The sequence below is a fragment of the Bradyrhizobium sp. CCBAU 11434 genome, assembly GCF_028128895.1.
GTDB lineage: Bacteria > Pseudomonadota > Alphaproteobacteria > Rhizobiales > Xanthobacteraceae > Bradyrhizobium > Bradyrhizobium zhengyangense.
On record NZ_LBJX01000004.1, the window covers coordinates 140,823 to 256,165 of the forward strand.

At 63.3% G+C, this 115,343-nt stretch carries 103 protein-coding genes and 1 tRNA gene (1 of these 104 only partly in view); 47 read left to right on the top strand and 57 right to left on the bottom strand.

All coding sequences use genetic code 11. From position 1 onward, the window contains the following. On the top strand, positions 1-5,645 hold a 5,645-nt coding region (locus XI06_RS06405; RefSeq protein WP_442869413.1), incomplete at its 5' end, for a beta strand repeat-containing protein. A 146-nt stretch (positions 5,646-5,791) separates the two neighbouring features. Beyond that, positions 5,792-8,026, top strand: a complete 2,235-nt coding sequence (locus XI06_RS06410; RefSeq protein ID WP_271604849.1) for a CHASE2 domain-containing protein — start codon at positions 5,792-5,794, stop codon at positions 8,024-8,026. Positions 8,027-8,175: 149 nt separating this feature from the next. On the opposite strand, the gene XI06_RS06415 is transcribed toward XI06_RS06410, so the two are convergent. Then, positions 8,176-9,771, bottom strand: a complete 1,596-nt coding sequence (locus XI06_RS06415) for an ABC transporter substrate-binding protein (RefSeq protein WP_271604850.1) — start codon at positions 9,769-9,771, stop codon at positions 8,176-8,178. A 202-nt stretch (positions 9,772-9,973) separates the two neighbouring features. Here XI06_RS06415 and XI06_RS06420 point away from each other — a divergent pair, with 202 nt between their 5' ends. The 13 genes from XI06_RS06420 (at position 9,974) to XI06_RS06480 (ending at position 24,177) form a co-directional block, all read left to right on the top strand. Beyond that, on the top strand, positions 9,974-11,632 hold the full coding sequence (locus XI06_RS06420; RefSeq protein ID WP_237870867.1) for an ABC transporter substrate-binding protein: 1,659 nt from the start codon (positions 9,974-9,976) through the stop codon (positions 11,630-11,632). 189 nt (positions 11,633-11,821) lie between these two features. Continuing rightward, complete coding sequence (locus XI06_RS06425; RefSeq protein WP_237864042.1) at positions 11,822-12,775, top strand: ABC transporter permease; 954 nt, start codon at positions 11,822-11,824, stop codon at positions 12,773-12,775. Between the two features lie 4 nt (positions 12,776-12,779). Beyond that, positions 12,780-13,682, top strand: coding sequence for an ABC transporter permease (locus XI06_RS06430; protein WP_237864041.1), 903 nt, complete (start codon positions 12,780-12,782; stop codon positions 13,680-13,682). A 184-nt stretch (positions 13,683-13,866) separates the two neighbouring features. Then, positions 13,867-14,925, top strand: coding sequence for an ABC transporter ATP-binding protein (locus tag XI06_RS06435; RefSeq protein WP_237864040.1), 1,059 nt, complete (start codon positions 13,867-13,869; stop codon positions 14,923-14,925). Next, a complete protein-coding gene (locus tag XI06_RS06440) occupies positions 14,922-15,119 on the top strand; it encodes a hypothetical protein (RefSeq protein WP_194464777.1) in 198 nt (65 codons plus the stop codon). Before XI06_RS06435 ends, XI06_RS06440 begins: the two co-directional genes overlap by 4 nt. Continuing rightward, on the top strand, positions 15,116-16,531 hold the full coding sequence (locus tag XI06_RS06445; protein WP_271604851.1) for an amidase: 1,416 nt from the start codon (positions 15,116-15,118) through the stop codon (positions 16,529-16,531). The genes XI06_RS06440 and XI06_RS06445 overlap by 4 nt, the downstream gene beginning before the upstream one ends. Continuing rightward, a complete protein-coding gene (locus XI06_RS06450; RefSeq protein ID WP_271604852.1) occupies positions 16,528-17,499 on the top strand; it encodes an ABC transporter ATP-binding protein in 972 nt (323 codons plus the stop codon). The genes XI06_RS06445 and XI06_RS06450 overlap by 4 nt, the downstream gene beginning before the upstream one ends. A gap of 189 nt (positions 17,500-17,688) precedes the next feature. Then, the gene (locus XI06_RS06455; protein ID WP_237864037.1) at positions 17,689-17,958 is read left to right on the top strand and encodes a GlsB/YeaQ/YmgE family stress response membrane protein; all 270 of its coding nucleotides are present in this window, start codon (positions 17,689-17,691) and stop codon (positions 17,956-17,958) included. A gap of 264 nt (positions 17,959-18,222) precedes the next feature. Then, complete coding sequence (locus tag XI06_RS06460) at positions 18,223-19,971, top strand: type I secretion system permease/ATPase (RefSeq protein ID WP_271604853.1); 1,749 nt, start codon at positions 18,223-18,225, stop codon at positions 19,969-19,971. After that, a complete protein-coding gene (locus XI06_RS06465; RefSeq protein WP_237864035.1) occupies positions 19,968-21,302 on the top strand; it encodes an HlyD family type I secretion periplasmic adaptor subunit in 1,335 nt (444 codons plus the stop codon). Before XI06_RS06460 ends, XI06_RS06465 begins: the two co-directional genes overlap by 4 nt. Positions 21,303-21,544: 242 nt before the next feature. Continuing rightward, positions 21,545-23,014 carry an AMP nucleosidase gene (locus XI06_RS06470; RefSeq protein WP_237864034.1) on the top strand — a complete coding sequence of 490 codons (1,470 nt, stop codon included), beginning with the start codon at positions 21,545-21,547 and terminating at the stop codon, positions 23,012-23,014. A gap of 146 nt (positions 23,015-23,160) precedes the next feature. Then, positions 23,161-23,799 carry a tetratricopeptide repeat protein gene (locus XI06_RS06475; protein WP_271604854.1) on the top strand — a complete coding sequence of 213 codons (639 nt, stop codon included), beginning with the start codon at positions 23,161-23,163 and terminating at the stop codon, positions 23,797-23,799. A 102-nt stretch (positions 23,800-23,901) separates the two neighbouring features. After that, positions 23,902-24,177, top strand: coding sequence for a DUF1488 family protein (locus XI06_RS06480; protein WP_271604855.1), 276 nt, complete (start codon positions 23,902-23,904; stop codon positions 24,175-24,177). A gap of 100 nt (positions 24,178-24,277) precedes the next feature. Here XI06_RS06480 and XI06_RS06485 read toward each other — a convergent pair whose 3' ends face one another. After that, positions 24,278-24,760 (bottom strand): CinA family protein, encoded by a 483-nt coding sequence (locus XI06_RS06485; RefSeq protein ID WP_237864031.1) that lies wholly within the window; start codon positions 24,758-24,760, stop codon positions 24,278-24,280. 161 nt (positions 24,761-24,921) lie between these two features. Here XI06_RS06485 and XI06_RS06490 point away from each other — a divergent pair, with 161 nt between their 5' ends. Genes XI06_RS06490 through XI06_RS06500 form a run of 3 tightly spaced genes read left to right on the top strand, consistent with a single transcriptional unit; the run spans position 24,922 to position 27,528 of the window. After that, the gene (locus tag XI06_RS06490; RefSeq protein WP_271604856.1) at positions 24,922-25,980 is read left to right on the top strand and encodes an amidohydrolase family protein; all 1,059 of its coding nucleotides are present in this window, start codon (positions 24,922-24,924) and stop codon (positions 25,978-25,980) included. Between the two features lie 25 nt (positions 25,981-26,005). Next, positions 26,006-27,115: an amidohydrolase family protein gene (locus tag XI06_RS06495; protein WP_237864029.1), complete on the top strand. Its 1,110-nt coding sequence runs from the start codon at positions 26,006-26,008 to the stop codon at positions 27,113-27,115. Continuing rightward, positions 27,115-27,528 (top strand): Rieske (2Fe-2S) protein, encoded by a 414-nt coding sequence (locus XI06_RS06500; RefSeq protein WP_057746215.1) that lies wholly within the window; start codon positions 27,115-27,117, stop codon positions 27,526-27,528. Before XI06_RS06495 ends, XI06_RS06500 begins: the two co-directional genes overlap by 1 nt. Before the next feature lie 68 nt (positions 27,529-27,596). Here XI06_RS06500 and XI06_RS06505 read toward each other — a convergent pair whose 3' ends face one another. Together XI06_RS06505 and XI06_RS06510 are read right to left on the bottom strand one after the other, a co-directional pair. Next, a complete protein-coding gene (locus XI06_RS06505; RefSeq protein ID WP_237864027.1) occupies positions 27,597-28,943 on the bottom strand; it encodes an MFS transporter in 1,347 nt (448 codons plus the stop codon). Between the two features lie 144 nt (positions 28,944-29,087). Next, positions 29,088-29,987: a transcriptional regulator GcvA gene (locus XI06_RS06510; RefSeq protein WP_237864026.1), complete on the bottom strand. Its 900-nt coding sequence runs from the start codon at positions 29,985-29,987 to the stop codon at positions 29,088-29,090. 110 nt (positions 29,988-30,097) lie between these two features. On the opposite strand from XI06_RS06510, the gene XI06_RS06515 reads away from it, so the two are divergent. Further along, positions 30,098-30,301: a DUF1127 domain-containing protein gene (locus XI06_RS06515; protein ID WP_237864025.1), complete on the top strand. Its 204-nt coding sequence runs from the start codon at positions 30,098-30,100 to the stop codon at positions 30,299-30,301. A gap of 78 nt (positions 30,302-30,379) precedes the next feature. Beyond that, the gene (locus XI06_RS06520) at positions 30,380-31,003 is read left to right on the top strand and encodes a GNAT family N-acetyltransferase (protein ID WP_271604857.1); all 624 of its coding nucleotides are present in this window, start codon (positions 30,380-30,382) and stop codon (positions 31,001-31,003) included. Positions 31,004-31,066: 63 nt separating this feature from the next. Here XI06_RS06520 and XI06_RS06525 read toward each other — a convergent pair whose 3' ends face one another. Together XI06_RS06525 and XI06_RS06530 are read right to left on the bottom strand one after the other, a co-directional pair. Next, a complete protein-coding gene (locus XI06_RS06525) occupies positions 31,067-31,897 on the bottom strand; it encodes an enoyl-CoA hydratase (RefSeq protein ID WP_237864023.1) in 831 nt (276 codons plus the stop codon). 71 nt (positions 31,898-31,968) lie between these two features. Continuing rightward, positions 31,969-32,670, bottom strand: a complete 702-nt coding sequence (locus XI06_RS06530; protein ID WP_271604858.1) for an SDR family NAD(P)-dependent oxidoreductase — start codon at positions 32,668-32,670, stop codon at positions 31,969-31,971. A 246-nt stretch (positions 32,671-32,916) separates the two neighbouring features. Here XI06_RS06530 and XI06_RS06535 point away from each other — a divergent pair, with 246 nt between their 5' ends. Further along, positions 32,917-34,701, top strand: a complete 1,785-nt coding sequence (locus tag XI06_RS06535) for an acyl-CoA dehydrogenase family protein (RefSeq protein ID WP_271604859.1) — start codon at positions 32,917-32,919, stop codon at positions 34,699-34,701. Between the two features lie 44 nt (positions 34,702-34,745). Continuing rightward, complete coding sequence (locus XI06_RS06540; protein ID WP_237870889.1) at positions 34,746-35,834, top strand: Zn-dependent alcohol dehydrogenase; 1,089 nt, start codon at positions 34,746-34,748, stop codon at positions 35,832-35,834. 77 nt (positions 35,835-35,911) lie between these two features. Here XI06_RS06540 and XI06_RS06545 read toward each other — a convergent pair whose 3' ends face one another. From XI06_RS06545 to mbfA, 5 genes are all read right to left on the bottom strand, one after another. After that, positions 35,912-36,265, bottom strand: a complete 354-nt coding sequence (locus XI06_RS06545; protein WP_237870891.1) for a nuclear transport factor 2 family protein — start codon at positions 36,263-36,265, stop codon at positions 35,912-35,914. A 28-nt stretch (positions 36,266-36,293) separates the two neighbouring features. Beyond that, entirely contained in the window at positions 36,294-37,766 is a 1,473-nt protein-coding gene (locus XI06_RS06550; protein ID WP_237870893.1) for an amidase, read from the bottom strand. 92 nt (positions 37,767-37,858) lie between these two features. Continuing rightward, positions 37,859-38,389 carry a cytochrome b gene (locus tag XI06_RS06555; protein ID WP_237864017.1) on the bottom strand — a complete coding sequence of 177 codons (531 nt, stop codon included), beginning with the start codon at positions 38,387-38,389 and terminating at the stop codon, positions 37,859-37,861. Positions 38,390-38,417: 28 nt separating this feature from the next. Continuing rightward, the gene (locus XI06_RS06560; protein WP_237864016.1) at positions 38,418-39,284 is read right to left on the bottom strand and encodes a hypothetical protein; all 867 of its coding nucleotides are present in this window, start codon (positions 39,282-39,284) and stop codon (positions 38,418-38,420) included. 9 nt (positions 39,285-39,293) lie between these two features. Continuing rightward, positions 39,294-40,265: an iron exporter MbfA gene (mbfA, locus tag XI06_RS06565; RefSeq protein WP_237864015.1), complete on the bottom strand. Its 972-nt coding sequence runs from the start codon at positions 40,263-40,265 to the stop codon at positions 39,294-39,296. 184 nt (positions 40,266-40,449) lie between these two features. On the opposite strand from mbfA, the gene XI06_RS06570 reads away from it, so the two are divergent. After that, the gene (locus tag XI06_RS06570; protein ID WP_271604914.1) at positions 40,450-41,172 is read left to right on the top strand and encodes a hypothetical protein; all 723 of its coding nucleotides are present in this window, start codon (positions 40,450-40,452) and stop codon (positions 41,170-41,172) included. Between the two features lie 106 nt (positions 41,173-41,278). Here the strand turns inward: XI06_RS06570 and XI06_RS06575 are convergent, their stop codons facing one another. From XI06_RS06575 to XI06_RS06605, 7 genes are all read right to left on the bottom strand, one after another. After that, entirely contained in the window at positions 41,279-41,644 is a 366-nt protein-coding gene (locus tag XI06_RS06575) for a hypothetical protein (protein WP_237864014.1), read from the bottom strand. A gap of 110 nt (positions 41,645-41,754) precedes the next feature. Beyond that, a complete protein-coding gene (locus XI06_RS06580; RefSeq protein WP_271604860.1) occupies positions 41,755-42,912 on the bottom strand; it encodes an alpha/beta hydrolase in 1,158 nt (385 codons plus the stop codon). An 87-nt stretch (positions 42,913-42,999) separates the two neighbouring features. Continuing rightward, positions 43,000-43,869, bottom strand: a complete 870-nt coding sequence (locus XI06_RS06585) for an MBL fold metallo-hydrolase (protein WP_237870897.1) — start codon at positions 43,867-43,869, stop codon at positions 43,000-43,002. A 17-nt stretch (positions 43,870-43,886) separates the two neighbouring features. Then, complete coding sequence (locus XI06_RS06590) at positions 43,887-45,077, bottom strand: serine hydrolase domain-containing protein (protein ID WP_271604861.1); 1,191 nt, start codon at positions 45,075-45,077, stop codon at positions 43,887-43,889. Positions 45,078-45,100: 23 nt separating this feature from the next. Continuing rightward, the gene (locus tag XI06_RS06595) at positions 45,101-45,712 is read right to left on the bottom strand and encodes a glutathione S-transferase family protein (RefSeq protein WP_194464747.1); all 612 of its coding nucleotides are present in this window, start codon (positions 45,710-45,712) and stop codon (positions 45,101-45,103) included. A gap of 140 nt (positions 45,713-45,852) precedes the next feature. Next, entirely contained in the window at positions 45,853-46,695 is an 843-nt protein-coding gene (locus tag XI06_RS06600) for a fumarylacetoacetate hydrolase family protein (protein ID WP_237864012.1), read from the bottom strand. Between the two features lie 126 nt (positions 46,696-46,821). After that, positions 46,822-47,673 carry an MBL fold metallo-hydrolase gene (locus tag XI06_RS06605; protein WP_271604862.1) on the bottom strand — a complete coding sequence of 284 codons (852 nt, stop codon included), beginning with the start codon at positions 47,671-47,673 and terminating at the stop codon, positions 46,822-46,824. Positions 47,674-47,799: 126 nt separating this feature from the next. On the opposite strand from XI06_RS06605, the gene XI06_RS06610 reads away from it, so the two are divergent. Further along, positions 47,800-48,231, top strand: a complete 432-nt coding sequence (locus tag XI06_RS06610; protein ID WP_237864010.1) for a DUF3775 domain-containing protein — start codon at positions 47,800-47,802, stop codon at positions 48,229-48,231. 3 nt (positions 48,232-48,234) lie between these two features. Here XI06_RS06610 and XI06_RS06615 read toward each other — a convergent pair whose 3' ends face one another. The 5 genes from XI06_RS06615 to XI06_RS06635 all read right to left on the bottom strand — a co-directional run bounded on the left by XI06_RS06615 (position 48,235) and on the right by XI06_RS06635 (position 54,248). Beyond that, on the bottom strand, positions 48,235-49,224 hold the full coding sequence (locus XI06_RS06615) for an NADPH:quinone reductase (protein WP_271604863.1): 990 nt from the start codon (positions 49,222-49,224) through the stop codon (positions 48,235-48,237). 193 nt (positions 49,225-49,417) lie between these two features. Then, entirely contained in the window at positions 49,418-50,200 is a 783-nt protein-coding gene (locus tag XI06_RS06620) for an SDR family oxidoreductase (RefSeq protein WP_237864008.1), read from the bottom strand. A 119-nt stretch (positions 50,201-50,319) separates the two neighbouring features. Next, on the bottom strand, positions 50,320-50,832 hold the full coding sequence (locus XI06_RS06625) for a CvpA family protein (protein ID WP_271604864.1): 513 nt from the start codon (positions 50,830-50,832) through the stop codon (positions 50,320-50,322). 239 nt (positions 50,833-51,071) lie between these two features. Next, on the bottom strand, positions 51,072-52,664 hold the full coding sequence (locus tag XI06_RS06630) for a GMC family oxidoreductase (protein WP_271604865.1): 1,593 nt from the start codon (positions 52,662-52,664) through the stop codon (positions 51,072-51,074). A gap of 138 nt (positions 52,665-52,802) precedes the next feature. After that, positions 52,803-54,248, bottom strand: a complete 1,446-nt coding sequence (locus XI06_RS06635; RefSeq protein WP_271604866.1) for a coniferyl aldehyde dehydrogenase — start codon at positions 54,246-54,248, stop codon at positions 52,803-52,805. A 310-nt stretch (positions 54,249-54,558) separates the two neighbouring features. On the opposite strand from XI06_RS06635, the gene XI06_RS06640 reads away from it, so the two are divergent. From XI06_RS06640 to XI06_RS06650, 3 genes are all read left to right on the top strand, one after another. Beyond that, positions 54,559-54,635 (top strand) — tRNA-Met (locus XI06_RS06640). A gap of 176 nt (positions 54,636-54,811) precedes the next feature. Continuing rightward, on the top strand, positions 54,812-55,693 hold the full coding sequence (locus XI06_RS06645; RefSeq protein WP_271604867.1) for a PhzF family phenazine biosynthesis protein: 882 nt from the start codon (positions 54,812-54,814) through the stop codon (positions 55,691-55,693). Between the two features lie 257 nt (positions 55,694-55,950). Further along, a complete protein-coding gene (locus XI06_RS06650; RefSeq protein WP_271604868.1) occupies positions 55,951-57,636 on the top strand; it encodes a multicopper oxidase family protein in 1,686 nt (561 codons plus the stop codon). A gap of 93 nt (positions 57,637-57,729) precedes the next feature. Here the strand turns inward: XI06_RS06650 and XI06_RS06655 are convergent, their stop codons facing one another. From XI06_RS06655 to XI06_RS06680, 6 genes are all read right to left on the bottom strand, one after another. Further along, entirely contained in the window at positions 57,730-58,425 is a 696-nt protein-coding gene (locus XI06_RS06655) for a DJ-1/PfpI family protein (RefSeq protein WP_271604869.1), read from the bottom strand. A 1-nt stretch (position 58,426) separates the two neighbouring features. Then, positions 58,427-59,566: an NAD(P)/FAD-dependent oxidoreductase gene (locus tag XI06_RS06660; protein WP_271604870.1), complete on the bottom strand. Its 1,140-nt coding sequence runs from the start codon at positions 59,564-59,566 to the stop codon at positions 58,427-58,429. 12 nt (positions 59,567-59,578) lie between these two features. Continuing rightward, complete coding sequence (locus XI06_RS06665) at positions 59,579-61,594, bottom strand: LodA/GoxA family CTQ-dependent oxidase (protein ID WP_271604871.1); 2,016 nt, start codon at positions 61,592-61,594, stop codon at positions 59,579-59,581. A 7-nt stretch (positions 61,595-61,601) separates the two neighbouring features. Then, a complete protein-coding gene (locus tag XI06_RS06670) occupies positions 61,602-63,617 on the bottom strand; it encodes a tyrosinase family protein (RefSeq protein ID WP_271604872.1) in 2,016 nt (671 codons plus the stop codon). 133 nt (positions 63,618-63,750) lie between these two features. Then, positions 63,751-64,071 carry a MoaF-related domain-containing protein gene (locus tag XI06_RS06675; protein WP_237863999.1) on the bottom strand — a complete coding sequence of 107 codons (321 nt, stop codon included), beginning with the start codon at positions 64,069-64,071 and terminating at the stop codon, positions 63,751-63,753. A 232-nt stretch (positions 64,072-64,303) separates the two neighbouring features. Continuing rightward, positions 64,304-64,897 (bottom strand): DUF1349 domain-containing protein, encoded by a 594-nt coding sequence (locus tag XI06_RS06680; protein WP_271604873.1) that lies wholly within the window; start codon positions 64,895-64,897, stop codon positions 64,304-64,306. A gap of 379 nt (positions 64,898-65,276) precedes the next feature. Here XI06_RS06680 and XI06_RS06685 point away from each other — a divergent pair, with 379 nt between their 5' ends. Continuing rightward, positions 65,277-66,182, top strand: coding sequence for an ABC transporter substrate-binding protein (locus XI06_RS06685; RefSeq protein WP_271604874.1), 906 nt, complete (start codon positions 65,277-65,279; stop codon positions 66,180-66,182). A 283-nt stretch (positions 66,183-66,465) separates the two neighbouring features. On the opposite strand, the gene XI06_RS06690 is transcribed toward XI06_RS06685, so the two are convergent. After that, a complete protein-coding gene (locus XI06_RS06690) occupies positions 66,466-66,777 on the bottom strand; it encodes an ArsR/SmtB family transcription factor (protein ID WP_271604875.1) in 312 nt (103 codons plus the stop codon). A gap of 96 nt (positions 66,778-66,873) precedes the next feature. On the opposite strand from XI06_RS06690, the gene XI06_RS06695 reads away from it, so the two are divergent. Then, complete coding sequence (locus XI06_RS06695; RefSeq protein WP_271604876.1) at positions 66,874-67,626, top strand: SDR family NAD(P)-dependent oxidoreductase; 753 nt, start codon at positions 66,874-66,876, stop codon at positions 67,624-67,626. 283 nt (positions 67,627-67,909) lie between these two features. On the opposite strand, the gene XI06_RS06700 is transcribed toward XI06_RS06695, so the two are convergent. Both XI06_RS06700 and XI06_RS06705 read right to left on the bottom strand, forming a co-directional pair. Beyond that, positions 67,910-68,758: a hypothetical protein gene (locus XI06_RS06700; RefSeq protein WP_271604877.1), complete on the bottom strand. Its 849-nt coding sequence runs from the start codon at positions 68,756-68,758 to the stop codon at positions 67,910-67,912. Between the two features lie 304 nt (positions 68,759-69,062). Continuing rightward, complete coding sequence (locus XI06_RS06705; RefSeq protein ID WP_271604878.1) at positions 69,063-69,362, bottom strand: hypothetical protein; 300 nt, start codon at positions 69,360-69,362, stop codon at positions 69,063-69,065. Between the two features lie 160 nt (positions 69,363-69,522). Between XI06_RS06705 and XI06_RS06710 the strand changes: the two genes are divergently transcribed. Continuing rightward, a complete protein-coding gene (locus tag XI06_RS06710) occupies positions 69,523-70,476 on the top strand; it encodes a hypothetical protein (RefSeq protein ID WP_271604879.1) in 954 nt (317 codons plus the stop codon). A 513-nt stretch (positions 70,477-70,989) separates the two neighbouring features. On the opposite strand, the gene XI06_RS06715 is transcribed toward XI06_RS06710, so the two are convergent. Continuing rightward, on the bottom strand, positions 70,990-71,490 hold the full coding sequence (locus XI06_RS06715; protein WP_237864360.1) for a hypothetical protein: 501 nt from the start codon (positions 71,488-71,490) through the stop codon (positions 70,990-70,992). Positions 71,491-71,764: 274 nt separating this feature from the next. On the opposite strand from XI06_RS06715, the gene XI06_RS06720 reads away from it, so the two are divergent. From XI06_RS06720 to XI06_RS06730, 3 genes are all read left to right on the top strand, one after another. After that, positions 71,765-74,821, top strand: coding sequence for an ATP-binding protein (locus XI06_RS06720; protein WP_271604880.1), 3,057 nt, complete (start codon positions 71,765-71,767; stop codon positions 74,819-74,821). A gap of 269 nt (positions 74,822-75,090) precedes the next feature. Next, positions 75,091-76,305, top strand: a complete 1,215-nt coding sequence (locus XI06_RS06725) for an OpgC domain-containing protein (RefSeq protein ID WP_271604881.1) — start codon at positions 75,091-75,093, stop codon at positions 76,303-76,305. A 12-nt stretch (positions 76,306-76,317) separates the two neighbouring features. Next, complete coding sequence (locus tag XI06_RS06730; protein WP_237863992.1) at positions 76,318-76,806, top strand: DUF2059 domain-containing protein; 489 nt, start codon at positions 76,318-76,320, stop codon at positions 76,804-76,806. A 6-nt stretch (positions 76,807-76,812) separates the two neighbouring features. On the opposite strand, the gene XI06_RS06735 is transcribed toward XI06_RS06730, so the two are convergent. The 6 genes from XI06_RS06735 to XI06_RS06760 all read right to left on the bottom strand — a co-directional run bounded on the left by XI06_RS06735 (position 76,813) and on the right by XI06_RS06760 (position 85,561). After that, positions 76,813-78,309 carry a sugar ABC transporter ATP-binding protein gene (locus XI06_RS06735; RefSeq protein ID WP_271604882.1) on the bottom strand — a complete coding sequence of 499 codons (1,497 nt, stop codon included), beginning with the start codon at positions 78,307-78,309 and terminating at the stop codon, positions 76,813-76,815. Continuing rightward, positions 78,306-79,403 carry a hypothetical protein gene (locus XI06_RS06740; RefSeq protein WP_271604883.1) on the bottom strand — a complete coding sequence of 366 codons (1,098 nt, stop codon included), beginning with the start codon at positions 79,401-79,403 and terminating at the stop codon, positions 78,306-78,308. Before XI06_RS06740 ends, XI06_RS06735 begins: the two co-directional genes overlap by 4 nt. After that, positions 79,400-81,523, bottom strand: coding sequence for an ABC transporter permease (locus XI06_RS06745; protein ID WP_271604884.1), 2,124 nt, complete (start codon positions 81,521-81,523; stop codon positions 79,400-79,402). Before XI06_RS06745 ends, XI06_RS06740 begins: the two co-directional genes overlap by 4 nt. 75 nt (positions 81,524-81,598) lie before the next feature. After that, positions 81,599-82,606, bottom strand: a complete 1,008-nt coding sequence (locus tag XI06_RS06750) for a sugar ABC transporter substrate-binding protein (RefSeq protein ID WP_237863988.1) — start codon at positions 82,604-82,606, stop codon at positions 81,599-81,601. Positions 82,607-82,652: 46 nt separating this feature from the next. Then, a complete protein-coding gene (locus XI06_RS06755; protein ID WP_271604885.1) occupies positions 82,653-83,624 on the bottom strand; it encodes an ABC transporter permease in 972 nt (323 codons plus the stop codon). Positions 83,625-83,665: 41 nt separating this feature from the next. After that, positions 83,666-85,561: an AMP-binding protein gene (locus tag XI06_RS06760; protein WP_237863986.1), complete on the bottom strand. Its 1,896-nt coding sequence runs from the start codon at positions 85,559-85,561 to the stop codon at positions 83,666-83,668. A gap of 268 nt (positions 85,562-85,829) precedes the next feature. On the opposite strand from XI06_RS06760, the gene XI06_RS06765 reads away from it, so the two are divergent. The 3 genes from XI06_RS06765 to XI06_RS06775 all read left to right on the top strand — a co-directional run bounded on the left by XI06_RS06765 (position 85,830) and on the right by XI06_RS06775 (position 89,547). Continuing rightward, positions 85,830-86,774, top strand: coding sequence for a helix-turn-helix domain-containing protein (locus XI06_RS06765; RefSeq protein WP_237863985.1), 945 nt, complete (start codon positions 85,830-85,832; stop codon positions 86,772-86,774). 136 nt (positions 86,775-86,910) lie between these two features. After that, entirely contained in the window at positions 86,911-88,524 is a 1,614-nt protein-coding gene (locus tag XI06_RS06770; protein WP_271604886.1) for an acyl-CoA synthetase, read from the top strand. A 15-nt stretch (positions 88,525-88,539) separates the two neighbouring features. Next, the gene (locus XI06_RS06775; protein WP_271604887.1) at positions 88,540-89,547 is read left to right on the top strand and encodes a zinc-dependent alcohol dehydrogenase family protein; all 1,008 of its coding nucleotides are present in this window, start codon (positions 88,540-88,542) and stop codon (positions 89,545-89,547) included. A gap of 11 nt (positions 89,548-89,558) precedes the next feature. Here XI06_RS06775 and XI06_RS06780 read toward each other — a convergent pair whose 3' ends face one another. Beyond that, complete coding sequence (locus XI06_RS06780) at positions 89,559-90,758, bottom strand: MFS transporter (RefSeq protein WP_271604888.1); 1,200 nt, start codon at positions 90,756-90,758, stop codon at positions 89,559-89,561. Between the two features lie 182 nt (positions 90,759-90,940). Here XI06_RS06780 and XI06_RS06785 point away from each other — a divergent pair, with 182 nt between their 5' ends. The 4 genes from XI06_RS06785 (at position 90,941) to XI06_RS06800 (ending at position 95,425) form a co-directional block, all read left to right on the top strand. Continuing rightward, the gene (locus tag XI06_RS06785) at positions 90,941-91,741 is read left to right on the top strand and encodes an MBL fold metallo-hydrolase (protein ID WP_237863981.1); all 801 of its coding nucleotides are present in this window, start codon (positions 90,941-90,943) and stop codon (positions 91,739-91,741) included. A 159-nt stretch (positions 91,742-91,900) separates the two neighbouring features. Beyond that, positions 91,901-92,920, top strand: a complete 1,020-nt coding sequence (locus tag XI06_RS06790) for an alpha/beta fold hydrolase (RefSeq protein ID WP_237863980.1) — start codon at positions 91,901-91,903, stop codon at positions 92,918-92,920. 15 nt (positions 92,921-92,935) lie between these two features. Next, the gene (locus XI06_RS06795) at positions 92,936-93,907 is read left to right on the top strand and encodes a fatty acid desaturase (RefSeq protein ID WP_237863979.1); all 972 of its coding nucleotides are present in this window, start codon (positions 92,936-92,938) and stop codon (positions 93,905-93,907) included. A 285-nt stretch (positions 93,908-94,192) separates the two neighbouring features. Continuing rightward, on the top strand, positions 94,193-95,425 hold the full coding sequence (locus XI06_RS06800; RefSeq protein ID WP_237863978.1) for an EAL domain-containing response regulator: 1,233 nt from the start codon (positions 94,193-94,195) through the stop codon (positions 95,423-95,425). A gap of 56 nt (positions 95,426-95,481) precedes the next feature. On the opposite strand, the gene XI06_RS06805 is transcribed toward XI06_RS06800, so the two are convergent. Together XI06_RS06805 and XI06_RS06810 are read right to left on the bottom strand one after the other, a co-directional pair. Continuing rightward, a complete protein-coding gene (locus XI06_RS06805) occupies positions 95,482-95,715 on the bottom strand; it encodes a hypothetical protein (protein ID WP_237863977.1) in 234 nt (77 codons plus the stop codon). A 137-nt stretch (positions 95,716-95,852) separates the two neighbouring features. Then, complete coding sequence (locus tag XI06_RS06810; protein WP_237863976.1) at positions 95,853-96,833, bottom strand: helix-turn-helix transcriptional regulator; 981 nt, start codon at positions 96,831-96,833, stop codon at positions 95,853-95,855. Between the two features lie 86 nt (positions 96,834-96,919). Here XI06_RS06810 and XI06_RS06815 point away from each other — a divergent pair, with 86 nt between their 5' ends. Both XI06_RS06815 and XI06_RS06820 read left to right on the top strand, forming a co-directional pair. Then, positions 96,920-97,564: a glutathione S-transferase family protein gene (locus XI06_RS06815; protein ID WP_237863975.1), complete on the top strand. Its 645-nt coding sequence runs from the start codon at positions 96,920-96,922 to the stop codon at positions 97,562-97,564. Positions 97,565-97,581: 17 nt separating this feature from the next. Then, on the top strand, positions 97,582-98,016 hold the full coding sequence (locus XI06_RS06820) for a DUF6157 family protein (protein WP_237863974.1): 435 nt from the start codon (positions 97,582-97,584) through the stop codon (positions 98,014-98,016). Positions 98,017-98,019: 3 nt separating this feature from the next. Here the strand turns inward: XI06_RS06820 and XI06_RS06825 are convergent, their stop codons facing one another. From XI06_RS06825 to XI06_RS06840, 4 genes are all read right to left on the bottom strand, one after another. Next, entirely contained in the window at positions 98,020-98,805 is a 786-nt protein-coding gene (locus XI06_RS06825; RefSeq protein WP_237863973.1) for an enoyl-CoA hydratase/isomerase family protein, read from the bottom strand. 11 nt (positions 98,806-98,816) lie between these two features. Beyond that, positions 98,817-99,926, bottom strand: a complete 1,110-nt coding sequence (locus tag XI06_RS06830) for a cyclic nucleotide-gated ion channel (RefSeq protein WP_237863972.1) — start codon at positions 99,924-99,926, stop codon at positions 98,817-98,819. Positions 99,927-100,057: 131 nt separating this feature from the next. After that, positions 100,058-100,276, bottom strand: a complete 219-nt coding sequence (locus XI06_RS06835; protein ID WP_271604889.1) for a hypothetical protein — start codon at positions 100,274-100,276, stop codon at positions 100,058-100,060. 112 nt (positions 100,277-100,388) lie between these two features. Beyond that, positions 100,389-101,837: a TAXI family TRAP transporter solute-binding subunit gene (locus XI06_RS06840; protein WP_271604890.1), complete on the bottom strand. Its 1,449-nt coding sequence runs from the start codon at positions 101,835-101,837 to the stop codon at positions 100,389-100,391. 405 nt (positions 101,838-102,242) lie between these two features. Between XI06_RS06840 and XI06_RS06845 the strand changes: the two genes are divergently transcribed. Together XI06_RS06845 and XI06_RS06850 are read left to right on the top strand one after the other, a co-directional pair. Beyond that, positions 102,243-102,590 carry a DUF3307 domain-containing protein gene (locus XI06_RS06845; protein WP_057746865.1) on the top strand — a complete coding sequence of 116 codons (348 nt, stop codon included), beginning with the start codon at positions 102,243-102,245 and terminating at the stop codon, positions 102,588-102,590. A gap of 207 nt (positions 102,591-102,797) precedes the next feature. Then, positions 102,798-103,196 carry a hypothetical protein gene (locus tag XI06_RS06850; RefSeq protein WP_237863969.1) on the top strand — a complete coding sequence of 133 codons (399 nt, stop codon included), beginning with the start codon at positions 102,798-102,800 and terminating at the stop codon, positions 103,194-103,196. On the opposite strand, the gene XI06_RS06855 is transcribed toward XI06_RS06850, so the two are convergent. Further along, positions 103,193-103,516: a YkgJ family cysteine cluster protein gene (locus tag XI06_RS06855; protein WP_237863968.1), complete on the bottom strand. Its 324-nt coding sequence runs from the start codon at positions 103,514-103,516 to the stop codon at positions 103,193-103,195. The genes XI06_RS06850 and XI06_RS06855 overlap by 4 nt on opposite strands. Continuing rightward, positions 103,513-104,211: a helix-turn-helix transcriptional regulator gene (locus tag XI06_RS06860; protein ID WP_237863967.1), complete on the bottom strand. Its 699-nt coding sequence runs from the start codon at positions 104,209-104,211 to the stop codon at positions 103,513-103,515. The genes XI06_RS06855 and XI06_RS06860 overlap by 4 nt, the downstream gene beginning before the upstream one ends. 113 nt (positions 104,212-104,324) lie before the next feature. Here XI06_RS06860 and XI06_RS06865 point away from each other — a divergent pair, with 113 nt between their 5' ends. Both XI06_RS06865 and XI06_RS06870 read left to right on the top strand, forming a co-directional pair. After that, positions 104,325-104,588, top strand: a complete 264-nt coding sequence (locus tag XI06_RS06865) for a hypothetical protein (protein WP_237863966.1) — start codon at positions 104,325-104,327, stop codon at positions 104,586-104,588. A gap of 38 nt (positions 104,589-104,626) precedes the next feature. After that, positions 104,627-105,355, top strand: a complete 729-nt coding sequence (locus tag XI06_RS06870; protein WP_237863965.1) for a glutathione S-transferase family protein — start codon at positions 104,627-104,629, stop codon at positions 105,353-105,355. Between the two features lie 78 nt (positions 105,356-105,433). Here XI06_RS06870 and XI06_RS06875 read toward each other — a convergent pair whose 3' ends face one another. The 9 genes from XI06_RS06875 to XI06_RS06915 form a co-directional block, all read right to left on the bottom strand. Next, positions 105,434-106,585, bottom strand: coding sequence for an ABC transporter substrate-binding protein (locus XI06_RS06875; protein WP_237863964.1), 1,152 nt, complete (start codon positions 106,583-106,585; stop codon positions 105,434-105,436). A gap of 89 nt (positions 106,586-106,674) precedes the next feature. Further along, positions 106,675-107,094 carry an acyl-CoA thioesterase gene (locus XI06_RS06880; protein ID WP_200471569.1) on the bottom strand — a complete coding sequence of 140 codons (420 nt, stop codon included), beginning with the start codon at positions 107,092-107,094 and terminating at the stop codon, positions 106,675-106,677. Positions 107,095-107,106: 12 nt separating this feature from the next. Beyond that, entirely contained in the window at positions 107,107-107,868 is a 762-nt protein-coding gene (locus tag XI06_RS06885) for an SDR family NAD(P)-dependent oxidoreductase (protein ID WP_237863962.1), read from the bottom strand. Between the two features lie 24 nt (positions 107,869-107,892). After that, positions 107,893-109,776, bottom strand: a complete 1,884-nt coding sequence (locus XI06_RS06890; RefSeq protein WP_271604891.1) for a feruloyl-CoA synthase — start codon at positions 109,774-109,776, stop codon at positions 107,893-107,895. After that, the gene (locus XI06_RS06895; RefSeq protein WP_237863960.1) at positions 109,773-110,582 is read right to left on the bottom strand and encodes a crotonase/enoyl-CoA hydratase family protein; all 810 of its coding nucleotides are present in this window, start codon (positions 110,580-110,582) and stop codon (positions 109,773-109,775) included. Before XI06_RS06895 ends, XI06_RS06890 begins: the two co-directional genes overlap by 4 nt. 259 nt (positions 110,583-110,841) lie before the next feature. Beyond that, positions 110,842-111,303, bottom strand: a complete 462-nt coding sequence (locus XI06_RS06900; protein ID WP_237863959.1) for a DUF3237 domain-containing protein — start codon at positions 111,301-111,303, stop codon at positions 110,842-110,844. A gap of 12 nt (positions 111,304-111,315) precedes the next feature. Continuing rightward, positions 111,316-112,635, bottom strand: coding sequence for a TRAP transporter large permease (locus tag XI06_RS06905; RefSeq protein WP_237863958.1), 1,320 nt, complete (start codon positions 112,633-112,635; stop codon positions 111,316-111,318). A 2-nt stretch (positions 112,636-112,637) separates the two neighbouring features. Continuing rightward, on the bottom strand, positions 112,638-113,147 hold the full coding sequence (locus XI06_RS06910) for a TRAP transporter small permease (protein WP_007605289.1): 510 nt from the start codon (positions 113,145-113,147) through the stop codon (positions 112,638-112,640). A 74-nt stretch (positions 113,148-113,221) separates the two neighbouring features. Continuing rightward, positions 113,222-114,238: a TRAP transporter substrate-binding protein gene (locus XI06_RS06915; RefSeq protein ID WP_237863957.1), complete on the bottom strand. Its 1,017-nt coding sequence runs from the start codon at positions 114,236-114,238 to the stop codon at positions 113,222-113,224. A 251-nt stretch (positions 114,239-114,489) separates the two neighbouring features. Between XI06_RS06915 and pobA the strand changes: the two genes are divergently transcribed. After that, a protein-coding gene (gene pobA, locus XI06_RS06920; protein ID WP_271604892.1) for a 4-hydroxybenzoate 3-monooxygenase crosses the window boundary here: on the top strand, positions 114,490-115,343 show its 5' portion. It continues 316 nt past the right edge of the window; only the first 854 of its 1,170 coding nucleotides appear in the window; its start codon is at positions 114,490-114,492; its stop codon lies beyond the right edge, outside the window.

The window sequence follows — 115,343 nt, forward strand, 5'->3', positions numbered from 1 at the left end:
TCCTGACCCTCGCGGGCACCGAAATATCCGGCGGCGCCATCAATAACTACAGCGGCCCGTCGGGCGGCATGATCAACGTCACCGGCGACAGCACGATCGACGGCAACGCGGCCCTGAACAAGGGCACTGTGGCGGTTGCGAGCGACATCACGCTGACATTCGACGATGCGACCGTGTCGGCAAGCAAGATCACGAACAACGGCACCGTCAAGGTCGAGGCCGACAAGAAGCTGACGCTGGTCGGCGCCACCCTGACGGGCGGCGCGCTCACGATCGCAGGGACGCTCGCTTCGTCCGGCACCACAGCGGTGACCGACGCCAACATCTCGAACAGCTATCTGCTGGAATCGACGCTCGGCGGGCTCTTGACGCTGCTGGCGACGGGCTCCACCCCCAAGATCAGCAATGACGGCGGCACGATCCGGGCCAACAATGCCGAGCTCGACATCAACACCGAGGCCGTCACCAATACCGGCACGCTGGGCGCGATCAACGACGGCACGCTGAAGCTGATCTCGACTGACGTGACCAACACCGACGGGGCCGTGTCGATCGAGTCGGGCTCGACGCTCGATCTTTCCGCCGCGACGATCGACGGCGGCACCGTGACGCTTGCCGGCACGCTGGAATCCTTCGGCACCAGCGCTATCAGCAACGCCGACATCACCAACACCGGCACGACCACGGTCACCAGCGGCACGCTGACGATCGATCCTGCTATCGTCCACACCCTCGCCAACCACCAGCTGCTCCAGGCAAATGGCGGCGAGCTGGACATCTCCGGCGAGCAGATCGTCAACACCGCCGATATCAAGGCAATTGGCGGCGGCATTCTGAAGCTGACGTCGCTGACCGTCGCCAACGACGGCGGGACTGTGACGGTCGATGGCAGCTCGAAGCTCTATCTGTCCGATATCGTCACGATCAACGGCGGTCAGCTGAGCAACTCCGGCCATATCTTCAGCGTCTCCAACGCCAACACGATCTCGGGCGTCGTGACCAACACCGGCTTCATCGAGGTGCAGGCCGGCACGCTGAACCTCTCCGGCGGGCTCACCGGCGTGGGCCAGCTGATTATCGACGACAAGGCGACGCTGGAGCTTGCCGGTGCTGACGCGCAGACCGTCACCTTTGCCGGCGGCGCCGATACGCTCCAGCTCGACAAGAGCAGTCTCGGCTTCACCGGCACCATTACCGGCCAGTCGTCGACCGGCGGCACGTTCACGGTCACCGGCGCGGCCGACATTACGACCTCGATCAACGACGCGCTCGACTTCACGGCGTCGGGCGGCACATCCCTCAAGCCCGCGAGTATCGTCCTCACGCCGACCGGCACGCTGAACGGCGCGGCCAACGGCATCGTTGTCATTCAGAACGGCACCGGCGACATCTCGCTGACGGCGACAAAGGACGTCACGGGCCTGGCCGGCAACGGCATCACGCTGCGCGACAGCGCGACCGGCGTAGGCGACATCACGATCGACAATCTCACCGGTAAGGCGACGGGCACTGGCGCGAATTCGGAAGGCATTCTGGTCGAGAATCTGAATGCCGCGAACGCCGGCGACATCTCGATCACCCAGCTTGGCGGGGCGGCCGGCGGTGCCTTCGGCATCGATGCGACGACACAAGGCGATGGCGCCATCAGCATCGACGCCGGCGGCAACGTCACGGCGAGCTCGACCTACGGCATCCGTGCGCGTAGCTATGGTGCCGGTGACATCGCCGTCGCGACCGAGGCCGGCAGTGTCGTGACCTCGGGAAGCTCCGGTATCGTGGCCGTCAACCGGGCGACCTCGCTCGACAGTGGGAACGACAGCACCATCACTGTCAACGCGCATGGCTCGATCCATTCTGGCGGCACGTCAAACCTGGCTGGCAATCCGCCGGCTGGCATCCAGGCCGGCTATACTGGCTCGACGAACAGCACCGGTGCCAATACCGCCGTTACCGGCACGGTCGTTGTCAATAATTACGCCGACATTACCGCCGGGGCGGGCTCGGGCATCGACGCCTACAATTACGGGAACGGTAACGTCACGGTGACCAGCTTCGCCGGCACCACGATTTCCGTGTCCGGAACTCAGAGCTACGGCATCGAGGCCTCCGCCCTCAGCGGTGGCACCGGCGACATCACAGTCACGCTGGGCACAAGCGTCACGATCTCGGGTGCAACGGCCTACGGCGTCAAGGCCTACAGCATCGATGCCGGCGACATCGCCGTCACGCTCGCGACGGGCGACAGCATCACGTCGGGCAGCTCGGGCATCGTCGCAGTGAATTATGCGACAGCGATCGGAAGCGATCTGCACAGCACGATCTCCGTCGAGGCGCATGGCACGATCCATTCCGGCAGCACGCTGAACAACGATGGCGCCACGCCGGGCGGGATCATCGCCGGCTACAAGCCGGGCGGCGACGCCACCTTCTCGGGCGCGGTCAATGGCGATGTCATCGTCGACAGCGATGCCACGATCACGGCCGACGCTGGCTTCGGCATCGAGGCATTCACCTGGGGCGCCGGCAACGTCACGGTCTCGACCGGCAAGGCCTCGTCGATCACTGCCGCCGGCAACGCGATCCGTGCCTCCGATCACGGCGGCGGCGATGTGAGCGTCACCAACGAGGGCTCGGCCACAGGCGCGGTTGCTCTGGGCGTTGTGGCGACCGGCAAGAGCAACGTCACCATCCTCAATGACGGCGAACTCACCGCCACGGGAACGGCCGGCATCGTCGTCACCCAGAACGATGCAAGCGCGACCGGCTCGACACATATCACCAATACCGGCTCGGTCGTGGGAGCGAGCGGTCACTACGCGATCTTCGTCCAGGAGAACACGACCGGCGCGGCGGTGATCGACAATACCGGCACGATCGGACCCGATGCCCCCGGCAGCGTGACCTCGACAACCTACGCTATCGCCGAGACCGGCGGCGCGGTCACGATCAACAACAGCGGGCACATCAACGGCAACATCTCGGTCGCCAGTGCCACGTTCGACAACAACACGGCCGGCACCTGGACCGTCTCCGGCACCAGCGTGTTCGGCACGCTGTCCAAGATCGACAATGCCGGTGAGATCGACCTCCACGACGGTGCTTCGGTCTCGAGTGCGGACGGGGTGGCGTTTGGCATCACCAACTCCGGCAAGATCGAGAGCTGGGGCTCCGCCTCGATCACCGGCAATATCACCAATACCAACACGATCGAGATCCACACCGACGGGACGCTGTCGCTGTTCGGGTCGCTGTCAGGCTCCGGCTCGGTCACCATCGACACCGGCGCGACGCTCGTGGTTGACGCCGCGGTGTCGCAGACGGTCACCTTCGGCGGCAGTGGCGCCGAGCTCGATATCCAGACCACGGATTTCGGCGGATCGATCGCGGGATTGGCGTCGACAGACAAGATCGACCTGTCGAGCATCGACTATGGCCTCGGCACCAGTGCGGCCTACGTCGCCAACGACGACGCCAGCACCGGCGGCACGCTGACGATCACCGACGCCGCAGGGCACCACATCAGTCTGACCCTGACCGGTGCCGACTACAGCCACGCGACCTTTGCGGGCAGCAATGACGGCACGGATCATACGCTGATCACGGTCAACGCCGCCGACGACGCGCCCAAATTCACCACCGATGGCGCGACGCTGACCGCGAGCGTCTCCGAGCTTGCCGACACCACCGGCGCCTCCACGACATACGATCCGTCGCCTGCCGCGACCGGCTCGATCGCCTTCACCGACGTCGACCTGACCGACCGGCCGACGGCGACGGTCACCCATCAGGACGTGACCTGGCTCGCCGCCGACCACACCGCTCTGACGCTGACGCCGGACGAGATCAGCGCGCTCGAACACGCGCTGTCGCTGCAACTGACCGGCAAGAACAACGGCACCGTCGGCTGGAGCTATTCGATCGCCGACGGCTCGCTGGATTTCCTCGGGCAGGGCCAGACCGCGACGGTGGTCTCCACCATCACGCTTGACGACGGCCACAAGACCGACACGACCCAGGTCACCGTCACGATATCAGGCGCGAACGACGCCCCGGCGATCGCGGCCAAGGCCGGCGACAGTGCCGGCGCCGACCTGAGCGAGACCAATTCGGGGCTCGGCGCGACCGGCACGCTCACCGTGTCCGACGCCGACGCCACCGATCACGTCACGGTCGCGCTCGATCACCTCTCGGTCTATCTCGACGGGACCTTGCAAACCGACGGCATCGACGGGCTGTCGAACGCAGACCTCCTGAACTATCTCACCGTGCAGTCCGGCGACATCCTGAACGGCACGGCAACCCACGCCCAGTTCACCTGGGACTTCAATTCCAGCAGCCAGGCCTTCGACTTCCTGGCCGCGGGCCATACGCTGTCGCTGCAATACACCATCGTGCCCGACGACAGCCATACGCCGACCGGCACCGGCAATGGCGTCGTCACGATCAACATCGCCGGCAGTAACGACGCGCCGACGCTCGACAGCACCACGCTCGCCTCCGTCGCCGGCAACGAGAGCGATCCGGCCGGAAGCGCCGTCAGCGACCTCTTCGCAGGCAAATTCCACGACGTCGACGACGGCTCGAGCTTCCAGGCCATCGCGGTCACTTCGGACACGGCATCGTCCGCCGACGGCGTCTGGCAGTACGAGCTCGCCGGCACCCATCAGTGGGTCGACATCGGTTCGGTCAGCGACACACAGGCGCTGGTGCTGGGCACCGATACGCTGATCCGCTTCCTGCCCGCCGATGGCTTTAACGGCACGCCGGCCGCGCTCGGCGTCCACGCCCTCGACGACACCTATACCGGGGGGATCACGACCTCCGCTTCGCCGGCGACGACGACTGACATCACCGCGATGAGCACCGACGGCACCGCGCCGGTCTCGGACAAGACCGCCACGATTTCAACCAGCGTGACCGCGCCCCCCGGCGGACCGGTCATCGACACCGATCATTTCTACGTCTCGCACAATGGCGAGGCAGGCACCGACACCATCTTCAATCTTTCGGTCAGCGACACCGATTCCAGCGCGTCGACGGATGACTTTACGGTCGCGGCGTCGACCTTGCATGCGCCGGGCAGCAGCGTCGATCTGTCGCCGGCGTCGGGCTCGCTCGACGACATCAACACAGCGTTCGAGAATGGTGTGACCTACTCTCCGGGCGATCCGGCACCCGACCAGGACCGGATCGCGCTCACCGTGACGGACAAGACCACCGGTGCCTACGACACCGTCAACTTCATCTTCGACGAGGCTGGCGACACCAGCCAGGGCATCACCCTGACCGGCACCGGCGGCAAGGACGTGATCTTCGCGCCGACGACCGGCGACACGCTGACCGGCGGCGGCGGCAAGGATCAGTTCGTGTTCGCGCCGGGCTTCGGCGGGGGCGACGCCTCGCACACCATTACCGATTTCATCGAGGGCCTGGACAAGATCGACCTGCGCCAGTTCTCGGATGTCGGCTCCATCGGCAATCTCACAATCGTGCAGCAGCAGGGCACCGGCGACACGCTGGTCACCTGGCATCAGCAGATCAGTCACCCCGAGGGCGGACCGATCACGGAGAACGAGCAGCTGTTGCTGAAGAGCGTTATCGCCGCAAATCTCAAGGCCAGCGATTTCATCTTCCACATCACCTGATGAACGCCGGACCCGCCCGGCCGGAACGCGGAGCTTGACCGCGGCAAAAAATCCATAATCCTCCGCCATCAGACAATGGCCAACCGCGCGGAGAGGCTCCATGATCGCTCGAACGGACGCGATGCGCGGCAGGAAGCGCGACTGATATGAAACGTCTCAAGATCCTGCGCCGGTGGTTCACGCGAAAGTTCGGCTTGGCGCGGCTGCTGTGCCTTGCGCTGCTGGTCGTGTTCGCAGGTCTGCGGGTCTGGGATCCGCCGCCGGTGCAGGAGCTGCGGCTGCGCACCTTCGACATGTTCCAGCTGGTCGACCCGCGCGACAAGAAGGGGGTGAGGCCGGTCACCATCGTCGACATCGACGACAAGAGCCTTGCCAAATTCGGCCAGTGGCCATGGCCGCGCACGCGGGTCGCCGACATGATCGCCAACCTCACCAGTCACGGCGCGGTGGCGATCGGTTTCGACGTGGTGTTCTCGGAGCCCGACCGGCTCAATCCTGACCTGGTCGCGGGCCAGATGCGCTATCTCGACGAGGCCACCCGCACCAGGCTGCGCGAATTGCCGAGCAACGACCAGATCCTTTCGGAGGCGATCAAGCGCTCGCGCGTGGTGTTGGGCGAGACCGGGCAGTCTGCGATAACGTCGGAGATCGACAAGGCGCTTCCCTTCACCGGCGTGGCAACGGTCGGCGAGGCGGGGCCCGAGCGCTTTCTGTTCGAATTCCCGGGTCTGTTGCGCAACGTGCCTATCATCGAGCAGGTCGCCGCGGGCCGCGGCCTGTTCACGATCCGGACCGAGCGCGACGGCCTGATCCGGCGCGTGCCGATGATCATGCGCGCGCAAGGCCAGACCATGCCGTCTCTCAGTCTCGAGATCCTGCGCGTCGTCACGGGGACGCCGACGCTGTTGGTGCGCACCGACAAGACCGGCATCCGCGCCGTCCGCATCAAGGGCGTCGAGATTCCGACCGACGAGAACGGCCAGCTCTGGGTGCACTATGCCCGCCGCGACCCCTCGATCTACGTCTCGGCGGCTGATGTGCTCGACAACACGGTGTCGCCGGGCAAGCTTGCCGGCAAGCTGGTGCTGATCGGGACCTCCGCTGTCGGCCTGAACGACATCAAGACCACGCCGGTATCGCGCGCCATGCCGGGTGTCGAGATCCATGCCCAGGTGCTCGAAAGCGTGCTGACCGGCGCCGCGATTTCCCGGCCGAACTACGCGCTTGGCCTCGAATTGATCGTCGCGATGATCATCGGCATTCTCGTCATCATCTTCACGCCGAATCTCGGACCGGTGCGACTGGTGCTGGCAGGCGCGTTGTTCGCCGCTATCCTGATCGGCGTGTCCTGGTTCTTCTATGCGAAATACCGCTACCTCATCGACTTCACCTATCCGCTGCTGTCGACCACGGCGATCTATTTGACCTTCATCTTTGCAAGCTTCGTGCGCGAGCAGCGCCAGCGCGTGCAGATCCGCGGCATCTTCGCCCAATACATGTCGCCCGTGCTGGTCGAACAGCTCGCGCAATCGCCGGAGAAAGTCGTGCTCGGCGGCGAGGAGCGCGAGATGACGATCATGTTCTCCGATGTGCGCGGCTTCACCACGATCTCGGAAAGCTACAAGCACGATCCGCAAGGCCTGATCACGCTGATGAACCGCTTCCTGACGCCGCTCACGGACGTGATCATCGAACAGAAGGGTTACGTCGACAAATATATGGGCGACGCCATCATGGCGTTCTGGAACGCGCCGCTCGACGATGCCGAGCATCAGGTCCATGCCTGCGAGGCAGCGATCCAGATGCTCGAGAAGATCGACGTCGTCAACAGGGAGCGCGAGCAGGAAGCCGCCGATGGCGGCCACGTCTACATTCCGCTCAATGTCGGCATCGGCCTCAACACCGGCATCGGCGTGGTCGGCAACATGGGCTCCGACCTGAAGAAGAACTATTCGGTGCTCGGCGACAGCGTGAACCTCGCCTCGCGCCTGGAAGGCCAGACCAAGGAATACGGCTTCCCCATCATTGTCGGCTCGCGGACGGCGCTCGCCGCCAAGGACAGATTCGCGATCCTCGAGCTCGACTTCATCATGGTCAAGGGCAAGACCGAGCCGGAGGTGATCTATGCCATCGCCGGCCGCGAGGACGTGATGCAATCTGGCGCGTTCCAGCGCCTGCGCAACGTCACCATCGAGATGCTCGGCTGCTACCGCAACCGCGACTGGCAGGGTGCACTCGACGCCATCGAGCGCGGCCGTCGCAGCGAGGACGCCGACACGCTGGAAAAGCTGTTCAAGCTGTACGAAGCGCGCATCGGGGAGTTCAAAGCCAATCCGCCGCCGGAGGGCTGGACCGGGGCGTATGCGCTGCTGACGAAGTAGGGGGGCTTTGTAGGGTGGGTTAGCTCAGCGGATGCGCGAAGCGCAATCCGTTGAGCGTAACCCGCCGACTCCGGTCCGTGTTTGCGGAAGCATGGTGGGTTACGCCTTCGGCTAACTAACCCACCCCACGGCAGCTGTGTCCGCGGCCTTTACTCCACCCCGATCGTGGTCAGATCCTGGAACCAGTGCTGGGCCTGCACGAACTGCTTGATCTTCGGCGACAGCGCGTGCGGGTTGGTGTCGTGGACGACCCAGACCAGCGCGGCATCGTCGACGACGAGCGCATGGGCCTTGGCGATCAGCTCGTCCTGCTTGGCGGTGTCGAAGGTCTGCTTGGCCTGGTTGATCAGGGCGTCGACCTCGGGGTTCTTGTAGCCGCCCCAATTGACGCCGACAGGCGCGATCTGGTCGGAGGCGAAGAAGCGCACGATGGCGTAGAGCGGATCCGACGTGACATAGGCGATGTTGTTGGCGGTGATGCCGGCATTCATCTCGTCGGCCGCGCCCTTGCGCCAATGCGTATAGAGCGTCTCGAGTTCGACCACTTTGAAGTCGATGTCGATGCCGATCTCCTTGAAACTCTGCTGCAGGAATTCGTTCATCGGCAGCGACAGCATCTGGCCGGTGCCGCCCTGCGCGATGATGAAAGTGGTCTTCAGCGGCTTTTCTTTTGAATAGCCGGCTTCCTCCACCAGCTTCTTCGCCGCAGCAAGATCGTACTTCAATTCAAAGCTCGGTTTGCCGAACCACGGGCTCGACGGGTCGACCTGGCCCTTGGCCGGCTTTGCAAGCCCGTTCATCAGGCCGACCACCTCGTCGCGGTTGATGGCGAGGTTCAGCGCCTTGCGCAGGCGGATGTCGGTCCAGGGCGAGCCCGGCAGCACGCTAAGGTGATAATTCCAGACATGCGGCGTGACGTTGTCGACGAGTTTCATGCCGGCGGCTTTCAGCTGCGGCACGGCATCGGGCGCCGGAGTCTCGATCAGGTCGACTTGCCCTGCGAGCAGCGCGTTGGTGCGCGTCAGCGCTTCCGGCATCGGCACCAGCACGATCTTGTCGACCTTGGGAATCCGCTTCGGATTCCAATAGTCCGGATTCTTGCTGAGCTCGGCGAGCTCGCGCGGCACCAGCTTGGTCAGCTTGAACGGGCCGGTGCCCGACGGCTGGCTTGCGAACTTGTCCCAATCCTTGCCGAGCTTCTCATATTGTGCCGGGCTCGACACCAGGAACCACAGCATCTGATACGGGAAAAAGGAATCGACCGTCTTGGTGGTGATCTCCACGGTGAAATCGTCGATCTTGGCGTAGCTGGCGACCGAGGGCAGGCGGGTCTTCACCTGCGCGCTCTGCCGCTTGTCGAATTGCGGCGCCTTGTCGTTGAGCACCTTGTCGAGATTCCAGATCACCGCATCGGCGTTGAACTCGCTGCCGTCGTGAAACTTCACGCCCTTGCGAAGGGTGAAGCGCCACTTGGTCTTGTCCGTGTCGTCGACCTTCCATTCGGTCGCGAGCCCCGGCACCAGTTTGCCCGGCCGATCGGCGACGTCCATCTCCCACGCCACCAGCGGATCGTAGATAGTGTAGGCCGTGAACTGATAGGCTCCGGCACCGCGATCGGGCTGGCCTGATGTCAGCGGAATATCCGCCATCGAGATGCCGTAGCGCACCACCGTTTCGGCGCCCGCCGAGAGTGCTGATATCGCCAGCGCAAGCGCGGCGAGACAGGTCGTTAAGCGAATACGCATGGCCCAAGCTCCCAGGAAAAGGTCGGGCTCAAACGTTGCAATCTTGATGCCAGAATAGGCAGCACGATGCCCATGCACGCGCACGATCACAAGGACTTGTCGTCGCAGGGGCAATTTGCAGAATAAGTTTCCCCGGATGGCATAGCCATTGCATACGTTTGCATCAAAATTAGTCATCGATATCGGGAAGAGGATTGAGGCGATGCTTATCAAGACAACCGCGCGTGCAGCATTGATCGCTGCACTTGCCGTGGCGGCTGCGGCGGCGTGGCCGCGCGCGGCCAGCGCCGAAACCGTGCTGCGCATCGGCATGACCGCGGCGGACATTCCGCGCACGCTCGGTCAGCCCGATCAGGGTTTTGAAGGCAACCGCTTCACCGGCGTCACCATGTATGACGCGCTCACCGGCTGGGACCTGTCGTCCGCCGACAAACCGAGCGTGGTGATCCCGGGCCTCGCGACCGAATGGAAGGTCGACGAGTCAGACAAGACCAAATGGACCTTCAAGCTGCGCCCCGGCGTCACCTTCCACGACGGCACCCCGTTCAATGCCGACGCAGTGGTCTGGAACGTCGACAAGGTCTTGAAGCAGGACGCGCCGCAGTTCGATCCGAGCCAGGTCGGCGTCACGGCCTCTCGTATGCCGACGCTGGCCTCCGCAAGGAAGATCGACGACATGACGGTCGAGCTCACCACCAAGGAGCCCGACAGCTTCCTGCCGATCAACCTCACCAACCTCTTCATGGCGAGCCCGGCAAAGTGGCAGCACTTCTACGACAAGGCCGAAGGCGCAGATGCCAAGGCCAAATCGCAGGCCGCCTGGACTGCCTTTGCCAAGGACGCCGCCGGCACCGGCCCGTGGAAGATGGCGGGCTTCACGCCGCGCGAGCGGCTCGAGCTGGTCAAGAATGCCGACTATTGGGACAAGACCCGCGTGCCCAAGATCGACAAGATGGTGCTGTTGCCGATGCCGGAGGCCAACGCGCGCACCGCGGCGCTTTTGTCTGGACAGGTCGATTGGGTCGAGGCGCCGGCGCCGGATGCGCTGCCCGAGCTCAAGCAACGCGGCTTCAAGCTCTATGCCAATGAGCAGCCGCACGTCTGGCCGTGGCAGTTCTCGCGTGTCGAAGGCTCGCCCTGGAACGACATTCGCGTCCGCAAGGCCGCCAATCTTTGCGTCGATCGCGAAGGCCTCAAGGACGGATTGCTTGCAGGGCTGATGGTGCCGGCGACCGGCACCTTCGAGCCCGGCCATCCCTGGCGCGGAAAACCGACCTTCGAGATCAAGTACGACAAGCCGGCTGCGCAAAAGCTGATGCAGGAGGCCGGCTTCGGTCCAAACAAGAAGCTGACGGTGAAGATCCAGACGTCTGCTTCAGGCTCGGGCCAGATGCAACCGCTACCGATGAACGAATACCTCCAGCAGGCGCTCGCCGAATGTTATTTCGACGTGCAGCTCGACGTCATCGAGTGGAACACGCTGTTCACCAACTGGCGCCGCGGCGCCAAGGATCCGAGCGCCAATGGCTCCAATGCGACCAACGTCACCTATGCGGCGATGGACCCGTTCTTCGCGCTGGTGCGCTTCCTGCAATCGGGCATGGCCCCGCCAGTCTCGAACAATTGGGGGTTCATCAACAATCCCAAGTTCGACGAGCTGGTGAAGAAGGCAAGGCAGACCTTCGACCCCGCCGCGCGCGACGCCGCGCTCGCCGAGCTGCACGCAGCCTCCGTCGACGACGCCGCCTTCCTCTACGTCGCCCACGACGTCGGCCCGCGCGCCATGAGCCCGAAAGTGACAGGCGTGATCCAGCCGAAGAGTTGGTTCATCGACTTCTCGCCGATTGCGATGCAGCAGTGAGGTGAGCACGCTGGTAGAGTTCCCTCCCCCCTTGTGGGGGAGGGTTAGGGAGAGGGGTAGCCACACAGGGACCGCCCGTGTGAACCCCCTTCCCCAACCCCTCCCCGCAAGGGGGAGGGGAGCCCTACCATCGCGCGTCCCTTACTGAAGACGTGCACCCAATCGTACGACATCACGTCAGGTCAATCCGTGCTCGCCTATATCGCCAGACGCATCGTCTATGTCATCCCGATCGTCATCAGCGTGGCGCTGGTGTGCTTTCTGCTCGTGCACATCACGCCGGGCGATCCGCTGGTCGCGGTGCTCCCCGCCGATGCCTCTCAGGAGCTCGCGGCGCAGCTCCGCGCCGCCTATGGCTTCGACCGGCCGCTGCCGGTGCAGTTCGGCCTCTGGCTCTTGCGCGCGCTGCATGGCGATCTCGGCAATTCCATTGCCACGGGGCGCCCCGTGCTCGCCGAGGTCATGCGCGCGGTCGGCAACACCGTCACGCTGGCGATTGCGGCCGCCATCATCGGCTTCACCATGGGCATCCTGCTCGGGCTGATCGCCGGCTATTTCCGCGAGACATGGATCGACAAGCTCGCGACGTCGTTCGCGATCGCCGGCGTCTCGGTGCCGCATTACTGGCTCGGTATGGTGCTGGTCATTATCTTCTCGGTGGAGCTGAACTGGCTGCCCGCGGTCGGCGCCGGGCCCGGCGGCTCTGCGGCCTGGGCCTGGGATTGGGACCACCTGAAATATCTGGTGCTGCCGGCGATCACGACCTCGGTGATTCCAATGGGCATCGTCACACGCACCGTCCGCGCGCTCACTGGCGATATCCTCTCGCAGGATTTCGTTGAAGCGCTGCGCGCCAAGGGCCTGCACGAAACCGGCGTATTCCGCCACGTCATCAAGAACGCCGCGCCGACCGCGCTCGCGGTGATGGGGCTCCAGCTCGGCTACATGCTCGGCGGCTCGATCCTGATCGAGACCGTGTTCTCCTGGCCGGGCTCGGGCTTCCTGCTCAACTCCGCGATCTTCCAGCGCGACCTGCCGCTGCTGCAGGGCACGATCCTGGTGCTGGCACTGTTCTTCGTCTTTCTCAATCTCCTTGTCGACATCGCCCAAGCCGCGATCGATCCGCGTATCAAGCGGGGCTAGCGGGATGAGCGAGCTTCCCTTGTCCACCACCGCCGATGCCGCGCTGCAGGCCGCGCCCGCGACCAAGGCGCGCGGCTATTGGGCGACGGTCGGCCGCCGCATCCTGCGCGACAAGGTCAGCATGGCCTGCGCCATCGTGCTGCTGTTGATCTTCGTCTCCGCGATCCTCGCGCCCTGGCTCGGCCTGGAAGATCCCTACAAGGGTTCGATGATCCGCCGCCTGCGCCACATCGGCACATCAGGCTATCCGCTCGGCACCGACGAACTCGGCCGCGACATGCTGGCGCGACTGATCTATGGCGGCAGGCTGTCGCTGGTCATCGGCATCCTGCCTGTGATCCTCGCCTTCTGCATCGGCACCTCGCTCGGCATCATCGCCGGCTATGTCGGTGGCAAGCTCAACACCGCGATCATGCGCACCGTCGACGTGTTCTACGCCTTCCCGTCGGTGCTGCTGGCGATCGCGATCTCCGGTGCGCTCGGCGCCGGCATCCTCAACTCCATCGTGGCGCTGACCATCGTGTTCGTGCCGCAGATCACCCGCGTCGCCGAGAGCGTCACGACAGGCGTGCGCAACATGGATTTCGTCGAAGCCGCACGTGCCTCCGGCGCCGGGCCGCTCACCATCATGCGCGTGCACATTCTCGGCAACGTGCTGGGCGCGATCTTCGTCTATGCCACGAGCCTCATCTCGGTTTCCATGATCCTGGCGGCCGGCCTCTCCTTCCTCGGCCTCGGCACCAAGCCGCCGGAGCCGGAATGGGGCCTGATGCTGAATACGCTGAGGACCGCGATCTACGTCAATCCCTGGGTGGCAGCATTGCCGGGCGCGATGATCTTCGCGGTCTCGATCTGCTTCAACCTGCTCTCGGACGGCCTGCGCAGCGCCATGGACATCAGGAATTAGCGATGGTGAGAACGATGCAATTCGCCGCGGTGTTGGTGCCACACCTCTCCCGAAGGGAGAGGTCGGATTGCATCGCAAGATGCAATCCGGGTGAGGGGTTACGCTGCACCGAGTTTGCCGCGCCCCCTCACCCGGCGCTGCGCGCCGACCTCTCCCCGATGGGGAGAGGTGGGAGATCGTGGCGATGACAACAACTGAACCAATTGCCATGCTGGAGCCGGTCGAGGACCGCGGCGGCGTCGCGCAGCCTCTGCTTCAGGTCAACGGGCTGACAAAACACTTCCCGGTCCGTGGCGGACTGTTCGCCGCCAAGCGCACCGTGCGCGCCGTGGACAATGTCTCCTTCTCCGTCGCCAAGGGCGAGACCGTCGGCATCGTCGGTGAATCCGGCTGCGGCAAGTCCACCACGGCGCGCCTCTTGATGCATCTGATGCCGCGCGATGACGGCGACATCATCTATGATGGCATGACCGTCGGGCAGTCGCTCTCCTTGCGCGAATTGCGCCGCGGCATGCAGATGGTGTTCCAGGACTCCTACGCCTCGCTCAATCCGCGCCTGACGATCGAAGAGTCGATCGCGTTCGGCCCGAAAGTCCACGGCATGGCTGATGGCGCGGCGCGCGCATTGGCGCGCGAGCTGCTCGGCAAGGTCGGCCTCGTCCCTGCAAATTTCGCCAACCGCTATCCGCACGAAATCTCCGGCGGCCAGCGCCAGCGCGTCAACATCGCACGCGCGCTGGCGCTGTCGCCGCGGCTGGTGATCCTGGATGAAGCCGTCTCCGCGCTCGACAAATCCGTCGAGGCGCAGGTGCTGAACCTGCTCGCCGACCTCAAGCGCGAGTTCGGGCTGACCTATCTCTTCATCAGCCACGACCTCAACGTCGTCCGCTATATCTCGGACCGCGTGCTGGTGATGTATCTCGGCGAGGTCGTCGAGCTCGGCCCGGTCGATCAGGTCTGGGACAGCCCCGGGCATCCGTATACGCGCGCGCTGCTTGCTGCGATGCCGTCCTCCGATCCTGACAGGCGCACCGAGAAGCCGCCGATCTCGGGCGACCCGCCCAATCCGATCGATCCGCCCACGGGCTGCCGCTTCCATACCCGTTGCCCGTTTGCGGAGCCGCTCTGCGCAAATGCGACACCAAAGCTTACGGCACTCGATAAGATGGGCCACGAAGCCGCGTGCTATATGGCCATTCCGGGATCTGGCCATAGCCGTGCGCCAGGAGAGGAAACCGCATGACGAGACCGACGACGAAAGAAATCCAGGCGACCGCGCAAGTCGCCGGCGTTCCTGTCGACGAGGAGATCGCGACACGCATCTCCAATTCCATCGGGCCGGCCTTCGAGGGCTTTGCCGCCATTGCCGGCACGCTGCCGTTCGACCTCGAGCCCGCGCTCTATCCGCTTGCGCAAGCCGCGAAGGTGTCGAAATGAGCCGTGAACCTGCCCTGATGACGCTCACCGAGGTCGCGCGTGCGATCGCGATGAAGCAGGTGTCCTCGCATGAGGTGACGCGCGCGCTGTTGCACCGCATTGCGCAGTGGCAGCCGCATCTCAACGCCTTCATGTCAATTGAATCAGAAGCCGCGCTGAAGGCGGCCGATGCCGCCGACGCCGCGCTTGCGAACGGCGAGGTGCGTGGCCCGCTGCATGGCGTGCCGCTCGCGCATAAGGACATGTATTACGATGCCGGCAAGGTCTCGACCTGCGGCTCGCTGATCCGCCGCGATTTCGTGCCGACGGTGACGTCGACTGCGTTGCAGCGGCTGAAGGATGCCGGCCAGGTCAGGCTCGGCACGCTGCATCTGGCCGAATTCGCCTATGGCCCGACCGGGCACAACGCCCATTATGGCCCGGTACGCAACCCCTGGAATGTCGCGCATATCACCGGCGGGTCCTCCTCGGGCTCCGGCTCGGCGGTGGCCGCTCGGCTGACCTTTGCGGCGCTCGGCTCGGACACCGGCGGCTCGATCCGTATGCCCGCGCATTTCTGCGGTGTCACCGGGCTGAAGACCACGGTCGGTCGCGTCAGCCGCGCCGGCGCGATGCCATTGTCGCAATCGCTCGACACGGTCGGCCCGCTCGCTCGCACCGCGGAAGACTGCGCGCTGCTGCTGGCGCTGATGGCTGGCCCCGACCCCGAGGATTCGACCACGAGCCAGGAGCCGCTCTCGGACTACGTCGCGGCGACCAAGGGCTCGCTCAATGGCCTCAAGATCGGCATCCCTGCGTCCTTCTATGTCGACGATCTCGACAGCGAGGTCGCGCGCGTGCTGGACGAGACCATCGCGGTGCTCAAGCGCGAGGGCGCAGATATCGTCAAGGTGGAGCTGCCGGACCAGCGGCAATTGCAGGCAGCGAGCCAGCTCGTGCTCGCCGCGGAAGCCGCCGCCTTCCACAAGCGCTGGATGATCGAGCGTCCCCAGGACTATGGTCCGCAGACCTTGATGCGGCTTCAGAACGGCCTCGCCATACCCGCCATCACCTATCTCGAGGCGATGCGCTGGCGCGGCCCGGCCCTCGCTGCGCACAATGCAGCGACCGCCGGCGTCGACGCGGTGATCGCGCCGGCCTCGCCCATCCCGGCGCCGACGATCGAGGAGAGCGATGTCGGCGGCGGACCGAACGCGCCGGCGCTGCTGCAGCGGCTGACGCTGTTCACCCGCCCGGTGAATTTTCTGGGCCTGCCGTCGCTCACCGTACCATCAGGGTTTACCAAAAGCGGCTTGCCTGTCGGCATGCAGCTGATCGGCCGCTCCTTCGATGAAGCGACTTTGCTGACCATCGGCGCCGCCTTCCAGCGCGTCACCGATTATCACGAGAGGTTGCCAAAACTGCCGTCATGACAAAGCTCGTCGAGATTTCAGGCCTCAACATCCGCTTCACCGGCGAGCGCACGGTCTATGCCGTGAACGATCTCAATCTCTCGCTCGGTGATGGCGAGGTGTTGGGCCTGCTCGGCGAGTCCGGTTCGGGCAAGAGCGTGACCCTGCGCGCGCTGATGCAGCTGTTGCCGAAGAAGCGCACGCAAATTTCGGGCGCTGTCAATGTGATGGGCCGCGACGTGCTCGCCATGAACGACGAGGAGCTGTCGTCGTTTCGCGGTCAGACCGTGTCGATGGTCTTTCAAGAGCCGGCGCTCGCGCTTGACCCCGTCTACACCATCGGCGCGCAGATCGCCGAAAGCGTGGTGCGGCACGAAGGCAAGTCTCATGCGGAAGGGCGCGCGCGGGCGCTCGAAATGCTCGACATCGTGCGCATCCCCTCGGCAAAGCGACGGCTGGATGCCTATCCGCACGAAATGTCCGGCGGCATGCGCCAGCGCGCGATGATCGCGCTGGCGCTCGCATGCCGGCCGAAAATCCTGCTCGCGGACGAGCCCACCACCGCGCTCGATGCCACCGTGCAGATCCAGATCCTCTTGCTGCTGCGCGAGCTGCAGCGCGAGTTCGGCATGTCCGTCATCTTCGTCACCCACGATATTGGCGTCGCGATCGAGATCTGCGACCGCGTCGCGGTGATGTATGCCGGCCAGATCGTGGAGCAGGGCGCCTTGCGCGACATCGTCCGCACCCCGGTGCACCCCTATGCCAGGGGCCTGCTCGCCTCGACCATCCAGGGCGCCAAGCGCGGCGCCCGCCTCGAAACCATCCCCGGCACCCCGCCATCCCTCGCCGAAAAGCCGAACGGCTGCTCCTTCGCCCCCCGCTGCGCCGTGGCCCAGCCCCGCTGCCTGGAGCAGCTGCCGCCGAACGTCGAGGTCGGCCCGGGCCGGGCGGCACGGTGCGTGCTGGCCGAGCCGGTGCACGCCTGAACTCAAAAATACCCTGCGCCGGCACGCCCTTGTCACAATCCACCGCGCCCATCCCGCTGCGGCCATTTCTACTGTGCATGGGGTTGTTTTCGCGATTGCGGATCCGAGGGCCCTCCGGGAACACCATTCAGACCCCATTCATCCCGGTTCCCGTTCCATGGCCCCGTTAACGGAGAGGGACTTCATCTTATGTACATTTCTGGCCAAAGCCTCATCGTCATCCTGTTTGTCGGCTTGGTGGCCGGCTGGCTCGCTGGCAAGATCGTGCGCGGCGCCGGGTTCGGCATCATCGGCGATATCGTGATCGGCATCGCCGGCGCGTTCGTCGCAACCTTCCTGTTCCCGAAGCTCGGCATCCATATTGGCGTCGGGCTGGTCTCGGAGATCATCTATTCCGCCATCGGCGCCATCATCCTGCTGCTGGTGGTCCGGCTGATTCGCGGCGGCGGCCGGCTCTAGCGGTTCGACCGATCGGAACCTTGTGCCTCTCCCCGGCGCCTCGTCAGCGTCCTGGGGGGAGGCGCTTGTCTTTACTCGAAAAAGCCGCAAAGACTGTGAAATACCGGACTTGCGGATCGGGCTGTCCGCAGTAGATGTGGCAAGCTCCGGATGAATTTGATTGCATTGCAAGCGGGGAGAACCCGATATTAATCCGCGGCGCGTACGCCTCGATTTGCCTTTTAAATCAGGGGGTCTGCCCCTCACCCGAAAGAGATCAGACTGATGGCAGCCGTTCCCGGCCTCCGCCGTTCAGAGCTCGGTGACGCGCTGCGTGCCTGCCGCACTGCATTCGTCGGCGTCGGCTTCATGAGCTGCATGATCAACCTGCTCTATCTGACCGGGTCGATCTTCATGCTAGAGGTCTACGACCGGGTGCTGCCGAGCCGCAGCATCCCGACCCTGGTCGGCCTGATCGTCCTCGCCGGCGGCCTGTATGTGGCACAAGGCGTGCTCGACATGATCCGCAGCCGCATCCTCGGACGGGTCGGTACCGCGCTCGACGAAGCCCTGAACGCGCGTGTGTTCGACACCATCGTGCGGCTCCCGCTCCTCGTCGGCAATCGCAACGAGGGGCTGCAGCCGCTGCGCGATCTCGACAATGTCCGCTCCTTCCTCGGCAGCATGGGCCCGAGCGCCTTCTTCGACCTGCCCTGGCTGCCGCTCTATCTCGGCATCTGCTTCGTCTTCCACGTCTGGATCGGCGTGACCGCGCTGGTCGGTGCCGTCATCCTGGTCGGCCTGACGCTTGTCACCGAGTTCCTGTCCCGCCAGCCGGCGAAGGAGGCGATGGGCCTTGCCGCCCAGCGCAACGACCTCGCCCAGTCCAGCCGCCGCAACGCCGAGGTGCTGGTGTCGATGGGCATGGCCGGCCGGCTCAACGCGCGCTGGAGCGCGGCCAACGAAAAATACCTCGCCGGCAATCAGCGTGCGAGCGATGTCTCCGGCGGCCTCGGCGCGATCGCCAAAGTGCTGCGCATGATGCTGCAATCGGCCGTGCTCGCTGTCGGCGCGACGCTCGTCATCCACCAGGAGGCGACCGCCGGCATCATCATCGCAGGCTCGATCCTCTCGGCCCGCGCGCTGGCGCCGGTCGATCTGGCCATCGCGCACTGGAAATCCTTCGTCGCGGCCCGCCAGAGTTGGCAGCGCCTCAGCCGGCTCCTGGACCAGATACCGGCGCAGACGATGCCGACCCAGTTGCAGGCACCCACCAGCCGCCTTTCGGTCGAAGGCGTCGCCATGGTGGCGCCGGGCGACCAGCGCCTCATCGTCCAGGACGTCAATTTTACGCTCGAAGCCGGTAACGGCCTCGGCGTGATCGGGCCGAGCGGCTCCGGCAAATCCTCGCTGATCCGCGCGCTGGTCGGCGTCTGGCAACCGGTCCGTGGCAAGGTTCGGCTCGACGGCGCTGCGCTCGACCAATGGTCGAGTGACGTGCTCGGCCGCTACATCGGCTATTTGCCACAGGACGTCGAACTGTTCGGCGGCACCATCGCGCAGAACATCAGCCGGTTCGATCCCGAGGCGACCTCCGACGGCATCATCGCCGCGGCCAAGGAAGCCGGCGTGCATGAGATGATCATCAAGATGCGCGAGGGCTACAACACGCAGGTCGGCGAGCAGGGCACTTCGCTTTCCGCCGGCCAGGCCCAGCGCGTGGCGCTGGCGCGCGCGCTCTACGGCAATCCGTTCCTGATCGTGCTGGACGAGCCCAATTCCAATCTCGACACCGAAGGTGACGAAGCGTTGACCCGCGCGATCCGCAGCGCCCGCGAGCGCGGTGCGATCGTCGTCGTGGTCGCGCATCGCCCGATCGGCGTCGAGGCGGTCGACCAGATCCTGGTGCTGCGCGATGGCCGCATGCAGGCCTTCGGTCCGAAGGAGCAAGTGCTCGCCCAGGTGCTGCAGCCCCGCGTCGCGCCGCCGGCGCCGATCAAGGTCGTCAGCGAAGGCGGAGTGGCCAAAGCATGAGCACGATGACGGTTGGCGGGACCAAGTCCGCCGCGACGAAGACCGTACGGGAATCGATCCGGTTTCACCTGTTCCTCGGGCTCGGAATCGTGGCGTTCCTCGCCGTAGGTCTCGGCGGCTGGGCCTCGACGGTGCTGATCTCGGGCGCGCTGATCGCGCCGGGCCAGATCGTGGTCGAATCCAACGTCAAGAAAGTCCAGCATCCGACCGGCGGCGTCGTCGGCGAGGTGCGCGCCCGCGACGGCGACGTGGTCAAGGCCGGCGACATCGTGGTGCGGCTCGACGACACCGTCACCAAGGCGAACCTGGCCATTGTCACCAAGAACCTCGACGCAGCGCTGGCGCGCGCGGCGCGGCTTCAGGCCGAGCAGCGCGGTCTGGACAAGATCGAGTTTCCGCAATCATTGCTTGACCGCGGTGACGATCCCGACGTCAAGGCGTTGCTCTCTGCCGAGACCAAGCTGTTCGACGTCCGCGTCAACGGCCGTGCCGGTCAGAAGGCGCAGCTGCGCGAGCGCATCCAGCAGCTCAACGAGGAGATCGAGGGTCTTTCCGCGCAGGAGAAAGCCAAGGACAAGGAGATCGGGCTGGTGCAGCAGGAGCTCACCGGCGTGCGCGATCTCTATGACAAGCACCTGGTGCAGATCTCGCGCCTGACCACGCTGGAGCGCGACTCTGCGCGCCTCAATGGCGAGCGCGCGCAGTACATCGCCTCGCGGGCGCAGGCCAAGGGCAAGATCACCGAGACCGAGTTGCAGATCATCCAGGTCGACAAGGACATGGTGAGCGAGGTCTCCAAGGATCTGCGCGAGACCAACGACAAGAGCGGCGAGCTGATCGAGCGCAAGGTCGCGGCCGAAGACCAGCTTCGCCGTGTCGACATTCGCGCCCCGCAGGACGGCATGGTGCTGCAATCCACGGTGCATACCGTCGGCGGCGTCGTCACCGCCGGCGACACCCTGATGCTGATCGTGCCGCAGGCCGACGACCTCCAGGTCGAGGCCAAGGTCAATCCGGTCGATATCGACAAGCTGCAGATCGGCCAGAAGACGTTGCTGCGTCTGTCCGCCTTCAACCAGCGTACCACGCCCGAGCTCACCGGCGTCGTCAGCCGCGTCTCGCCTGATGTCACCACCGACCAGCGCACGGGCCAGAGCTACTACACCATCCGCGTCTCGATGTCGGCGGAGGAAGTCGCCAAGCTCGGTGATTCCAAGCTGATTCCTGGCATGCCGGTGGAAGCGTTTGTGCAGACCGGCGACCGCACCATGCTGTCCTACCTGTTGAAGCCGCTGCACGACCAGTTCATGCGGGCCTTCCGGGAGAAGTGACGCGCGGCAGCGCGTCATCCCGGAGCGCGCTCAGCGCGCATCCGGGATATCGAGCGGCAAGCTCAGTCTCGTAGGGTGGGTTTAGCCCTGCGGACTGCGCGAAGCGCAGACCGCTCTGCGTAACCCACCACTACTCTATCCGCGGAAGCAGAAGTGGTTGTTACGCTGCGCTAACCCACCCTACGGCACTTTTTTCTTTGCTATAGTTCGACTCAAGCTCCAGCAACCCCGCCGGTCGAACAATGCAATCTCCACCCTCCATCGCCACGAAATCCTTCTCCGATGCATCCGCGGCCGTCGCTCGCCTCGAAGAGATCTACGAGCGCAATACAAAGTTCCTGCGTGACCGGTTCGAGGCCTATGTCTCGGGTGAGGCGATCACGACGCGGGTGCGAGCCTATTATCCTTTCGTCCGCCTCACCACTGCGACGCATGCGCGACTGGACTCGCGTCTCTCCTATGGCTTTGTCGCCGGCCCCGGCGTGCACGAGACCAGCGTGACGCGGCCGGATCTGTTCCGGGCCTATCTCACCGAACAGATCGGCCTGTTGATCCAGAACCATGGCGTACCCGTCGAGATTGGCGAATCCGCCGAGCCGATCCCGATCCACTTCGCCTATCGCCGCGACATCAACATCGAAGCCGCCATCACCACCAGCGAGAATTCGCCGATCACGCGATCGCTGCGCGACGCGTTCGACGTGCCTGATCTCGCCACGATGGACGATTCCATCGCCGACGGTACGTTCCAGCGTCAGGCGGGCGCCCCCGAGCCGCTGTCGCTGTTCCGCGCCGCCCGCGTCGACTACTCGCTGCGCCGGCTCTACCACTACACCGGCACGGACCCGGAGCATTTCCAGAACTTCGTGATTTTCACGAACTACCAGTTCTATATCGATGCCTTCGCGCAAGCGTGCCAGCAGCGGCTCCAGTCCGGTGAAGCTGGGCTCGACGCGTTCGTTGCACCCGGCAACGTCATCACGCGCGGCGACGGAAGTACGACCGGGGTCGCGCCTGCGCGCACACCGAATATGCCGGCCTTTCATCTGGTCGCGCCTGATTGTCGCGGCATCACGCTGATCAATATCGGCACCGGTCCGTCCAATGCGCGCAACGTCACCGATCACGTCGCGGTGCTGCGGCCTCACGCCTGGCTGATGCTCGGGCACTGCGCGGGCTTGCGCAACACGCAACGGCTTGGCGACTATGTGCTCGCGCACGGCTATGTGCGCGAGGACCATGTGCTCGATCGCGAGCTGCCGCTGTGGGTGCCGATCCCGGCACTGGCCGAGATGCAGGTCGCGCTCGAGCAAGCGGTTGAGGACGTCACGGGTCTCGAGGGCTTTGAACTCAAGCGCCTGATGCGTACCGGCACCGTCGCCAGCGTCGACAACCGCAACTGGGAGATCTCCGGGTCCGAGGTCATTCGCCGCCTGTCGCAATCGCGCGCGGTCGCGCTCGATATGGAATCGGCCGCGATCGCCGCCAACGGTTATCGCTTCCGCGTGCCTTACGGCACGCTGCTCTGCGTCTCCGACAAGCCGCTGCACGGCGAGATCAAGCTCGCCGGCATGGCCAGCGAATTCTACCGTGCCCGTGTCGGCCAGCATCTCGAGATCGGCCTGAAGGCGCTCGAACGGCTCAAGCAGCAGGAATCGGAGCGGCTGCATTCGCGCAAGCTTCGCAGCTTTGCCGAGGTCGCGTTCCAGTAAAGCCGGGCAGCTCTGCCCGAACAACGGCAGCACGCCTGTCGTGCCGAGCCGCTGATGTGCTCGCCTTCGTGTCGCGGGAATATCCCTGCCGAAGCAGGGTTATCATCTCGTCCGGGGCGTGTTCGAGCAGACATCAGGAGACCTCAATGGTCAGTCCGATCATCAGGCTTGCCGTTCGCGGCGCGTATCTTGCGGCGCTCGTTGTCGCAGCCGGATCTGCGCCTGTCTGGGCCGCAGGCGGAGGTGGCGGCGGCGGTGGTGGAGGCGGCGGTGGTGGCGGAGGCGGCATGGATCCCTTCGCCCACCCCTCTTCCAGCCAGAGTACGCCGGCCCCGACCTATCCCGCGCGCACCGGCACCAAAGCCACCCAAAAGGGCAAGAAGGCCAACAACCAGTCGAGCATCGATGATCCGGCTTTTGCCGCAGGCTACCGCGTGGCCTACGACACCATATACGAGCGCAACGACTACCCCGCCGCGATCGCGCAGTTGAAGTCACTTGGCCACGACGACAATGCGAATGTCGCGAACCTGATCGGTTACTCCTACCGCAAGCTTGGCGACTACAAGCAATCGCAGGTCTGGTACGAGCATGCGCTGACGATCGATCCGAACCACGTGCTGACCTGGCAGTATTATGGTCTATGGCAGCTCGAGCAGGGCAATCGCGAGCAAGCGATGTTTCATCTCAGCCGGATCGCGGCCATTTGCGGAACGGATTGCGATGAATACAAGTCGCTGGCCACGGCATTGAACAAGCCCACTGGAACAGCTCTCGCGTACTGAAGCAGGCCGGGACGGCCGGCTATGAGATGCACGCCATCTGCGGGGTGACAAGTTGCGCGAATTTCAGCATTGTCCCGTTCGGGGGGCGAACGGGACAGTTGCATGCCGCTTTTGCGCGACAGGATCATCGGCCACGACATCGAACGTCTGGCCTTTCGCTTCACCATGCTGAATGACGGTGACGTTGTGGACTGCCAGATCAGCGACGCTGCAATGGACGAAATCGCGGGCATGCAAGGCACCGAGAGCAGCGCCCGGCAAGCGCAGTTCTTGTCTTTGCGCGAAACCATCGAGCGGATCGCGTCAGATCTTTATGATGAGGCGCCGCGGTTCAAGGGTTATGTGGTGCGGATTTTTGTGCGGCATTTGGGGCGGTAGCTATCGCGTCCTATTCCGCTGTCATCGCCCCGCTTTCGCGGGGCATGATAGAGAATATGTGGCGATAGCGTCCCGATTCACGAGAGCAGCAGGAGCCAGCTCATCCCTCGAGTTTCCCTAACAGCAACTTCAGCGCCGTCGCCGCAAACACCTGCATGTTGGCGAAGCGATCACTGCTGCCCGTCTCCAGCGTCACCACCTCCGTCGCGGGCCCTGTGACCGCCATGCAGCTGTGGCCGGCGGCATCGCCGTAGCGGTTGCCGGTCGGGCCGGCTGCGCCGGTCTCGGACAGGCCCCAGTCGGAGCCGAAGCGGCCGCGCATCTGCTCGGCGAGGAGCTTTGCGTAGGGCTCCGAGGATGAGCGGAAGCCTTTCATTCCTTCGTCCGAAATATCCATCAATACGCGTCTGGCGTCGCGGGTGTAGACCACTGCGCCGCCGAGGAAATAGGCCGAAGCTCCGGGCACCGCGAGCAGGCTTGCTGCGATCAGGCCGCCGGCCGAGGATTCTGCAACTGCAATGGTTTGTTGGCGCGCGATCAGTTTCGCTGCAACCTGTTCCGCAATGCCGACGAGCTCTTTCATCCCTCACCCCTTGTTCCCTCGCAACCGAGCTCAGCCTTCCTAGCATATGACAGCGGCATTGGCCGAGTTGCGGGCGAGGGGCAGGCCTGCTTGAATGGAAGGCGAGGCGGCCAAGCGCCGCCCGCGATAAGACGACGAGGAAACGTGAGAAGGGAGACGTCATGGCGTCCCTGATCGCCGGCGGGGTGGATTGCGATGTGCATCCGGCCGTGCCGCATCTGACCAGCCTGCTGCCCTACCTGAACGACTATTGGCGCGACCAGGTGACGACACGCGGCATGGTCGACCTTGTCTCGCAATCCTATCCGAAGAACTCGCCGATCGTGGCGCGACCCGATTGGCGTCCCGAGACCGGCAAGCCGGGCGAGAGCCTCGAGGACATGCAGCGGCATGTGCTCGATCCCTTCCAGCTCAAACACGCCATTTGCAATCCGATTTACGGCGTGCAAATGGTGTTCTCCGAGGACATGCAGGCTGCCTTCTGCCGCGCGCTGAATGAATGGCTCGCCAGGGAATGGCTCGATCGCGACTCCAGATTGCGCGGCTCGATCGTGATCCCGACGCAAAGTGTCGAGAAATCAGTCGCCGAGATCGTGCGTTGTGCAGAGGACAAGCGCTTCGTGCAGGTGCTGATGCTGGTCATGGGGGACACCCCGCTCGGCAAGCGCGCGCTGTGGCCGATCTATGAAGCCGCGGAGCGGCTCGACCTGCCGGTCGGCATCCATGCCGGTTCCGCCTATCACAATCCGCCGACCGCGGTCGGTTGGGGTTCCTATCACATCGAGGACTATGTCGGTCAGGCCCAGGCGTTCCAGACCCAGCTCACCAGCCTGATCGTTGAGGGCGTGTTCGCAAAATATCCGCGGCTGAAGATGGTGATGCTGGAGTCAGGCGTCTCCTGGATCTCGCCCTATCTCTGGCGCCTGCACAAATTCTGGCGTGGGGTGCGGATGGAAACGCCCTGGGTCGATCGCGCCCCGCTGGACATTGTGCGCAGCAACATCCGGTTCTCATTACAGCCATTTGATGCGCCGCCGGACGAGGCGACATTAATTCGCCTGTTTGATCATATGCAGTCCGACGAATTGGTCCTATTCTCCACGGACTATCCGCACTGGCAGTTCGACGGCCAGGACGCGCTGCCCGAGGGTCTCACCCCCGATCTCGTGCGCAAGATCATGATCGACAATCCGCATGCCACCTATCCCCGCCTGAAATGAGCCCGCTGCCAAAGGAGGCAAGGCGATGAATATCCAGTTCCGCGAGAGCCAAGAAGCCGCTTCCCCCTTGACGACGAAGACCGCAATTGCGGACTGCGACATCCATCCGGCACGCGCCACGCGGACCGAGCTTTATCCCTACCTCGCCAAACGCTGGCAGCATCATCTCGAGGTCTACGGCGTCCATGCCTATCAGGGCATGATGGAAGGCCCGCCCTACCCGAAGGCCCAGCCCAACGCCTCGCGCCGCGATGCTTATCCGCCCGAAGGCGGCCCGCAGGGCTCTTCGCTCTCCTTCATGCAGAAACAGCTGCTCGATCCCAACAACGTGCAGCTCGGTGTGCTCAATCCGCTCAACACCGGGCAGGGCATCCGCAATCACGAACTCTCGGCGGCGCTGTGTTCGGCGATCAACGACTGGCAGATCGACAAATGGACCAGCAAGGACAAGCGGCTGAAGGCGTCCATTGTCGTGGGCAATGAGGACGGGCTGTCGGCTGCTGCGGAGATTCGCGAGCGCGCCGGCGACAAGAACTTCGTGCAGGTGCTGCTGCTGAGCCGCAATGTCGAGCCGCTTGGCCAGCGCCGCTATTGGCCGATCTATCAGGCCGCGGAAGAGGCGGGGCTTCCGGTCGGCGTCCATGCCTTCGGCTTTGGCGGTAATCCGATCACGCCATCAGGCTGGCCGTCCTATTACATCGAGGAGATGGTCGGCCACTCGCAGTGCCAGCAATCCGCGCTGGCGAGCCTCGTGCTGGAAGGCGTGTTCGAGCGTTTCCCGAAACTGAAGATGGTGATGATCGAGGCCGGGTTCGGCTGGGCGCCGTCGCTGGCGTGGCGGCTCGACAAGGTCTGGCAGCGGTTGCGCAGCGAAGTGCCGCACGTCAAGCGGCCGCCGTCCGAATATATCCGCGAGCAGGTGTGGTGGACTACGCAGCCGATGGAAGACCCTGAAAGACGCGAGGATCTGTTCGACGTCATCAAATGGATCGGCTGGGACCGGCTGTTGTTCGCGACCGACTACCCGCATTGGGACTATGACGAGCCGTCGCGTGTGCTGCCGGCGGGCGTCAGCGAAGCCGATCGCGATGCGTTCTATCTCGGCAATGCCAAGACGCTGTACGGGATTGCTTGATGGCGCGGCATGTGGTCGCCGCGGTCGATGAATTGCCGCCCGGCACGCGAAAATTTCTGGAGATCGACGGACGGCCGATCGCGGTCTTCAACATCAAGGGCGAGTATTTCGGTCTGATGAACCGCTGCCCGCATCAGGGTGCGGCCTTGTGCGAGGGCCCGCTGATCGGTCTCGCGCAGTCAAAGGATCCGGGCGAGATCGAATACACCAAATTGGGTGAGATCATCCGCTGTCCCTGGCACGGCTGGGAGTTCGACATCCGCACCGGCCAATCCTATTGCGACCCTCGCCGTTTCCGCGTGAAGGCCTATCCGGCCCATGTCGAGCCGGGCGCAAGCGTGGTGAAGGGACCATATGTGGCGGAGACGATACCCGTGAAGGTCGAGAGCGACTACGTGGTGGTGGAGCTGTAGCTGCTGGCCGCACGGGAGCTGCGCTCCTTCTCCCCACAGCCGGGGAGAGGCGAAGAACAACGACCATCCTAATGCCCCGTCGCCGGCTCGACGGCCGTATCATAGACCGGCACCGTCTTGCCGCCGCCGCGATAAACCACGAGCGCGGCGATGATGCCGAGCGCGGCGCCGAACATGAGCCAGTACGCCGGCGAGGCCTTGTCGCCGTTGGTCATGCTGATCAGCTTGGTCGCCACAGCCGGCGTCGATGTGCCGAAGATGCCCGCAGCCAGTGCGAAGGCGATCGAGAAGCAGGTGGTCCGGACATGGGCCGGCACGATCTCGACCAGACATCCCAGCATCGTGCCGCTGTAAACGCCGAAGTAGAACGAGAACATCATCTGGACGGCCAGCAATTTCCCGAGCGTGGGAGCTGCCGCGAGCCAGGATAGCGCAGGGTAAGCCGTCAGGAATGACAGGGTTGCGATGGTCACCAGCACGGGCTTGCGGCCGATCCGGTCGGACAGCGCGCCGCCGACCGGATTCCAGATGAAGTTGGTCACGGCAACGAGCAGGGTCACAAGCAATGTTCCCGTCGGCGAAAGGTTGAGCTGCTTGCCGAAGCCGGGGGCATACACCGTGATGAAGTAGAAAGTGGTCGTGGTCAGCACGGCAATCATCATGCCGAGGATGACGATGCGCCAGTTGGCGAGCGCCGACGCGAACACTTCGCGTGCGGTCGGATGCTTCTTCATGGCCAGGAACGCCGGCGTTTCCTCGAGCGAGCGCCGCAGGAAGAAAATCACGGGGATGATGATGCAGCCGACGAAGAACGGGATGCGCCACTTCGCGACTCCCCCAAACACATCCAGGAAGGTGTCACCGGGGATAGCTTCCCGCAGGATGAAACCGAGGATCGCTGCGACGAAGATCGCGACCTGCTGACTGGAGGACTGGAACGAGGTGTAGAAGCCGCGATTGCCTGGTGTTGCGATCTCCGACAGATAGACCGAGACGCCGCCCAGCTCCACGCCGGCGGAGAAGCCCTGAATCAACCGGCCAATGAGCACAATGGCCGGTGCGGCAACGCCAATCGCTGCGTAAGACGGGCAGAAGGCGATCACCACAGTGCCGAGCGCCATGAGCGCGAGCGTGACGATCAGGCCCTGGCGGCGGCCGATACGGTCGATATAGGAGCCGAGCACAATGGCGCCCACGGGGCGCATCAGCGCGCCAAGCCAGAACACACCATACGCATTGAGCAGTGCCGCGGTCTCGTCCGCGGCGGGGAAAAACGCCTTGGCGATGTCCTGCGCATAGAAGCCGAACAGGAAGAAGTCGAACTGCTCGAGGAAATTGCCCGATGTCGCGCGCAGGATCGCGCCGATGCGCGACTTGAGCTCGGGCGGATTTGATGATGCTGCTGGTCCAGCCATTGACGTTGCTCCCCTTGAAGACGCGGCCGGACCGGAACTCATTTTCACGGCAAGGCGACAGATTGCTGCTGCGACAATCTGCCTAACCCCTCTCGCGCGAGGCCTTGCGAGTCAACCCATTTCACTGCGGAAGCTGATGATTTTTCAGGCTTTATTCTGCGTCGCAGCGATCATCCATTGGCGAAAGGCGGCGAGCTTCGGCACCTCGCGACGGCCCTCCGGCGAGACGAGATAGAAGCCGGCATCGGCCGGCAGCGCGATCTTGAAGGGAACCACGAGCCGACCCTTGGCGATGTCGTCCTTGACGTAGGAGGTTCGTCCCATCGCCACGCCGATGCCGTCGATCGCGGCCTGGATGGTCATGAAGATCATGTCGAAGGTGATGCCGGGCTGCTTGGCGATGTCGGCCGGCAGCCCGGCCGCCGTCAGCCAGAGCCGCCAGTCGTCGCTGTTGGCATTGGAGGTGTGCAGCAGCGGATAGCCGCGCAGATCCTCCGGCTGACGCAGCGGCTTGTCGCCGCGCAGCAGTGAGGGGCTGCACACAGGGAACAGCTCGTCCGCCATCAGCCAGTCGGCGCGCAGGCCCGGCCACTGGCCACGGCCGTAGCGGATCGCGGCGTCGACGTCGTCACGCTGGAAATCGACCAGGCTGGTGGACGTGGTGATGCGGACGTCGATGTCGGGATGCGCATCCTGGAAATCAGCAAGCCGGGGCAGCAGCCATTTTGCGGCGAGCGAGGCCAGCGTCGAGACCGTCAGCACCTTGTCGTCGTCCTTGCGCAAGAGCCGGTCGGTGGCGAGCCGGAGATCGTTGAAGGCGGCGCGAACACCTGGGAGGTAGTCGCGCGCCTCCGGCGTCAAGGCCAGCGCGCGGTTCTGCCGGATGAAGAGACGGATGCCGAGCTCCTCCTCGAGCCGGCGGATCTGATGGCTGATCGCGGTCTGAGTCACGTTCAGCTCGCTGGCGGCCAACGTGAAGCTGAGATGGCGCGCAGCAGCCTCAAACGCCCGCAATCCGTTCAGGGACGGCAATCTGGCAGTCATTTGGCAGCAGGATGCATGAGCTTATTTCATGCGAAGAGGTACAAATTGTCGTTTGTCGCAGTGCACCTGGAGGCACATATTAGCGTTCAAGTTAGCTCAAGGAGCTGAAGATGTCCACTTTGACCCAGAATTCGATGACAAATCATCATGCACCGGGCCTGATCCAGCAGGTCAGTGAGACCATCCATGTCTGGCACGAGCGCTACCGGACCCGGCGCGAGTTGACCAACTGGACCGCCCGCGATCTCCACGACGTCGGCCTGTCCTGGACCGACATTGCCTTTGAGGCCGACAAACCCTTCTGGCGGGCCTGATAGGCCGTCAGGCCGGCGCCGCCTGATCACAGGGGCGCCGGCGGTCCCCTCTTTGCTATCCACACTTGGGCTCGTGTCATGAGCACCTATCGCCTCGAAGAGCTGAAGCAATATTCGGATACGCTGCGCACCCGCGACGGGGAGGCGGTCAACCTCCGCTTCGTCGAACCGCGCGATACGGACGAGCTTCAGCACTATTTCCGTTCGCTGACGACACGCTCCCGCTACAACCGATTCTTTGGCGCGATCAGCGAATTGCCGAAGGGGCTGCTGAGCGAATTCCTCGACGTCGGAACGCGCGAGCGTTTTACCGTGGTCGCGACCAAGATGGTCGATGGCTTCGAGACGATCGTTGCCGAGGCGCGCTACGCGCTCCACGCCGAGACGTCGACGCTCGAATTTGGCCTGTCGGTCGACGACCGCTGGCAGGGCCACGGCGTCGCGACCGCGCTCATGAAGAATCTCGAATGCCGCGCTGCCGCGCTCGGCGCCGAGCACATGTTCGGCGATACGCTGCGCTCCAACGAAACCATGATCTCGCTCGCACGCAAATCCGGCTTTGCCTTCGTCAATCATCCCGATGATTGGAAGCTGGTGCGCTTCGACAAGGAGATCAACGTCGCGCCAAAGGACATTCCCTGCGCGAGCTGGCGTCTCGCTGCGCTTTCCCGTCAGGCCGAACGCCCCTCAGCCTCGGCCTGACACCACTCCGAGCCCGGCCTGGCCAAGCCAGCGCCGGGCTTCTTTTTGTCGAGCGGCGTCCTTCTACTTCCCCGTAAACACCGCCTTCCGCTTCTCGATGAACGCCTGCACCGCCTCCTTGTGATCGGCAGTCGTGGTCAGGCGCACCAGCCGTTCGGCTTCGTGATCCCTGGCGGTTTCGAAGTCGAACAGCAGGGCCTCGTCGAGATTGTCCTTCATGTAGCGCAGCGCCAGGCGCGGGCCTTCGGCGAGCGACTTTGCCAAAGCGAAGGCCTCGGTCTGCAGCTTGTCGTCAGGGACGACGCGATTGACGAGACCGATGGCTTCGGCGCGCGCGGCATCGACGCGGTCGCCGGTGAACAGCAATTCGCGCGCCCGCGCGGTGCCGACGAGGCGGGTGAGCAGCCAGGCGATGCCGTAATCGCCCGACAGCGCGATGCGGGCATAGCCGGTGGCGACGAAGGCCGATCGCGCGGCGATGCGGATATCGCAGGCCATGGCGATGGCAAGCCCGGCGCCGACCGCAGGGCCGGGCAGGGCTGCGATGGTCGGCTTGCGCACCGAGACCAGCGCGCCGGTAAGCAGCCGCTGCCGCTCCTGGAGATCGGCGATGCGTTCTTCCTGCGACATCTCGAGTGTCTTGGGGTCGCGATGCGCCCCCATGCCCTTGACGTTGCCGCCAGCGCAGAACGCCTCGCCCGCGCCGGTGATGAGGAGCGCGCCGACATCGGGGCTCTCGCCACATCTACGGATCATCGTGCGCAGCGCCGGCGTCAGGGTGTCCGACAGCGAATTGCGCGCCTCCGGCCGGTTCAGCGTGATCACGGCGACGCGGTCGCGGATGACGCAGAGAAGTTCGTTGGTGCCGGTGTCGATGGTGGTTTCCGTGGTCATGTTCGCCTCCCCATTTCTTGGCGTCATTCCGGGTTCGGTCCTGCGGACCGCCCCGGAATGACAAACCCAATTTAAAACTTCTCGACCCAAGGCCGCAGCTCCAGCTCCCAGCTCCAGGCGCTGCGCGGCTGCTGCAACACGTTCCAGTAACTCTCGGCGATCGCATCGGGATCCAGCATCGAATCCGGCTTGTCCGCCGCTTCCGTGCGCGTCGCACTCCGGATGCCGCCGTCGATCACGAAATGCGCGACATGAATGCCTTGCGGCGACAATTCGCGCGCCATGCTCTGCGCAAGGCCGCGCAGCGCGAACTTGCCCATCGCGAACGGAGCCGACAGCGCATAACCCTTGACGCTGGCCGAGGCGCCGGTGAACAGGATCGCACCGTGCTGGTTCGGCACCATGCGCTTTGCGGCCTGCTGCGCCACGAGGAAGCCGCCATAGGCGCTGACCGCGATTGCGTTCGCGACGTCGGCCGGGACGAGTTCGACGAACGACCCGCGTGCGCGGCCAGAGGCGTTGTAGACGACGAGGTCGGGCGTGCCGATCTCGCGCTCGATGAGGCCGAACAGGCGCTCGACCTCCTCAGGCTCGGTGGCGTTGCAGGCATAGGCCCTTGCGCCGGTCTGGCTGCAGAGCGCACCCAGCTTCTCGATCTTGCGGGCGGCCAGCGCAACGCGAATGCCTTGCGCCGACAGCAGCCGCGCCAGCGAGGCGCTCAGGCCTTCGCCGGCACCGACGATGAGGGCGATCTTGTATTTCGGATGTTCCATGATGTGGTCTCTGGCGTGATCTCTCGGGGACGGGACAGCGTTGATCTAGGCATGGCCATCGCGGACAACCAGCCGCGGCCCCGGGCTGGCCGATCACAATTCCGCAGAGCGAATTGCTCCTTCACGGCGATCATGCCTCCCTGACAATTTGCAGCTTTATCGGCTCTCGCGACGGGAGCATGATCGACATCATCTCAAGCGGCAAGCGATAAGAATTGCCACCGGGCGGAAGCGAAGAGGACGATCATGCACAAGCCGGTCACCGCGCAGCCAAAGCATGCCGCGGCCGAGCCGTCGGGCCTCCTGGCGCCGGATACGTCGGGCATGAATTTCTACCGCGCCGATCAGGCGCTGACGGATCTGTTGCGCATCCATCTGCCGGAGGCGCTGTTCCGTCACATCGAGCCGCATCTCGACCGCCTCGGCGAGCTCGCCGGTGGCCGTCTCGACGAATGCGCGCGGCTTGCCGACCGGCACACGCCGGTGCTGCATCAGCGCGACAAGTTCGGCCGCGATGTGCAGTGGATCGAATATCACCCGGCCTATCGCGAGCTGGAGAACGCCGCCTTCGGCGAGTTCGGCATCCACGCGCTGTCGATCCGCAAAGGCATCATGGGCTGGCCGGATAAATATCCGGTCGTTGCAAAACACGCTTTCACGTTTCTTTTCAACCAGACCGAATTCGGCATGGGCTGCCCGATCAATGTGACCGATGGCTGCGCCAAGCTGCTTTCGAATTTCGGCAGTGACGCGTTGAAGGCAAAGTATCTCGATGGCCTAACCTCGACGGACATGAGCAAGCTGACGCAGGGCGGCCAGTTCATGACCGAGAAGGAAGGCGGCTCCGACGTCGGCACGCTGACAACGCGCGCCGTGCAGGAGGGCGACCATTGGCGACTCCACGGCGAGAAATGGTTCTGCTCGAATGCCGATGCAAAAGTGGTGATGCTGCTGGCGCGCCCCGAGGGCGCCGGCCCCGGCACGCGCGGCGTCGGCCTGTTCCTGATGCCGCGCTTCCTCGACGACGGCTCGCAAAACCACTACCGGATCGTGCGCCTGAAGGACAAGCTCGGCACTCGCTCGATGGCATCAGGGGAGATCAAGCTCGAAGGCGCAATCGCTTATGCCGTCGGCAAGCTCGATCGCGGTTTTGTGCAGATGGCCGAGATGGTGAACTCGTCGCGGCTGTCCAATGGCGTCAAATCCACCGCGCTGATGCGCCGCGCCTATCATGATGCGATGACGGTCGCGAGGAACCGCGTCGTATTCGGCAGCCGCATCATCGACCTGCCGCTCGGCCGCCGGCAGATGCTGAAGATCATGCTGCCGGTCGAGCAGGCACTGTCGATGAGTTTTCTCACCGCCGACGCGCTCGACCGGGCCGAGGCCGGTAGCCAGGACGCGGCGGCGCTGTTGCGCATCCTGACACCGACCTTGAAATTTCGTGCCACGCGCGATGCACGAAAGGTGTGTGGCGATGCGCTCGAGATGCGCGGCGGCATCGGCTATGTCGAGGAATTCGCCACGCCCCGCCTGCTGCGGGATGCGCATCTCGGCTCGGTTTGGGAGGGCACCGGCAACATCGTCGCGATCGATGCGCTCCGGCGCGCCGTCGGCCGCCATGGCGCCGAATCCGCGCTTGCCGCCGATCTGCATGCGCGTCTCGATGACAGTGCCTCAGTGCCTCAGACCTGGCGCGACAATTTGCGCAGCCTCGTCGATCGCGCGGTCGGATTTGCGCGCGAGGTCGCCAGCAAGTCCGAGAACGAGGCGGATGCGCGCCGGGCCACGAGCCTGCTCTATCATGTCGCCAGCGCCGTCGCGCTCGCTTGGGAAGCGCATCGCATCCACGACATGCGCGGCGATGCGCGCCGGCTGCTGCTGTCGCGGCTGGTGATCGACCACCGGGTGTCGCCGAGTGATCCGTTCCGGCTGACGGAAAATGCCACGCAGGCTAAGATCGGATCGCTGCTGCTCGGTGATCGCGATGCCGGCATGAGCGAGGTTGGCGAACTCGTTCTGGCGGCGTAGGCTGCGCTCCACGATCAAACAAGAAATGCGATAGGGAGTATTCGATGAAGGCCGCCGTCCTCTATGAAGTGAACAAGCCGCTGGTCATCGAGGATGTCAGCCTGCCCAAGCCCGGTCCGCGCGAGGTCCTGATCCGCACCGCGGTCGCTGGTCTCTGCCACTCCGACCTCCACTTCATGGAAGGCCTTTATCCGCATCCGCTCCCCGCGGTGCTCGGCCATGAGTCCGCCGGCATCGTCGAGCAGGTCGGCTCCGACGTCACTTATGTGAAGCCCGGCGATCACGTTGTCACCTGCTTGTCTGTGTTCTGCGGCACCTGCGATAACTGCACCACTGGCCGCACCGTGCTCTGCACCGACACCACGGTGAAGATGCTGCCGGGCGTCTCAGATCGGATGCAGTGGTCGAAGCCGGAGAAGCTGCACCAGTTCCTCAATCTGTCGTCCTTCGCCGAGCAGATGCTGGTGCACGAGAACGCCATCGTTAAAATCAGGAGGGAGATGCCGCTCGATCTCGCCGCGCTGATCGGCTGCGGCGTCATCACCGGCTACGGCGCGGTGGTGAATACGGCGAAGGTCACGGCCGGAGAGACCGTGGCAGTGATCGGCTGCGGCGGCGTCGGCATGGCCGCGATCAACGGCGCGCAGATCGCCGGTGCCGGCCGCATCATCGCCATTGACACCAATCCTGCCAAGCTTCAGCTCGCAACCAAGCTGGGCGCGACCGACATCATCAACCCCGCCGACGGCGACGTGGTGAAGCAGGTGCGCGATCTCACCAATGGCGGCGTGCATCATTCCTTCGAGGTGCTCGGCCGCAAGGAGACCGCCGAGCAGGCCTTCGCCATGCTCGCCTCGGGCGGCACCGCCACCATTGTCGGCATGATCCCGTTCGGCCAGAAGATCGAGCTGCACGGTTTTGACTTCCTGCGCGAGCGCCGCATCCAGGGCTCGTCGATGGGCTCCAACCATTTCCGCGTCGACATGCCGCGGCTGGTGGATTTCTACCTGCGCGGCCGGCTGCACCTGGAAGACTGGATCTCGGCCAAGCTGAAACTGAGCGAGATCAACGAGGGTTTTGCCAGCATGAAAGCCGGCAAGACGCTACGCAGCGTGATCGTGTTTGATAGCTAGGTGCTGCTGCTCAAAGGGGCCGCCTCAACACAGCTGTCATCGCCCGGCTTGACTGCAGAGTGTGAGGACGGCCCACCTCACCGCGACACGTGCGCCGACACCGCCAGCCACGTCCCGTTCTTCTTCGCCCAGCAATCGGTATATCGCCCGGTCGACTGCTGGCTATCGGCCGTGGTGTAGCTCGTCGCCGCGTGGATGATGGCGAAGTCGCCCATGATGCGGATGATGACGTCAAACGCGTGCAAGTTCCGGATCGCGATCGGCCGTGCGGTCTGCTCCAGGAAGGCGGCGCGGTCGACCAGCGTCTTATCAGGGTTGGAGCAGTAAAACTCCGGCGCCAGGATCTCGTCGAAGCGATTGACGTCACAGTTCTGCACGGAAGCGACATAGTCGCGGTTGAGTGCGGTGAGCTGTTCGAGGTCCTGGCTCATGGTGCTTCCTCTCCCTGGGATGAGGCCTTCAATCATCAAACATCTTCGGCGGCACGAACCCGCCGAACTCACGCTCGATCAACTCAGCCAGCTTGAGCGGTGTGCGGTCCTCCAGCCACGGGCCGACGATCTGCACGCCGACCGGAAGTCCATCCGGCGCAAAACCCGTCGGGATCGCGGTCGCAGGCAGGCCGGGGAGCGTGGCGATGCCGGGCCAGGCGAGCTGGTCGGTATAGACGTGCTCCTTGCCGTCGATCCTGATCCGGCGCTGCTCCTGGTCCTCCGAGTGATCGTGGGGATAGGCCGGTATCGGCATGATAGGACAGATCACGGCATCGAAGGATTTGAACAGCTCGTGCCATTCCGCGCGCAGCCGTGTCCGGCCGCCGCGCGCTATCAGCCAGTCGCGATGGCTGAGCGCGATACCGCGCAGGCGTTCAGCCTGCAGGCTGTCGGCGCTGGCAGGCAGTGTGGCCGCCGCTGCAACTGCGCCTGCGTAGAATTCGGGAGAGAAGCTGGCGGCGAGGAACGACAACAGCATTCGCATATAGAGGCGCGAGGACGCCGCGAAATCCGGCAGTAGCGGACTATTGCGCTCGATCTTGACACCGGCCTTGGCAAGATTGTCGGCGAGCGTATTGATGCTCCCGCGCACGGCGGCGTCGGTCGGCAGCACCGGATCGGTATCGACCACGAGGACGCGGAAATCTTTCAGCGAGCTGTGACGTGCCGCAGGCAGCTCGAGCCTGTAGGCCTTGCCGTTGTCGAGCGGGTCGGGCCCGGCCATGACGTCGAGCAACAGGGACAGATCGCCGGCGCTCCGCGCCATCGGGCCAACCACGGCGAGATCACGCTCATAGGCGAGTGGCGGAGCTGGCGGCGGCGTATGGCCGCGCGAGGGCAACAGATCGAAGGTCGGCTTGTGTGCGTAGACGCCGCAGTGAAAGGCCGGCACGCGCAGCGAGCCGCCGATATCCGAGCCGAGTGAAAGCGGGCCGTAACCGGCCGCGAGCGCCGCCGACGAACCGCCGGAGGAGCCACCCGGCGTGCGGCCGAGATCGTAGGGATTGTTGGTGGTGCCGTAGATGTCGTTGTAGCTCTGCCAGTCGGCAAGCGCGAGCGGCACGTTGGTCTTGCCGAGCACGACAGTGCCGGCGTCCTTCACCCGCGTCACCGGCAGCGAATCTTCCTTGGCGATGAAGTCCTTTTGCGCAGGATTGCCCCAGGTCGTGGGCAGGCCGGCGATGTTGTAGGATTCTTTCACCGTCATCGGCAGGCCGAGCAGCGGCCTGCGCTCGCCACGGGCCAGCGCTGCGTCGGCTGCGCGTGCCGCATCGAGCGCACGGTCGAAATCGCGGACGCAGATCGCGTTGACCTTGCCGTCGTGGCGTTCGATGCGACCGATCGCATCCTGCGTGAGCTCGACCGACGAGACCTTCTTTGCCGTCAACGCGGCCGACAGCTCGAGCGCGCTCTTGAAACTCCATTCTGATTTCGCCACGACATGCTCCTGCGCTTCATTGGTTGCGATGATGCGCAGTTTTAGCCGATGCCGCAACCGCCGTTTGATCGCGGTTGACCTGCCCGGAACATCTATCCGGGCAGCATTCGCCGCATGACACTGTCGCGATAGATGAAAATGTGCGCCAGCGCCGCGGCGATATGAACGCCGATGGTGACGAGAAGCGCCCATTCCATCGCCTGGTGCAGGCCGTCGATGGTGCGGCCGGCGGCGGCGTTGTCGGACGCGAGCATCGGCAGTGGCACGAGATAGAAGTACGAGACGGACCAGCCCCGGAAAGAGGCAAACACCCAGCCGGAGAACGTCGTCGCAAGCACGAGAGCGTAGAGCAGCCAGTGCACGACCTCGGAACTCAGGCGCTGCCAGGCGGGAAGAGAGCTCTCGGGCGCGACGGGATGAGCGAGCCGCCAGACAAGGCGGAGAGCCGTCAGCGCCAGGATCGTGATCCCGATCGAGATGTGAAACGTCATTCCGGCGCCCGGGCTCATGCCGCGATGGAGGTCCGGCATCAGCCAGCCGATCGGATATTGCACGGCGAGTAGCACGACGATGCACCAATGGAAAACCTTGGCCGGTGTACCGTATTGCAGCTGGGGCATCATGGAGGTCCTGAGGTTGATGCGGCGCCGGTCAGGGCTGGAAGCTTCGCGTCGCGGCATGGATGAACGGATTGACCGGCCCGCTGCTCATGCGTGTGTCGGCATCAGATTTCTGCCCCGGCACCGGAAAAGCGTAGCCGATGATGGTCTTGACCACGAGGCGGTCGGACGCCGGCGTCAACCCGTAGCCGACGCCGAAGTTCACATCGAACACACCGGCCTTGAAGTCGGTGACGGCAAAAAGCGTATGTTGCTGGTCGGAGAGCTTGTCGAAGTTCCCGATCTGGCCGAGATCGCTGTAATACTCGAAGCCTGCGAACAGGTCGTCGCCGAACTTCCGCGCAATGCGCGCGGCCGGCGTGAAGTGCTGCTCCGCAAATTTGCCGAAATGGACGTCGACGATCGGATTGACGATGAACTCGTAGTCGCTGTTCCGCACCCCGATGATGGGGCGAATCTCCATCGAGAAACGGGATTGGGAGAAAGGCGGCGTCTCGTTGCTGAATTCGAAGTTCACGCCGTAGAAGAAATTGCGTTGTTCGGCGTGCGGCGAGACGAACAGCGTTCTCAGCTTGAAGGCGTCCGAATAGAAGCGCTCGTCCTGAATGGAGAACGGCAGATAGAGGCCAACCTCCCACCAATCGGTCACGCCGTAAGCGAATTCCGGCGTGCCGTTGAGGCTGTGGTTGGAGGCGAGCCCGCCGGGAAACGGGGGGCTCTTCTGTCCAAGCGCGATATAGTTGAGGTGTTGCTGGATCGTGAACTGGCCGACATCGGCGATGCCGGCGTTGTAGACCTGGATCTCGTCGGTAGCGTGCGCGTCGTCGTTCGACACAAGCAGGATCAACGCGCCGGCGAGGGTCGCGGTCGCGACGAGATGTGAACGGCGTCGCTTCATCACCGTCGCCTAAGCCGCCCCGATCAATATTCCCACCGCCAGCACGATCGCGCCGCCCAGCACGATCTGGAACACGGCCTGCAGGAATGGCGTGTCCATGTAGCGTGCGCGGATGAACGCAATCGCCCACAATTCGAAGAACACGACGATGCCGGCGATACCAGTCGCGATCCAGAATGCGTTGGCCCAGTGGTCGGGTACGAGATAGGGCGCGGTGTGGCCGAGCCCGCCGAGCGTCGTCATCGCGCCGCAGGTAATGCCGCGCAGCCAAGGCGATCCGCGCCCCGTGAGCGAGCCGTCGTCGGACAGCGCTTCGGCAAAGCCCATGCTGATGCCGGCGCCGATCGAGGCGGCAAGGCCGACCAGGAACGTCTGCCAATTCTGGTGGGTGGCGAAGGCCGCGGCGAACAGCGGCGCCAGCGTCGAGACCGAGCCATCCATCAGGCCGGCGAGGCCCGGCTGCACATATTGCAGCACGAACATGCGGCGGTTGGTGCGGTCTTCTTCCGCGCGCACGTCGGTGCTCAGGATCTGGTCTGTCAGTTTCGCGGCAGTGTTTTCATGGCCTTTCTCGGCTTCGGCGAGATCGCCGAGCAGACGGCGCACGCCGACATCCTGGGCCTGTTCGGCGGCCTTCACGTAAAAGCGCTCGGCCTGCATTTCCATGGTCTCGACCTCCTTGCGGATGGTGTCGAGTGGCAGATTCTTGACGAGCCAGACCGGGCGGCGCTTCAGGAATCCCTTGACGTCCTCGCGGCGGATCGGCGGCAGGTGCGGGCCGAAGCGTTGCTCATACATTTCCAGCAGCATGTGGCGATGGCTGCGCTCCTCCTCCGCCATCTGTTCGAAGAGCTTGGCCGAATCCGGATAGCGCTCCTTGAGGTCCTCGGCGAAGGTCATGTAGATGCGGCTGTCCTCCTCTTCGGAGGAAATCGCGACCGCCAGCACTTCACGCTCGGTCAAATCGGCAAAATTCTTCACTGACTGCGCCTGATGTAGTTTAGAAAGATTCTAAACTGATATAGGCTGCAATTCGTTCAGGGTCAATTCACGCGAGCCGCGCGAAGGCTTGCATCACAAGGGCCGTCACATCGGCGCTTTTGTGTACGGAACCGGGTCTCGACGTACAGGTTCGAATCTTTGGATGTGGGTGGACGGGTGAATGATGGACAAGGTCAAATTTCGTCTGAACGATCCGCGGCTGGCGCCGCGCCGCACCAAGCTCGAAATCCCCGGATGGGCCGGCAAGCGCGAACCACGCGCTGACGGTTCGCGTGAGCAGGTCTGGCACTGCGTGCCCTTTTCCGAGGGCGCGCAATACGGCATCGAGCTGTTCTATCCCTATGATTTCGAGCTTCACGTCACGACCAGGGAGGGTCGCTTGGTGCTCGAGGCCGATTGGGGTGAGCCGCCCGAAGGCGGCGCGGAATGGCCGCCGTTTCGCAAGTTCGGTGACGCCTTCTACACCTATCAGATCCTGCTCGATCTCAAGGTCGCAAAAGGCATGGCTGTTCGCACCGAGCCGCATCCGCGATTCTATACCGATCCGACTGACACCGTGCCGATTGCCGTCCCTGCGCTGATCCGCAATTGGTGGCCCATGATGTTCTTTTGCGTCTTCAAGGCGCCGGCCGAGGGCCGAACCCACATCTTCAGGCCCAACGAGCCGTTCGCGCAAATCATCGTCATTCCCGAGGAAGCGAATTTCGAGCTCGAGCCCATGGGCGAGGAAGAAGCGGCCGAGCGCGAGCTGCAGGCTCGCCGGATCTACACCAATCGCCCCAAACTGGCGGCAGGCACCGAGTGGACGTCGTCATCCGATACGGTGTTCGATGGCACTTATCGCCACCTGCATCGCGCGGCCAAGGAGAAGGCTCGGAACGGATAGCCGTTCCTGATCTTGCCGCGGACCTGCCAAGCTTTCCCAATTTCCCGTCACCAAAAGCAAACAGGACCCGCAGGTCCTGTTCGTCCACTCCCAGGCAGCTGCGACCTCAGTAGTCGCGGCGATAGAAGCTGTGATGATGGTGGTGATGGTGATGGTGGTGATAGTACCGCCGATATCGCGGGACTACCACGACCGGTGCGTCATAGTCGTAGTAGCGACGACGATAGAAGCTGTGGTGATGATGGTGGTGGTGGTGGTGATAAAATTGAGCCACCTGGACATTTTCGCTGGCTTTTGGCGGGGCCGCTTCATCGATCGCTTGCAGCAGGGCGCCGGCGTTTGCGATCGGCTCCAACAGGTCGGCGTATGAGTTCGCCTGCAGGACATCCGTCGGTGCCGGCGCGGCCTGGGCGGTACCGAGCCCTCCGAGCGCGGCCACCGCTCCCAATAGTCCGGCAATCTTCTTGTCCAATGTCGTTCTCCATGGTCGCCGGACCCAGCTCCGGTATCTCGCAACGTCAGACATTGCCGAATGTTCCCTGAACCGCCGATTAACGACTTGTGGCGGGAGGGTGACGTTGCTCAGTTTGCGGAGACTGTGGCGACGCGGCGAAGAAATTGCAGCAGCAATCGGCTCACCTCCGCGGGCTGCTCCTGCTGCACCCAATGGCCGGCGCCGTCGACGAGGTGGCAGCCGAGCAACTTCGTGCACCCACTCGTTTGCATCGCTTCGAACACGCCGGGGCGCTGATACGTGCCCCAATCCTGCTTGCCCGAGATGAAGCAGGAGGGCACGTCGATGCTGCGGCCCGCAAACAGCTGCATCTCGTTGTTGAGCATCCCCGACGTGCCGTAGCGGTACCACTGCAGGCCGCCCTGGAATCCAGTGCGGCCATATTCGGCGCTGTAGAAAGCGAGATCGCTATCCGGCAGCCATTGGTTGGCGGCGATCGCGGCGCGCGACGGCATCTCCTTCGCGACCGTCTCGGGCATGGTCTCGCCGAGGTCCATCACGTAATAGGTCGGCAGCTTTGCGAGCTCGCTCGCCGACCATGACTTGAGCGGATACGGCTTGTTGTCGGTCCAGTCCGCGCTCTTGTGATGATAATAGGCGCGCAGGAAACCGTGCACGCCTTGTGGCGCATGCAGCATGTCGGCATTGGCCGGACGCGTCGCGTAATACCATTGATAGTGGATGCGCGGGCGCGGCAGAGCGGCGAGCTCGCGATGCACGGGGTCTTCGACCGGAGGCATCGCCGGTGCATCGGCTGTGCCCAACGGCAGCGGCGGCGCTCCGCCGAAGGGCGCACTCATCAACGTCACCGAGCGAAACACGTCGGGTCGTATCAATGCGCACCATGCCGCAACAGGGCTGCCGAAATCATGTCCGGCGAGATCGACCTGCCTGTACCCGAACGCCGACACGAGTGCGAGCGCGTCGCGCACGAGGTTCAGAAGCGAGAATGGCGTGAGATCGTCGTCATAATCCGCACTCCATCCGGCGGTGCGGCCATAGCCGCGCTGGTCAGGCGCGATGACGTGATAGCCCGCTGCCGCCAGCGTCGGCATCACCTTGCGCCAGGAGAAGGCGAGTTCGGGAAAGCCGTGCAGCAGCAGGATGCAGGGCCGGCCTTTGGTCTCGAAGCCGGCCTCCAGCACATGCATGCGCAGGCCGTTGATGCCGTCGACGTATCGCGAGCGGATGCCGGCGGCGAGGGGGATGTCGGGAAGTGCACTCATTGCCTTCTCCACGCGGGTGGAATCGTAGATTCGTAGGGTGGGCACGGCACGGTGCGCCTTTGCCCACCCTACGGCATCTCGGCTAAATCACACCGCCGTACACACGAACGCATTGCCCTTGCGCTTGATCTTCCCCACCGATGGGGAGGGGAAATGCGCGGTGCAACACAGCGTGTCGGTGTCGCAATAGCGCTCGAGGAAGCTGCGGCGCGTCGTGGCCGCCTTGGCCGGATCGACATCGAACTTGATCGACAGCTCCGGATAAAGCGTTTGCAGCGGCGAGTGCATGAGATCGCCTGAAAATACCGCGTCGTCTTTGCCGCGTCCCATTGCGATGGCGACGTGGCCGGGCGTATGGCCCGGCGTCGGCACGATGCGGACATGATCGCCGATCTGGTGGTCGTTGCTGATCAGCTCGTGCCTGGAGGCCTCGACCACGGGCAGCACGCTGTCGGCGAAGGGCGGGATCTCGGTCTTGGCATTCTCCGCGAACCAGTGATCGTATTCCTGCTTGGCGAAGAGGTAGCGCGCCCTGGGGAAAGTCGGTACCCAGCGGCCATTCTCCAGCCGCGTATTCCAGCCGACGTGGTCGACATGCAGATGCGTGCACATCACGAAGTCGATGTCATCGACCGAGACGCCTGCGGCATTGAGTGCGCGCATGTACGTGTCGTCGGTCTTCATGTTCCATTTCGGGCGATTGGGTCGCGGCTTGTCGTTGCCGATGCAGCTGTCGATCAAGATGGTGTGGTGCGGCGTCTTCACCACATAGGACTGGAAGCACAGCATCAGCACGTCTTGATCGTCCAGCGCCTTGGCCTGCCGCATCCACGCCCGGTTCTCGGCCAGCACCTCAGGCGTCAGGCCCGGCAACATCTCCAGGGCCGGGACGAACGACGTCTCCTGCTCGATGATACGCTGGATGGTGAGGTCGCCGATCGTATATTTCAGGCTCATGCTCGCTTCCCTCGTGATCAGTGCCATTCGCGCACGGATGGAATGACGATATTGGTGAGGATGTCGATCGCAGCCAGGCCTTCTTTGGGCTGGCCGTATTGCGCCGTCGTCGTCATCATGACGAGATCAAGCTCGGGCACGATGAAGATGCGTTGTCCGCCCCAGCCGAAGGCGGCAACCCATTTGATCTCCTTGACGCCGGCCAGCGAGCGGCCCATCCACCATTGATAGCCGTAGAACAACGTGCCGCCGAAATAGCCGACCGCCTGGAAGCGCGGCGTGATCGATTGCGCGATCCAGTCGGCCGAGACGATTTGCCGGCCGTTCCACTGACCGCGATTGAGCACGAGCTGGCCGATCTTGGCCGCATCGCGCGGTCGCAAGCGCAGGCCTGCAGCCGCCGCGATCTTGCCGTTCTTGTAGGGCTTCCACTCGACGTCGGTGATGCCGAGCGGCTGGAACAGCACTTCGCGTGCAAATGCCTCCAGCGATTGTTTCGAGACGCGCTCGATGATGTTGCCGAGCAGCTCAGTGCCGCCGCCGTTATAGGTCCATAGTACATCAGGCGGCGCGGCGATCGGCTTTGCGAGCACGTAGCCGATCGGATCGGCTTCAGAGACGAGATGCGGCTCGTCGTTTTTCGGATCGGTCCAGTCCCGCGCCTCGTCCCATTGGATGCCTGATGACATCGTCAGCAGATGCCGCAGCGTGACGGCGTCCCATCCCGGCTGCTTCACCGCTGCGGCGTCGGGGAAGAATTTTAGTACGGACTCATCGACGCCTGCGATAAGTTTGCGGTCGATTGCTATTCCGATGAGCAGCGAGGTCACGCTCTTGGTTGCCGAGCGCATGTCGTGCTTCGTCGTTGCGGTGAATTCGTACTGGCCGTGGGGCTGTCCCCAAGGCTCGTCGTAGCCGGGAAAATATTGCTCGAAGACGAGCCTGCCATGCCTGACGACCACGACCGAATGGAGCGCGGTTGCCCTCAGCGCAAGCCGCGCGGCGATGGTGCAAAGCTTTGCGGCGTCCATGCCGACGTTGTCGGGCGAGGCGATCTCCCAGCCATCGTCGATCGCTGCAGGCGATCCGCAGGCCCGGTCGGTTTGTCCATGCGGTATGCCCTCGGCCCGCAAATCGATGGCCGAGACGGACAGCGCGAGCACGAGGCTCGCACCGAGCATTGTGAGGCGGGAGAATCGATCGCGCATCGTCATTCTCCCGGAATGACCCGCTACGCCGCCGGCGGGACCGAGATCTTCACCGAGGGACGCTCCAGCATCTTCTGGTGGAAGGCGTCGAGCTTCGGATAGGCCTTGCGCCAGCCGCAATCAGCGAAGCGGAAATCGGCATAGCCGAGCACGCAAACAAGGCCGATCTGCGAGATGTCGAACGGGCCGTTCAGTACCTCAGGCATGTTCTCGAAGCGCGCCATGCCGGTCCAGGCCCGGTTCCAATGGTCGTCCGACCACGCCTGCCATTGCAGGCCCTGCGGCCGCACCATCTTCTCGTAGCGGCACAGCAGCATGGAATCGAGCATGCCGTTGATCAGCGAGTGGTTGGTCTTGGCCTTCCAGCGCCGCGGACCGTAATCCGGGATCAGGCTGCCGCCGGCCATCTCGTTGAGATATTCGACGATGACGTAGGAATCCAAAATCACGTCGCCATCATCAGTGATCAGCACCGGCAGCTTCTTCAGCGGTGTGATCTTCGAATAGTCCTCATTGACCGTGCCCGGCGCGACGGTCGCCGGCGTGAACTCGATCTTGTCGATCAGCCCGAGCTCGATCGCGGCGATGCGCACCTTGCGGGCAAAGGGCGAGGCGGCGGAGAAGGAGAGTTTCATGGTGAATGTCCTACGGGGTAGCCGGCAGTTGGTTTTGGTCATTGCGAGGAGCGAAGCGACGAAGCAATCCAGGCTGCCTCCGTAGGACCATCTCTGGATTGCTTCGCTTCGCTCGCAATGACGGGGAGAGGGCGGAGCCCTTACGCCGCCACGATCTCCTGGCGCTGCTCGCCGAGGCCTTCGATGCCGAGCGTGATGACGTCGCCGACATTGAGGAAGGTCGGCGGCTTCATGCCGAGGCCGACGCCGGGCGGGGTGCCCGTGGTGATGATGTCGCCCGGCAGCAGCGTCATGAACTGCGAGACATAGGAGACGCACTTGGCCATCGAGAAGATCATGGTCTTGGTCGAGCCGGTCTGGCGGCGCTGGCCGTTGACGTCGAGCCACATCGACAGGTTCTGCACGTCCTTGATCTCGTCCTTGGTGGCGAGCCAGGGGCCGACCGGGCCGAACGTGTCGTGCGACTTGCCCTTGGTCCACTGACCCAGGCGCTCGGTCTGGAAGTTGCGCTCGGAGACGTCGTTGCAGACGCAATAGCCGGCGACGTAGTTCAGCGCGTCGGCTTCCGAGACGTACTTGGCGCGGGTGCCGATGATGGCGGCGATCTCGACCTCCCAGTCGAGCTTGGTCGAGCCGCGCGGCTTCTCGACGTTGTCGTTCGGGCCTGACAGCGAGGTGTTGGCCTTCATGAAGATGATCGGCTCGGTCGGGATCGCGGCGCCGGTCTCCTTGGCGTGGTCGCTGTAATTGAGGCCGATCGCGACGAATTTCGAGATGCCGGTGACCGGCGCGCCGAAGCGTGGCTTGCCGGACACCGCGGGCAGCGAGGCCGGGTCGATCGCAGCGAGCTTCTTCAGAGATTCCGGCGAGTAGGCCTCGCCGGTGAGGTCCTTCAGATGCGCCGACAGGTCGCGCAATTGGCCGGATTTGTCGATCAGGCCGGGCTTCTCCGCACCCTTTTCGCCGTAACGAACAAGCTTCATTCTGGTTTCTCCCTTGGGATGGACTGATCGGTTAAATAGCTTCATGGAACAGGGCGGCGGGAAATTCAACCGCCGAAAAGGGGTGCATTGCAGCCCTTCATTCGCGGGGTGGCCGCCCTACGACCGCTAGGATTGCAGCGCCTCAAACCTGAACGCATCGCCCTCCCGCCGGATATGCCCGGCCGAGAAATGGCCGCCAATCACCAGCGTCGGGGTATCGGCAAAGCGCGAGAACACCTTGTGCCGGCTTGCCGCGGATTGGGCGATGTCGGTATCGACGACAGAGCACCAGTCGAGATGGGCCATCTGGCAGGGATGATGGGCGACGTCGCCGCTAAGCAGCGCCTGCTCGCCGCCGGATTCGATCAGGACGCTCATATGCCCGGGGCTGTGGCCTGGGGTCGGGATCACGCTGATCTCCTCGCAGAGCCGGTGGTCGCTCGGGATCGTTTCGACCTTGCCCGCATCGACGACCGGCTTCACGGAATCGTTGAACACCGCGACCTTGTCCGGCTCGGCCGTGTAGTCACGCCAATAGTCGTATTCGGTCTTGCCGAACAAATAGCGCGCATTGGGGAAGGTTGGCACCCATTTGCCATCGACCAGCTTCGTATTCCAGCCGACGTGATCGACATGCAGATGCGTGCACAACACGGTGTCGATGCTCTCAGGGGGAAAGCCCGCGGCTGTCATCATTTCCAGAAACGGCGTGTCGCGGTTATTCCAGACCGGGACGCCGCGGCCCTGCTTGTCGTTGCCGAGGCCTGTATCGACCACGATCCGGCGCGTCGGCGTCTCCACCACCAGCGAATGGATCGACATTTTCAGCCGGCCTTCCTCGGTGGCGAAATGCGGGATCAGCCAGGGCAGCTTCCGGATCTCATCATTGGTCGCGGCCGGCAGGATGAAGCGGGTCGAGCCGACCGTCTCCATTTCGACGACCTTGGCGATTTTGACCTGGCCGACCTTCCACTGCATCGGGCGTGCCCCTATTTTCTTTGTTTGGCGTCAAAAGATGCACACTTTCCGCCGCCAAGCGCAATGGATCATCTGTCGCGATGTTGCGTTATGTGAGGAACCCGTCGAGAGCCAAAGGGGGAGCCCATGCCAGAGCTTGCGATTTCCGCCGACAAGGTCGCTTTCATCATCGAGAAGGCGCGCGAATTCGACGTCAAGGAATCCGGGTCCGATCCGGATTCGGGCTCCAATCCGTCCGATGACGACGAGATCGACGTGCTCGAGGACAACAATTCCGATCCGGTCGCAGCCGAGCTCGCCGGCTTCATCCGCGCGCTGAACGAGGACGAGCAGCTCGACCTGGTCACGCTGATGTGGCTCGGCCGTGGTGACGGCGATGTCGACGAGTGGGACGATCTGCGCGCCCGCGCGGTCGAGGCGCGCAGCGAGTACAAGTCGCCGAGGCGCAAGACGGTGCAATATCTGCTGGGCGAACCGATGCTCGGCGATCTCCTCGCCGACGGCATGGACGAGCTCGGCATCGACTGGTCCGACGAGCGGACCACGCCGGTGGGGTAACTCCTATTTGGCGCAGTCGACGATCACGGTGCCGAGCTTGTCGCCCTTCTCGACGGCGAGATGGGCCTGCGCCGTATCCGACAGCGCGAATTGCGCCGCGATCGTGTGAAGCCGCGGCACCACCGCCAGCCATTTCGAGATGTCGGCCTGCGCCGCGGCGAGCAGCGCCGGCGGCAGGGCGAACAGCACCAGCGCGCGCAGATTGATGCACTTCTCCATCAGTTCGCGCATCGGCACCACAGGCGCGCGATTACCGTTGGTGGCGTAGACAGCAATGGTCGAATTCAGCGCCATCAGCTTCAGCGTCGTCGCGATATTGCCGCCGAAATCGACATCGACGACATGATCGACACCGCGTCCGCCAGTAAACGCCATCGCTTTCGCCACGACGTCCTCGTCTTTGTAATTGACCACGAGATCAGCGCCCGCGCGCCGCGCCTGCTCGCCCTTCATCGCCGAGCTGACGGTCGCAATCACCTGCGCGCCGCCCCATTTTGCCAATTGCACCGCATAGTGCCCGACCGCGCCGGCGCCGCCGGTGACGAGAACCGTCTTGCCGACAACAGGCCCGTCCGCAAACAACGAGCACCACGCCGTCATTGCGGGGATGCCGAGCGTGGCGCCTTCCGCAAAGGAAAGATGGTCCGGCAGCGGCGTCACCAGCTGCTCGGCGAGCGCGATATATTCGGCCGCAGTACCGAAGGCGCGGCCGTTGCGCTGGCCGTTGAACAGCCAGACGCGGTCGCCGGGCTTGAACCTAGTCACGCCGTCGCCGACCTGATCGATCAAACCCGCGCCATCACTGTTCGGGATGACGCGCGGATATTCCATCGCGCGATAAGAGCCGCCGCGCCGGCCGACATCGGCCGGATTGACGCCGGAGGCCTCCAGGCGAATGCGAACTTCGCCGGGACCTGCGACCGGCGTCGCCATCTCACCATAGGTGAGAACGTCGACGGCCGGCCCTGTTTGCTCGTACCAGACCGCTCTCATCCGGATTGCTTTCCGAGTTGAAGTTTTGGGCCAGCAGGCGCGGCATCAAAAATCCACCTCTCCCTTGGGAGAGGTCGGCGCGCAGCGCCGGGTGAGGGGTTACGCTCTCGCGTGTCGCAGCACCCCCTCACCCGATTTGCTGACGCAAATCGACCTCTCCCCGCTGGGGAGAGGTGAAGAGCCACCATCGCCCTCACAGCGTGCCCGGGAAGGCACCGCCGTCGAGCAGGATGTTCTGGCCGGTGATGAAGCCCGCCTTGGCGCCGCAGAGGAAGGCGCAGGCATAGCCGAACTCGTCCGGCTGGCCGAAGCGGCCGGCGGGATTGAGCTTGGCGCGCTCGGACAGGATCGCTTCCGGCGTCGTGCCGCGCTTGTCGGCCTCGGCCTTGGCGGTGCCGGTCAGACGATCCGTCTCGAACGGGCCCGGCAACAGGCCGTTGATGGTGACGTTGTTGATCACGGTCTTGCGCGACAGGCCGGCGATGAAGCCGGTGAGGCCGGCGCGCGCGCCGTTGGAGAGGCCGAGGATGTCGATCGGCGCCTTCACCGCGGCCGAGGTGATGTTGACGATGCGGCCGAACTTGCGCGCCATCATGCCGTCCACGGTCGCCTTGATCAGCTCGATCGGCGTGAGCATGTTGGCGTCGATCGCCTTGATCCAGTCGTCGCGGGTCCAGTTGCGGAAATCGCCGGGCGGCGGACCGCCGGCATTGTTGATGAGGATATCAGGCTCGGGGCAGGCCTTCAGCACGGCTTCGCGCCCCGCAGGCGTCGTGATGTCGCCGACGATCTCGGTGACCTTCACGGAAGGATAGGTCTTCCGGATTTCGTCGGCCGTCTTCTTCAGCGCCTCGGCGCCGCGCGCGGTCAGCGTGACGTCGACGCCGGCTTCGGCCAGCGAGAAGGCGCAAGCGCGCCCCAGGCCCTTGCTGGATGCGCAGACGATGGCGCGGCGACCTTTGATCCCAAGATCCACAGTTTCACTCCCGAAAATAGCAGGCAGGTTTTTGAACGGGCGGCACTCTAGCCAACATCGGCGCCGCTGATAAGGGACGTGCCCGCGTCAAAATGCATGGCGGCCCGAGTTGCGATGCACTAGATGCGCCGCTCTTGCTTGAGGCGGTCGATCGCCTCGGCGGCCTCCGGCGGCAGCGACTTGAAGCCCATCTGGCCGACCAGCGAGAACAGCGGCCGCAGATGCGAGCCGGCGAGGAAGGGCGGCTGGTGGTTGGCCGGCACGATCTGGTCGAACACCAGCACAAGCGTGGTGGCAACGAGCCCGACCCTGATGGCGCCAAGCGCGGCGCCGCCGAGGCGGTCGCCGATCCCGGCGTCACGGATCGTGTCGCTCAGCGCGAGGCGGCCGATATAGCCGAACAGCATGCCGACGACGATGAAGATGCCGAAGAACCAGATCCAGTTCTGAACCAGCGGCGCGTTCGGATTGCCGGCGACCTGCGGCACGATCAGCGGCATCAGCGCCACCGCAATGGGAGCCGCGAGGAGATAGGCGAGGATGGTCATGGCGCTGCCGAGCAGGCCGGTCCTGAAGCCGAAGCCGATGGCAATTGCGAGCGCCGCATAGACCGCGAGATCGAAACTGTTCATGAGCGAAACCCTGCCAATGGAACGAATGAACGTCGCACCGATCGTTCCGGTTTCAGATCGCTAAAATCGTCTGCATTTTTTGTGGCTCCGTGGCTGAAATACTGCACCCACTCCATGACTATTCAACGTCAGTAAAGAAAATATCCGCGCAGGCGCGAGCTCTCGTGGAGTTGAACACCGCCGTCATTCCGGATCTGCGCTTCGCTTGTCCGGGACGACAGCGGAGTTTGCGGAGAGCTCTACCGCACCTCCGCCCGGATCATATCCGCGGCCTTCTCCCCGATCATGATGACAGGCGCATTGGTGTTGCCGCCGATCAGCGTCGGCATGATCGAGGCATCGACGATGCGCAAACCGTCCACGCCATGCACCTTCAGCTTCGAATCGACCACGGCCATCGCGTCCGTGCCCATCTTGCAGGTGCCGACAGGGTGATAGACGGTGTCGACGCGATTGCGCAGAACGTTGCGGATGTCGTCGTCGGTGCGCACATCGGATGTGAACATATCCTTCTTCTGCAACGCGCGCAGCGCAGGCGTCTCCATCAGCCGCCGTGTGGTCTTGAAGCCCGCGACCATCGACTCGAGATCCTCCGCCTCGCCCAGAAAATTCGGATCGATCATCGGTGCAGCGAGTGGGTCGGCGCTTCTGAGCCACACGCTGCCGCGGCTCTTCGGCCTGAGCAGGCAGACGTGGCATGAGAAGCCAGCCTCCTTGTGCTTCTTGCGGCCGTGATCGTCGAGCATCGCGATGACGAAGTGGAGCTGGATGTCAGGCACGTCGAGATCGGGGCGCGTCTTCAGGAAGCCGCCGCACTCGGCGAAATTGGTGGTCATCAGGCCGCGTCTCTCCCGGCGGTATTGCTGGATGCCGCGAAGCAGGGATGGCAACCGGCCAAGCGAGGCGTGAACGAAGTGCGGATAGTCGGAGGCATAGACGAACACGAAATCCGGATGGTCCTGCAGATTTCGCCCGACGCCCGGCAGGTGATGCGTGACGCTGATACCGTGCTTGCCCAGCGCCTCGCCGTCGCCGATGCCCGACAGCATCAGCAATTGCGGCGACTGGAACGCGCCGGAGGCGAGGATGACCTCGCGGCGTGCGCGCAGCTGCTTCTTTTGCTTACCCTGTACATATTCGACGCCGACCGCGCGCCCACCTTCGAACAGGATTTTGGTGGCATGCGCCCCCGTCTCGACGCGCAGATTGGTGCGCTTGTCCAGATGGGGATTCACATAGGCCCGCGCCGCGCTCCAGCGCTCGCCCTTGTGCTGCGTCACCTGATAGCTGCCGAGGCCTTCGTGATCCTCTGCGTTGAAGTCCTCGCGGATGCGGAACTGCGCCTCGCGCGCGGCCTGATGGAAGATCTCATGGATCGGATTGTCCGAGCGCAGCCTGTTGACATGCAGCGGGCCGCCCTTGCCATGATATTCGCCGTCGAAATCGCTGTTGTTTTCCGAGCGCTTGAAATAGGGCAGCACGTCTGCATACGACCAGCCGACATTGCCGAGCGAGGCCCAGTGGTCGTAGTCCCATTTGTGGCCGCGGATATAGACCATGGCATTGATCGCCGAGGAGCCGCCAAGGCCCTTGCCGCGCGGTTGATAGCCGATGCGGCCGTTCAAGCCCTTCTGGGGCACGGTATCGAAGGCCCAGTTGGCCGCGCTGTATGGCAATGCGAGCCCGAACGGCGTGGTGATGCGCCATGTGTCGTTGCGCCCGCCGGCATCGAGCAGCGCTACAGATGTCGCCGCATCCTCCGACAGCCGCCCCGCCGCCGCGCATCCGCCCGAGCCCGCGCCCACGACGATGAAATCGAATGTGTCAGTCACTTGTGTTTCCCCCTGCATTTTCTTCTCGTCATTCCGGGGCGCGACGAAGTCGCGAACCCGGAAGCCATTGCGCCACCCGTGACGCGGTTGGATGGATTTCGGGCTCGCCTCTTCGAGGCGCCCCGGAATGACCGCGAGCTACGACATGAACCGCATCATCTTCTCCAGCCGCGCGATCTTGCCGCCATAGGGCGGATAGAGATCGGCGAGGCGGTTGAACTTGGAGCGATAGAACACCGGCTTCAGCTTGCTGAATGTGCGAAAACCCCACTCGCCGTGATAGGCGCCGGTGCCGGATGCGCCGACGCCGCCCATCGGCTGGTTAGTCTGCGCGAAGTGAAACAGGCAATCGTTGATGGTGACGCCGCCCGAGACAGTGCGCGCCAGCACCTGGTCTCGCGCCTCGCCGTCCTTGCCGAACCAGTACAGCGCGAGCGGCCGGTCGCGGCGGTTGATGAAGGTGATGGCGTCGGCCGGCTCGTGCGTGCCCAGCACCGGCAGCACGGGTCCAAAGATCTCCTCCCGCATCACCGCCATGTCTTCAGTTGCGCCAAGGATCAGCGTCGGCGGAAATTTGCGGTGCGCCTTCCAGTTGGGATCATCGGCCCTAGCGGGTTGCAGGATCTTTGCGCCGCGCTGGGCCGCCTCCGCGACCAGCCCTTCGAGCCGTGCATAGTGGCGGTCGGAAATGATCGAGGTGTAGTCCTTGTTGGCGGGGTCGGTGCCGAACATGCGCCGCATCGCGGCGCGCACCTTCTCGGCGAACGCCTGCAACGTGGACTCGGGCACCAGCACATAGTCGGGCGCGATGCAGGTCTGACCGGCATTGAGCAGCTTGCCATAGGCGATGCGCTCGGCCGCTTCGTCGAGATCGGCTGACGCATCGATGATCGCGGGCGACTTGCCGCCGAGCTCGAGCGTGACAGGCGTGAGATTGCGCCCCGCGGCTTCCGTGACCAGCCGCCCGACCCGGGTCGAACCGGTGAAGACGAGATGATCGAACGGAAGGTGAGCAAAGCCCTTTGCGACGTCGTCCTCGACACCGGTGACGAGCAACTCGGTGGCGTCGAACCTCTCCGCGACCATCTCCTTCAATAGCGCGGAGAAGTGCGGCACCAGTTCGCTCGGCTTGATGATGATTCGGTTGCCGGCCGCGATCGCGCCGATCGCGGGGGCTAGCGTAAGCTGCAGCGGATAATTCCAGGGCGCGACGATGCCGACGACGCCGAGCGGCTGCGGCATCAGCCGGTTGCGCGCGGGCAGGAATTGCAGCGCGGTTGCCACGCGCTGCGGCGCCATCCAGCCCTTCAGATGTTTTGTGGCGTGCCGGATCTCAGAGAACACCAGCATCGCCTCGGCGATGGTGGTCTCGACCGTCGAGCGATGGCCGAAATCGGCGGAGATGGCCTGCCGGAAGCGCTCCTCATGATCAGCCACCACGGCGCGCAACCGCGCCAGCCGATCGAGCCGCTCGGCGCAATCAGCCGGCGGCTCCGCCCGCGAGCGTGCAAACATGGCCTCGAAACTGACCGTCAGCGCGACCAGCGCGGCGCTCGCCTCGGGGCGGTCCACAATGTTATCCATGGCGCTCCTCCCTATCTGGCGCTTCGCGGCTGTTTTGTTGCCGCAAGCTGGCGGTTTGTGGAACTTCTGGCAAGTGTGCGGCAAATCGGCCGGAATTCGCACCCGTCAGCTGTCATAAAGTCGAAAAAAACGTCCCCACAGCCCTTTCCAAAGACAGTCCGGGTTGGTACATACCCCGCGCACCCAACGGGCTTGGCCCCCGGGTTGCCTTCCAGGGAAGCCTTCGGGACGGGAGAAGCAAGCCACGCGAGCAGCGTTGGCCCTCAATCCACCGTCCCCGGCATTTTTACGAAGGCGCGCAACGGTTTAACGCGGGGTGGAGCAGCCCGGTAGCTCGTCAGGCTCATAACCTGAAGGTCATAGGTTCAAATCCTATCCCCGCAACCAAATTCGGAATGACCGGTTCCGATACGAAAATGGCCCGCTTGATGCGGGCCATTTTTGTTTTGGGGCTTGCGCAGCGGCCCTAATCGAGCAAATCGGCTTTCTGATGGAGCAGCGATAGCCATACCATCGCTGTCGTCTCCGCCGTCGTGCCTTCTGTCCACGAACAGAGTTATCCGATGACCGACGTCGAGCTTGTCAACGTCTTCACCCACTTGGGGCAGGGCGGCAATCCATGTCCTGTTGTCGTCGATGCATTGAAGCTTTCCGCTGCGGAGATGCAGTCGGTGGCTCAGCAATTTGGGCATGAGTCGGGCTTCGTTCTGCCGTCACCGAGACTCGACGCTGACTACGTCTTCCGGTTCTGGGTTCCTCGGCACGAGATGGAGATGTGCGGTCATGCGACGATCGGCGCGCTCTGGGCTCTCGCGATCAAAGGTCGCTTGCCCGGTAAACAGGTCCGCATCGAGACGCGCAGCGGAACGGTGACGGGCTATGTCGATCATGCTGATTCAGCTGACCCGTCCGTCGAAATCAGCCAGCCTGTCGGCAAGGTCGTCGATCTCTCGCGTGCGGACGAGGAAGATGTTCTGTCGACGCTCAAGCTGTCGCGCCGCGATCTGCTCGACCTGCCCATTCAGAACGCCGTCACCTCGCGCGTGAAGACGCTGATCCCGGTCAAGGGCGTCCGCGAACTCAACGCAATGGTGCCGAACCCGTCGGCGATCGAGGCATGCTGCGAGCGGATCGGATCGACCGGCCTCTACCCCTACGCCATCGATCACCAGGGCGAACGACGTTTCGAAGCACGGCAGTTTCCGAAATCGTCGGGCTACCCGGAAGATGCGGCCACCGGCATTGCCGCCGCGGCGCTTTCGTTCGGACTGCTCAAGAACGAACTGATCGAACCCAACAGCGCGCGGATCACCATCATGCAGGGACGCGCGATGGGAGCGTTGTCCGAGATCCGGGTGCGCCTCGGCTTCGCCGGCGAGAGGCCCGTTGGTTGCCTGCTGGGCGGCTCCATCACGCGCGCGGAGCCGCGCGTGCTGCGGCTTTAGCAGATTGATTTTGAATTGCCGCCATTGGCATCGGTGCATTCGCGACGGTTCACCGCGCGAACCTGACCGCTTGCGCGCCGTTCGGCCGCATTGCGGCTCGGATTGACGATCCGTCTTGGCAGTGTAGCAAAACTCCTTTAGATTGTACATTGATACTGCACACGTTGAAGTGATTTCCACCCTCGTGCTGCGCCGGATCACGGTTGTGACGGCGTGCAGGAGCCATCATCTCGGGATTGTCAGATCGGGAGTGAGCCATGTCGCATCACCGGACGATTCAGACCCTAGCTCTCGCAGTGGCCATCGCCGCGGCCGGCGCCGGCGCAGCAAAGGCCGAGCGCGCCGGTTGCGAGTACAAGGACATCGACGTGGCACGTTATGGCGAAAAGCCGTTCCACAATCCGCCTGAGATCGTGTCTTCGAACGGCGCGCTGAAGGCCGGGCTCGACGTCGAGTACACCGACCCGACCAAGGTCAGCATCGGTGGATGCGGCGTCACGCTGCGGACTTATGGCGGGCAACTCGCGGGGCCGACGCTGCGTGCCAAGCCGGGCGACGTGCTCAACATCCTGTTGTCGAACAAGCTCCCGGTCGAAACGCCCGACCAGGTCAATCAGCAATTCGAGCAGGAACGGTCGAACGCGCATCTGAGCGTGGTGCCTGCCTCGTTCAACACCACGAACCTGCACACCCACGGCCTGCATGTCTCGCCGGTCGGCAACAGCGACAACGTCTTGCTCGCGCTGTTGCCGCAGACGCAGTTCCCGTACGAGATCCGGGTGCCCGCGAACCATCCGCCCGGCTCGTTCTGGTATCACGCCCACACCCATGGCTCGACCTCGATCCAGGTCGGCAGCGGCATGGCCGGCGCGCTCATCCTGGATGACGATCCGGCGAAAATTCCGCCCGCGTTGCGCGAAGCCAACAAGGGCGAGAAGGTCATGCTGTTCCAGACCATCCTCTACAACACCAATGGCGAACTGAACCAGATCTCCGCGCTGTTTCCTGATCCCTCACCCTGTCCGACGCCCAACCCCGGCACCTGGACCTGCAGCAAGCGGCAGATCACCATCAACGGCCAGATTCGTCCTGTCATCACGATGCGGCCCGGCGAGGTGCAGCGCTGGCGCATGATCGACACCGGCTTCCGCGCCTCGCTCGCGATCCGGCTGGAAGGTCATCCGTTGCATGAGATCGCGCTCGATGGTCTCTATCTCGGCCGCGTCGATACCTGGCCCGCGGGGCAGACGATCGAGCTCCAGCCCGGCTACCGCAGCGACGTTCTGGTGCAGGCCAGCAAGACACCAGGCCGCTACCAGTTGATCAACGGGGCGCTGACCGCCGCGCAGTCGTTGCGCGCCGTGGCCCAGCCCGAGGAGGTGTTGGCGATCGTCGACGTGCAGGGCGATCCCGTCGATATGGCGCTGCCGACCAGCGCCGAGATGGCCCCGCTCGCGCCGTTCCCGAACCTCGACCTGAAGGCGAAGGCGGTCGGCGTGCAGCAGGTCGTGTTCAAGCTCGGCCAGGATGTCCCTGGTAGTCGCAACTACTTCCAGATCAATTACGAGGCCTTCGATCCCAACCACAGCCGCAAGGTGGTGCTGAACACCGTCGACCAATGGTCGCTCTCGACCGTCGGCGATCCCGCCGCGAACAACGGCATTCCGGCGTTGCCCCACGTCTTCCACATCCACGTCAATCCGTTCCAGTTCGAACGGCAGGGACCGTCGGGCCCGGAGACGGTGTGGAAGGATACCGTGCTGATCCCGCCAGGGAAGCAGATCAACGTTTACACCCAGTACACCGACTATATCGGCGCCTTCGTCCTGCACTGTCACATCCTGGATCACGAAGATCTCGGCATGATGGAGGTCGTCGAAGTCGTCAGCCCGGAAGGTACCGCGCCGCTGCGGGCGATGGCCGGCGGCGGACATCACCACTGACGCGACTTGACTGCCGCAAATGGGCGCGGACTACGTTCGCGCCCATTTGCATGGAGGCGATTCATCTGGTGCGAGGCGCCGTCGCGCCCGGACTTACGTGGACGCCTGCTGCGGATAGAAGATCGGCGTCTGCGGATCGCGGTGCCAGTCATATTCCGCGGCCATGGCGGCATTCTCGGCGACGGCGCGGCCGGCGAGCCGCGAGACCAGATAGAAGCCCATGTCGGTGCCGGCGGACACGCCGGCGCTGGTGACATATTTCCCGGCGTCGACCCAGCGTGACACGCTGTCCCACAGCACCTTGGGACCAAACTGCGCCACCCAGCTGAAGGCGAAATGGTTGGTTGCGGCCGGCTTTCCATCGAGCAGCCCGGCGCGCGCCAGCACCGCGGCGCCGGTGCAGACCGACGTCATGATGGGGACGCGGGCATCCATCTGATGGACCCATGCCAGCAACGCCTTGACCTCTTTCGGATGCTTCTTTTCGTCCAGCAGCGGCCGCGTTCCTCCGCCGCCCGGGATCATCAGGAGATCGAGCCGCTCCTCGAGCGCGCGCGCGAAATCCCAGTCGGGCGCGACCGAAGGTCCGTTGCTGCTTTTGACGTTCTTGCCGTCGCGGCTGATCAGCTTGATCTCGAAGGGATAGGCGGGCGGCGCCTCATAGGATGTGCCGAGGAAGCGCGAAATCGAGAACGCCTCGACGAATCCCCAGACGTCGATCGGCTCGAATCCATTGAACACGACGATCCCGATCCGCTGGGTGCGGGGGAAGACCTTGTTGCCTGCCATCCTAAGGTTCTCCTGCAAAATGCACGGCCGGTTCGCGATCGAACGGCTCGGCCGCATGCCGGCGCTGCCAGAACGCGGATCCGCTCCAGCGCCGCTCCATGCGATAGACGGTGCGCCTGTCGCGCCGGTAATGGCGGTACTCGGCTTCGATCAGCCTGCGATATTTCGCGCCGCCGCCATCGACGCCTCTGATCGCATCGAGCAGGACGAATGCGCCGAGCTTGCCGGTGCGCAGCGCCTTCATGATGCCGGCCGACGACAGCGGATCCCAGCTCGAGGCCGCATCGCCCACCGCGACCCAGTTGCGCCCGCTCACGTGATCGAGGCAATGCGAGCGCGCCGGCCAGGTGAAGATGCGCTCTGCGCTATTGGCCGTGGCTGCGCGCGCCGCCGTCAGCGGCGCCGCGCGCAATTGCGCGAGCCAGGGTCCGAGCCGTGCGCTGGAATGATGGTGGACGATGTCGCTGTCGCTCATCCAGGCCAGCACCATCAGGCCATCAGGGAGTGCAGTCGAATACCACCATCCGTTCTCGCAGGCCTCGACCAGCGTAGCGTGATCGCGGATCGCACCATCGCGAAGGCGCACCAATGCGGCAACGCCCACCAGGCGATCGGCAAAACGTCTGCGGCTGCCCTGGCTCGTCGCGAACTGCGCCGATCGTCCGGTGGCATCAGCGACGAAGCGCGCGCCGATCTCGACGCGCCGTCCCTGGCAGTCGAGGGAAAGCTGCCATCCCGCAGCTTCCGCGACGGCGGACAGGAAGCGCGCGCCGCGCCAGACCTCGATGCCGGCAGCCTCGGCAGCGGCGCGTAAGGCTTCGTCGAAGCTGGTACGGTCGAGGTGCCAGGCACTGCCGCGCGTCGAAAACATGAAGTCATGGGCATGAGGGCGGTCGCTTCCCCAGGCGGCCTGGGAGCGGACGCCCTCGATCGCTCCATCGCGCAGGATGTGGTCCCGGCAGCCCAGTCCGTTCAGGAGTTGCACAGCGCCCGGCGCGAGCGTTTCCCCGATCCGCCAGTCCGTCGCGATGGCGGCCTCGGCGATCAGGATTTTCAGGTCAGATGCGTGACGCTTCAGCTCCAGTCCCAGGGCCGTTCCGGCAGGGCCTCCGCCGAGGATGACCACATCGTGATGCGACATATTAGCGTCGCCTCACGATTTGGGTTGGTCCGGCGGCGTGGGCGCGAACGTATATTGCCCGTCGCTCTGGATGATGAAGCGCAACGACGCCCATGCCGTGGTCATGGCGAGATCGCCGGCGTTGTTCTGCGCCGTCGGCGACCATGGCGCACCGTTGAAAATGAAGGGGCGGTGGACCGGCCACCAATAGGTCAGCTGAAAGGCCTGCGCGGCAGGGTCGCCGACGCTGTCGAGCTCGAGATTGTTCCAGTCGCGATAGGTGACGTCGACCGGCTGGTTGGTGCATTCGTTGAAATCGGACTGCCACGGCAGCGCGCTGTATTTGGTGATGTCGCCTGGCTCGAGCCCGTTGCTGAGCTCTGCTCCGCCCGGCAAGGAAAGCTCGCCTTGCGACGGCGGTGCCGGCTTGATGCGGTAGGCCGCGGAATAGATCGCAGGATTGCGCATGATCCAGCCCGCCTCGGCGCCCGGACAGAACGCTCCGCCGAGGGCTGAGGCCAGCGCGCCGCGGTCCAGCGCAGCGCCAGGTCCCGGATGCATCAGGCCGGGTTTGATGTCTTCGGCGTCCTCGTTGATGAAGAGCCCGTCGGCCCATTGCTTGAGCAGGAACAGCATGGTCTCGGTCAGGCGCAGGAATTTCGACGGCGCCGTGTTCGAGAGCGCATTGTCGCCGCACAGCAGCGGCATCGCGAACAGCTTGCCGCCCGGGATGCCTGGGCCTGCCGGTGCGAACAGTTCGTTTTCCTGTCCGGGCTTGCGCAACACCGCATACAGCAGCTGGCGCATCTGATGGCGGCGGCGGCGATCCGCCTCGGGCTCGTCAGGATAGGGCGGCACCGACAGATCGGTGAAATCGAAATTGCCGCCGGGGGCCGTGTTGTGCGGGTTGCCGCCGGTCAATGCATCGGCGTCCATGAAATTCTGCGCATCGAGCGGGCGCAGCAGGATCGGCAGGATGTCGCGACCGAAATACGGGCGGAAGTCGGCGTTCCATTGCGCCTGTGCGCGCCAGATGCGCAGGCCCGCCTCGTCCTTCGGAACCACGGCCGATCCCGTGTAAGGCGGGATACCGTAGAGGTAGGGCACGTAACCGAAATGCCGCACGGCGATGTCGAACAGCAGGTCATCCATAGTGACGACGTCGACGGCCTGCGGCACGTAGCGCGGATAACCGACGATGACCCAGGCCGGATCAATCGCGGCCGGCGCGAGAACCGGCTTGCCCAGCGGTTTGACAGGGCGTTTGTCGATGGCGACCACGGTGCCGATGAAGCGCGCGTTGACCGGGCCATCGGAGATGTCGTCGAACCAGCCGTCGTTGTTGGCGTATTCCTCGATCTTGGGATTGCCGAAACCGTCCAGCATTGTCCCCGAATTGCCGAAGCCGCCCAGCACCAGAAGCCGGTTCTTGTTCGCCATCTGGGTGCATCTGAGCTCGCCCAAGGCCGCGATCGAGTTCGGCACCAGGTCGGGCGGAAAGCTGGTCGGCCCGGGACTGTTCTTGTCGAAGATCGCCTGCTGCGACCCCATGAAGCTCACGGTGCGCGGGCCGGGATCGATGATGAGGCGCTGGCGCTCCTCGCTGTTGGTGATGTCGGCGTTGCGCAGCGGATGGTCGGACGCATAGCCGTGCTCGCCGTCGGTCTCCGCGAACGCGTACCAGCTCGCCTTCTTGTTGGCGAGATAGGCCGTCCACTGGATGTCGTCGATCCGCAAGGTCAGCAGCTGGCCGTTCCGGCGATTGACGATGTCGACCTGGTCGCCGATGGCGGCCTCGCGGCCATCAGGTGATTTGTCGTCGTAGATGAAGACGCGAAAGCGCGCCGCCTGGCGCAGGATCCTGCCCTTGTCGTCATTGAAATATTTGACGCTCTCCTCTTCGCCCTTCTTGTTCAGGATCGGATTGCCCTGATCGTCGCATTTGATCGGCAAATGTCCGCCCTTGTCGGGGGAGATGCAGAACTTGTCCGGCGAGTTGCCGAGCCGCGCAATGCCGATCGCGGGATGAATGCGAAAGCTTGTTGCCATGACGGGCCTATTGTCTCGATCTCGAGAACCGATCGAAGAAGTTGAGTGAAACGGCGTCGATCTTCAGGGCATCGGTCGCCGGCGTTCCGTCGGTGTTGAGGACGACGAGGTTGACGCTGAACGAGGTCGCGCCGTCAGCCTTCAGCCGCTTCACCGCCTCGGTGGCGTCGATGCGGAAATTGCCGGGGGTCTTGTGCGGTCGCGGCCGCAAATCGAAGCGCGCGGTGCGCGGTTCCGGAACGTCGCAATGGCCGGGGCCGCCGACGCAGACGCCGGTGAACATGCTGACCATCCCGACATAGTTGGGATTGCCGCGCGTCGGCGTCTCGACGGTCGCGCCCGGCGTGTTGAGGAAGGCGCGGATGTGAAAACCGGGACGCGTGACGTATTGCACCGCGTGCAGGCGGATCTCCGCGTGACTATGGTCGGCGACGACCTTGGGATGGACAGGCGCCGCGGCGGACTGGAAGCGCTGCAGCGGCACCGCGCTGTTGGTCACGAACATGTTCGCGGCCATCATGTATTCGTAGCCGAGCCGCGAAATGCTGGCGGTGTCAGCGACGGTGAAGTTCCACGGCGGCAGCACGTCGCCGGGATCGTCGGGTCCGCCGCTGGGATTGCGACGCTGCCATTCCGCCCACAGCCGGTCGCAATTGCTGTGATGCCCCCAGAAGATCGGATCGAACGCGGTGGTGCCGGGATCCTGCATGTCGCCGTATGGCTGTTCGCTAGGCACGATGCTCGAAAACGGGTTCTTGCCGCCCGAGAAATTGTGAATCAGGTTGTGGATGGTCTCCAGCGCGCCGAAGAACTGGTTGCCGCGGCTGCCGCTGGCGAAATCAAAGAAGCTTTCGATCTCGAGGATGCGCTCGACGTCGTCGGGCGTCGGATAGGCCTCGAAGATCAGGTCGGCGTTGCCGCCGGGCCAACGCTTCCAGTCGAACAGCGGATTGATGTCGCCCAGAACCGACTTGATCGCCTCGTCGCTCTCGGGCGCCGCGCCGTAGCTGATCTTCGCAGCGGCGAACAAGCGCGCGCCGGAATTGAAGTCCTTGCCGATGATGCCGCGCAAGGCCGCCAGCACCTCCGCCGAGACCTTGCCGCCGTCGGTCAGCTTGCGCAGTCCGTCCTCGTCGATCCAGCAGCGATAGGCGGCGGGGACGATGCCATTGTCGTTTGCGACCTTGCCCATGTCCTCGAGCGAGGCCTTGACGTTGGCGCTGTCGGCCGCCCAGTCCCAATAGGGCAGGGTCACGGTCGGATCGATGTCCTGGAGCTGCTTTTCGAAGCCGTACAGATAGGCGCGATGCCAGGTCAGAAATTGTTCCCAGCCGTGCTGGCACTGGTTGGCGTGGATGCGGGCCCAATAGGCAAAGCTTCGCTCGTCCTGCGGATAGGCATCGAGCGACTTCATCTGGGCGATCGCGGCCCGCAGGCGCCGCAGCTCCTCGTCGGACAGATAGGCCACGTTCTTGCGCGCGCGCACGCCGCCGGAATCGTGCGCGAGCTGGTTGGTGGGGCCCGTGAACAGGGCGTGCGGAGCGTCTCCCGTCACCAGCGCGCGCGTGACGGCCGAGGCCTGTGCCGCGCCGGCATGAAGTTTGTCTTCGTCAGGTCCGGGACAGCCGTCGGTGATCCAGTGCGCAATGAACGCAATGTCGGCTTCGCTGACGCGCTTGCCGCCCCAGGGAAGCGGCGGAAATTGCGTGCCGTCGAACGGATACTGGCCGCGCAGGCCCTTGATCAGTCCGGCGTTGTCGCCATTGCCGGGCGAGGCTGCGGCTGCATGCTCGTCGCAGCTTCCATGACAGCAGGATGATGGCTTGGCAGCCGGCGGCGAGCCGTCTCCGCCGCGCATCATGGGGATGCCATAGAGCTCGAAGGCTCTCAGTTCCGGCAGCGGCAGTGTCCAGAAGCGCGGATGCGACATGTAGCTTGCCGTCGAGGCGCCGGCAGCCGCGTCCATGATGGCCCGAAACCGGTCGTAGCGCGAGGGCGGCGTGGCTTCGCTCAAATCCGGCATGCCTTGTTCTCCTGGCGAGATGCCACGGTCGCTTGGCTGTCACGCGCGACACGCATTGCGATCTCGATTGCACGCACTCATCGCATTCAGCTCCGGTCGGTGTGAACCGGCCGGTCGTTGCAGCGCAGTCGGCTCACGCCACCTTCTTGAAGGTGCCGTGAAATTGATCGAAGGTGAGGTCGGGTGGACTCGTGATGTTGGTCACGATCGTGTGTCTCGCGTAATCCTCGATGTGCACGACCGTCGTCTTGTCGGACTCCTGCCATGTCACCAGGAAGATATGCTCCGTGATCGGCTCGACCTTGATGGTCACCGTTTCGGAGCCGACGATTTTTCCGTTGGCATCAACGTTGTAATAGGTGAGCGAGGTGTCGGAGGTGAATTCCAGCTCGACACGGAAGGCGACGAAATCCACCAGGTATCTGTGACCGACGGCCGGGAAAGCGCGCGACATGGGCACCTCCTGTTGTCGAAACAATTAAATAAACTGCGGCAGACGAGCGTCAAAACCCTCGCCATTGCTTCTTCAAATGTGCAATTTAAGGTAGCGCTGTTTCAGCGTGCCGTCAATGAACACCTGACGTCTTGCCGAGGATCGAAACTGCGACGGCTTGTTGCTCCGACAATCTTCACGGATCTGTTCTGATCGTCACGGCGGCCATCGCCACGGGCCGCCACGCTGGACGCTAGCTCAGATCGTGCAGATCCTTGCCGAGCGGCGGCCTCAGGGAAAATCCGCTGAACCTGGCCGGCAATCCCTCTCGTTCCGGTGTGCAAGCCATTGGTCCGACGAGGTAGGATCGCGCCGCGGTGAACGGCGCCAGTCGGACGAGGGGCCAGGCCTTGCCGTCAGCTGACGCCTGCAATCGCAGAACGCCGTCGGCGACGGTGACACGCATCCAGAAGTCGCCGGCATCGTGCTCGTAGGGCGCGGTTGCCCAATCCGACTGCCCAATGGTCAAGACGCTCGAGAGCATCGCGCGCCCGTCCGAAAACTCGATTCCGGCTTTGACCCAGTGCTCCGCATCGATACGCACCATGATGCCGGCTTGATCGTAGAGTTCCCGAAAATTGCTCTGGATTCGCAGCTCGGCGGTAAACGCCTCCGCGGTCGGAAATCCCAGAAAATGTCCGCTGTCGCGGCAAAACCCATAGTGCGTTTTCTGCCAGAAATCGGTGGCCTTGTCGGTGACGAGCTCGAGACTGTCGCCCTGCGCGGTCCACCGTTCCGGTTCATTCAGCCAGACACCATCATGTCTTGCGAAGATGGCAGCGTTCATGTCGAACCTCGACGAAAATTGCCGACACCGCCTGATGTCGAGCTGGTGCGGCAAGACAGCCGCAAGACGAACGGAGAGCGCGAATGCGCGATGACGCACCCCGGCTCTCCAGGACGCACTTTAGTGACGCATTTCAGTGTGGCCAAATCAGAGCAGCCCGTTCTTCTTCGGGATATCGGGTGATCGCTGGACGCTCCGGTTGCTTCCAGTGGGTAAGTAAGTATCGTTCAACCCTGTGTTATCTGTAGTCATTGCACCCACAGTTCGATTAGAGATTAGCTGGTGAAACGGGATGAGACGGCGAGATTTTCTTCGCGTTATGGGCATGGCGGCGGCATGGCCGCCAGCGGCGCTGGCCCAACAGGATGCATCCCGTCACATGCCCACCGTGGGCTTCATGGGCTTTGCCACAGCGGAGGCTGACGCGCCGGCCCTGCAGCATTTTCGCAAGGGCTTGAGTGATCTTGGCTATGTCGAAGGGCGCACGATCTACATCGATGCACGCTCGGCCAACGGCGACGTGGCGCGCGGGCTCGCGATCATTGACGAATTCGCGGCCAAGCCGGTCGATGTCCTGTTGTCGCCGGGGCCTGCTGCAGCGCGCGCTGCCGTGCGCAAGACCAAAATCCCTGTTGTCGCCGTGGCGCTGCCTGCGGTGCAGAGTGATCCGGAATTGTTCCAGAGCCTTGCGCGTCCCGGCGGCACCCTGACCGGCTTCGCAGCTTTCGGCGAAGAGATGTCGTCCAAGCGGATCCAGATGCTGAGGGAGATCTTGCCCGAGCTGAAGACGCTGGGCGTGATGAACAACGCAACCGATCCCACATTCAGCGCCTGGGGCGCGCAAACAATGCTGGAAGCACGGTCTGCCGGCATGGAGCCAATGCGTCTCGGCCTCACGGCAGCTTCTCCAGCAGCCGCGTCTGAGCAGATCAAAGTGTTGGCGGATGCGGGCGGTGCCGCAATGGTGGTGATCCGCGATTACATGACGTCGGCGATGCGAGACGAAATTTGCCATGCTGGCATCGAGAGGAAGATTGCTGTCGTCGGCGAACAAGCCGAGTTCGCTCGCGCCGGCGCACTGCTCAGCTATGGCGCCGACATCGGCGACCTCTTCCGCCGTGCGGCTGGCTATGTCGATTTGATCCTGAAAGGACGAAAGCCGGCAGAAATGCCGATCCAGCTGCCGACCAAATTCGAGTTGGTGGTGAACCTCAAGACGGCCCGCGTCTTGGGGTTGACGATCCCGCCCTCAATACTCGTGCTGACGGACGATGTCATTGAGTGATGCAGCCGGCCCTCGGCTGTAGCGAGCTCGTAGGTGGGTTGAGCTTTGCGAAACCCATCGCCTGGCGGGCGGAGCCAGCACCATGCAATCGGTGGCACGATCTAATCAAGAGAAACGAAGCTTGATGGGTTTCGCTTCGCTCAGCCCATCCCACGCGCTACTGCGCCTCCGCATTCAGCGCGAATGCTCTTAGAGCCTGATCCGGAAAAGTGTGAAGCGGGTTTCCGAAAAGATCAAACGAAGAGCTAAAGCGCGATGACGATTCAACCCAATCTCATCGCTCTCAGTCCGGAAAGCTCAGGATCATCTTGAGCAGCTTCGGAAATCGCGCGTTGATGTCTTCCTCGCGCAGGACGTTGCGGTGCTGGACGCCCTGCTTTGACGTCCGGACCAGACCGGCCTCCCGCAGAATGCGAAAATGGTTCGACAGGGTCGATTTCGCCATATCGGGGCAAGGCGCCGCCTCGGTGCACGACATGCAATCCTTCTGCGCGGCCAGACTCTTGACGATACGCAGCCGCATGGGATCCGCGAGCGCGCCAAGCACCCCCGCCAGTGTGATCTCCTCCCGCGCCGGGTGAGCGAACTGCGCCATGCCCAAAAATATAGCACGTCCCTTGAATGAGTTCAATAGTTCATTAATATTGAACTATTGAATGTCGGCATCCCGCCGAACAATGGAAGACATGCGATGACCAAGAGACTCGAAGGCAAAGTTGCGCTGGTAACCGGCGCATCCAAGGGCATAGGTGCCGAAATCTCCGCCCGGCTTGCGGCCGAGGGTGCGGCGGTTGCCGTCAATTACAGCTCGAGCAAGCAGGCCGCGGACCGGGTGGTCGCCGCCATCATCGCCAAGGGGGGCAAAGCTGTCGCGGTCCATGGCAATCTGGCCGACGCCAAGGACGTGAAGAACGTTGTCGCGGAGACGGTGAAGGCGTTCGGTGCGATCGACATCCTCGTCAACAACGCTGGCGTCTACGAGTTCGCCCCGCTCGAGGCCATCACGCCCGAGCATTTCCACAAGCATTTCGACCTCAATGTGCTCGGCCTGCTGCTGGTCTCGGGTGAAGCGGCGAAGCACTTCAACGCCAATGGCGGAAGTATCATCAACATCAGCTCTGGCGTATCGACCATCGCACCGGCAAACACCGCCGTATACACCGCGACCAAAGCCTCGGTGGATGCGATCTCCGCCGTGCTGGCCAAGGAGCTGGCGCCGCGCAAGATTCGCGTCAACGCCGTCAATCCCGGCATGATCGCAACCGAAGGCGTCGTGTCGGCGGGCCTGCACGAGGGCGACATGCGCAACTGGATCGAATCCACCACCCCGCTTGGCCGCATCGGTAACGTCGAGGAGATCGCCGCCGCGGTGGCCTTCTTCGCATCGGACGATGCCTCCTACGTCACCGGCGAGACACTTCACGTCACCGGCGGCCTTCGCTAGCGAGGCGCCTGCTCCGGCGAGACTTCGCCGGTTCCGATGAGAAAATGGCCCCGTCTCGTGCGGGCCATTTTGGGATTATGGCGACAGTGCCCGAAACATTCGTACCGGATCAAGCGCACTGTCACGGCAATCCAACGTCGGCTGACGCGCTGTTTGCTTTCGATCGAGTGCAGCCTACTTCCAACCGCCAACGCGGCTGCCGCATACGCTTCAGTGTTGATCCGCTGACCCTCAAGCAGAGGACGCCGTATTGATACATCGCACAAATGCATAGTGTCCGACGCTAAAATGGCCAGAGTCGCATCAACGCTTCGATCGCATCCTTCATATGTACTTTCACTACCTCTCTTAGGCCCTGCATGGCTCCGTCGATCGTTTGGGCTTTTACGGTATTCGCAAACGTGATGCTTGCAGCCTTGAGCGCGTTGATGGTCCTCTTAAACCAGCCGATGCTCACTTCACCTGATTTGAGTTTTTCCAGGCCGCCTTTCAGGTCGCTGACGACTGCGTCGCGTTCTTGCGAGCGCTCAGCGGCATAGCCGTTGTCCTGCTCAATTGCCTCGGTTGCTGCATTTAGCTTGTTGACCGCCTCGGCAACAACCGGGTCAGTCGGGTCCAATTTGATTGGTGCCCACTCGTCGATGGGAGCAACGTCTATCACTTCGCCGGTGGCTTCTAGCGTGATCTCGCCGATGGACGTTCGATCAAAATCTGCATTTGTTAAGCTGAGTTCGTACGCGCGGGTGTTAACCTTCTGAAGCGCGCTTTGTAGCCAGCCTCTCGGATTGCCAGAAGCTCTAGCCTTGAAAAAGACGTTGCCGGGCGTGATTTCAAGTCCAGCTACTAGCGCATCCATCTCTCCGGTCTTTTGCCAAATAGTCGGTCCAAAGTGATCCTCAATGATCGCTATTGCGCCGTGCTGTACCATCAACCGGAGTGCTTCCGCACGCAAGGCGTCACTCTCCACATAGCAATAGTCCTCGGCGGCGCCGTCGTCGCGGACGGTGAACTCCTTTTGCCACGCTAGGTCGGTATAATAGTCTTGAGAGTATTCGGAGTACATGTAGAGCGCCAGCATGTAGTACTCGGGCGCGAGATTCAGAAACGACTGTTTGTCCATCTTGGTCGCCATCGGCACTCAACCTTGCAGCGCAACAGATACACAATGCGCGCATTGTGCCCCTGAAACTAAGGACGAATCAAGCTGACTCAGCTCGTAGTCACGCGGGATAGCTCGGACACCCGTGAATTGCGGTGACAGTGCACGAAGCGTTCGTGTCGGATTAGGTGCACTGTCGCCGCAATCCCCATTTACTCTGACCGTCGCGTCTACTTGCGACCGACAGTCCCTCATGGAGCCTCGACTCGCTCAATGCATGCGTCTCATGAACACTAGGCGGAGCCGTACAATCTACCGCTGGTCGTCGGGTGATCTGCTAGTAACCCTCATCTGCTCCTGCGGGCAGCGTCAGGATGTAGCGATGGAGAACGCCCGCCTGATATTGTGTGTCCATCAGCTGCTGGAACTTATCAAGCAGCGCCTGCTCCTCCGCGTTGAGCGGCGGCAGGTGCTCTATAATTTGCTGTTGCTCTTGGGGGGAGCTGCGAAGCCATTTGGTTATGGCTTCAATGTCGCCCGAATGCAGCCAGGTTGCCAGCGACAGCGAAGTTATGAAATTCGCGAGTCCATGCCCGGCTTTTCCTAACGCGATCAATAGACGGATAGCTAGATTCATGGCGATCCCCCGTCGAGGTTCAGGGCACCGGTAGACGGTACCCGATTCGTGGGAGCCCGTTTCTGTGAATAGCGGGGATTGGTCAAAAAGCAGGTGCTGCCAAGTCTGGTTGGCCGTCGCCCGTTCTGCGTGTGTATTGGGGAGATTTCGAGGGCAGGAAATGGCGAAAACGGCAAAGCGCGTGATCAAAGAGCCGTCGCAGCGGGAAATATTGCAATCAATCAAACGGATTCAAGCTCAGGAAATGGTGACAGAATCCCAATTGGTGCATCAGGTCACTGAGATCCTTAAGGCAGGGAAGGTCCGGGTTTTAGAGCAGGGCAAGAGCCGCCGCATGATGGGCGACTTGCTTGCTTCTCGGACTGAGCTTGGACAAGAGCGACGGTACTCAATCGAAGTTGCGCTGGAGATAAGCAACGAGAAAATCCGCGAGCATTTCGGGCGATTCAGAAACTACGTCCGTCAAAGCAAACAGCCATTTCAAGATTTCGACGAGTACTGGCTGGTGGGCTACAAATACGCGGGCGAGGCAATGCGGAAGCGGCCGGAGAATGATCGGCATTTCCGCGTCTTGGATCTGGAGGAGCTTCGCACGCTTTTTGTCCCGCCTCGTTCACCAAAGCCGAAAGGAAAAGCGCAAACCAAAATCGGCAAGGCAATCGAGACGAATGAGAAGGAGATCCTGCTCGCCATCACGGGACTCATTCTTCAGATCGATTCCAAGATTGAAACGTTGAGAGACCTCCGGCCCAACTCGCCCGAAGCTATCGCGGAGCAAGGGGCTCATATTTCAGAATACGAACGGATGCGGGCGGAGCTTGAGCGCATCCAAGTAATGGTCAACGCCTTCAAGAAGGGCGAGCAAAAAGAGGCCAAGGTCGTTAAATCGGTCAAGACATTTGCCGAAGGCGTACAGGGCTGGTGGACAAAGAAGCACGACGAAATTCTCGCGAAGACGTTTGATATGGGCCTGTTCACGACGGCCCTTGGGATCTGTTCCATGGCGGGCGCGGGTGGCAAATTCGGAGTTGTCGTGTCCGCCGCTTTGGTTGGAGGCAAGCCAGTCGCGCAAGCGCTGAAGGGACTGTTGCCCAAGAACTGGTCGGGTGAATAGTGGTTGCCCACAAGCACTATCGGCGAAAATGGAGTTACAGTGATAGTGCGCTTAATCGGCGTGTCGGGATCCGTCCCTGAAAACCCCGTAATGACCTTCCCATCCGTGCCACCAGCGTTGCCGGCCGCCTCGCCGAACACTAATCCATCAGGCTGAATCTTGATCGTCTCGCCGCCCACCACAAACTCCGCAAAATTCCTTGGCGTCGCCGAATGGACGCCATTCGTCAGGAAGTCGTCGATCTCGTAGCATGTGTCGGGCTTGCCGCCGGAGCCCGCGCTCAAAAACGTCTGGAAGTTCTGGCCCGTCACCTTGGCCTTCTTGTGTGCCGACCATTTGGTGTAGCGGTGGAACAGTTTGGCAGGATCACGGGACCCTTGGTACGTAGACATCCCGCCGCAGCGCAATTTGGCTGTGCGTCCGCCGCACGCAGAAAAACGCGGGACGGCAAAATGCCGTCCCGCGAAATTCAGATCAGGTGGTTGCGCTGCGATCCAACCCGGATCAGCCCGCTCAGCCCTTCTCCGGCCTGTGCGGACAGACCATCGTCAGATGGAGCAGCGTCGGCTTGTCCGAGCCCCTCTTGTATTCCCACTCCAGCCGGATCTCGTGCCGGTCGGCCAGCGCATCGCTCGGTGCGTGCATAATGATGTTGGTCTTCATCGGGATCGGCGGCTCGGAGTTGAAGCACTTGCGGACGCAGGCATCGAGCAGGTCGCATCGCGTCAAGGGAATCACCCCGGGCTCGTCCCTGGACAGGGGAACCGTGTTCAGCTGGGCGCTGAGGTCGACGCGAGCGCGGCCCTTCTCCTTGTGCCAGTGCTTGGCGCTGCCCTCCGGCCATTTCGAGGCTGGCGTCAGAATCAGGTGGTACTGGCCGTACTCCAGCGTCGGCACGTCGATGTCGTCCGAAGCCTTGAGCTTGGCGACGCTCTTTTTCATGTTTGCCAGAGGGAAGTAGTTGCTGTTCATCAAATCTCGGAATGGCTTGCCTCTGTAAGGTCTCGAGCCCATCGCCTTGTCCCTCAAAATGTCATTGGCTGCGTGAAAAATACATACAGCTCCGCCACGCTGGCCGGCCTGGCTGACCATGCGCTGCCGAAATATATGCCCCCTTGCCGGGATTTTTTGACGCTACCACTCAGGGCTGTGTTTCGTCCAGATCGCCAACTGTGCTGTGCCCAGCTTCCTGCGAGCCGGATTGCTAAGTGGTTCTCGATGGGTATTCTCGTCAAAGTCGCTCGCGGATTCTGATCGACAGACGGGCCGCGACCTTTGAGGCGCAGGAATGCATTGCTTCGCATGTCAGTCGGCGATCGATCCGGACGATAGCTGGTGCTCCAAATGCGGGGCTGCGGTGCGTCAACGAGTCGATCCCGACAGCGAACGTCGATTTGTGACGATTCTTCGCGCTGACGTCATCGACTCCACGGGTCTGGTTGCTGAATTGGAGCCGGAGGATGCCGTCTCGCGGCTCGAGCCGGCTCTGGCAGCCATGAGAGCCTCCGTACGTCAGTTCGGCGGCATCGTCAGCAAGGAGCTGGGAGACGGACTCGCGGCGGTCTTCGGCGCCCCGATTGCTGACGACAACCATGCGCCGCTGGCCTGCCATGCGGCCATCGAGTTGGTCCGGCGCGTCGCCAGTCTCGGCGATCCCGGGCTTCAGGTCCGGGTCGGCCTGCATTCCGGCCATGTTGTCGCCTACATGGTCGCCAGCGAATTTTCCAAGGTCTACGAAATCGGCGGCGCCGCCCAGCATCTGGCCGCGCGGCTGGAGCAGGTCGCCGAGGCGAATCAGATCTACGTCTCGGAGGCCTGTCAGAATCTCGCCGACGGGCATGTCAGGTTCGAGCATCTCGGCAGCAAATCCCTGCGCGGCTTCAGCCAGCCCGTGCCGGTCTACCGGATCGTGGGTGCCAGCGACCTGTCGAGCTGGCGCGTGCGACGGGCCCGCAGCGTCTCCCGCTTCGTCGACCGTGCGATCGAGCGGGCCTTGCTGGATCGCAGCGCCGGACAGGCCCGTGCCGGCCGGCAGACGGTGCTGCTGCTGGGCGATGCCGGCATCGGTAAATCGAGGCTCGCGCATGAGTTCGCCCAGAAGCTCAAGGGCGAAGGCTGGCGGTTGATCGACGCCGAGTGCAGCCCGAATCTCCAGGGGGCGCCGTTCAGCACGCTCAAGCGAATCCTGTTGCCGGCCATGGACGCGGCCGCAAAGGACCCCGGCAATCCCCGCGATCCCCGGGCCGAGCTGTCCACGATTCAGCAAAGCGCCCTCGATGCGGTGCTCGATGTGCCGATCTCGAACCCGCAATGGGACGAGCTCGAGCCGCATGCGCGGGGGCGCGTGATCTCCGACGCGAGCTGCGCCGTCATCCAAAGCGTGGCCAGTCGCCAGCCGACGCTCCTCCTTCTGGAGGATTTGCACTGGATCGACCGGGCCAGCGACGTCGTCGTCGCGGCCATTGCCGCGCTGGCGGTGCCCGGCCTCCTCGTGCTTCTCACCACCCGCCCGAACGGCATGCCGGTCTGGATTGCGCGCTGCCACGCCGAGGTGGTCGCGATGCGGCCGCTCGACGACGATTCCGGGCTGGAAATGTTGTCCGACATGCTCGGGTCCTCGGAGACCAATGCCGATCTGAAGAGTCGGATCATTTCCCATACGGCCAACGTGCCGCTGTTCATCGAGGAGGTCTGCCGCGGGCTGAAGGACAGCGGCACCTTGCGCGGCGAATGGGGCGATCTGGCGCTGATGCGCCCGATCGACGAGCTCGGCATTCCCACCAGCATTCAAGGTGTGATCGCGGCGCGCCTCGATCGCCTGTCGCGGCAACAGCGTCTGGTGTTGCAGGTCGCGGCCGCTTTGGGGCCGCGATCGAGCGAAGCCGTGGTGCGGAAAGTCTCGCAGTTGCCCGAAGACGTCCTTCAGGATTGTCTCGTGTCACTGGACCGGGCCGAGCTGCTCGTCAGGATCGATAGCGACCTCGAGAACTCGCTCGAGTTCAGGCACGAGATGGTCCGCCAGGTGACCTATGAGTCGATGGTCGAGAAAGTGCGCGAGAGCATTCATGCGCGCGTGCTTGCGGCTTTCGAAAGCGACGAAACGTGGCGAGATGATCCCGACGCCCTCTGTTACCATGCCATGCGCGCCAAGGACTGGGCCAAGGCATTCAACTACGGGAGAAGTGCCGCACAGAAATGCCTCGCGCGCTCGGCCTATGCCGATGCGGTCGACTACTTCCGGACCGCAATGAATTCGCTCGACAAGACGCCGTTGACGCGCCCGCGGGAGACCAACGCGATCGATCTGCGGATGGAGGCGCGCATGGCGTTTCAATGGTCCGGTCGCGTCGCCGAGTGGATCGATCTCGGAAAGGAGGCCGACCAGCGGGCCAGCCAGATCGATGATGTCGGCAGAAAGATCGCTGCCATGACGGTCATGGCGGGTGGACAGAACTTCTATGGGACGCCGGCCGAGGCCGTCGTTCTTGGCGAGGAAGTCGTCGGCCTCGCCGAGCAGTCGGGCAATCCGGGGTGGCGCAACCTTGCGCAATACAATCTCGGACAGGCTTATTTTCTTGCTGGGCGGTATCGCGAGGCCGAGCGGACTTTCGCACGGGCCCGCGCACATCTCATGGAACCAGAAGCGAGCGCGCCGTACGGCACGCCGCCGAAATACACACTCCTCCTCTGCTGCATGATGAAGAGCTTCACCCACACCGTCATGGGTGAGTTCGATGCCGCCGAGCAGCTTCAGCGCGAGGCTGCCGCGATCGCGGACGAGACCGGCCGTCCCCATGACCGCGTCGCTGCCGCCTCTGGCAGCGGCTGGCTGATGCTGGGACGGGGCGATCCGGCCGCGGCGGCCGCCGTTCTCGAAGGCGGTCTTGTGCTGGCGCAGAAGCATGGCATCCGGCTGTTCGTGCCGGTGCTCGCCTGCCATCTCGGCATGGCCTATCTTGAGCAGGGCTTGTTCGATCGGGCCCGCCGCATGCTGACTGAAGCGCGCGAAGAGGCACGTGCCGTCGGCTATACCTCGGCGGTGCTGCGCTCCTCGATCTACCTCGCCTTGGCGGTCAATCAGCTTGGCGATGTCCGGGCGGCCCAGAACATGCTGCGCGAGGCGCGCAACACCGCGCGCCAACAGGGCTTTTCCGGCCTCGAGGCTGAGGCCCTGTTCGGCGAGGCCGTGGTGACGCCGCCTGCGAGCGGTGACAACCGGACCATCATCCTTGCTGCGCTCCGCGCCGCGATCGCGATCGCCTCAGAAAGCGGTGCGAGGCCGCTGCGGGAGAAAGCCGAGGCGATGCTGGATCGCATGTTCGCCGGAGGCGATCAGCCTGCCTGAGGCGGAATCGGGCCTCGCCGCGCTCTCGCCCGACGGACCGAACGATTTTTGCAAGCGATGCAAGGGTTTAGCTACTGTGCATGGGGTTGTTCTGACTTTTCGCGACGCGGCCGAGGCGCTGTGACGACAAAGTCCCTTGCGCGGGCGAAAAGGTCGGCTACCGTTCGCGCTCTAACCGCAGGGTTAGGTGACCTTTTGATTGATTCTTTTTAGCATCCGATTTCGCCGGCGCCGCATTGGCGCGACGCCCACCAGACGAGGCGGGGGCCATGATCATACGGGACCAGGCAGCACTGTTGGCGCCGGTCGAGCGCGATTTGCGGCTCGACCTGTTCCGCGGCATCGGCTTGTGGATGATCTTCCTCGATCACATCCCGCACGACGTCGTGGCCTGGCTGACGCTGCGCAATTACGGCTTCAGCGATGCCGCCGAGTTCTTCGTCTTCATCTCCGGCTATCTGGTCGGCTGGATCTACGGGCCGATCGTCGCCGGCGGCTGGTTCCTCGCCGCGCTGAAGCGGCTGTGGCGGCGGACGGCCGAGATGTATGTCGCCCACATCATGCTGTTCCTTCTGTTCACGGCGCAGATCGCCCGCACGATCAGGAGATTCGACAACCCGATGTATGCGGACGAGTTCAACGTCCACAACTTCCTCGACCATCCGGACATCCTGATCGGGCAGGCGCTCACGCTGCGCTACAAGCCGGTCAATCTCGACGTGCTGCCGCTCTACATCACGCTGATATTTGCCTCGCCCTTCATCGTCTGGTGCCTGGTCCGCCGGCCGAACCTGACGCTTGCGGTGTCCGTGGTGCTCTACGTGCTGTCGCGCTGGTTCGACTGGAACGTCGCCTCCTACCCGCCGGGCACGACCTGGTATTTCAATCCGTTCTGCTGGCAGCTGATGTTCGTGTTCGCCGCCTGGTGCGGCATCGGCCAGATCGAGAAGATCGGCCAGTGGGTGTGGTCGAGGGCCGCAATGACCCTGGCCGCGGCCTGGCTCGTCTTCGCCTTCATCATCGTGATGACCTGGCATGTCCACACGCTCGAGGCCATGATCCCGAAATGGATGATCAAGGCGATCTACCCGATCGACAAGACCGACCTCGACATGCTGCGCTTCACGCATTTCCTGGCGCTCGCCATCTGGGTGACGCATTTCCTCCCACGTCATTGGAAGGCGTTGCATACCTCCTGGCTGCGTCCGATCATCCTCTGCGGCCAGCACTCGCTGCCGATCTTCTGTCTCGGCGTGTTCCTGTCGTTCTCCGCGCACTGGATCCTGACGCAATACACCAAGGGTGTCTGGGAGCAGCTCGCGGTCTCCTTCCTCGGCATCATAATCATGATCGGCGTCGCCTGGCTGCTCGATCGAACCGAGCGTGTGCCGAACCTCTTCGTGAAAGTGTCGGAAGTCGAAGAGCCCCAAACCGTCGCCGTCGAGATCGTGCCTGCCGCGACTGCCGCACCGGCGCGCCGCTGAGGGGAGATATCCATGTCGAGACGCTTGTTGACGATTGCCGGCGCCCTGCTGCTCCTCATCAGCAACGCGTCGGCACAGGCGCCGTCGCCCGAGGCGATGGATGCTGCGCGCAAACTCGTCACCACGCTGAAGATCGCGGATCAGTATCGCGCGGCGCTTCCGCAGCTCATGCTTAAACTGAGACCCGTGGTCGCGCAGGACCGACCGGAGATCGAGCACGAATATGATGCGTTGACCGCGCCGGGCTCCGACATCTACGCACCGTTCGCCGCCACCATGATCGACCAGATCGCCGCCCTCTATGCCGCCAGCTTCACCGTGGAAGAGCTGCGTCAGATCGAAGCGTTCTACGTCCAGCCGGCCGGCCGGAAGCTTTTGGAGAAATCGGATGCGCTGGCGCAAGCGAGTGCGCAGATCGGCCAGGACGCGAACCAGAAGGCTGTCGATGAACTGAAGCAGCGCCTCACCGAGGCGCTGCGCCAGAAGGGGCACAAGCCGTAGGCGCCTTCAGTGGATCGCGGCGTACATGATCTTCTCCTCCGTCGCTTCCAGCGCGGAGAACTCTTCCACCACCTTGCCCTGGCGCGAGACCAGGATGCGGTCTGACAGCGCCATGATCTCGGGCAGATAGGACGAGATCACCACGACCGCCTTGCCCTCATCGGCGAGCCGGTTGATCAGCTCGTGGATCTCGACGATGGCGCCGACATCGACGCCGCGGGTCGGCTCGTCGAAGATGATCAGGTCAGGCTCCTGCACCAGCGATTTCGCGATCACGACCTTCTGCTGATTGCCGCCGGACAGCTCGACCACCTTGCCCTCGTCGCTGATGGCACGAACCTTCAGCCGCTCGATCCAGGTCTTGCCGACCGCATCGGTCTCCCGCCGCGACAGCATCATGCGCCCCCGCGGAAACTTCGAGAGCAGGCCAAGATAGATATTGCGCGCAATGGAAGAGGTCTCGAAGAAGCCCTCGACCTTGCGGTCCTCCGTGACATAGGCGATGCCGGCCTTCACCGCCGGCGCCGGCACACGGTAGCGCACCGGCTGGTCGTGCAGCAGGATCTCGCCGCCGTGGAAGAAGTCGCGCTTGAGCACGCCGGCAACGATCTTGAAGGTTTCGGTGCGGCCCGCGCCGACGAGACCGAACACGCCGGTGATCTGCCCTGAAAACACCGATAGCGAATTGTTCTTCACCATCGGCGCCATCTTCAAGTTTTGCACCGTGAGCACCCGCGCGCCGGCCGGCCGCACGCTGCTCTTGCGTGCGCCGTAGAGCGTGTTGGAGAGGTCGCGCCCGACCATGGCCTGCACGATCGCGGCGCGGTCGAACCTGGCGACATCGTCGGTGACGACATGCTTGCCGTCGCGCAGCACCGTGATGCGGTCGGCGAGCAGCAGCGCTTCTTCCAGAGCGTGCGAGATGAAGACGATCGAAACGCCGCGCTTCTTGAGATCGCGGACAAGGTCGAAGAAATACTTCTTCTCCTCAGGCGTCAGCGATGCGGTCGGCTCGTCGAAGATGATGACCTTGGCACGGTGCAGGACCGCGCGCGCGATCTCGACCATCTGCTTCTTGGCTGCGCCAAGACCGCTGACGGTCGCCGTCGGCGTCACATCGAAATTGAGCGATTGCAGAAATTGCTGCGCGGCGATGTAGATGCCGCGCAGGCGGTTGTAAAACCTTTCCTGCCCCAGAAACAGGTTTTGCGCGACCGTCATGGTCGGCACCAGGCTGTTCTCCTGGAACACCATGGCGATACCGAGATTACGCGCCTCGAGCGGAGTCTTCGGCGCGACCTCGGCGCCGTCGACCGTCATGGTGCCCGAGGTCAGCGTCACCACGCCCGCCATCACCTTGGTGAGAGTCGATTTGCCGGCACCGTTCTCGCCGACCAGCGCGTGAATTTCGCCGCGGCGCAGATCGAAGTCGACCCCGTCGATGGCGGGGACGCCGGCATAGAGCTTTGTCGCCTTGCGCAGCGAGAGTGCGATGTCGCTCATGCCCGAAACTCCTCGGCAAGGCCGGCGAGGGGCAGCTTCAGGACTCGGCCCGGTCCCTTCGCGATCAGCACGAGATCGCCACCCATCTCGACCGCCGCGACGACGCCGTGATTGATGCCGTCGACCCGGCTATGCAGCGAATAAAGCGGTTGGCCGTCGGCATCGAGACGGATGACGAGGCCGTAGGAGCGCGGTGGCGCCCAGGGCTTGATGACGCCCATGGTCTTGATATGCGCGCCCTGCATCGGCTCCTTGAACGAGCGCCCCGAGCGCAGCCGCGGTGCAACCCAGTGTTCGGGCGCGATCTCGGCCATCATGCGGCGGCGGTAGCCGGGCTCGCGCAGCACGAACTCGACCAGCTGCGTCCGAGCGGTGAATGCGGTGAGCCAGTAGCCCCCGCCTGAAGCCTTCGACAGCCGTGATGGATAGACCGGCAGGTGAGCGAGCACGATCTTCGGCGTTGCGCCGGGCGAGACAAGAACGAGGCGATGGCGCCAGCTCTCGCTGACCAGCATGGCGCTACCATGCGCGCAGGCACCGAAGGCATAGCCGAGGCCCTGGGCCAATCGCGTCACGGTCCTGCTGCCGGGATCGAGCCGGTACACGCGGCCGCTCCGGTTGAGCTCCAGCAGGTCACGCGCCCAATCGTCGACGCCTGACGTCGCCGAGCCGTCCGTCGCAATCAGCAAGTTGTCACCCGCCAGCGCGAGCGCATTGATCGCATTGAACGCCGCATCGGCAAAGGTTGCGCTCGGCTGCTCGGCCGAGGGGCCTTCGTAAACACGCACCTCGCGCCCACCGAGTGCGACAGCAAGGCCGCCGCCGGGCAGGGCACAGAGTGCCGAGATCGGTTGCTCGAAGCTGCGCAATTCCGAGGCCGAGCTGTTGTTCAGCAACAGCAGTCTTCGCCCGTCTGCAATAAAGAGCTTGCTGCCGTCAGTTGCAAGATCCGCGGGCGAATCGCAGGTCAGCAAAGTCTCGGCGGCTTCCAGCTTCTGGTTCGGCTTCAGCGCGCCATCGAAGGACGGCACGGTGATGGTGGCGTCGCCGCGCCCGAGAAATCGGTTGGCGAAGTCTTTGACGGCCGCGATCACGACTGCTTCCCCCACCTCTTGTCATACTGGACGAAGTTCGGATCGGCATTGTCGAGCTTGTAGCGGCCGATCCGGTTGTTGAGAATGCCGCCGAGATAGAGATAGCCGCGATGCTCGCGCATCGAGGTGATCATCGGATGGTTCTCGCCGTGCAGGTCCCAGAACGATTCGACGATCTTGCCCTGTTCGTTGAACTTGACCACGCAGCCAGTGTTGATGTTGGGGAACAGCCATTCGTCGACCGGCACGCGCTTGGCCATGCGGCGGCGGAAGCCCGGCATCTTCCAGGCGAGGTCGAGCGAGGGACTGCGCATACCGACCAGTGCCAGCCAGTAATTGCCGTCGGAGGCGAGATTGATGTTGTCGGGGTATCCAGGCAGATTGTCCATGACGACCTCGACCGCGCCTTTCTTCGGCCCAGCAAACCAATAGCGCTTGATCGAGCAGCCAAAGGTTTCGGCGAACAGGATCGACTGGCCGTCACCGGCGACGCAGATGCCGTTGGGGAATTTGAGTCCGCGCAGCTCGGTGCGTGTCGTGCCGGTCTTGGTATCGTAGGAGATGATGCGGCCGTTGCCGCGTGCCTCTAAGCCATCGATGGGCCATTCGTCCATCTCGTAACGGACCGTCGCTTCGGAGAAGAAGATCAGGCCATCGTCGGTGATATCGAGGTCGTCGGCAAGCCGCAGGCGGCTGTCGTCGTTGACCGAGCGCAGGCTGCGGTTGGTCTCGTCGGTCGCCTTTTCCACGGTGCCGTCGGGCTTGATGCGATAAAGCCCCATGCCGCCGATGCAGACGTAGAGATTGTCCTCGCGATCGAAGGCCATGCCGAGCGGCTGGCCGCCGATATGGGCGAACACCTCCATCTTCTGATAGTCGGGCGCGAGGAAGCGCATGATGTCGCCGTGGCGCGAGCCGGCATAGAGATTGTCATGGCGATCGAGGATGACGTCTTCCGGCGCCTCGATGCGGCCAAGGCCGATCGCCTCGACGTCACGCAGCTTGTCGTTCTGCTCGAATGGCCCGCCCTGTCCGATCTCGGTTGGCGGCGGCGGCGGCAATTCGTGATAAGTCGGCGCGACATAGACCTTGCTGATGATGCGGGTCCGGTTCTTCTGCCAGCGGATGTCGACCATGGCCGCGACAAGCAGAATGCCGGCCAGCGCCATGCGGTTGACGCCCCCGCGCGCGTTCATGGTGGTGAGGCCGTTGGTGATCAGGAGTACGATCAGCACGCCCACCGCCGATTTGGCGACAGAGCCTTTGCCACCGCCGAGCGTGATGCCGCCGAGTACGGTCGCGGTCAGCACGATCACCTCGAGGCCAACGCCGATGTCGCCGCCGACGGTGCCGAGCCGGGAGGCGAAGAACAGCGCGCCGATGCTGGTCAGCACTCCGCTTGCGACGTAGCAGAGCGCGATGGTGCGGCGGACGGGAATGCCCGAATTGTAGGCCGAGCGGCGCGAGCCGCCTATTGCGGTGATGTGCCAACCTGGGCGCAGCCGGGTCATGAAGATGTGGCCGAAGATCGCGATGACGATATAGGCCAGTGCCACGGTCGGAATGCCAAGGACAGCACCGGCGCCGATGAAGTCCCAGGACGGGATGTCGGGGAAGGCCGAAGCGATCGCGTTGGAGTAGCGCTGGATCAGAAGATCGTAGGCCGAGCGGTAAATGATCAGCGTGATCAGCGTGGTGATGAAGGCGCGCAGTCGCAGATATCCGACCAGGATGCCGTTGACGGCCCCGAGCAGTGCGCCACACAGCAGCGTGGCGACCACAACGGCCGGAACCGGCCAGCCGGCGACGTCGAGCAGATAGAGCGCACAGAAATCGGTCAACGCGAAGATCGACCCGACCGAGAGATCGATGCCGCCGACGATGACGACCAGCGCAAGCCCGAGCGCAATGAAGCCGATCTCGCCGGCCTGGCGCGCGGTGTCGGCGAGGCTTGCCGGCGACAGGAAGTTGTCGATGGACCGGCTGAAAGCGAAGCCGACAATCAGGAGAAGGATGACCGGGATGGCCGTCTCGGTCCATCGCTTGGACAGGATCTCACCGAGAAGATGATCAGGCCAGTAGCGGTAACGCAGGCTTGTGATTGTGTCGCGCATCGGCATTCCAGCAGGACATGGGAACTGTTGAGAGCGTGATCCCCGGACATTGATCCCGGGGATCACGAGCGTCAGCGCGGACTATTTTTTGAGATCGCTGAGATTCCAGCAGGCCGTCGGACTATCGGCGTTCTCCTTGGTGATCGGAATCAGCGTGGTGTATTCCGAACCTTTGATCGAGCCAGGCTTGGCACCCGAGGACAGCAGCCACTTGATCGTACCGGCCATCTGCGCAGCCTGGGTCGGCACGTCGTAGCTCATGTTGAGATCGAATGCGCCTGACTTCACCAGCTCGCAGGCACCCTTGCGCTCGCCGCCGCCCGATGTGGCGAGGAACACCTTGCCGGTGAGGCCGGCTTCCTTCACCGCGGCGGCCGTGCCGATATCCATGCCGTCCCAGAAGCCGACGATGCCGCAAAGATCGGGATTCTGCTTCAGCACCGTTTGCGTGATCGCCTTGGCCTTGGCGGCATCCCAATCGGCGGCCTGGCTCGATACCACCTTGATCTCCGGATGCTTGGCGAGGACGTTCTCGACCCCCTTGAGCGTATAGGCGCTCGCCGCCGCCGACAGCGCACCCTGGATGATCGCGATCTTGTTCGACTTGCCTTCGCAGGCCTTGACCACGCCTTCGGTCTGGCGCTCGCCGATCTCGACCCAGTTGGCGCCGACGAAGGCGGAGCTGCGATAGGCTGAGCCCATGTTGATCTGGATGACGTAGATGCCTTCGTTCTCGGCGCGCTGGAGCAGTTTGGCGTAGGTCTGTACGTCAGGATTATGGACGACCATCACCGCCGGCTTCTCGGTAATCAGCGAGGTCACGGCCTGCGCGCCGGCATTGGTGTTCCAGTTGGCGTCGCGGATCACGAACTTGACGCCGTAGGGCTCGAGCTCCTTCTTCAGGCCGGCATACCAGCCCTCGGTGAGGTCGAAGTTCATCGCGACCGGCACATAGGCCACGGTCTTTCCGGCGAGCGCTTCCTTGAACGGTTTCTGAAACGGCTCGTCGAGGCCCTGCTGAGCGAGAGCGGGTCCAGTCAGCGCCGCGAGTGCCAGTGCGGCGAGCGTTGCCTTTGTCGGGTTGTTCATTGCTTCCTCCTTGGTTGTAGTTGCCGTTATGGTTCTTGTCGGTCGTTCAGATGTCGCCCTGCTGTGCCGTTTCTTCGTTGCGCGGATTCAGGAAGGAATCCGTGATGACGGCGAGCAGCAGGACCACGCCCTTGATGAGATTTTGCCCGGCGTAGGAGATGTCCATGATGGTCATCCCGTTGAGCATGGTACCGATCAGCAATGTGCCGATGATGACGTTCAACACGCCGCCACGGCCGCCGGAGAGTCCGATGCCGCCCAGCACGACCACCAGGATCACGTCGTAAATCAGCGTCGAGTTGAAAACGCGCGTCGGCATCGAATTGACTGATGCGGCCATCACCAGACCGGCGAAGCAGCCGATCAGGGCCGCGATCACGTACTGCAGCACGATGATCGGGCGGGAGGGAATGCCGGTGACACGCGCGGCGTAAGGGTTGTCGCCGATCGCGTAGATGTAGGCCCCCCAGCGCGTCTGGCGCAGCAGGAAAGCAACCACGATGCAGGCGATCGCGAACATCACGATCGAGGTGGGAATGCCGAGAATGGTGCCCTGTCCGAGCCGCTCGAAGCCGTTCATGCCCTGGCTCCACTGCACGACATCGAGCTGGAACAGCGCGGCCTGCCCGAGACCGGCGAGCAGCAAGCCGGTTGCCAGCGTCGCAAACAGCGAGGGCACCTCGGCATAGGCGATCAGCCAGCCATTGATAAGGCCGAACGCGATCGTGATCAGCACGGCGATCAGCAGCGAGAACGGCAGCGAATGGCCGTTCTGCACCATTTGCAGCACGAGCCCGGGCGGCACCGCGAGCGCTGCGATCAGCGAGATGTCGATACCGCGGCCGATCACGACGATCGCCATGGCGAGGCCCAGGATGCCGAGCACTGCCACGTTCTGGAGCAGCGTCAGCATGTTCTCGGCCGTCAGGAAGCCATTCAGGAAGATCGAGAATACCAGGAACAGCAAGGCGAAGACGGCAAAGACGATCTCTTGTTGATTGAACCGAAAGCGCTTCATCCCTTCGTTGCCTTTCTTCGACCTCGGGCTCTGCGGGTCCGTTATGACGATCGGGTCTCGATGCGGTAGGTCTGTGGAAGCAGTGTCAGGCTCTCAGTGAGCGCCTTCACCCGGTCCTGGTCGTTGGAGACGATCGAAACGGTGACCAGCGTAGTCAACCTGACGTCTTTGTCGACGACAATGTCTGCCCTGGTGGCTGGACCGAAGATACGATCGATCTCGGTCCTGACTTTCTCCTGGATAGCGAGGTCGCGAAGCGTGGGCTTGAATATCTTGCCGACCGCGGTCACGGGAAGGGCCTCGAGCAGGACGACGCGCTTGGGCCGAGCAGGAGGCTCATTGACGTTGCGTTCGAGATGCTCGCATAGCTGCGGAAGGTTGATGATTTTTCCGGGAGACGGAACGACGAACAGAATAGGCACCTCGCCGGCGTAGGCATCCGGCATGCCGACGGCCGAGCTCATCTGGACACCGGGGAAAACATTCGCGACGTCCTCGATAGCGGCGGGATCGATGTTGTGGCCGCTGCGGACGATCAGATCCTTCTCGCGGCCAGTGAGCACCAGCCGCTGATCGGCCGTGAGATAGCCGACGTCGCCTGTGACAATCCAATGGTCGTCGGTGAGCACGCCCTTGTTGTGCCGGGGATCGAGATAGCCTGGAAACACCTGCGGTCCCCTGACGAGGACGAGGCCGCTGGTAAGCGGCGGACACTCCGTCCTGAGGTCGATATCATCAAGCGCGACGATTTTCGTCTGTGCAAACGGCGCCCTGAAGCCGACGCTGCCTTGCATGGGTGTGCCGCGGCCGGGATTGAATGCAATCGCGGCCGCGGTCTCCGTCATGCCATAGGTCTCGAACAGCGTGATGCCAGTCCGGGCCTGAAACCTCTCGCTGACGGCTTTCGGCGCCACTGCCCCACCGGTAAGGGCCATGCGAAGGGAGCTGACATCGGATGAGCCGATCGGCACTTCGGCCAGCGCCGCGATCGAGGTCGGCACGCCACTGACGATGGTCGCGCCAAACCGTTCGACGGTGTGCCAATAGTCGCGGATCGCATCCGGGCTTCTGAGGCTGTAGGGCGAGGGAATGATCACATGGCCCCCGGCCGCCAGGATCGATAGGCCGATGGTCATGGTGCCGCCGACGTGAAACAGCGGGAAGCCGTTGATGGCGGCATCCAGCTCATCAAGTCCATGAACCTGCGCGAAGCTCCAGGCTGCGTGGATCTGGTTGCCATGTGTCAGGCGGACGAGTTTGGGTCGTCCGGTCGTGCCGCCGGTGTGGAAAAGCGCACAGACCGTGTCACGATCCCGCGATGGCGCGAAGTCCATGGTGCCGCGCATCGTCGCGACCGCCTCGTCGAAGCTGAGGGCACGCCCGGTCAGGCGACCTTTCGCGCCGATCACGACAATCGTCTTGAGCGAGGCGACGCGGCTCGCGACATTGGCCGCCTTGGTCCAGATCGCGCGATCGGCCGGTTCGGAAGCAACCACGAGAACGGTCGCGTTCTGTGCTTCGAGCAGGTCGGCAATGGCATCTTCGTTCAGGAGATAGTTGATCGAGCTGGCGACGCCCGCGATCTGGGCGCCCAGCAGAGCCGGGAAGAGCTGCGGCAGGATCGGGCAGAGAAACGCGACCGTACCTCCGTTCAGGTTGATGCCGAGCGACCGGAAGAGGTTTGCCGCCCGCATGATCTCCGTACGCAATTGCCGATGCGTCAGCGTGACATCGCCGGGCTCGCGCGAGCCCTTGGTCAGGACCGTCAGTGCGGGCCGGTCGGGATGCAGGCGCGCGGTGGCCTCGAACAAATCATGCAGATTGTGGGCAGGGATGAGGGAATCGTAGGGCAACCGTTCCAGCGCCTCGATATCGGCGATGGTTTCGATCGGCTGCGTGAAGCGCGTCGTGATCGGTGGGGGCGATGTCGTGCTCACGGACGCCGCCATTCAAGCGGCACGGTGAATTGCGCAGCAGCTGATCTGTCCTGACGCAAGCGAACGTTTCCTGCCTGGCTCGTTGACCGATTTTTGTTCTTCATAGGCCACATGCCCGCAGCCTGCTTGCTCCGGAGCGCAAAGCTTTTGCTTGTCCGCGCAAACCGGTCTTGCGTGTAGGCGGCGGCCATCTAGAATCCCGCCGGCGGGCCACCTTGTGCGATGCACAAACGGCGTTCATCATGGCTGTGCGACGGGTGGGCGGACGATGAACCTGGTATTCTCGACAGACGATCTGGAGCCGTCGAAGCGATATGCCGCCTGGCAAGGCGCGATCTGCGATGTCTACGTTCATGTCGACGTCAATGCCGACGAGCGATCCGACTACCAGGGCTTCATCCGCGAGGCGCATTTCGGCGCCGTCACGATGACGGACGTGCTGCTGTCGGAGCAGCGCATCTCGCGGCGCGAGCGGCACATCGCAAAACTCGACAAGGATTGCTACTACGTTGAATTCGTCCAACAGGGCCGGGTCAACGTGCTGCAGGCCGGCCAGACTTTGCTGTCGAATCCGGGCGTCGGCGCAATTTTTTCGGCGTCTGAAGCCTATGATCTCGAATGCGTCGGCAAGGTCCGGTCGCTCTATCTCGAGATCCCACGCACGGAGTTTTCGGCCCGCTTCAGCGAGGGGCGCCTGCCGGTCGTGACCACGATGGCGACGGGCCGCGGTCTCGGGCGCATCGCTGCCGAGTTCTGCGCGACGCTCGCCGCGGAAGGTGCTTCCCTGGATGAGATCGCCAGGACGCGCCTTGGCGCTGAACTGATGGATGTGCTGGCGTTGACGCTCGACATGGGCGACCGGGACGAATTCTCCGAGGATGCAAGCGCCCAGCAGGCACGCCTGCGCTCGGTCAAGACCTGGATCGAAGCGCATCTCACCGACGCCGATCTGTCGCTGGAGAGGATCGCGAAGAGCAACGGCGTCTCGCTCAGGCATCTGCACTATCTTTTCCGGCTCACCGATGTCTCGGTGTCCGAATGGATTTTGGATCGCCGGCTTCAGCGTTGTTACGACGTCTTGACGCGTCCCGAGTTACGGTCCCTGTCGATCACCGAGGTTGCCTATCAGCTGGGCTTCAGCTCATCGTCCTATTTCAGCACGGTGTTTCGCAGGAAGTTCGGCCACAGCCCGTCGGACCTGCGGCGCCGCTAGCAACACGCGAGGCCGTGCCAGGTTCGGCGTTGGCGGCGGGTACGCCCACGCAGCTCGGCACAGATGCCGCAAACCCACAAGACGCAAGATTTCAAACAAGAAATCGAACAAATCAAGACATCACACGGAGGGACACATGACCGGCGACATCGCAGCCACCATCTCGAAAGCGCGCGAGCATTCCATCGGCGATCTTCTGCGCCGTTCGGCGGCCCGCGAGCCGGCCAAGCTCGCGGTGAGCTGCGGCAGCGTGAGCTGGACCTTCGCGGAGATGGACGCGGTCTGCAACCGGCTCGGCCGCGGCCTGCTCGGGCTCGGCGTGAAAAAGGGCGACCGCCTCGCCGTGCTCTCGCGTAATTCCCACGCCTTTGCCGCGCTGCGCTTCGCCGTGGCGCGGATCGGCGCGGTGCTGGTGCCGATCAACTTCATGCTCAATCCGGACGAGATCAATTTCATCCTGAAGAGTTCCGGCGCCAAGCTGCTTGCGGCCGGCCCTGACTTCGTGGAGCCTGCGAAGGCCGCAAGCGCGAAGGATTGCGCCGTCGAGAAGATGATCTGGCTGCCGGGCGAGGATCCCGCCATGGCGCCCGCGGGACTCACCACCTTCGACGATCTCCTCCACGCCGATGGATCGTACCTCGAGGCTTCCGTCGATAGCCGCGATCTCGCGCAGATCGTCTACACCAGCGGCACGGAATCCCTGCCCAAGGGCGCGATGCTGACCCATGAAGCGGTGATGTGGCAATATGTCAGCTGTGTCATCGACGGCGGCATGAGCGTGGACGACAAGTTTCTGCACGCGCTGCCGCTCTATCACTGCGCGCAGCTCGACGTGTTCCTCGGGCCGCAAATCTATCTCGGGGCCTCCGGCGTCATCACGGGCAAGCCGACTGCCGACAACATCCTGGCGCTGATCCAGGCACACAAGATCACGTCGTTCTTCGCGCCGCCGACCATCTGGATCGCGATGCTGCGCTCGCCGAACTTCGACAAGACCGATCTGTCGACGCTGCAGAAGGGCTATTATGGCGCCTCGATCATGCCGGTGGAGGTGCTGCTTGAGCTCCAGCGCCGTCTGCCAAATGTAAAATTCTGGAATTTCTACGGCCAGACCGAGATCGCGCCGCTCGCGACCGTGCTGCGGCCGGAGGACCAGTTGCGCAAGGCCGGCTCGGCCGGCAAGCCCGTGCTCAATGTCGAGACGCGGGTGGTCAATACGTCGATGGAGGACGTTAGGGTTGGCGAGGTCGGCGAGATCGTGCACCGCTCGCCGCATCTGCTGTCGGGCTATTACAACGATCCCACGAAGACCGCAGCGGCTTTTTCGGGCGGCTGGTTTCATTCCGGCGATCTGGCCACCGTCGACGAAGAGGGCCACATCACCGTGGTCGATCGTGTCAAGGACATGATCAAGACCGGCGGCGAGAACGTCGCCAGCCGCGAGGTCGAGGAGATGGTCTATCGTATTCCCGCGGTCTCCGAGGTTGCCGTCGTCGGCCTGCCTGATCCGCGTTGGATCGAGGCGGTCACGGCTATCGTTGTGGTCAAGAGCGGCGAGAAGCTGGATGAGGACACCGTCATCGAGCATTGCGCCGGCCAGATGGCGCATTTCAAGGTGCCGAAGCGCGTGATCTTCGTCGATAGCCTGCCGAAGAACCCCAGCGGCAAGCTGCTCAAGCGCGAGCTGCGCCAGCGCTTCGTCGGCGGCGAGACACTCGACAAGGCCATCCAGAAGAATTTCGGCACCTGAGTTGGAGTGATCGCCATGAAAGCCTGGCAAGTCGCGCGTGACTGGTCGATCGAGGGGATGGAGCTGGCCGACCTGCCTGAGCCGGTACCCGGCCCGGGCCAAGTTGCAGTTCGGATGAAGGCGGCGTCACTGAACTATCGCGATCTGCTCACGATCCAGGGTAACGGCGGCGTCACCCGATTGCCGCTGATCCCGTTCTCTGACGGCGCGGGTGAGGTGATCGCGATTGGTCACGGCGTCAGCCGCGTCGCAGTCGGTGATCGTGTTTGTCCAATGTTCTTCCAGTCCTGGATCGATGGAAAGGTCTCGGCGAGCAGCCGCCGCTATGCACTCGGCGGCACGCGGCCGGGGGTGTTGCAAGAGGTGATGGTGCTCGATGCCGAGGGCGTCAGCCGCATTCCAGCGCATCTCTCCTTCCAGGAAGCCGCAACGTTGCCCTGCGCCGGGCTTACTGCCTGGCGCGCACTGTTCGAAGAGGCAGGAGTGCAGCCCGGCGATACGGTGCTGGTGCAAGGCACCGGCGGCGTCTCGATCTTCGCGCTGCAATTCGCAAAGCTAGCCGGCGCGAGCGTGATTGTGACCTCGTCGAGTGATGCGAAGCTCGAACGCGCCAAGGCGCTCGGCGCCGATCACACCATCAATTATCGGTCGGTGCTGGAGTGGGGCAAAGCGGCGGCGGAATGGACCGGCGGCGGTGTCGATCATGTCGTCGAAGTCGGCGGCAGGGATACGTTCGGGCAATCGCTCGAAGCGGCGCGCGTCGGCGGCACCATTCTCGTGATCGGCGTACTCTCGGGCTTCTCGCAACAGATCGCGATCCCAAGCTTGTTCTCCAAGAATTTGCACGTCATCGGCCTGTCCGTCGGCAGCCGCCGAATGTTCGAGGGCATGGCTGCTGCCATCGGACGCAATGCGATGAAGCCGGCGATCGGTCGCGTGTTCGGCTTTGATGCCGTGCCCGAAGCGCTGCGGCTGATGCAGCAGGGCGGACACTTCGGCAAGATCGTGGTGGAGTGTCCGTAAGGCCTATCGCCTCAATACTTCTTCACGTGCGCGCCGAACGCCAGCCACAATGCCATCGAGGCGAGGCCAAAGCTCCCGAGCAGCAAAAACGTCGGGCCGTAGCCGATCCATTGCGCGATCCAGCCGCCGAGCGCGGGGCTCAAGCTCGCGCCGACGCCTTGCACGGTGATGACGGCACCTTGACCGAGGTTGATGCGACCAGTGCCGTCCAGCGAGCGCGCGACCATGCCGGGGACGGCGACCGTCTGTAGTCCGGTGCCCATCCCGTCCAATACCTGCATGGGGACCACGCCCCACCATCCCGTCACGAAGAACGCAAGCACGCCGCGTACGGGTAAGAACATGAAGGAGACCAGGATCACCGGCCAGTAGTTGCGCTTTCCCGCGACTTGCATGGCAACCAGCGACGTCACCACCATGACGCCCTGCGCAATGACCACGGTGGTCGCAACGAAGCTCGGGCCGTTGGCCTGTCCTTTGGCCACCGCTGCAAGGCCATAGAGCGGGACGATGGCTGCATTGCCGAGATGGAAGATGGCAAGCGCAAGCGCCAGTACGAGGAGCGGCTTGTGCTTGAGGAGGACGGACATGGCGTCCGGTGGATTCTTGCTCTCGTCCTCCTTGCTGCCGCGCGCCTGACGATCATCGATGGCCTTGGCGGGGATCATCAGCACGCAGGCGATCGCGATGGTACCGAACACGGCCGCCAGCACGAACACCGCGACATAGCCGAATTTGTAACCGGGATAGCCCGACAGCGCTGCGCCGACCATGTTGCCGGCGTGGTTGAAGGCCTGGTTGCGCCCGTTCAGCGCATTGAAGCCCTTTTGCTTGGCGATGCCGAGCGTGATGCCGGTCACCGCCGGCACGATCGCAGCGCTCGCCAGCGATTGCGCGACTTGCGAAAACGTCACCGCCCAGAAATTTTGCGAGATCAGGATGATGGCGGAGGCAAGGACTACAAAGATTCCGGGGATGACCACCCACAGCCGCTTGTTGCGGCTGGAATCGATGAAGCCGCCGATCGGCGTCGTGACCAACATGCCCGCGACATTGCCGATCGTCAGTGCTGTGCCGATCAAGCCGGTGGCCCATCCGCGTTCTTGCAGGAAAACGCCGACGAATGGCCCGATGCCCGACTGCATGTCGGCCATGAAGAAGTTGACGGCGTAGAGAGGCCAGAGACCGGGTGAGGATGGGCGCGATGTCATCTAGACGCTGGACGGGATGCTGCCGATCGAAAATTGTCTCGTGCAGGTGGAAATGGCCGGTCATTGTGCCGGAACGGACTGAAAACTAACATGTGCTGTCAGCGTTGGTTCCTCCGGACTTGCGACCGGAGGGCTGCGATGTCACCTCACGGGTGTCCCGCTCTCAATTCTGGATTATGGCCATGCCTCTCTGGACGTGCGAAACCTGTGGCGCGCAATTCCCGGATAGCGGGACGCCCATATCCTGCCCGATTTGCGAAGATGAGCGGCAATATGTGAACTGGAAAGGTCAGGCCTTCCTCACGCGGGATGCGCTGGCAGAGCGTCACCGTCTCCTCTGGCGCGACGATCTCGGCCTGACCGGCATCGCGCTCGAGCCGAGCTTTGCGATCGGCCAGCGCGCGCTGCTGGTCCCGGATGGCGCGGGCTACGTGATGTGGGACTGCATTCCGCTGGCAACGCCGGAGGCGATCGCCCATGTCAAATCGCTCGGCGGCCTGACGGCGATCGCAATCTCGCATCCGCATTACTATGGTGCGCTTGCGGACTGGAGTGAAGCGTTCGACGGAGTGCCAGTCTATCTGCACGCTGACGACCGCCGATGGGTGACACGTCCGCATCAGTCCATCGTGCATTGGACCGGCGATCAGCATCGCATTTCGGACGATGTGCTGCTGTTGCGGACCGGTGGCCATTTTGCCGGCGCCACCATGTTGCACGACGCGCGCGGTGCCGACGGCAAGGGCGCACTTCTGACCGGCGACATCGCGCAGGTCACGATGGATCGCCGCTTCGTCAGCTTCATGTACTCTTATCCGAACTACATGCCGCTCAACGCCGCCGCGGTACGGCGGATTGCGGCTGCGGTCGAGCCTCTCGCCTTCGACCGCATCTACGGCGCCTGGTGGGGGCGCAACATCGCCAGCGGTGCCAAGGCCGCCTTCGCGACATCGGTCGAGCGATACATTGCCGCCATTGCCTGAGCTGGCCGGCGGCCGGAATACTGTTGCCTTTCGCTAATAAATGTACTACTAGTACAGATATTAGGCGCGACGCAACGATGCGTTTGCTGGTCCGGCACGATCAATGCATCGTGGTTTCGGCGGCCGCGTTGTGTGGCCGTGTGAGAGGGAGCCGGACGCATGACCGGACAGCGCGACTACGAAATCTTTGAGGCCGGCAACGTCGTGCTTCAGTCCGGCGCTGTCTTCCCCGCGATGAAACTCGCCTACAAGACTTATGGCGCACTAAATTCGGCCAAAGACAACGTCATTCTCTATCCGACATCGTTCAGCGCGCAGCATTTCGACACCGAGTGGCTGATCGGGCCCGATGGTGTGCTCGATCCCACCCGCTATTTCATCATCATCCCGAACCTGTTCGGCAACGGTCTGTCGTCGTCGCCATCGAACTCCGGCAACGGTCCATTCCCGCAGCTCACCTATCACGACGCCGTTGCGGTCCAGCATCGCCTGCTGACCGAACGCTTCGGCATTACAAAGCTCGCGCTGGTTTACGGCTGGTCGATGGGCGGCATGCAGGCGTATCACTGGGCCGCGCTTCACCCCGATTTGGTCGAGCGGGCAGCGGTCGTCTGCGGCAGCGCGCGATGCGCCGCCTACAATTACGTGTTTCTGGAAGCCGTGAAGGCTGCGCTATCAGGCGATCCTGCCTTCCGTGACGGCCGCTTTGTCGAAAGGCCCGTTGCCGGTTATCGCGCCATGGGGCGTGTCTATGCCGGCTGGGCCATGTCCCACGGCTTCTATCGCGACGAGATCTGGCGCGAGGCCGGCTTCACCTCGCTCGAGGACTATCTCACGCGTGGCTGGGATACGACCTTTGCCCGGCGCGACGCCAACGATCTGCTGGCGCAGATCAGTATCTGGCAGGCTGGCGATATCAGCCGGTGCGCTGCCTTCAGCGGCGATTTCGATCGCGCGCTAGGGGCGATCAAGGCGCACATGCTGCTGATGCCGGGTGCCACCGATCGTTACTTCGACGTGCGCGACAACGAGGATGAGCTCGGTCGCCTCGTCAATGCAAAATCAGCCGTGCTGCATCCGATCCCGTCGCTGCACGGTCATCGCGCCGGCAATCCTGTCAACAATCCGCGCGACCAGGCCTTCCTGAAGGCCGAGATCGCAGAACTTTTCAACAAGTAATGCAGGTCCCTGATCATGACTGACGCGACCGTTTCCGTTTCAGAGCCTGGCCATCGTCTGAAGCCGTTGACACCGGCGATGCTGCGCGAATTGTCTGAACGCTCCGATCACAAGGGCGCGGTGCGCAGCCTCTGCCACTACGCCGTGGTCGTTCTGGTCGGGGCGTTGATCTGGAAGGTGAGCTCGAGCTATGGCGTGCTTTGGGCGTTGCCGCTGATGGTGATACAGGGCTATTTTCTCGCGTTCCTGTTCATGGCGTTGCACGAGACCGCGCACAAGACTGCGTTCAGGAGTCGCGGCCTCAACCTCGCGGTCGGCTATCTCTCGGCCTTCATCATCGGGCAGCCCTATGAATATTACTGCCTGTTCCATTGGGACCATCATCGCTACACCCAGGATCCAGAGAAGGACCCGGAGCTGATCGTCGGCGTGAAGCCGAAAACCGACACCCAGATCGCGCTTGCCTATAGCGGTCTGCTCCAGGTTGCGGGCCGCCTCCGGCTGATGCTTGGACACGCCGTCACTGGCAGGGTCACGGTGCCCTGGATCCCCGAGAACAAGCGCGCCATCATCGTGACCGAAGCGCGCGTCTATGCCGCTCTCTATGTCCTGCTGTTAGCGCTCTCCCTGTGGTTCTCCTCGACGTTGCTGCTCAAGGTTTGGATCGCCCCTCTGGTCATCGGGCAATTCTTCCTGCGGCCCTATCTCCTGGCCGAGCACACCGGCTGCGAGCGCACCCGCAGCGCCTTCCAGAACACCCGCACCACCTACACCGGCGCGATCGTCAAATGGATTGCGTGGAACATGCCCTATCATGTCGAGCACCACGCCTACCCCTCGATTCCATTTCACGCGTTGCCGAAGTTGAACGAGATCGTCGATGGCGAGATCGTCCATCGCGGTAACGGCTATATCAGGACGACACTTGAGACATGGGCCTGGTTTCGCCGGCAGCGGAACGGTGACTCGCAAAAGGTGCTCCAGTAGCGGCTCTTTCGAGGCCTGTCGTGCGTTTGCCGGCTTTCGATAGAGGGCTTTACTGCGTGTTCATCGCATGTGCCGATGGCGTGGATCACTCCCTTACCGCGCGGCCACACCAGGTCGAGCGAAGCAAAAATGCCGATTGAAATCAATCATTTGGCCGCCGCTAAAACATGACTAACGAGTCCTTCCAGATCGAGAAAGTTTTAGCAGTCTTGTATTCACCGCGAGGTGAGCCCGCCGGCCTAACGTTGTGTCCATCGAAGCATCCGGTAGCGGGAGAGATGGGCAATGAGCGCGATGGGAAGCCGCCTTCTGGTGGTTGACGACGACCTGGTGCAACGGGTCCTGATCAGCAAGATCGGCGCGAAGCTCAGCTACGACACTGTTGTGGCTCCGTCCTTCGAGGCTGCAACCGAACTCCTGGACCGAGAAGCCTTCCAGACCATGGTGCTCGACCTGTCACTCGGAGAGCGGGACGGGGTAGAGCTGCTGCGCTTCGTTGCCGAGCGAAACCTCAAGGCGATGTCGATCGTGATCATCAGCGGTTGCGATGATCGCATCATGAAGGCGACGCGCCGGGTCGCAAACGGCCTGAAGCTGTCGGTCGGCGGCTGCCTAACCAAGCCACTCGATCTCAATCGTCTGCGGAGCGCGCTCGAATTGCCTCAGCGCTCGCCGTTGGCTGCAACAACTGCTTCACCGTTGCTCCCGATCACGCCGGACCGTATCGCGCAAGGTCTCGCCGCCGGCGAGTTTTTCGTCGAATTCCAGCCGAAGATCGCACTCCAGACCGGGAGGGTCATCGGCGCCGAGGCGTTGGCGCGCTGGCGCAGCGCTGATTTCGGCATGGTGTCGCCGCTCGTCTTCATTCCGATTGCCGAAGAGGCCGGTCTCATGAGCGAGCTGACCGACTGCATCCTGTCATCGGCGATGTCGCAGGGCCGTAAGCTGATCGAGCGCAATCCGGGCTTCACCATCGCCGTCAATATCTCGGGCTCGCTGATGTCGGATCTGGCGCTGCCCGAGCGGATCGAGGAAATCCTGCGCCGCGAGAACATCCCTCCATCTGCGCTGACGGTGGAGATTACCGAGACAATTGCGATGGCCGACGTCGATCGCGCCAACGATATTCTGGTGCGGCTGCGGATCAAGAAGATCGGCACGGCCATCGATGATTTCGGCACCGGCTATTCGTCGCTTGCGGCGCTGGCGCGGCTGCCGTTCAGCGAACTCAAGATCGATCAATCGTTCATCAAAGGCTGTGTATCCGACGAGGACATGATGAAGATCGTCGATGCCTCGGTCGCCCTGGGGAAGGCGTTCAACATGAAGGTGGTGGCCGAGGGGGTCGAAAGCCCCGAGGCCCTCGAGATCATACGCCGCGTCGGTTGTGACGTCGCCCAGGGTTTCTTCTTTGCGCCTTCGCTGCGGCGCTCGCGCGCGGAGCGATGGATATCGCAGCGCAATTCCAGTGCGAACGGGCTGATCGCGTCGCCAGCGGAGACCGCGCTTGCGAGCTGAGACGACGAACCCCGGCCGCGAAGCAGCCGGGGTTACGCCAATCGAAGCAGTCGCGCTCAGTAGACGGTGTAGCCGCAGACATTCACGACGCGGACACGCATGCCGTGACGGGTCTGGACGACGCGCTCTTGATAGCAGTTGTTGATGCCGGTGTTGACGTAGACGCCGCCAAAACCCCAACCGGGACCCCAATAGTGGTGGAAGCCGTGAGCCGAAGCGGCGGTGGGCACGAGAGCGGCAGCGCCGAGCGAACCGGCGGCGATCAGACCAATTGCAAGCTTACGAAACATTCTCATTCTCCAGTGTGGCGCGAGGCCGTTGTTGTGTCCCTGCTTCTCGGTCGAACCGAAGCGCGATTGCGTTCACGCGGCGAGGTGAGAATCGTGTTTCAGAATTGTTTCGTCAGTCGCGGCGAAATGCGCCGCCGTTAGGCTTTGCGCGCCGCGCGATAGCGTGCCGCCATTGCCTGCGCCATCTCGGCCATCTTCTCGCGGAGATCGGCGGGCTCCAGCACTTCGGCTTCCGCGCCGAGCCGCAACAATTCCGAGGCGGCATGCCATGACGTCTTGCCCGTCGGGACTCTGGCGATACGCCAGCCGTCCGCATCAGCGGCCTCTTCAATCTGCATGCGCGCCCTGACGTAAGGTTGGCTCAGCGCATCGAGCAGTTTTACGCCGAACGGCGAGAGTCGCACGACCGCGACATTCGGGTGCATCTCGGTCTCTAATCGCAGCGTCGCATCCCGCCAGTAGGCTGCGAGATCGAAATCGGCGGGGCGATCGAAGCGGTCGTCGAGCGCCGTGCAGTCGAGCACGCGCGCGACACGATAGGTGCGCACGCTGCCATCGACTTGGCCTGCGAGATACCAGCTGCCGCCCTTGAGCACGAGGCCGAGCGGAGCGACGTGGCGCTGCTTCTCGGCGCGCCAACTCTGGTAGCGAATCCTGATCAATGTTCCGCGCAAAGCGGCACCAGCAATGACGCGCAGATGCTTTGGTTCCTCCGTTTCGCCAAACCAGCCCGGCGCGTCCAGATGAAAGCGTTCCTGCATCCGGCCGGCGTCTTCGCGCAAATTTGCGGGCAGTGCGGCCATCAACTTGTTCTGTGCGGCGATCATCGCTGCGTCCAGCCCCAGCGCTGCTGCCGGCCCCGGGAGCCCGGCGAGGAAGAGTGCGCCCGCTTCGCTCTGCGACAGCCCGTTCAGCCGCACGCGATAGCCGTCGAGCAGGCGATAGCCTCCCTCCGCACCACGGTCGGCATAGACAGGGACGCCGGATGCCGCGAGTGCGTCGATATCGCGATAGATCGTGCGCACCGAGACCTCGCAGGCTTCTGCAAGCTCGGGTGCAGTGACCTGTCCCTTGGCCTGGAGGGTGGTGAGGATCGACAACATTCGGCTCGCGCGCATGATCCCTTAAACCATACCTGACACAGGATGTCAGGTATGGTTCGCTACAAGGTGCCTATCGAAAGCCGATCCGAGGGAGACCCGCCATGACCGATCAGAACCGCGTCACGCTGTATTATTCGCCGCAGAGCCGGGCCACTGGCACACGGGTGCTGCTGGAGGAGCTGGGAGCACCCTACGATCTTCATGTCCTCAACATGAAGGCAGGCGAGCAGCGAAGACCTCCCTACCTCGCCATCAATCCGCTCGGTAAGGTGCCGGCTGTCAGGCACGGCGAGGCGCTCGTGACCGAGCAAGTCGCGATCTACGTCTATCTCGCAGACCTTTTTCCTCAGGCGGGCCTCACGCCCGCGCTGAATAACCCGTTGCGCGGTCCTTATCTGCGCTGGATCGCCTATTACGGCTCCTCCTTTGAGCCCGCCTTGATCGACAAGTTCATGCAACGTGAGCCCGCCCCGATCACCCAGTCGCCCTATGCCGATTACGACACCATGCTGGGAGCCCTCGAGGCGCAGCTCTCGAACGGGCCCTATCTTCTCGGCGAGCGGATGACCGCCGCGGATATCCTGTGGGGTGTCGCATTCAGCTGGACCATGATGTTCGGCATCGTGCCCAAAAAGGACGTCTTCGTTCGCTATTGCGAGCGCATCACCTCGCGACCGGCGTTCCAGCGCATCAGCGCGGCGGACGATGAGATGGCCGCGCAGCATGCTGTGGCCGCTGGAGGATGAAGGGGCCTGAACCTCGCATGACCAAGCCGATCCATACGACCAACTGTGTCGACACGTTCATCCAGGTTGCCGAGGACTGTCCGGCGCGCTCCGGTGAGGAGCCGCCGCCGCGCGCGGGACGGCCGACGGTGGCCGGACTGCAATATGCGATGATCGCGAACGCACCATATAGGTACACGTCCGACGACGTGATCTTCGCGACCTCAGCGCCGGGACGCGAGCTTGGCGCCAAGGCGACCAAGTCGGAAAGGAACGCCGCACGCGCCGCGTTCTTCTCGCGCGGACAGGCCTGCATGCGGGCCTCAGGCCTCGGCAAGCGCTACGGCTGGGGTGTGCATGCCGACAAGGAAGGCCGTATCGCGATCTACGCTGTCGAAAGCAACCGCTATCAAGCGCTGTCGCACGATAAAAAGCTCACACAAACGCGCGCGATGCGGTCGAAGCGGAGATGAGCCTCAAAACCGAGGTGCCCGCTTCTCCGCGAACGCCTTGATGCCTTCCTTGATCTCGTGGCCGCGCATGCTGTCGCGGTGACGCTGGTCGGCGGCAGCTTCGTCCAGTTCGCCGCGGGCGAATTCATTGATGGCGCGCTTCATGCCGCGCATCGCGTTCGGTGCATTGCCGGCGAGGATGTTGGCGAGCTTTTCGACTTCCTCGTCCAGAAACTCGACCGCCACCATGGCGGTGAGGTAACCGATCCGCAGCATCTCCGGCGCGGTGATCTTTTGAGCGGTGAGGAACAGCTTCTTGGCATTGTCGACGCCAAGCCGGGTTACGTAGCGTTTGATACCGCTCCTGTAATAGTGCAGCCCGAGCCGGGCCGCCGGCATGAACATCTCCGCGGTGTCGACGCCGATACGAAAATCACAAGCGAGCGCGAGGTCGGTCGAGCCGCCATAGACGCCGCCATTGAGCCGGCAGATCGTCGGTACGCCGAGATCTTCGAGTCTGTTAACGACGACCTCGAAGGCCGAGCCCGCGCTCTGCTGCTCGTTGGCGCTGACTGCGCGCTCGGCGACCGAATTGAGGTCATAGCCGGCCGAGAAGGCGCGTCCCGTGCCGGTCAGCACGAGGACGCGGATATCGGGATCGGCCTCGACGCGGTCGAACAGTTTTAGCAGCTCGCCGAGATCTTCAGCCTGGAGCCGGTTGAGATGCTTCGGCCGGTTGAGGCGAATGGTCGCGCGGGCACCGTCGATTTCGAGCACGGGGCCAGAGGCTGCGTCGGCTGCATCCGACATTCTTGTCTCCATTACCTGTTTTCGAGCGTGCGCCGTTTGGCTTCGGCGTCGATGGTCTCGGCGAGATCGGGATGCCGTGCCATCAGCACGCGGAAGTCGACGAGGTCGAGCACGAGGAGCCGTGACACTTTCGTGGTCGAAACGTTGGCGCCGCGCATGTTGTTGCCGAGCAGCGCCATCTCGCCGAAGAAGGCGCCTTCCCCGAGTTGGACTTTCTTGCCGGGCAGGTCGACCTCGACCTCGCCGGCGGCAATGAAATACATGCAGTCGCCCTGCGCACCCTTGCGAATGATCATGGTGCGCGCCGGCAGCTCCATGGTGCGCAGCATGTGTGTGACGTCGGCGATGGCTGCTGGCCCCAGCGCCGCGAAGAACGGCACTTTGCTGACGGATTCCCAAGTCTTGAGGAAATTGTCACGGCGGGTCTCTGCCGCAAACCCGGTCGCCAGAATACCGGTCCAGAGGCCGAACACGCCGAGGCCGGAGATCATCACCAGCGCCGCCACCACGCGGCCGAGCGGCGTGACCGGCACGACGTCGCCATAGCCTGTCGTGGTCAGCGTGACGACCGCCCACCACAGTGCGGCGGGGACGCTGCCGAACGTTTGCGGCTGCACGTCCCGCTCCAGGAAATACTCGGCGACGGAGGCAAGAAAGACCACCATCAGGAAGATCACGAGCACGCTGAGCAGCGGCCCCGATTCCAGCACCAGCACGCGGCGAAGCTGGCGCAGGCCGGGAATGCCCGGCACGACCTTCAACACCCACAGCACGCTCAGCAGCCAGGCCGTCTTGGGCTCGGCGCCGAGGACCAGCGCGATCGGGACGGCCAGCGCCCCGACGGTGTCGACCAGCCCGGCGGAGGAGGACATATAGAGTCCCAGCCGCCCTTGACGCTTCATATGGCGCAGCCGGACCAACCATTCGAACACGAAATAGACGAGGCTGGCCCACAACAGAAAATCGACCCAGCGGTGCGCCGTCTCATAGGCCGGGTCGAGCGTCAGCAGCACCATGCTGAGCACGCCGACGGTCACGGCCACATAGGCCGCCTTGGTCATATTGCGGCCGGCGGTCGCGGCCACGAACTGGGCCAGGGCGGGAAACATCGGCTTCGGCATGCGGGATGGCGGCTCGGTCTTGGCTCTTGCAGGGCCTGGAACTTCGGCGCCAAAGTGCCCGTCCGCACGGAGGCCGTCAACGACAGGCGCCGGCCTTCGATGCAAGTGGCTAATCCGGGCAGGTCAAGCCGTTACTTGAAATGGGGTGGCTCGTCATAGCCGCGGCGGCTGCTTAAGAATAGCAGCATCATCAAGCCGATGCCGACCACCACGGAGAACCCCGCTCCGAGCGCCAGTGCCACATAACCTTCCGTCGGGATCGGGTCGCCTCCGACTGACATGGCCGAGTAAGCGAAGTATCCAACCGGGGCCAGCATTCCCAGCAAGAGGATGAGGAGGAGCATACGCATGGTGCGTTCTCCGGTTGTACTCCTAACCAACGGTTGCGTAGGGGCACAGTTCCGCAGGAGGCCGGCCGCGATCAGCCAGAAAACACCAGCGCGAGGGGCGCGGATCGATAGGTCAGGCACTCTGAGCTGTCTTCACGGTCACGACGTTGGTGTCGTCATGCGGGGGAGGGAGGGCCTGACGGGTGGCCTTCTCGAGCTCGCTGGCGTGGCGCTTCAGGTAGTCGCGACGCATGCCGATCTCGTCGCGGACAAATTCGTAACCGAGCTTGAAGGTATCGAGCCCGTCGGTACTGATCGTGCCGTCGCGCAAGCCGATGACCGCGCCGCGCAAGATGCTCTCAAGCTCGTCCTGGAGGCATTCGAGCTGATCCAGCGAATGGGCGTGCTCGATGCGCTCGCCGATGCAGAGGATGGCAGTGGAGAGCTCGCTCGCCTTCTCCGGCGCGATGCGGGTGATCTTGGCGTAGATCGCAGCGAAGATCGAGCCGATGACGCTGAGCGCGGCGGCGCCCAGATACATCATGTCGCTGTATTTATCCATGAACGACTTGGTGTCGTCGTTGATGTAGTCGGCCGCACCCTGATGCGCCATCACGTAGGCGTCCTTCTCGACGGAGGCCGGTTCAATGTGGGTCGCAAAGCCGTTGTCGAGCCCGAGCGCGGATTTGTTCTCGTAGACGATGCGCGCAATGTCGCCGGCGGTGCTCCCCGACATTTTGGATTGCGCGACCAGGAGCCATTCGAGTCCGATGGTGTCGAGATCGTCGTCGGGAATTTCGGGCGACGCAGACAGCGTGCCGGCCGTCAGAGTCTCGTCGGAAATGCCCGGGAATTTGCGCGCCAGCGCCTTGGCTTCGTCGATCGCATTCAGCGTGAAGCCGCCGCGCTTGGCGACCTGCTCATAGGCCTTGTCGCGCACGGCCCTGGAGGCGTGGACGATGGCGATCACTGCGCTGAAGCCACTGGCCGGCGCGAATAGCTTGTCCAGGGTCGTGCCCTGCGGCGCCATTTGGATCTTGGCGGCGTCGGGACTGTCGGGGGCGATATCGAGGAGGTTGCGAACGAAAGCGAGCGATGATTCGCCGTCGGCGAGAACCGCAACCTTCTTCTTCTTCAACTCGGACAGCGACTTGATCTTTTTGTTGCCGGGACCGAGCAGAAGCACGAAATCGTGCTCCAGCAGTGCCAGCGCGCGTGCCCGCACCGGCACCTTGGCGTCGGTGCGCAGGATGGCGAGATCGGCCTGCCTGCGGTCGAATTGCGCGATTGCCTTGGCGTTGTCGGGGTTGTTGACGATCTTGATCCGGAAACGCGAGCCGTTGTTCTTCAGCAGCGTGGCGAGCTTGTTCGCGAACAGGGCCTCGTCTCCGTTGGGGCCGCCAACAGCAAAGGTCAGCGTCTCCGAGTTGTGCAACCAGGCGCGCCCCGCCCAGACGGTCGCCAGCGACAGTAGCAGGGTCAGCACGACATACAGCAGGACCTGCTGCTGATTGGTCTTGATTACTTTGGGACGCCGTGGCGGCGGGGGTTCGGTCGACGAGGTCGGGCCTTCAGCACTCATGGCGGCACCTGGCCTTATTCCTTGAATGGCGGGCGAGGCGACCATTGCCGGCGGCCCACGCGAAAATTTCGGTAAGCGTTTAAAAAAGAACGATAATCCTCTACCCTAGGATGATAGCGCTCCAGTTCCGGAAAGCAAATTCCGCGCCGGAGGTAACCTTACTCGGGGCGAAGCCGGGCGTTGTCGATCCTATCACCGTTTAGCCACACTTGGCGATTTTCCGGTTCCCCCGGCTGCATTCCGGCGCGGGAAATGTCATAAATCGTCGGTCCCGACGGTTTTGACGGGTCCAAGAAGAAGTTGCGCTGAACGCTCCATTTTTTTCTTTTCGAGTCAACGAGGGCGTCAGCTTTGTCGTTTCCACCCCTGTCATCGGCGGTTCCGGTCGAAGCGCTCATTGGCTGGATGCTGCTGCTTACCTTCAAGCACATCATCGCCGACTTCGTCCTGCAAACGGCCTGGATGGCGCACGGCAAGGACCAGAAGCACGGCTGGGCTTTGCCGCTCCTCGTGCATTGCCTGATTCACTTTGCGGTTGCGTTGCCGCTGATCCTGATCGTGGCGCCAAAGTTCTGGTTCGTGGCGCTGATCGATTTCGTCATCCACATCACGATCGACCGCGCCAAAGGATTTGTGTCGGCCAATTTCGGCGTCAACCAGGAGCACCCCTGGTTCTGGACGCTGATCGGCGTGGACCAGGCGCTGCATCACCTGACTGGCTTCGGCCTCTCCATCTTCATGGCGGCGAACTGAGGCTCAGGCCTCTATCCTGAGGCGCCCGCCAGTGGCGGGGATCGTGAAGGACGGCCGCAAGGACGCCCCCACCCCCGTATTCAACCCGGTAGGGCTGCGCTCCGATTCGCGGCATAAGGGCAAGGACACCGGGTGACTACCGCCCAGGGTGGTTAACCTTTCATTAGAGAATTGCGCGGCATCTTCCTGACACGAGGGAGAACTGCAATGTTTTCAAGCCGCGACGCTTTTGAAAGCGATTTCTGCCCGGTTCGTGACGAGCTTCTTGGCGAGATGTACCGCGCCAATGAAGGCGGCCTGCCGAGGCTGGTTGAGAGTGTTTCCCCTGACGTCCGCGCCAGGCTGGCGCTGTTTTGCTATCGCCGTAGCCATCTGCACTCATTGGCCGTCGCGATCGCGAGCAGCTGCAGCGAGCGCGACCTGATCGAGCACGGTGGTCGTGTCGGCTCGACGCTCTACGCGCTCTCGCGCGAAGGCTCGGCCAAATCGTCGCCGTCGCTGTCGGGGGGCCGCAAGCCGATCACACTGTCGACCAAGCCGCTCTCGGTGCTCGCACCGCTGGACGACGAAATCGACGACGAGATCAGCGAAGCCATTCCCGCTTAAGCGCTCTCGATAACAGGTAGCCCGAACTTCCGCCGCGCCATCGCGCATTCGGCGTCGCCGGGCATGCAGGTGCGGCACACCTCCGGCCGCACAGCATAGATGCCGCACTTGGTCGACTTGCCGATTTCTCCCTGCAACGCGGAACAGCGATCGCCCTCGCAGCGCATGCCGGACTGGCGCGCGTTGACGAGCCCTTCCGGGATCAACGCAAGCTCCTCGTCGCTCTCGATCGAGAAGCGCGGCCAATTCTGCGAATAACCGCAGCAGGCGCCGCAGCTCTGGCAGTAGCTCGACTGATCAATCTCCTCCGTTGGCATCATGTGTCTTTCGGCGGGCCCCAGACCAGGCTCTGCCGCCATTTCGCGCGCAGCACGTCGCGCCTTTCCGGATATCTTTCGTCGAGATAGGTCGCCTCGACGACGCGGTCGGTGCGGAAGCTTCGGAAATCGCTGCGTAGCTCGCACCAGGCTGCGAGCAGGCGCACGGCTTCGAGATAACCGACCGAGATCGGCCAGATCATGCGCTCGCTGGGGCGCCCTTGTTCGTCGCGATAGCGCAGCATGATCTTCTTGCCTTCATGGATCTGCGTTCGCGTGCGCGCCATGTCCAGGCGGTCAGGCTCCCTGTTCCAGCTTGGCCGCGCGCGGCTCGCCGGCTCCAGCACGAAGGGTCGCAGCCGCTCAGGCACGGTGTCGGCGATCTTGGCCATCAAATCTTCGGCCGCGCGCGCCAGCGTGGAATCGGCGTGGCCCGCGACCCATTGCGCGCCCAGCACCGCCGCCTCGATCTCGTCGGGTGTCAGCATCAAGGGCGGCAGGTCGAATCCTTTTTCAAGGATGTAGCCCATGCCGGCTTCGCCACGGATCGGCACGCGCTGGCCCATCAACGTTGCGATGTCGCGATAGATGGTGCGCTTCGAGGTCTCGAGCTCGGCCGCAATCGCGTCCGCCGTCAGCGGCTTACGGGTGCGCCTCAGCACCTGGATGATCTGAAACAGCCGGTCGGCGCGTCTCATGACAATTCTCTCATCAAACGGCGGATCAGAAATCGGCGCGCGGCTGCTGACAGGATGTTGGCAGCAGGGGAGTTCTATACCGGGACAACACATCGACTGAAGAGGGTTTGTCCATGATCACTCCAATCCATCTTGGCCTGGTTGGTCCGCTGTGGCGAGCGCAGGCCTCGTTGCATGCCAGGGTCTACGGCCGCTTCACGTTTCTCGAACTCACTGCCGTCGACCTCCGCCTCGCGCTCGCGACCGTATTGGCACGTTCGCTGATCCAGGCTGCGGACGCGCTGGTCCGCCACGTGATGGGCCGCGCCTGGCGGGGGGCCCGTTTCGCAGAAGATATCACGGCTGCTGCCACCATGGTGGCAGCAGCGCGGCACTAGGTTCCGTCAACTCTTTCGGCAGGTTCAGGAGAGCTCGCATGATCACGCTTTACGGCTTTGGCACCGGCTTCGGCCTGCCGGAAATCAGCCCCTTCGTCACCAAGACCGAGGTGCAGCTCAAGATGGCGGGACTGCCCTACCGGAAGGAGCGGGCCATGCCGCCGGCGTCACCCAAGGGGCAGCTGCCATTCATCGACGATGGCGGCGAGGCGGTGGCCGATTCGACCTTCATCCGCGCCCATATCGAGCGCCGCTATGGATTCGACTTCGATGCCGGCCTGTCATTGGCGGAGCGTGCGCAGGCCTGGGCGTTCGAGCGCATGATCGAGCATCACGTCTATTGGGCACTGGTCGGCGCCCGCTGGGTCGATCCGGTCAATTTTGCCAAAGGGCCTGCGCATTTCTTCGACGGAGCGCCGGAGCACAATCGCGAGAAGCTGCGCGAGGATGCGCAGTTCCGCGTCGCCGAGAACTATCTGCTCTCCGGTCTTGGCCGCCATGGACCAGACGATGATGTCGATCTCGCGGTCCGCTCGCTGTTCGCACTGTCGGTGCAGCTTGGCGACAAATCCTATCTGATGGGCAACAAGCCCAGCGGTGTCGATGCGACCGCGTTCGGCGCGCTCGCCGGCATTTTGACGCCATTCTTCGAGTCCAGCCTGCGCGACCGCGCCGAGGGATTTCCGAACCTCACCGCCTATGTCGACCGGATGATGGATACCTACTATCCCGAGTTCGCCTGGACGCCGCTGCGGCAAGCGGCCTGACGTAAGCGCGCGGAACGCACAAAAGAAAAGAGCCGGCCTGATGGGCCGGCTCTCGTCATTTTGGAAACCGTAGCCGCCTTACCTCACCAGCGCGTACTTGCCATTCTTCACCGTCAGCAAGATGCGCGAGCGCTCGTCGAGGCCATAGCGATCCTTTTCGGTGAAGTTGTAGACGCCCTGGCTCGCGGCCAGCTCCTTCTCGGACAACAGGGCCTGGCGGATCGCTTCGCGGAATTCCGGCGTGCCGGGTTTTGCGGTCTTCAGCGCCGTCGGGATGATGCGCTTGAGGATCTCGAAGGCATCGTAGGAATGACCGGCGAACTGGCTGCGGCTGTTCGGGCCGTACTTGGCTTCATAGGCCGAGTTCAGCGCGAGGCCCGGCTTCTTGGTGGCGGCTTCGTCTGGCTGGTCCTCGGGGTCCATGACCGGGCCCGACGCCATCAGCACGCCTTCGGCCGCCTTGCCGGCGATGCGGATGAAGTCCATGCTGGCTGCGCCGTGGGTCTGGTAGATCAGGCCCTGATAGCCGCGCTCGCGCAGTTCGGTCTGCGGCAGTGCGGCCGCGGTGCCGGAGGCGCCAACCAGGATCGCATCGGGATTGGCGGCCACGAGCTTCAGCACCTGGCCAGTCACCGAGGTATCCGGACGGGCGAAGCGCTCCTCGTCGACGATGGTCATGCCCATCGGCACGGCCTGCGCCTTCAGGTCGTTGAACCAGAGGTCGCCATAGGAGTCGGAATAGCCGATATAGCCGAGGGTCTTGATGCCCTTCGACTTCATGTGCTCGTACAGCACCTTGCCGACGATCGGGATCGGCTGCGGCATCGCCACCGACCACTTCATGCGTTCGGGCGTGATCGGGAAGGGGGCCAGACCAAAGTGCGGAATGCCGGCTTCATTGGCGACGTTGGAGACCGCGATCGTCGGCGGCGTCAGCGCCGAGCCCATGATGATGTCGGCCTTGGATTCCGTCACAAAGCGGCGGGCATTGGTGGTCGCGGTGGTGGGATCGCCGCCGTCGTCGAGCACGATCACTTTCAGCGGAACGCCAGCGATTTCCTTCGGCACGAATTCCAGCGCGTTGCGCTCGGGGATTCCGAGGGCGGCGCCCGGGCCGGTCGTGGTGGTGGTGATGCCGATGGTGATTTCGGCGGTCTGAGCGAGCGCGGGCAAGGCCGGCAACGCCAGCGTTGCAGCCGCGATGGCGGCAGTCAGGTAAAAGCGTTTCATCAATTCCTCCCTTGACGTTTTTCTTTGAAAGCAGAAATCGGGGATGAATTCAGCCCCGTCTTTTGGCGATGCGGCGATTTAGCTCCGGATTAGCTCCCTGTGAATTTGGCTACCATTTCCGGAGGGAATGGTGCCGATTTCAGTTTGTCGGGGTTAACGGGGTCGCGGCCGACCAGAACGCGCGTCTCAAAACCTTCGATGGCGAGCGCCTCGCCCTTGTAGACGTTGTGCTTCACCTCGAAGCTCGAGCGCTTGATGCTCTCGATCTTCGTTTCGATGGTGATCCAGTCGCCATAGGTCGAGGGGATGTAGAACTTGGACCGCGTATCGACCATGGGGATACCCACCAGGCCGTATTTGCGGACCAGGTCCTGCTTGGAGAAGCCGGCGACCTCGAACAGGGTCGACGTCGAATCGTCGAACATCGCGAAATAGCGCGGATAGTAGACGATGTTAGCGGGGTCGCAGTCGCCCCACTGGATCTGAACGTCACGCCGGTTCACGAACATGCGTTGAGCGCCTTATTTCGGCGCCATGCGCAGCGAGCCGTCGAGGCGCACCACTTCGCCGTTGAGGTAGGAGTTCTCGACCATGTGCAGCGCGAGCGCAGCGAACTCGTCGGCGTTGCCGAGGCGGCGCGGGAACGGGATCGCGGCAGCGAGCGAGTCCTGCGCTTCCTGCGGCAGATTGGCGAGCAGAGGCGTCAGGAACAGGCCGGGCGCAATCGTCAGCACGCGGACGCCGAACTGGGCGAGTTCGCGCGCGATCGGCAAGGTCATGCCGACGATGCCGCCCTTCGAGGCTGAGTAGGCCGACTGGCCGATCTGGCCGTCATAGGCGGCGACAGAGGCCGTGTTGATGATGACGCCGCGCTCGCCGCTCGCCTGCGGCTCGAGCTTGGACATCTCGGTCGCGGCAAGGCGCAGCATGTTGAAGGTGCCGATCAAATTGACCTTGATCACCTTGTCGAAATCGGCGAGCGCCATCGGGCCGTCGCGGCCGACGACACGCTTGGCAACGCCGATGCCGGCGCAATTGACCAGCACGCGGGCCGGGCCGTGGGCCTTGGTAGCCTGTGCGATCGCAGCTTCAGCAGAGGCCGCGTCGGAGACGTCGCAGGTGACAGCGACGCCCTTGATCTCGGCGGCAACGGTTTCCGCGAGCTTGGCATTGAGATCGAACACCGCGACCTTGGCGCCCTGCGCGGCCAGTTTTCGTGCGGTGGCAGCGCCCAGTCCCGATGCGCCGCCGGTGACGATGGCTGCCTGATCCTTCAACAACATGGCGTTCTCCTTCGATGAGCTTCTTTAGCCGACCGATATCACACGGTCGGACGGATTGGCAGCGTAGAGCTCTTCGATCAACGCGGTGCGCTGCTCGAGCACGGCGCGCTGGTTGATCGAGCCCTTGTCTGTGACCTCGCCCTTGTCGATCGAGAGCGGCGTGTCCATCAGGATCGCGCGCGTGACCCGCGTCGAGGAGCCGGTGGCCTGGCCGAGGAAGCGCGTCAGCCGCTCGCGAAAAGCCTCCCGCACCAGGCGGTCGCGCGCGGTGACAGTGAGATCGTCGGCCGGCAGCGTCGGGTTGACAAGGCGGCAGCCGTCGAGGTCGAGGACGACGAGGGCGGAGATCTCGTCGCGGTTGATGCCGGCGATGACGACGTCGCGCACCAGCGGCGCGCAGGCCGCGGTGAGGCGCGCACGCAAAGGCCCGACGCTGACCCAGGTGCCGCTCGCGAGCTTGAAATCCTCGCTGACGCGGCCGTCGAAATCGAAGCCGGCGTTGAGATCGTCAGGGTCGGACGGCTTCAGCGCATCGCCCATCTTGTAAAATCCTTCCTCGTCGAAGGATTTTGCGGTGATGTCGGGCTGGCGCCAGTAGCCGGGCATCACGTTCGGTCCCTTGGCGCGCACTTCCATCTTGCCGTTGTTGGGCACGAGCTTGGCGTCATTGCCCGAGACCGGGAGGCCGACATGGCCGGAGCGGCTGGTGCGCGGATTGACCGACATGAAGAACGGCGCCGTCTCGGTCGCGCCAAGGCCCGTGAGCATCGGCACGCGGTAGCCTTTTTCCTTCACCGCGAGCTCGTCGAGACTGTTCCAGACGAACGGCGACAGGGCGGCGCCGGAGAAGAACATCGCATGTAGCCGGTCGAAGAATTTCGCGCGCAGGCCCTGGTCGTCGCGCAAGTACGGCAGCAGCGATTCATAGCCCTTGGGCACGTTGAAATAGACCGTCGGCGAAATCTCCTGGAGATTGCGCACGGTCTCCTCGATGCCGCCGGGCACCGGCTTGCCGGCATCGAGATACATAGAGCCGCCATTATACAGCGTCAGCCCGATATTGTGGTTGCCGCCAAAGGTGTGATTCCAGGGCAGCCAGTCGATAATGACGGGCGGCTCATCCTTGAGGAAGGCAAGCGTCTCGCGCAACATCACCTGGTTGGCGCAGATCATGCGCTGGGTGTTGATGACGGCCTTGGGATTGCCTGTTGAGCCCGAGGTCAGCAGGAATTTTGCGATCGTGTCGGGACCGATCTTCTCATGGACCTCGTCAAGATCGCTACGGATCGGCGTCGCCATGAGGTCGGCGAGCAGGGTGACGTCGCGACCCGGCACATGGCCATAGGACGCGGCGATCTCGGTGCCGAGCGAAACATTGGCGGCGAGCGCATCCGCGAACTTGTCGGCATCCTCAGCGAAAACGAGGCCGGGCGTCAGCAGCTTCATCAGATAGGACAGCTTGCCGTAATCCTTCGACACCAGCGAATAGGCCGGCGACACCGGGCAGAACGGAATGCCGGCATAGAAGGCACCGAAGGCGAGCAAGGCGTGGTCGATCGAATTGCCGGAGAGGATGACGACCGGCCGCTCCGCCGACAAGCCGCGCTGGATCAGGCCTGAAGCGATATGTTGGCTCGCGATGAGCAGCTCGGCATAGTTGATCTTTCGCCAGCCGCGGCCGCCTTCGCGCTCGGCCATGAAGATGCGGTCCGGCGTCGTCGTCGCCCAATGATGCAGACGATCGGTGATGCGGACGGGATAGTCGCCGAGCGGTTGCTTCGGCCGCAGATAGATCGTGCCATCGGCGCGACGCTCGACGTCGACGACGGGGTCTCCGAACGAGATCGGCCGCAGCGGAGAATGGCTCACGCCGCGCTCTGTGCTGGAAGAGGACGGCTGTGCGCTCATGACTTCGGCTTTACCTTGGCGGTCTTGTGCTCGAGGAATTCACGGATCCTGCGTTTTGCTTCCTTGTCGCTCTGCGCAACGGTGGCCATCAACGATTCCATCAGAAGGCCCGTCTGCGGATTGGCTTCCGCGATCATCGGCAGCGCCTGGAGCACGGCGAAATTCGTCAGCGGCGCGTTGGACGCGATCTTGGTCGCAAGCTCCAACGCCTTGGAAAGCCCGTTGCCAGCCTCGGTGACATATTGCGCAAAGCCGTAGGACGCGCCCTCGGTCGCGCTATAGACGCGCCCGGTCAGCATCATGTCCATCATCCTGGCAACGCCGATCAGCCGCGGCAGACGCACTGAGCCGCCACCGCCAACGAAGATGCCGCGTTGCCCCTCGGGCAGGGCGAAATAGGTCGAGGGTTCGGCGACACGGATGTGCGCCGCGCAGGCAAGCTCCAGCCCGCCGCCGATCACGGCGCCCTTCAGCGCGGCGATGACGGGGACGCGGCTATACTGGATACGATCGAACACCCGGTGCCACATTTGGGAATGGAGAAGGCCGCCGGTGGCGTCGTGGTCCTGAAGTTCGGAGAGGTCGAGGCCGCTGGAAAAATGATCGCCGATGCCGTGAATGACCACCGCGCCGATATCCTCGGGCAGGGACGCAAAGCATTCGCCGATTTCGAGGATGATGCCGTCATTGAGCGCATTGCGCTTGGCCGGCCGGTTCAGACCCACGGTCAGAACCCGGTCCACCCTCCCGATTTGAAGCAGCCCGGAGGCGCCCGCGCCAGCGGTCTCGGCGTTTCCCTGTGTCATTTGCGTCCTTGTCAGAATAGTTATGTTGTATAACGAATTTGGGAGGAGTCAAGGCGGAGGCGCCTTCGTCGTTCCGGAAACCGCTGGTCAGGAGGGCAAAATCCGTCCTCAAATTCGGTGTCGTCCCTGCGAAAGCAGGGACCCAGAGCCCTAGGGAGTGATTTGGCGAAGACTCGCGGTCCGGCACTCAGACCGTACAAAATCGACAGATCGCGCGGTATGGTCCCTGCTTTGGCAGGGACGACAGCGAACTGTGTGCTCACACCACCTGATGCACGTCGATTACCACGCGATCTGCGTGCCGCGCTGCTGAGCCAACAAAGATGTGCTCCATCAGCCAGCGATAGTCTTGGTGCCCGGTCTCGAACTTCGGCACCGTGCGGAAATAGATCAGCTTGGGATCGACCGGCTCGCCGCGTTTGAGCTTTTGCAGCAGCTCGACCGGGCCGAAGCGCATGCCCTTGTTCTCGACATAGACGGTGGCGCCGTCGTCGGTCTCAAAGGCGTATTTGGCCTCGAGATCGATCAGCTCGTTGGGTCGGATGGTCTGGAAGTCGGCGCCAAAGGGAAGCACCTTGCCTGATATCGCGCCCTTCACCTCGCCGCCGATGATCGGGATGATGCGGCGGACGCCGATGCCGGTCTCGCCGACGGTGATGACGTCACCGATTTTAGCGGTGATGGTGAAGACGTATCTTGTCTCGAGCGTCGGTGTGATCATCACTTCGCCTCGCTAGTGCGCCATCATCCGCATCGGTAGCCATGTCGCCAGCAGCGGGAAGGCGATCAGGATCACGAGGCGTACGAGATCCGTTGCCACGAACGGGATCACGCCCTTGAAGATAGTGGAGAAGGAGACATCCTTCACCACGCTTTTGATGACAAAGACGTTCATGCCGACGGGCGGATGGATCAGGCCGAGCTCGACGGTCATGACGATGATGACACCGAACCAGATCGGGTCGAAGCCGAGATGCGTGACGACGGGGAAGATGATCGGCACGGTCAGGATGATCATTGCCATGGCGTCCATCAGGCAGCCGAGCACGAGATACATCACCATGATCAGCGCCAGCACGCCGTAGGGGCCAAGGCCAAGGCCAGTGAGGAATTCGGTCACCTTCTGCGGGGTCTGCGTCACGGTCAGGAAGTAGCCGAAGATCAGTGCGCCGATCAGCACGGTGAAGACAGCGGCCGCGGTGCGCGTCGCCTGGAGCAGCGATGCCAGGATCTTCTCGCGATCGAGCCGGCCCGTAACGACGCCGATGATGAACGCGCCGGTCGCGCCGACGCCGCCCGCCTCGGTCGGGGTGAAACGCGGCAGGAAGGGCAGGCCGTAGAGGCCGCCAATCACGAATACGAACAGCAGCACAGGCGCCCAGATGTCTTTCAGTCCGGCGAAACGCTCGCGCCAGGGCAGCACCTTGCCCTTGGGCAGGAAGTCGGGGCGGAAATAGCCGATCAGAAAGATCGTGATCATGTACATGGTCATCGCCAAGAGGCCCGGGATAATACCGGCGATGAAGAGCTTGCCAATGTCCTGCTCGGTGATGATGCCGTAGACGGCGAGCACGGTGGAGGGCGGCAGCATCGCACCCAGTGTGCCGCCGGCCGCGATCACGCCGGTGGCAAAGGATTGCGGATAGCCGAAGCGGCGCATCTCTGGGTATGCGACGGCGGAGAAGGTCGCTGCAGTCGCAACCGACGAACCGCAGATCGCGGCAAAGCCGCCGCAGGCGCCGACGGTCGCGATGCCGAGCCCGCCGCGCAAATGTCCGACAAAACCGTTGGCGGCGCGGAACAACTCCCGGCTCATGCCGGAATTGCTGACGAACGAACCCATCAGCAGGAACATCGGGATGACGCCGAACGTGTAGTCGGTGACCGTGCGCATCGAGGTCTGGCCGACCAGTTTCAGCGCCGGCGTTGCGCCGACCAGATAGGAGAAGCCGGAGACGCCGACGAGACCCATGGCCATGCCGACGGGCACGCGCAGCAGCATCAGGGCGAACAAAGAGATGAAGCCGATTACGGCGACGGCATCTGTGCTCATGACTATTCCGTCGCCTTCAGCTTGGGGTCGTGCATCTCTTCAGGATGGAAGATCAGTCGGTACGTGCGGATCGCGATCAGCAGAACGGCCGAGACATCTCCGATCCAGGCGATCGCGAAGAACGGCCAGGTCGGCATGTGCATGTCGAACGTCTGAACGTTGTCGTTGTAGGTGCCGCGCACCTTGTCGAACAATGTCCAGGTCTGCACCGTGACCACGAACAGCAACACCAGCGTCGCAAACACGTCGATCCAGCGCTGGTAGCGCGGCCCGACATTGCCCCAGACGAGGTCGACCGTGATGTGCGTGCCGCGATAGGAGGTTGCCGCGATGCCCCAGAAGATCAGGATGCCGAGCAGCATGCGACCGATGTCGAAACTGTCGGGGATCGAATAGTTCAGCGTGTTGCGCAGCAGCACCGATAGAAAGATGTCGAGCGCGACGATGCCGACGAACGCGGCGGCGATCCATTCGATCGAATCGATCACGCGGTCCATCCAGGAGCGCTTCATGGGTGAAGGGTCCTCAAGTTTGCAGGAAAACGGCGGCGGAACAATTCCCGCCGCCGCCTCTGTTTCGATGGGAACTATTCTGCCAGCGCGTTGTACTTCTTCAGCGAGGCCTTCAGCTCGCTAAGCGCCGCGTCGGGATCGATGCCGGCCTTCTTGGCGCCCTCACTCCAGGTCTTGACCAGCGGCTCGGCGGCCTTCTTCCAGGCGGCGGTCTGGTCCGGAGTCAGCTTGTAGACCTCGTGACCTTCTTCCGCCTTCACCTTGTCGATGCCGCCGTCCTCGAATTTGCCCCAGTACTCGCCGACCACGCCGGCCATCTCGGTCGAGCAGTTTTTGTCGATCGCGGCCTTCTGCTTGTCGGACATCGCATTGTACTTGTCCTTGTTGATCACGAACACGAAGGTCGTGGTGTAGAGCGGCGCGTCCATGTCGTACTTGGTTACCTTGTCGATGCCGAACAGCACCAGCGAGCCCCAGGGGAAGGTCACCGCGTCGGCGACCCCGCGCTCGATGATGTCGCGCACTTCGGGGGCGGAGGACTGCACATTGGTGCCACCAAGCGCAGTGACGAAGTTCGCCATGGTGGCGTGCGCAGGGCGGATCTTCATGCCCTTCACGTCCTCAGGCATCACGATCTTCTTGGTGCGGGAGTGGAAGGACGACGGCGAATGGACGAAGGCGAGGCAATATTTGACGTCCTTCATCTCCTTCTCGGCATATTTGCGGTACCAGGCGTCCAGACCTTCCGAACCACCCTTTGCGTCCGAGATCAGGAACGGCAATTCGCCGGCGCCGATGATCGGGAAGCGGCCGGGCTGGTAGCCGGGATTGACGTAAGTGACGTCGGCAATGCCGTCGCGCGCCATGTCGTAATGATCGAACGCCTTGCCGAGCTGCTGAGCCGGGAACACCTTGCCGGTGATGGTGCCGCCGGAATCCTTGTTCACTGCGGCCACCCAGTCCTCGAGAGACTTTTGCAGCGGATGCGACGCCGGCACCCAGTGTGAGACCTTCAGGTCAACAGTTTTGTCCTGCGCGAACGCAGGCGTCACGCTTGCTGCCAGCAGCAAAGCCAGACAGGCCTTCCTCATCTCGTGTCTCTCCCTTTTTGTGACGGCGGGCTTCGATGGCCCGGTCTCGTTAGTTAACATGTTATCTAATTGGCCGGCACGTTCAAGCCGGAACTGCTGCGTCATCTACGTCAGCGATGTTGCATGGATTTGTCGCCGCCCGGGCGACCAGCCTCCCCTTTTGCCCAACCGTTATATGTTATAATTATCCTGCGCGGATCATTGCGACAAGCGACCGCGACGAAAGCCTACAGGATCGGGAGTAGCAAGTATTGCGGACAAAAGTCGCAATCATCGGGGCCGGGCCGGCGGGATTGTTGCTTGGGCAACTGCTGCACCGTCACGGCATCGACAACGTCATTCTCGAGCGGCAGAGCCCGGATTACGTGCTTGGGCGCATTCGCGCGGGCCTTCTCGAGGAGGGTACTGTCGCACTGCTGGACCAGGTCGGTGCCGGCGCACGAGCGCATGCGGAAGGCCTGTTGCATGAAGGCATCGAGCTCGCCTTCGCCGGCCGTCGTCACCGCATCGACATGAAGGCCGCCACCGGCAAGACAGTGATGATCTACGGCCAGACCGAGGTTACGCTCGACCTCATGAATACGCGCAAGGCCGCCGGTCTCACCACCGTCTATGAGGCCAAGGATGTGCAGCCGCATGATTTCGACGGCAGTCACCCGCGCGTAACCTGGGTCAAGGACGGCGTCACCCACACGCTCGATTGCGATTTCATTGCCGGTTGCGACGGCTTCCACGGCGTCAGCCGCGCCAGCGTGCCGGCTACGGCGATCGAGGAGTTTGAGCGGATCTATCCGTTCGGCTGGCTCGGTATCCTCTCCGAGACGCCGCCGGTCAGCCACGAGCTGATCTATTCCAACCATGCCCGCGGCTTTGCGCTCTGCACCATGCGCTCGATGAAGCGCAGCCGGCATTACGTGCAGTGCTCGCTCGACGACGATGTCGATCAGTGGCCGGACGATCGCTTCTGGGACGAGCTGAAGCGCCGGCTCGACCAGGAGGCGGCCGACAGTCTCATCACCGGCCCCTCGATCGAGAAGAGCATTGCGCCCTTGCGCAGCTTCGTCGCCGAGCCGATGCGTTTCGGCAAGATGTTCCTGTGCGGCGA

Bases quoted from the DNA above. Each gene is read 5' to 3' on its own strand.
- XI06_RS06410 (WP_271604849.1), top strand. From the start codon at position 5,792: ATGAAACGTCTCAAGATCCTGCGCCGGTGGTTCACGCGAAAGTTCGGC.
- XI06_RS06415 (WP_271604850.1), bottom strand. From the start codon at position 9,771: ATGCGTATTCGCTTAACGACCTGTCTCGCCGCGCTTGCGCTGGCGATA.
- XI06_RS06420 (WP_237870867.1), top strand. From the start codon at position 9,974: ATGCTTATCAAGACAACCGCGCGTGCAGCATTGATCGCTGCACTTGCC.
- XI06_RS06430 (WP_237864041.1), top strand. From the start codon at position 12,780: ATGAGCGAGCTTCCCTTGTCCACCACCGCCGATGCCGCGCTGCAGGCC.
- XI06_RS06435 (WP_237864040.1), top strand. From the start codon at position 13,867: ATGACAACAACTGAACCAATTGCCATGCTGGAGCCGGTCGAGGACCGC.
- XI06_RS06440 (WP_194464777.1), top strand. From the start codon at position 14,922: ATGACGAGACCGACGACGAAAGAAATCCAGGCGACCGCGCAAGTCGCC.
- XI06_RS06445 (WP_271604851.1), top strand. From the start codon at position 15,116: ATGAGCCGTGAACCTGCCCTGATGACGCTCACCGAGGTCGCGCGTGCG.
- XI06_RS06450 (WP_271604852.1), top strand. From the start codon at position 16,528: ATGACAAAGCTCGTCGAGATTTCAGGCCTCAACATCCGCTTCACCGGC.
- XI06_RS06455 (WP_237864037.1), top strand. From the start codon at position 17,689: ATGTACATTTCTGGCCAAAGCCTCATCGTCATCCTGTTTGTCGGCTTG.
- XI06_RS06460 (WP_271604853.1), top strand. From the start codon at position 18,223: ATGGCAGCCGTTCCCGGCCTCCGCCGTTCAGAGCTCGGTGACGCGCTG.
- XI06_RS06465 (WP_237864035.1), top strand. From the start codon at position 19,968: ATGAGCACGATGACGGTTGGCGGGACCAAGTCCGCCGCGACGAAGACC.
- XI06_RS06470 (WP_237864034.1), top strand. From the start codon at position 21,545: ATGCAATCTCCACCCTCCATCGCCACGAAATCCTTCTCCGATGCATCC.
- XI06_RS06475 (WP_271604854.1), top strand. From the start codon at position 23,161: ATGGTCAGTCCGATCATCAGGCTTGCCGTTCGCGGCGCGTATCTTGCG.
- XI06_RS06480 (WP_271604855.1), top strand. From the start codon at position 23,902: ATGCCGCTTTTGCGCGACAGGATCATCGGCCACGACATCGAACGTCTG.
- XI06_RS06485 (WP_237864031.1), bottom strand. From the start codon at position 24,760: ATGAAAGAGCTCGTCGGCATTGCGGAACAGGTTGCAGCGAAACTGATC.
- XI06_RS06490 (WP_271604856.1), top strand. From the start codon at position 24,922: ATGGCGTCCCTGATCGCCGGCGGGGTGGATTGCGATGTGCATCCGGCC.
- XI06_RS06495 (WP_237864029.1), top strand. From the start codon at position 26,006: ATGAATATCCAGTTCCGCGAGAGCCAAGAAGCCGCTTCCCCCTTGACG.
- XI06_RS06500 (WP_057746215.1), top strand. From the start codon at position 27,115: ATGGCGCGGCATGTGGTCGCCGCGGTCGATGAATTGCCGCCCGGCACG.
- XI06_RS06505 (WP_237864027.1), bottom strand. From the start codon at position 28,943: ATGGCTGGACCAGCAGCATCATCAAATCCGCCCGAGCTCAAGTCGCGC.
- XI06_RS06510 (WP_237864026.1), bottom strand. From the start codon at position 29,987: ATGACTGCCAGATTGCCGTCCCTGAACGGATTGCGGGCGTTTGAGGCT.
- XI06_RS06515 (WP_237864025.1), top strand. From the start codon at position 30,098: ATGTCCACTTTGACCCAGAATTCGATGACAAATCATCATGCACCGGGC.
- XI06_RS06520 (WP_271604857.1), top strand. From the start codon at position 30,380: ATGAGCACCTATCGCCTCGAAGAGCTGAAGCAATATTCGGATACGCTG.
- XI06_RS06525 (WP_237864023.1), bottom strand. From the start codon at position 31,897: ATGACCACGGAAACCACCATCGACACCGGCACCAACGAACTTCTCTGC.
- XI06_RS06530 (WP_271604858.1), bottom strand. From the start codon at position 32,670: ATGGAACATCCGAAATACAAGATCGCCCTCATCGTCGGTGCCGGCGAA.
- XI06_RS06535 (WP_271604859.1), top strand. From the start codon at position 32,917: ATGCACAAGCCGGTCACCGCGCAGCCAAAGCATGCCGCGGCCGAGCCG.
- XI06_RS06540 (WP_237870889.1), top strand. From the start codon at position 34,746: ATGAAGGCCGCCGTCCTCTATGAAGTGAACAAGCCGCTGGTCATCGAG.
- XI06_RS06545 (WP_237870891.1), bottom strand. From the start codon at position 36,265: ATGAGCCAGGACCTCGAACAGCTCACCGCACTCAACCGCGACTATGTC.
- XI06_RS06555 (WP_237864017.1), bottom strand. From the start codon at position 38,389: ATGATGCCCCAGCTGCAATACGGTACACCGGCCAAGGTTTTCCATTGG.
- XI06_RS06560 (WP_237864016.1), bottom strand. From the start codon at position 39,284: ATGAAGCGACGCCGTTCACATCTCGTCGCGACCGCGACCCTCGCCGGC.
- XI06_RS06570 (WP_271604914.1), top strand. From the start codon at position 40,450: ATGGACAAGGTCAAATTTCGTCTGAACGATCCGCGGCTGGCGCCGCGC.
- XI06_RS06580 (WP_271604860.1), bottom strand. From the start codon at position 42,912: ATGAGTGCACTTCCCGACATCCCCCTCGCCGCCGGCATCCGCTCGCGA.
- XI06_RS06585 (WP_237870897.1), bottom strand. From the start codon at position 43,869: ATGAGCCTGAAATATACGATCGGCGACCTCACCATCCAGCGTATCATC.
- XI06_RS06590 (WP_271604861.1), bottom strand. From the start codon at position 45,077: ATGCGCGATCGATTCTCCCGCCTCACAATGCTCGGTGCGAGCCTCGTG.
- XI06_RS06595 (WP_194464747.1), bottom strand. From the start codon at position 45,712: ATGAAACTCTCCTTCTCCGCCGCCTCGCCCTTTGCCCGCAAGGTGCGC.
- XI06_RS06600 (WP_237864012.1), bottom strand. From the start codon at position 46,695: ATGAAGCTTGTTCGTTACGGCGAAAAGGGTGCGGAGAAGCCCGGCCTG.
- XI06_RS06605 (WP_271604862.1), bottom strand. From the start codon at position 47,673: ATGCAGTGGAAGGTCGGCCAGGTCAAAATCGCCAAGGTCGTCGAAATG.
- XI06_RS06610 (WP_237864010.1), top strand. From the start codon at position 47,800: ATGCCAGAGCTTGCGATTTCCGCCGACAAGGTCGCTTTCATCATCGAG.
- XI06_RS06615 (WP_271604863.1), bottom strand. From the start codon at position 49,224: ATGAGAGCGGTCTGGTACGAGCAAACAGGGCCGGCCGTCGACGTTCTC.
- XI06_RS06625 (WP_271604864.1), bottom strand. From the start codon at position 50,832: ATGAACAGTTTCGATCTCGCGGTCTATGCGGCGCTCGCAATTGCCATC.
- XI06_RS06635 (WP_271604866.1), bottom strand. From the start codon at position 54,248: ATGGATAACATTGTGGACCGCCCCGAGGCGAGCGCCGCGCTGGTCGCG.
- XI06_RS06645 (WP_271604867.1), top strand. From the start codon at position 54,812: ATGACCGACGTCGAGCTTGTCAACGTCTTCACCCACTTGGGGCAGGGC.
- XI06_RS06650 (WP_271604868.1), top strand. From the start codon at position 55,951: ATGTCGCATCACCGGACGATTCAGACCCTAGCTCTCGCAGTGGCCATC.
- XI06_RS06655 (WP_271604869.1), bottom strand. From the start codon at position 58,425: ATGGCAGGCAACAAGGTCTTCCCCCGCACCCAGCGGATCGGGATCGTC.
- XI06_RS06660 (WP_271604870.1), bottom strand. From the start codon at position 59,566: ATGTCGCATCACGATGTGGTCATCCTCGGCGGAGGCCCTGCCGGAACG.
- XI06_RS06665 (WP_271604871.1), bottom strand. From the start codon at position 61,594: ATGGCAACAAGCTTTCGCATTCATCCCGCGATCGGCATTGCGCGGCTC.
- XI06_RS06670 (WP_271604872.1), bottom strand. From the start codon at position 63,617: ATGCCGGATTTGAGCGAAGCCACGCCGCCCTCGCGCTACGACCGGTTT.
- XI06_RS06675 (WP_237863999.1), bottom strand. From the start codon at position 64,071: ATGTCGCGCGCTTTCCCGGCCGTCGGTCACAGATACCTGGTGGATTTC.
- XI06_RS06680 (WP_271604873.1), bottom strand. From the start codon at position 64,897: ATGAACGCTGCCATCTTCGCAAGACATGATGGTGTCTGGCTGAATGAA.
- XI06_RS06685 (WP_271604874.1), top strand. From the start codon at position 65,277: ATGCCCACCGTGGGCTTCATGGGCTTTGCCACAGCGGAGGCTGACGCG.
- XI06_RS06690 (WP_271604875.1), bottom strand. From the start codon at position 66,777: ATGGCGCAGTTCGCTCACCCGGCGCGGGAGGAGATCACACTGGCGGGG.
- XI06_RS06695 (WP_271604876.1), top strand. From the start codon at position 66,874: ATGACCAAGAGACTCGAAGGCAAAGTTGCGCTGGTAACCGGCGCATCC.
- XI06_RS06700 (WP_271604877.1), bottom strand. From the start codon at position 68,758: ATGGCGACCAAGATGGACAAACAGTCGTTTCTGAATCTCGCGCCCGAG.
- XI06_RS06705 (WP_271604878.1), bottom strand. From the start codon at position 69,362: ATGAATCTAGCTATCCGTCTATTGATCGCGTTAGGAAAAGCCGGGCAT.
- XI06_RS06710 (WP_271604879.1), top strand. From the start codon at position 69,523: ATGGCGAAAACGGCAAAGCGCGTGATCAAAGAGCCGTCGCAGCGGGAA.
- XI06_RS06715 (WP_237864360.1), bottom strand. From the start codon at position 71,490: ATGGGCTCGAGACCTTACAGAGGCAAGCCATTCCGAGATTTGATGAAC.
- XI06_RS06720 (WP_271604880.1), top strand. From the start codon at position 71,765: ATGCATTGCTTCGCATGTCAGTCGGCGATCGATCCGGACGATAGCTGG.
- XI06_RS06725 (WP_271604881.1), top strand. From the start codon at position 75,091: ATGATCATACGGGACCAGGCAGCACTGTTGGCGCCGGTCGAGCGCGAT.
- XI06_RS06730 (WP_237863992.1), top strand. From the start codon at position 76,318: ATGTCGAGACGCTTGTTGACGATTGCCGGCGCCCTGCTGCTCCTCATC.
- XI06_RS06735 (WP_271604882.1), bottom strand. From the start codon at position 78,309: ATGAGCGACATCGCACTCTCGCTGCGCAAGGCGACAAAGCTCTATGCC.
- XI06_RS06745 (WP_271604884.1), bottom strand. From the start codon at position 81,523: ATGCCGATGCGCGACACAATCACAAGCCTGCGTTACCGCTACTGGCCT.
- XI06_RS06750 (WP_237863988.1), bottom strand. From the start codon at position 82,606: ATGAACAACCCGACAAAGGCAACGCTCGCCGCACTGGCACTCGCGGCG.
- XI06_RS06755 (WP_271604885.1), bottom strand. From the start codon at position 83,624: ATGAAGCGCTTTCGGTTCAATCAACAAGAGATCGTCTTTGCCGTCTTC.
- XI06_RS06765 (WP_237863985.1), top strand. From the start codon at position 85,830: ATGAACCTGGTATTCTCGACAGACGATCTGGAGCCGTCGAAGCGATAT.
- XI06_RS06770 (WP_271604886.1), top strand. From the start codon at position 86,911: ATGACCGGCGACATCGCAGCCACCATCTCGAAAGCGCGCGAGCATTCC.
- XI06_RS06775 (WP_271604887.1), top strand. From the start codon at position 88,540: ATGAAAGCCTGGCAAGTCGCGCGTGACTGGTCGATCGAGGGGATGGAG.
- XI06_RS06780 (WP_271604888.1), bottom strand. From the start codon at position 90,758: ATGACATCGCGCCCATCCTCACCCGGTCTCTGGCCTCTCTACGCCGTC.
- XI06_RS06785 (WP_237863981.1), top strand. From the start codon at position 90,941: ATGCCTCTCTGGACGTGCGAAACCTGTGGCGCGCAATTCCCGGATAGC.
- XI06_RS06790 (WP_237863980.1), top strand. From the start codon at position 91,901: ATGACCGGACAGCGCGACTACGAAATCTTTGAGGCCGGCAACGTCGTG.
- XI06_RS06795 (WP_237863979.1), top strand. From the start codon at position 92,936: ATGACTGACGCGACCGTTTCCGTTTCAGAGCCTGGCCATCGTCTGAAG.
- XI06_RS06800 (WP_237863978.1), top strand. From the start codon at position 94,193: ATGAGCGCGATGGGAAGCCGCCTTCTGGTGGTTGACGACGACCTGGTG.
- XI06_RS06805 (WP_237863977.1), bottom strand. From the start codon at position 95,715: ATGTTTCGTAAGCTTGCAATTGGTCTGATCGCCGCCGGTTCGCTCGGC.
- XI06_RS06810 (WP_237863976.1), bottom strand. From the start codon at position 96,833: ATGCGCGCGAGCCGAATGTTGTCGATCCTCACCACCCTCCAGGCCAAG.
- XI06_RS06815 (WP_237863975.1), top strand. From the start codon at position 96,920: ATGACCGATCAGAACCGCGTCACGCTGTATTATTCGCCGCAGAGCCGG.
- XI06_RS06820 (WP_237863974.1), top strand. From the start codon at position 97,582: ATGACCAAGCCGATCCATACGACCAACTGTGTCGACACGTTCATCCAG.
- XI06_RS06825 (WP_237863973.1), bottom strand. From the start codon at position 98,805: ATGTCGGATGCAGCCGACGCAGCCTCTGGCCCCGTGCTCGAAATCGAC.
- XI06_RS06830 (WP_237863972.1), bottom strand. From the start codon at position 99,926: ATGCCGAAGCCGATGTTTCCCGCCCTGGCCCAGTTCGTGGCCGCGACC.
- XI06_RS06835 (WP_271604889.1), bottom strand. From the start codon at position 100,276: ATGCGTATGCTCCTCCTCATCCTCTTGCTGGGAATGCTGGCCCCGGTT.
- XI06_RS06840 (WP_271604890.1), bottom strand. From the start codon at position 101,837: ATGAGTGCTGAAGGCCCGACCTCGTCGACCGAACCCCCGCCGCCACGG.
- XI06_RS06845 (WP_057746865.1), top strand. From the start codon at position 102,243: ATGCTGCTGCTTACCTTCAAGCACATCATCGCCGACTTCGTCCTGCAA.
- XI06_RS06850 (WP_237863969.1), top strand. From the start codon at position 102,798: ATGTTTTCAAGCCGCGACGCTTTTGAAAGCGATTTCTGCCCGGTTCGT.
- XI06_RS06855 (WP_237863968.1), bottom strand. From the start codon at position 103,516: ATGATGCCAACGGAGGAGATTGATCAGTCGAGCTACTGCCAGAGCTGC.
- XI06_RS06860 (WP_237863967.1), bottom strand. From the start codon at position 104,211: ATGAGACGCGCCGACCGGCTGTTTCAGATCATCCAGGTGCTGAGGCGC.
- XI06_RS06865 (WP_237863966.1), top strand. From the start codon at position 104,325: ATGATCACTCCAATCCATCTTGGCCTGGTTGGTCCGCTGTGGCGAGCG.
- XI06_RS06870 (WP_237863965.1), top strand. From the start codon at position 104,627: ATGATCACGCTTTACGGCTTTGGCACCGGCTTCGGCCTGCCGGAAATC.
- XI06_RS06875 (WP_237863964.1), bottom strand. From the start codon at position 106,585: ATGAAACGCTTTTACCTGACTGCCGCCATCGCGGCTGCAACGCTGGCG.
- XI06_RS06880 (WP_200471569.1), bottom strand. From the start codon at position 107,094: ATGTTCGTGAACCGGCGTGACGTTCAGATCCAGTGGGGCGACTGCGAC.
- XI06_RS06885 (WP_237863962.1), bottom strand. From the start codon at position 107,868: ATGTTGTTGAAGGATCAGGCAGCCATCGTCACCGGCGGCGCATCGGGA.
- XI06_RS06890 (WP_271604891.1), bottom strand. From the start codon at position 109,776: ATGAGCGCACAGCCGTCCTCTTCCAGCACAGAGCGCGGCGTGAGCCAT.
- XI06_RS06895 (WP_237863960.1), bottom strand. From the start codon at position 110,582: ATGACACAGGGAAACGCCGAGACCGCTGGCGCGGGCGCCTCCGGGCTG.
- XI06_RS06900 (WP_237863959.1), bottom strand. From the start codon at position 111,303: ATGATCACACCGACGCTCGAGACAAGATACGTCTTCACCATCACCGCT.
- XI06_RS06905 (WP_237863958.1), bottom strand. From the start codon at position 112,635: ATGAGCACAGATGCCGTCGCCGTAATCGGCTTCATCTCTTTGTTCGCC.
- XI06_RS06910 (WP_007605289.1), bottom strand. From the start codon at position 113,147: ATGAAGCGCTCCTGGATGGACCGCGTGATCGATTCGATCGAATGGATC.
- XI06_RS06915 (WP_237863957.1), bottom strand. From the start codon at position 114,238: ATGAGGAAGGCCTGTCTGGCTTTGCTGCTGGCAGCAAGCGTGACGCCT.